The sequence below is a fragment of the Ralstonia sp. 25C genome, assembly GCF_051904805.1.
Classification (GTDB): domain Bacteria; phylum Pseudomonadota; class Gammaproteobacteria; order Burkholderiales; family Burkholderiaceae; genus Ralstonia.
In genome coordinates this window covers 959350-1070980 of record NZ_CP196737.1, presented here as the reverse complement: position 1 = coordinate 1070980, position 111631 = coordinate 959350, and the positions used below count along the sequence as shown (strand labels likewise).

Annotated in this window: 109 protein-coding genes and 1 tRNA gene (2 of these 110 running past the window's edge); 59 read left to right on the top strand and 51 right to left on the bottom strand. The window is 64.2% G+C overall.

Annotation, left to right across the window (positions count from 1 at the left end):
* From ACS7SF_RS05015 to ACS7SF_RS04985, 7 genes are all read left to right on the top strand, one after another.
* On the top strand, positions 1-96 hold the end of the coding sequence (locus ACS7SF_RS05015; RefSeq protein WP_439891953.1) for a hypothetical protein. The gene continues 414 nt to the left of window position 1, outside the view; 96 of the gene's 510 nt are visible here — the last part of the coding sequence; its start codon lies off the left edge, out of view; its stop codon occupies positions 94-96.
* Between the two features lie 118 nt (positions 97-214).
* The gene (locus ACS7SF_RS05010) at positions 215-985 is read left to right on the top strand and encodes an IclR family transcriptional regulator (RefSeq protein ID WP_439891952.1); all 771 of its coding nucleotides are present in this window, start codon (positions 215-217) and stop codon (positions 983-985) included.
* 47 nt (positions 986-1032) lie between these two features.
* The gene (locus ACS7SF_RS05005) at positions 1033-1797 is read left to right on the top strand and encodes a glutamine ABC transporter substrate-binding protein (RefSeq protein WP_439891951.1); all 765 of its coding nucleotides are present in this window, start codon (positions 1033-1035) and stop codon (positions 1795-1797) included.
* 18 nt (positions 1798-1815) lie between these two features.
* Positions 1816-2484: an amino acid ABC transporter permease gene (locus ACS7SF_RS05000; RefSeq protein WP_439891950.1), complete on the top strand. Its 669-nt coding sequence runs from the start codon at positions 1816-1818 to the stop codon at positions 2482-2484.
* Positions 2481-3281, top strand: coding sequence for an amino acid ABC transporter ATP-binding protein (locus ACS7SF_RS04995; RefSeq protein ID WP_439891949.1), 801 nt, complete (start codon positions 2481-2483; stop codon positions 3279-3281). Before ACS7SF_RS05000 ends, ACS7SF_RS04995 begins: the two co-directional genes overlap by 4 nt.
* Positions 3278-4237 (top strand): formimidoylglutamase, encoded by a 960-nt coding sequence (gene hutG, locus ACS7SF_RS04990; RefSeq protein ID WP_439891948.1) that lies wholly within the window; start codon positions 3278-3280, stop codon positions 4235-4237. Before ACS7SF_RS04995 ends, hutG begins: the two co-directional genes overlap by 4 nt.
* The gene (locus ACS7SF_RS04985; RefSeq protein ID WP_439891947.1) at positions 4234-4812 is read left to right on the top strand and encodes a HutD/Ves family protein; all 579 of its coding nucleotides are present in this window, start codon (positions 4234-4236) and stop codon (positions 4810-4812) included. The genes hutG and ACS7SF_RS04985 overlap by 4 nt, the downstream gene beginning before the upstream one ends.
* Positions 4813-4910: 98 nt before the next feature.
* Here the strand turns inward: ACS7SF_RS04985 and ACS7SF_RS04980 are convergent, their stop codons facing one another.
* On the bottom strand, positions 4911-5195 hold the full coding sequence (locus tag ACS7SF_RS04980) for an HU family DNA-binding protein (RefSeq protein ID WP_426394646.1): 285 nt from the start codon (positions 5193-5195) through the stop codon (positions 4911-4913).
* Positions 5196-5496: 301 nt separating this feature from the next.
* Here ACS7SF_RS04980 and ACS7SF_RS04975 point away from each other — a divergent pair, with 301 nt between their 5' ends.
* Positions 5497-6249: an oxidoreductase gene (locus ACS7SF_RS04975; protein WP_439891946.1), complete on the top strand. Its 753-nt coding sequence runs from the start codon at positions 5497-5499 to the stop codon at positions 6247-6249.
* Positions 6250-6285: 36 nt separating this feature from the next.
* Here ACS7SF_RS04975 and ACS7SF_RS04970 read toward each other — a convergent pair whose 3' ends face one another.
* Entirely contained in the window at positions 6286-7626 is a 1341-nt protein-coding gene (locus tag ACS7SF_RS04970; protein WP_439891945.1) for an MFS transporter, read from the bottom strand.
* A gap of 191 nt (positions 7627-7817) precedes the next feature.
* Here ACS7SF_RS04970 and ACS7SF_RS04965 point away from each other — a divergent pair, with 191 nt between their 5' ends.
* Together ACS7SF_RS04965 and ACS7SF_RS04960 are read left to right on the top strand one after the other, a co-directional pair.
* Positions 7818-8153, top strand: coding sequence for a hypothetical protein (locus tag ACS7SF_RS04965; RefSeq protein ID WP_439891944.1), 336 nt, complete (start codon positions 7818-7820; stop codon positions 8151-8153).
* Between the two features lie 163 nt (positions 8154-8316).
* Entirely contained in the window at positions 8317-9717 is a 1401-nt protein-coding gene (locus ACS7SF_RS04960) for a GntP family permease (RefSeq protein ID WP_439891943.1), read from the top strand.
* Positions 9718-9794: 77 nt separating this feature from the next.
* Here ACS7SF_RS04960 and ACS7SF_RS04955 read toward each other — a convergent pair whose 3' ends face one another.
* The 5 genes from ACS7SF_RS04955 to ACS7SF_RS04935 form a co-directional block, all read right to left on the bottom strand.
* The gene (locus tag ACS7SF_RS04955; protein ID WP_439891942.1) at positions 9795-10229 is read right to left on the bottom strand and encodes a hypothetical protein; all 435 of its coding nucleotides are present in this window, start codon (positions 10227-10229) and stop codon (positions 9795-9797) included.
* A gap of 172 nt (positions 10230-10401) precedes the next feature.
* Positions 10402-11169 (bottom strand): sulfite exporter TauE/SafE family protein, encoded by a 768-nt coding sequence (locus ACS7SF_RS04950; protein ID WP_426394636.1) that lies wholly within the window; start codon positions 11167-11169, stop codon positions 10402-10404.
* A 71-nt stretch (positions 11170-11240) separates the two neighbouring features.
* Positions 11241-12794 (bottom strand): ABC transporter permease/substrate-binding protein, encoded by a 1554-nt coding sequence (locus tag ACS7SF_RS04945; RefSeq protein WP_439891941.1) that lies wholly within the window; start codon positions 12792-12794, stop codon positions 11241-11243.
* On the bottom strand, positions 12776-13984 hold the full coding sequence (locus ACS7SF_RS04940; protein WP_439892698.1) for an HD-GYP domain-containing protein: 1209 nt from the start codon (positions 13982-13984) through the stop codon (positions 12776-12778). The genes ACS7SF_RS04945 and ACS7SF_RS04940 overlap by 19 nt, the downstream gene beginning before the upstream one ends.
* A gap of 294 nt (positions 13985-14278) precedes the next feature.
* Positions 14279-14551: a hypothetical protein gene (locus ACS7SF_RS04935; protein ID WP_426394633.1), complete on the bottom strand. Its 273-nt coding sequence runs from the start codon at positions 14549-14551 to the stop codon at positions 14279-14281.
* A gap of 415 nt (positions 14552-14966) precedes the next feature.
* On the opposite strand from ACS7SF_RS04935, the gene ACS7SF_RS04930 reads away from it, so the two are divergent.
* A complete protein-coding gene (locus ACS7SF_RS04930) occupies positions 14967-15773 on the top strand; it encodes a hypothetical protein (protein WP_439891940.1) in 807 nt (268 codons plus the stop codon).
* 9 nt (positions 15774-15782) lie between these two features.
* On the opposite strand, the gene ACS7SF_RS04925 is transcribed toward ACS7SF_RS04930, so the two are convergent.
* Entirely contained in the window at positions 15783-16586 is an 804-nt protein-coding gene (locus ACS7SF_RS04925) for a transporter substrate-binding domain-containing protein (protein ID WP_439891939.1), read from the bottom strand.
* A gap of 68 nt (positions 16587-16654) precedes the next feature.
* On the bottom strand, positions 16655-18022 hold the full coding sequence (locus ACS7SF_RS04920) for a M20 family metallopeptidase (protein ID WP_439891938.1): 1368 nt from the start codon (positions 18020-18022) through the stop codon (positions 16655-16657).
* A gap of 231 nt (positions 18023-18253) precedes the next feature.
* Here ACS7SF_RS04920 and ACS7SF_RS04915 point away from each other — a divergent pair, with 231 nt between their 5' ends.
* Positions 18254-18526, top strand: coding sequence for a hypothetical protein (locus tag ACS7SF_RS04915; protein WP_426394628.1), 273 nt, complete (start codon positions 18254-18256; stop codon positions 18524-18526).
* Between the two features lie 29 nt (positions 18527-18555).
* On the opposite strand, the gene ACS7SF_RS04910 is transcribed toward ACS7SF_RS04915, so the two are convergent.
* The 5 genes from ACS7SF_RS04910 to ACS7SF_RS04890 all read right to left on the bottom strand — a co-directional run bounded on the left by ACS7SF_RS04910 (position 18556) and on the right by ACS7SF_RS04890 (position 23880).
* On the bottom strand, positions 18556-19869 hold the full coding sequence (locus ACS7SF_RS04910) for a HipA N-terminal domain-containing protein (RefSeq protein ID WP_439891937.1): 1314 nt from the start codon (positions 19867-19869) through the stop codon (positions 18556-18558).
* A 362-nt stretch (positions 19870-20231) separates the two neighbouring features.
* Positions 20232-20756: a cytochrome b gene (locus ACS7SF_RS04905; protein ID WP_439891936.1), complete on the bottom strand. Its 525-nt coding sequence runs from the start codon at positions 20754-20756 to the stop codon at positions 20232-20234.
* Between the two features lie 104 nt (positions 20757-20860).
* Complete coding sequence (locus tag ACS7SF_RS04900; RefSeq protein ID WP_439891935.1) at positions 20861-21787, bottom strand: DMT family transporter; 927 nt, start codon at positions 21785-21787, stop codon at positions 20861-20863.
* A gap of 63 nt (positions 21788-21850) precedes the next feature.
* Positions 21851-22399: a methylated-DNA--[protein]-cysteine S-methyltransferase gene (locus ACS7SF_RS04895; protein ID WP_439891934.1), complete on the bottom strand. Its 549-nt coding sequence runs from the start codon at positions 22397-22399 to the stop codon at positions 21851-21853.
* Between the two features lie 5 nt (positions 22400-22404).
* Complete coding sequence (locus ACS7SF_RS04890; RefSeq protein WP_439891933.1) at positions 22405-23880, bottom strand: AlkA N-terminal domain-containing protein; 1476 nt, start codon at positions 23878-23880, stop codon at positions 22405-22407.
* A gap of 149 nt (positions 23881-24029) precedes the next feature.
* Here ACS7SF_RS04890 and ACS7SF_RS04885 point away from each other — a divergent pair, with 149 nt between their 5' ends.
* Both ACS7SF_RS04885 and ACS7SF_RS04880 read left to right on the top strand, forming a co-directional pair.
* Positions 24030-24776 carry an SDR family oxidoreductase gene (locus ACS7SF_RS04885; protein ID WP_439891932.1) on the top strand — a complete coding sequence of 249 codons (747 nt, stop codon included), beginning with the start codon at positions 24030-24032 and terminating at the stop codon, positions 24774-24776.
* 210 nt (positions 24777-24986) lie between these two features.
* On the top strand, positions 24987-27104 hold the full coding sequence (locus ACS7SF_RS04880) for a hypothetical protein (RefSeq protein ID WP_439891931.1): 2118 nt from the start codon (positions 24987-24989) through the stop codon (positions 27102-27104).
* Positions 27105-27167: 63 nt separating this feature from the next.
* Here the strand turns inward: ACS7SF_RS04880 and ypfJ are convergent, their stop codons facing one another.
* Positions 27168-28055 carry a KPN_02809 family neutral zinc metallopeptidase gene (gene ypfJ / locus ACS7SF_RS04875; protein ID WP_439891930.1) on the bottom strand — a complete coding sequence of 296 codons (888 nt, stop codon included), beginning with the start codon at positions 28053-28055 and terminating at the stop codon, positions 27168-27170.
* A gap of 296 nt (positions 28056-28351) precedes the next feature.
* On the opposite strand from ypfJ, the gene ACS7SF_RS04870 reads away from it, so the two are divergent.
* The gene (locus tag ACS7SF_RS04870) at positions 28352-29005 is read left to right on the top strand and encodes a hypothetical protein (RefSeq protein WP_439891929.1); all 654 of its coding nucleotides are present in this window, start codon (positions 28352-28354) and stop codon (positions 29003-29005) included.
* A 76-nt stretch (positions 29006-29081) separates the two neighbouring features.
* Here ACS7SF_RS04870 and yiaA read toward each other — a convergent pair whose 3' ends face one another.
* The 3 genes from yiaA to ACS7SF_RS04855 all read right to left on the bottom strand — a co-directional run bounded on the left by yiaA (position 29082) and on the right by ACS7SF_RS04855 (position 32685).
* The gene (gene yiaA / locus ACS7SF_RS04865; RefSeq protein WP_439891928.1) at positions 29082-29534 is read right to left on the bottom strand and encodes an inner membrane protein YiaA; all 453 of its coding nucleotides are present in this window, start codon (positions 29532-29534) and stop codon (positions 29082-29084) included.
* A gap of 110 nt (positions 29535-29644) precedes the next feature.
* Positions 29645-30958 carry an MFS transporter gene (locus tag ACS7SF_RS04860; RefSeq protein WP_439891927.1) on the bottom strand — a complete coding sequence of 438 codons (1314 nt, stop codon included), beginning with the start codon at positions 30956-30958 and terminating at the stop codon, positions 29645-29647.
* 98 nt (positions 30959-31056) lie between these two features.
* Positions 31057-32685 carry a gamma-glutamyltransferase family protein gene (locus ACS7SF_RS04855; RefSeq protein ID WP_439891926.1) on the bottom strand — a complete coding sequence of 543 codons (1629 nt, stop codon included), beginning with the start codon at positions 32683-32685 and terminating at the stop codon, positions 31057-31059.
* A 104-nt stretch (positions 32686-32789) separates the two neighbouring features.
* Between ACS7SF_RS04855 and ACS7SF_RS04850 the strand changes: the two genes are divergently transcribed.
* Genes ACS7SF_RS04850 through ACS7SF_RS04840 form a run of 3 tightly spaced genes read left to right on the top strand, consistent with a single transcriptional unit; the run spans position 32790 to position 34627 of the window.
* The gene (locus tag ACS7SF_RS04850) at positions 32790-33674 is read left to right on the top strand and encodes a LysR family transcriptional regulator (protein WP_439891925.1); all 885 of its coding nucleotides are present in this window, start codon (positions 32790-32792) and stop codon (positions 33672-33674) included.
* A gap of 35 nt (positions 33675-33709) precedes the next feature.
* Positions 33710-34120: a DoxX family protein gene (locus ACS7SF_RS04845; protein WP_439891924.1), complete on the top strand. Its 411-nt coding sequence runs from the start codon at positions 33710-33712 to the stop codon at positions 34118-34120.
* Between the two features lie 3 nt (positions 34121-34123).
* On the top strand, positions 34124-34627 hold the full coding sequence (locus ACS7SF_RS04840; RefSeq protein ID WP_439891923.1) for a GrpB family protein: 504 nt from the start codon (positions 34124-34126) through the stop codon (positions 34625-34627).
* Here ACS7SF_RS04840 and ACS7SF_RS04835 read toward each other — a convergent pair.
* Entirely contained in the window at positions 34624-36180 is a 1557-nt protein-coding gene (locus ACS7SF_RS04835; RefSeq protein WP_439891922.1) for an MFS transporter, read from the bottom strand. The two genes, ACS7SF_RS04840 and ACS7SF_RS04835, sit on opposite strands and share 4 nt — an antisense overlap.
* A gap of 73 nt (positions 36181-36253) precedes the next feature.
* Between ACS7SF_RS04835 and ACS7SF_RS04830 the strand changes: the two genes are divergently transcribed.
* The 3 genes from ACS7SF_RS04830 (at position 36254) to ACS7SF_RS04820 (ending at position 38711) form a co-directional block, all read left to right on the top strand.
* Positions 36254-37171, top strand: coding sequence for a LysR family transcriptional regulator (locus tag ACS7SF_RS04830; protein WP_439892697.1), 918 nt, complete (start codon positions 36254-36256; stop codon positions 37169-37171).
* A 63-nt stretch (positions 37172-37234) separates the two neighbouring features.
* Positions 37235-38200, top strand: coding sequence for a LysR family transcriptional regulator (locus ACS7SF_RS04825; RefSeq protein WP_439891921.1), 966 nt, complete (start codon positions 37235-37237; stop codon positions 38198-38200).
* Between the two features lie 34 nt (positions 38201-38234).
* The gene (locus ACS7SF_RS04820) at positions 38235-38711 is read left to right on the top strand and encodes an MliC family protein (protein WP_439891920.1); all 477 of its coding nucleotides are present in this window, start codon (positions 38235-38237) and stop codon (positions 38709-38711) included.
* Here ACS7SF_RS04820 and ACS7SF_RS04815 read toward each other — a convergent pair.
* The 5 genes from ACS7SF_RS04815 to ACS7SF_RS04795 form a co-directional block, all read right to left on the bottom strand.
* Positions 38708-39670 carry an MBL fold metallo-hydrolase gene (locus ACS7SF_RS04815; RefSeq protein WP_439891919.1) on the bottom strand — a complete coding sequence of 321 codons (963 nt, stop codon included), beginning with the start codon at positions 39668-39670 and terminating at the stop codon, positions 38708-38710. The two genes, ACS7SF_RS04820 and ACS7SF_RS04815, sit on opposite strands and share 4 nt — an antisense overlap.
* A gap of 38 nt (positions 39671-39708) precedes the next feature.
* Entirely contained in the window at positions 39709-40170 is a 462-nt protein-coding gene (locus ACS7SF_RS04810; protein ID WP_439891918.1) for a DUF192 domain-containing protein, read from the bottom strand.
* An 88-nt stretch (positions 40171-40258) separates the two neighbouring features.
* Entirely contained in the window at positions 40259-41587 is a 1329-nt protein-coding gene (locus ACS7SF_RS04805; RefSeq protein WP_439891917.1) for a cytochrome-c peroxidase, read from the bottom strand.
* Entirely contained in the window at positions 41587-43101 is a 1515-nt protein-coding gene (locus ACS7SF_RS04800) for a metallophosphoesterase (RefSeq protein ID WP_439891916.1), read from the bottom strand. The genes ACS7SF_RS04805 and ACS7SF_RS04800 overlap by 1 nt, the downstream gene beginning before the upstream one ends.
* Before the next feature lie 182 nt (positions 43102-43283).
* Positions 43284-43493 carry a hypothetical protein gene (locus ACS7SF_RS04795; RefSeq protein WP_426394599.1) on the bottom strand — a complete coding sequence of 70 codons (210 nt, stop codon included), beginning with the start codon at positions 43491-43493 and terminating at the stop codon, positions 43284-43286.
* A 344-nt stretch (positions 43494-43837) separates the two neighbouring features.
* Here ACS7SF_RS04795 and ACS7SF_RS04790 point away from each other — a divergent pair, with 344 nt between their 5' ends.
* The 3 genes from ACS7SF_RS04790 to ACS7SF_RS04780 all read left to right on the top strand — a co-directional run bounded on the left by ACS7SF_RS04790 (position 43838) and on the right by ACS7SF_RS04780 (position 47657).
* Entirely contained in the window at positions 43838-44224 is a 387-nt protein-coding gene (locus ACS7SF_RS04790; RefSeq protein WP_439891915.1) for a sugar dehydrogenase complex small subunit, read from the top strand.
* Between the two features lie 242 nt (positions 44225-44466).
* Positions 44467-45717, top strand: a complete 1251-nt coding sequence (gene icd, locus ACS7SF_RS04785; protein WP_439891914.1) for an NADP-dependent isocitrate dehydrogenase — start codon at positions 44467-44469, stop codon at positions 45715-45717.
* Positions 45718-45965: 248 nt separating this feature from the next.
* Complete coding sequence (locus tag ACS7SF_RS04780) at positions 45966-47657, top strand: hypothetical protein (RefSeq protein ID WP_439891913.1); 1692 nt, start codon at positions 45966-45968, stop codon at positions 47655-47657.
* 194 nt (positions 47658-47851) lie between these two features.
* On the opposite strand, the gene ACS7SF_RS04775 is transcribed toward ACS7SF_RS04780, so the two are convergent.
* Complete coding sequence (locus ACS7SF_RS04775; RefSeq protein ID WP_439891912.1) at positions 47852-48031, bottom strand: hypothetical protein; 180 nt, start codon at positions 48029-48031, stop codon at positions 47852-47854.
* Between the two features lie 118 nt (positions 48032-48149).
* A complete protein-coding gene (locus ACS7SF_RS04770; RefSeq protein WP_439891911.1) occupies positions 48150-49127 on the bottom strand; it encodes a LysR family transcriptional regulator in 978 nt (325 codons plus the stop codon).
* 195 nt (positions 49128-49322) lie between these two features.
* Here ACS7SF_RS04770 and ACS7SF_RS04765 point away from each other — a divergent pair, with 195 nt between their 5' ends.
* The 8 genes from ACS7SF_RS04765 (at position 49323) to ACS7SF_RS04730 (ending at position 56459) form a co-directional block, all read left to right on the top strand.
* Positions 49323-50126, top strand: a complete 804-nt coding sequence (locus ACS7SF_RS04765; RefSeq protein ID WP_439891910.1) for an aspartate dehydrogenase — start codon at positions 49323-49325, stop codon at positions 50124-50126.
* A 259-nt stretch (positions 50127-50385) separates the two neighbouring features.
* Entirely contained in the window at positions 50386-52107 is a 1722-nt protein-coding gene (nadB, locus tag ACS7SF_RS04760) for an L-aspartate oxidase (protein ID WP_439891909.1), read from the top strand.
* A 71-nt stretch (positions 52108-52178) separates the two neighbouring features.
* On the top strand, positions 52179-52964 hold the full coding sequence (locus ACS7SF_RS04755; RefSeq protein ID WP_439891908.1) for a sulfite exporter TauE/SafE family protein: 786 nt from the start codon (positions 52179-52181) through the stop codon (positions 52962-52964).
* Positions 52965-53116: 152 nt separating this feature from the next.
* Positions 53117-53338 carry a cytochrome oxidase putative small subunit CydP gene (gene cydP / locus ACS7SF_RS04750; RefSeq protein ID WP_439891907.1) on the top strand — a complete coding sequence of 74 codons (222 nt, stop codon included), beginning with the start codon at positions 53117-53119 and terminating at the stop codon, positions 53336-53338.
* The gene (locus ACS7SF_RS04745; RefSeq protein WP_439891906.1) at positions 53335-54891 is read left to right on the top strand and encodes a cytochrome ubiquinol oxidase subunit I; all 1557 of its coding nucleotides are present in this window, start codon (positions 53335-53337) and stop codon (positions 54889-54891) included. The genes cydP and ACS7SF_RS04745 overlap by 4 nt, the downstream gene beginning before the upstream one ends.
* Before the next feature lie 10 nt (positions 54892-54901).
* Complete coding sequence (gene cydB, locus ACS7SF_RS04740) at positions 54902-56044, top strand: cytochrome d ubiquinol oxidase subunit II (protein ID WP_439891905.1); 1143 nt, start codon at positions 54902-54904, stop codon at positions 56042-56044.
* Positions 56045-56061: 17 nt separating this feature from the next.
* Positions 56062-56190, top strand: a complete 129-nt coding sequence (gene cydX / locus ACS7SF_RS04735) for a cytochrome bd-I oxidase subunit CydX (protein ID WP_439891904.1) — start codon at positions 56062-56064, stop codon at positions 56188-56190.
* Positions 56187-56459: a cyd operon YbgE family protein gene (locus ACS7SF_RS04730; RefSeq protein WP_439891903.1), complete on the top strand. Its 273-nt coding sequence runs from the start codon at positions 56187-56189 to the stop codon at positions 56457-56459. Before cydX ends, ACS7SF_RS04730 begins: the two co-directional genes overlap by 4 nt.
* A gap of 4 nt (positions 56460-56463) precedes the next feature.
* Here ACS7SF_RS04730 and ACS7SF_RS04725 read toward each other — a convergent pair whose 3' ends face one another.
* On the bottom strand, positions 56464-57084 hold the full coding sequence (locus ACS7SF_RS04725; protein ID WP_439891902.1) for a DUF4126 domain-containing protein: 621 nt from the start codon (positions 57082-57084) through the stop codon (positions 56464-56466).
* Between the two features lie 184 nt (positions 57085-57268).
* Positions 57269-57472: a cold-shock protein gene (locus tag ACS7SF_RS04720; RefSeq protein WP_426394577.1), complete on the bottom strand. Its 204-nt coding sequence runs from the start codon at positions 57470-57472 to the stop codon at positions 57269-57271.
* A 562-nt stretch (positions 57473-58034) separates the two neighbouring features.
* Between ACS7SF_RS04720 and clpS the strand changes: the two genes are divergently transcribed.
* Together clpS and clpA are read left to right on the top strand one after the other, a co-directional pair.
* On the top strand, positions 58035-58361 hold the full coding sequence (gene clpS, locus ACS7SF_RS04715; RefSeq protein ID WP_003261876.1) for an ATP-dependent Clp protease adapter ClpS: 327 nt from the start codon (positions 58035-58037) through the stop codon (positions 58359-58361).
* Positions 58358-60646 carry an ATP-dependent Clp protease ATP-binding subunit ClpA gene (gene clpA, locus ACS7SF_RS04710; protein WP_439891901.1) on the top strand — a complete coding sequence of 763 codons (2289 nt, stop codon included), beginning with the start codon at positions 58358-58360 and terminating at the stop codon, positions 60644-60646. Before clpS ends, clpA begins: the two co-directional genes overlap by 4 nt.
* 75 nt (positions 60647-60721) lie before the next feature.
* On the opposite strand, the gene dut is transcribed toward clpA, so the two are convergent.
* Genes dut through coaBC form a run of 3 tightly spaced genes read right to left on the bottom strand, consistent with a single transcriptional unit; the run spans position 60722 to position 63410 of the window.
* Complete coding sequence (gene dut, locus ACS7SF_RS04705; RefSeq protein ID WP_439891900.1) at positions 60722-61168, bottom strand: dUTP diphosphatase; 447 nt, start codon at positions 61166-61168, stop codon at positions 60722-60724.
* The gene (locus ACS7SF_RS04700) at positions 61165-62208 is read right to left on the bottom strand and encodes an LLM class flavin-dependent oxidoreductase (RefSeq protein ID WP_439891899.1); all 1044 of its coding nucleotides are present in this window, start codon (positions 62206-62208) and stop codon (positions 61165-61167) included. Before ACS7SF_RS04700 ends, dut begins: the two co-directional genes overlap by 4 nt.
* Entirely contained in the window at positions 62205-63410 is a 1206-nt protein-coding gene (coaBC, locus tag ACS7SF_RS04695; protein WP_439891898.1) for a bifunctional phosphopantothenoylcysteine decarboxylase/phosphopantothenate--cysteine ligase CoaBC, read from the bottom strand. The genes ACS7SF_RS04700 and coaBC overlap by 4 nt, the downstream gene beginning before the upstream one ends.
* A 151-nt stretch (positions 63411-63561) precedes the next feature.
* On the opposite strand from coaBC, the gene ACS7SF_RS04690 reads away from it, so the two are divergent.
* Positions 63562-64146 carry a YdcF family protein gene (locus tag ACS7SF_RS04690; RefSeq protein ID WP_439891897.1) on the top strand — a complete coding sequence of 195 codons (585 nt, stop codon included), beginning with the start codon at positions 63562-63564 and terminating at the stop codon, positions 64144-64146.
* Positions 64147-64173: 27 nt separating this feature from the next.
* Here the strand turns inward: ACS7SF_RS04690 and lspA are convergent, their stop codons facing one another.
* The 3 genes from lspA to ACS7SF_RS04675 form a co-directional block, all read right to left on the bottom strand.
* Positions 64174-64704 carry a signal peptidase II gene (gene lspA / locus ACS7SF_RS04685; protein WP_439891896.1) on the bottom strand — a complete coding sequence of 177 codons (531 nt, stop codon included), beginning with the start codon at positions 64702-64704 and terminating at the stop codon, positions 64174-64176.
* Positions 64704-67583, bottom strand: coding sequence for an isoleucine--tRNA ligase (gene ileS, locus ACS7SF_RS04680; protein ID WP_439891895.1), 2880 nt, complete (start codon positions 67581-67583; stop codon positions 64704-64706). The genes lspA and ileS overlap by 1 nt, the downstream gene beginning before the upstream one ends.
* Before the next feature lie 103 nt (positions 67584-67686).
* Positions 67687-68685, bottom strand: a complete 999-nt coding sequence (locus ACS7SF_RS04675) for a bifunctional riboflavin kinase/FAD synthetase (RefSeq protein ID WP_439891894.1) — start codon at positions 68683-68685, stop codon at positions 67687-67689.
* Positions 68686-68890: 205 nt separating this feature from the next.
* On the opposite strand from ACS7SF_RS04675, the gene ACS7SF_RS04670 reads away from it, so the two are divergent.
* The gene (locus ACS7SF_RS04670; RefSeq protein ID WP_439891893.1) at positions 68891-70723 is read left to right on the top strand and encodes an ATP-binding protein; all 1833 of its coding nucleotides are present in this window, start codon (positions 68891-68893) and stop codon (positions 70721-70723) included.
* A gap of 31 nt (positions 70724-70754) precedes the next feature.
* Here the strand turns inward: ACS7SF_RS04670 and ACS7SF_RS04665 are convergent, their stop codons facing one another.
* Positions 70755-71420, bottom strand: a complete 666-nt coding sequence (locus ACS7SF_RS04665) for a response regulator (protein WP_426394561.1) — start codon at positions 71418-71420, stop codon at positions 70755-70757.
* A 415-nt stretch (positions 71421-71835) separates the two neighbouring features.
* On the opposite strand from ACS7SF_RS04665, the gene purN reads away from it, so the two are divergent.
* The 7 genes from purN (at position 71836) to nadC (ending at position 79607) form a co-directional block, all read left to right on the top strand.
* Positions 71836-72486 carry a phosphoribosylglycinamide formyltransferase gene (gene purN / locus ACS7SF_RS04660; protein ID WP_439891892.1) on the top strand — a complete coding sequence of 217 codons (651 nt, stop codon included), beginning with the start codon at positions 71836-71838 and terminating at the stop codon, positions 72484-72486.
* Positions 72483-73868, top strand: coding sequence for an RsmB/NOP family class I SAM-dependent RNA methyltransferase (locus ACS7SF_RS04655; protein WP_439891891.1), 1386 nt, complete (start codon positions 72483-72485; stop codon positions 73866-73868). The genes purN and ACS7SF_RS04655 overlap by 4 nt, the downstream gene beginning before the upstream one ends.
* The gene (locus tag ACS7SF_RS04650) at positions 73865-74434 is read left to right on the top strand and encodes a phospholipase D family protein (RefSeq protein WP_439891890.1); all 570 of its coding nucleotides are present in this window, start codon (positions 73865-73867) and stop codon (positions 74432-74434) included. Before ACS7SF_RS04655 ends, ACS7SF_RS04650 begins: the two co-directional genes overlap by 4 nt.
* A gap of 48 nt (positions 74435-74482) precedes the next feature.
* Positions 74483-75853, top strand: coding sequence for a mechanosensitive ion channel family protein (locus ACS7SF_RS04645; protein ID WP_439891889.1), 1371 nt, complete (start codon positions 74483-74485; stop codon positions 75851-75853).
* A 374-nt stretch (positions 75854-76227) separates the two neighbouring features.
* Positions 76228-77418: a DesA family fatty acid desaturase gene (locus ACS7SF_RS04640; RefSeq protein ID WP_439891888.1), complete on the top strand. Its 1191-nt coding sequence runs from the start codon at positions 76228-76230 to the stop codon at positions 77416-77418.
* A gap of 156 nt (positions 77419-77574) precedes the next feature.
* Positions 77575-78723 carry a quinolinate synthase NadA gene (gene nadA / locus ACS7SF_RS04635; protein ID WP_439891887.1) on the top strand — a complete coding sequence of 383 codons (1149 nt, stop codon included), beginning with the start codon at positions 77575-77577 and terminating at the stop codon, positions 78721-78723.
* Positions 78720-79607, top strand: coding sequence for a carboxylating nicotinate-nucleotide diphosphorylase (gene nadC / locus ACS7SF_RS04630; protein ID WP_439891886.1), 888 nt, complete (start codon positions 78720-78722; stop codon positions 79605-79607). Before nadA ends, nadC begins: the two co-directional genes overlap by 4 nt.
* Positions 79608-79622: 15 nt before the next feature.
* On the opposite strand, the gene nadB (ACS7SF_RS04625) is transcribed toward nadC, so the two are convergent.
* From nadB (ACS7SF_RS04625) to radC, 4 genes are all read right to left on the bottom strand, one after another.
* Positions 79623-81224 carry an L-aspartate oxidase gene (gene nadB / locus ACS7SF_RS04625; RefSeq protein ID WP_439891885.1) on the bottom strand — a complete coding sequence of 534 codons (1602 nt, stop codon included), beginning with the start codon at positions 81222-81224 and terminating at the stop codon, positions 79623-79625.
* A 183-nt stretch (positions 81225-81407) separates the two neighbouring features.
* A complete protein-coding gene (gene rpmG, locus ACS7SF_RS04620; protein ID WP_003262397.1) occupies positions 81408-81578 on the bottom strand; it encodes a 50S ribosomal protein L33 in 171 nt (56 codons plus the stop codon).
* 14 nt (positions 81579-81592) lie between these two features.
* On the bottom strand, positions 81593-81826 hold the full coding sequence (rpmB, locus tag ACS7SF_RS04615) for a 50S ribosomal protein L28 (protein ID WP_004631999.1): 234 nt from the start codon (positions 81824-81826) through the stop codon (positions 81593-81595).
* Positions 81827-82006: 180 nt separating this feature from the next.
* Complete coding sequence (gene radC / locus ACS7SF_RS04610; RefSeq protein ID WP_426394545.1) at positions 82007-82681, bottom strand: RadC family protein; 675 nt, start codon at positions 82679-82681, stop codon at positions 82007-82009.
* 119 nt (positions 82682-82800) lie between these two features.
* Between radC and ACS7SF_RS04605 the strand changes: the two genes are divergently transcribed.
* The 7 genes from ACS7SF_RS04605 to ACS7SF_RS04575 all read left to right on the top strand — a co-directional run bounded on the left by ACS7SF_RS04605 (position 82801) and on the right by ACS7SF_RS04575 (position 89760).
* Positions 82801-83289 (top strand): FKBP-type peptidyl-prolyl cis-trans isomerase, encoded by a 489-nt coding sequence (locus tag ACS7SF_RS04605; protein ID WP_439891884.1) that lies wholly within the window; start codon positions 82801-82803, stop codon positions 83287-83289.
* On the top strand, positions 83289-84263 hold the full coding sequence (ispH, locus tag ACS7SF_RS04600) for a 4-hydroxy-3-methylbut-2-enyl diphosphate reductase (RefSeq protein ID WP_439891883.1): 975 nt from the start codon (positions 83289-83291) through the stop codon (positions 84261-84263). Before ACS7SF_RS04605 ends, ispH begins: the two co-directional genes overlap by 1 nt.
* A gap of 465 nt (positions 84264-84728) precedes the next feature.
* Entirely contained in the window at positions 84729-85937 is a 1209-nt protein-coding gene (locus ACS7SF_RS04595) for a branched-chain amino acid ABC transporter substrate-binding protein (protein ID WP_439891882.1), read from the top strand.
* A gap of 210 nt (positions 85938-86147) precedes the next feature.
* Complete coding sequence (locus ACS7SF_RS04590) at positions 86148-87083, top strand: branched-chain amino acid ABC transporter permease (RefSeq protein ID WP_439891881.1); 936 nt, start codon at positions 86148-86150, stop codon at positions 87081-87083.
* A 14-nt stretch (positions 87084-87097) separates the two neighbouring features.
* The gene (locus ACS7SF_RS04585; RefSeq protein WP_426394538.1) at positions 87098-88234 is read left to right on the top strand and encodes an ABC transporter permease subunit; all 1137 of its coding nucleotides are present in this window, start codon (positions 87098-87100) and stop codon (positions 88232-88234) included.
* A 15-nt stretch (positions 88235-88249) separates the two neighbouring features.
* Positions 88250-89026, top strand: coding sequence for an ABC transporter ATP-binding protein (locus tag ACS7SF_RS04580; RefSeq protein ID WP_426394536.1), 777 nt, complete (start codon positions 88250-88252; stop codon positions 89024-89026).
* A 17-nt stretch (positions 89027-89043) separates the two neighbouring features.
* Entirely contained in the window at positions 89044-89760 is a 717-nt protein-coding gene (locus ACS7SF_RS04575; protein ID WP_439891880.1) for an ABC transporter ATP-binding protein, read from the top strand.
* A 58-nt stretch (positions 89761-89818) separates the two neighbouring features.
* Here ACS7SF_RS04575 and ACS7SF_RS04570 read toward each other — a convergent pair whose 3' ends face one another.
* The 3 genes from ACS7SF_RS04570 to ACS7SF_RS04560 form a co-directional block, all read right to left on the bottom strand.
* Positions 89819-90295, bottom strand: coding sequence for a GNAT family N-acetyltransferase (locus tag ACS7SF_RS04570; protein ID WP_439891879.1), 477 nt, complete (start codon positions 90293-90295; stop codon positions 89819-89821).
* Positions 90296-90374: 79 nt separating this feature from the next.
* Positions 90375-91562, bottom strand: a complete 1188-nt coding sequence (locus ACS7SF_RS04565) for an acetylornithine transaminase (protein WP_426394531.1) — start codon at positions 91560-91562, stop codon at positions 90375-90377.
* A 282-nt stretch (positions 91563-91844) separates the two neighbouring features.
* On the bottom strand, positions 91845-92894 hold the full coding sequence (locus ACS7SF_RS04560; protein WP_439891878.1) for a CDP-6-deoxy-delta-3,4-glucoseen reductase: 1050 nt from the start codon (positions 92892-92894) through the stop codon (positions 91845-91847).
* A 57-nt stretch (positions 92895-92951) separates the two neighbouring features.
* On the opposite strand from ACS7SF_RS04560, the gene ACS7SF_RS04555 reads away from it, so the two are divergent.
* Positions 92952-93962: an NAD-dependent epimerase/dehydratase family protein gene (locus ACS7SF_RS04555; RefSeq protein ID WP_439891877.1), complete on the top strand. Its 1011-nt coding sequence runs from the start codon at positions 92952-92954 to the stop codon at positions 93960-93962.
* Position 93963: 1 nt separating this feature from the next.
* Complete coding sequence (locus tag ACS7SF_RS04550) at positions 93964-95631, top strand: sensor domain-containing diguanylate cyclase (protein ID WP_439891876.1); 1668 nt, start codon at positions 93964-93966, stop codon at positions 95629-95631.
* A 1-nt stretch (position 95632) separates the two neighbouring features.
* Here the strand turns inward: ACS7SF_RS04550 and ACS7SF_RS04545 are convergent, their stop codons facing one another.
* The 8 genes from ACS7SF_RS04545 to ACS7SF_RS04510 form a co-directional block, all read right to left on the bottom strand.
* Positions 95633-97429, bottom strand: coding sequence for a chloride channel protein (locus tag ACS7SF_RS04545; protein WP_439891875.1), 1797 nt, complete (start codon positions 97427-97429; stop codon positions 95633-95635).
* A 6-nt stretch (positions 97430-97435) separates the two neighbouring features.
* Positions 97436-97852, bottom strand: a complete 417-nt coding sequence (locus ACS7SF_RS04540) for a MarR family winged helix-turn-helix transcriptional regulator (protein ID WP_439891874.1) — start codon at positions 97850-97852, stop codon at positions 97436-97438.
* Positions 97853-98000: 148 nt separating this feature from the next.
* A complete protein-coding gene (locus ACS7SF_RS04535; protein ID WP_439891873.1) occupies positions 98001-98870 on the bottom strand; it encodes an ion transporter in 870 nt (289 codons plus the stop codon).
* A gap of 134 nt (positions 98871-99004) precedes the next feature.
* A complete protein-coding gene (gene ilvD / locus ACS7SF_RS04530) occupies positions 99005-100864 on the bottom strand; it encodes a dihydroxy-acid dehydratase (RefSeq protein ID WP_439891872.1) in 1860 nt (619 codons plus the stop codon).
* A gap of 209 nt (positions 100865-101073) precedes the next feature.
* Positions 101074-101158, bottom strand: a tRNA-Leu gene (locus ACS7SF_RS04525).
* Between the two features lie 66 nt (positions 101159-101224).
* On the bottom strand, positions 101225-102109 hold the full coding sequence (locus ACS7SF_RS04520) for an NAD(P)-dependent oxidoreductase (RefSeq protein WP_439891871.1): 885 nt from the start codon (positions 102107-102109) through the stop codon (positions 101225-101227).
* Between the two features lie 21 nt (positions 102110-102130).
* A complete protein-coding gene (locus tag ACS7SF_RS04515) occupies positions 102131-103300 on the bottom strand; it encodes an ABC transporter substrate-binding protein (RefSeq protein WP_439891870.1) in 1170 nt (389 codons plus the stop codon).
* A 38-nt stretch (positions 103301-103338) separates the two neighbouring features.
* On the bottom strand, positions 103339-104280 hold the full coding sequence (locus ACS7SF_RS04510) for a CysB family HTH-type transcriptional regulator (RefSeq protein ID WP_438930173.1): 942 nt from the start codon (positions 104278-104280) through the stop codon (positions 103339-103341).
* Between the two features lie 162 nt (positions 104281-104442).
* On the opposite strand from ACS7SF_RS04510, the gene ACS7SF_RS04505 reads away from it, so the two are divergent.
* The 7 genes from ACS7SF_RS04505 to cobA all read left to right on the top strand — a co-directional run bounded on the left by ACS7SF_RS04505 (position 104443) and on the right by cobA (position 111516).
* Positions 104443-105216, top strand: a complete 774-nt coding sequence (locus tag ACS7SF_RS04505; protein ID WP_439891869.1) for a sulfite exporter TauE/SafE family protein — start codon at positions 104443-104445, stop codon at positions 105214-105216.
* A 139-nt stretch (positions 105217-105355) separates the two neighbouring features.
* Entirely contained in the window at positions 105356-107017 is a 1662-nt protein-coding gene (locus ACS7SF_RS04500) for a nitrite/sulfite reductase (RefSeq protein WP_439891868.1), read from the top strand.
* Positions 107018-107033: 16 nt separating this feature from the next.
* Positions 107034-107582, top strand: a complete 549-nt coding sequence (locus ACS7SF_RS04495) for a DUF934 domain-containing protein (RefSeq protein WP_439891867.1) — start codon at positions 107034-107036, stop codon at positions 107580-107582.
* The gene (locus ACS7SF_RS04490) at positions 107579-108382 is read left to right on the top strand and encodes a phosphoadenylyl-sulfate reductase (RefSeq protein ID WP_439891866.1); all 804 of its coding nucleotides are present in this window, start codon (positions 107579-107581) and stop codon (positions 108380-108382) included. Before ACS7SF_RS04495 ends, ACS7SF_RS04490 begins: the two co-directional genes overlap by 4 nt.
* Positions 108383-108392: 10 nt before the next feature.
* Positions 108393-109343, top strand: coding sequence for a sulfate adenylyltransferase subunit CysD (gene cysD, locus ACS7SF_RS04485; RefSeq protein ID WP_048934575.1), 951 nt, complete (start codon positions 108393-108395; stop codon positions 109341-109343).
* 2 nt (positions 109344-109345) lie between these two features.
* Complete coding sequence (locus ACS7SF_RS04480; RefSeq protein WP_439891865.1) at positions 109346-110653, top strand: sulfate adenylyltransferase subunit 1; 1308 nt, start codon at positions 109346-109348, stop codon at positions 110651-110653.
* Between the two features lie 56 nt (positions 110654-110709).
* A complete protein-coding gene (gene cobA, locus ACS7SF_RS04475; protein WP_439891864.1) occupies positions 110710-111516 on the top strand; it encodes a uroporphyrinogen-III C-methyltransferase in 807 nt (268 codons plus the stop codon).
* Positions 111517-111523: 7 nt separating this feature from the next.
* Here cobA and ACS7SF_RS04470 read toward each other — a convergent pair whose 3' ends face one another.
* Positions 111524-111631, bottom strand: the final stretch of a protein-coding gene (locus ACS7SF_RS04470; protein WP_439891863.1) for a zinc-dependent alcohol dehydrogenase family protein. Its footprint extends 909 nt past the window's final position; 108 of the gene's 1017 nt are visible here — the last part of the coding sequence; the start codon falls outside the window, past its right edge — the gene reads right to left on this strand; its stop codon occupies positions 111524-111526.

The window sequence follows — 111631 nt, the reverse complement described above, 5'->3', positions numbered from 1 at the left end:
GCGACCTGCCGCAGCGAGGTTTCGGCGCACGCTGTGGTTGCGTCGCTGGAGGCGCGCCTCGATGCAGAAGGCTGGAATGTGATCGAATCGTCCTAATTGTAAATACTGAATTTCGATATTTTTCTCATAACTTGGGAATGACTCGTTGATGTAGTGAGAAAACCGTCGCATCCTCCGTCGCACTTGCTGATTCCACGCCACGGAGTGTTTTGCGATGACCGCGCCCGGTTCCGCCCCGCTTGCAGCCCAGCCCGCCGCCGCGACCAGCGGTTCGGACCGCGTGCTGATGGTGCTGGCCACCATCGCGCGCCACGGGCGTCCGGTGGCGGCGCGTGAGCTGGTCGAGCTGACCGGCTTGCCGCAGAGCACGCTGTACCGCCAGGTGGCGATGCTCAAGCGCTGGGGCTTCGTGCTCGAAGCCGCCGGCACGTATGCGCCGGGGCCGATCAGCCTGCAACTCGCGCTGGGTTTCGACCATGCCTCGCACCTGGTGCAGGAAGCGCGCATCGGCATGGCCAAGCTGGTGGCCGAGTCGGGTGAGTCGGTCGGGCTGGTGGTGGCCGTCAAGGACCAGGCTGTGTGCCTGGAGATGGTCGAGAGCCAGCAATCGTTGCGGTGCTCGTTCGAGAAGGGGCGCGGTGTGCCGCTGCTGGCCGGCGCCTCGGCCAAATCGTTGCTCGCATTCATGCCGCCCACGGCCGCGCGCGCCATCCTCGCGGACTTGCTGACCGTCGATCCGGACCACCAAGCGCAACTGCAATCTGAACTCGCTGAAATCCGCGCTGCGGGCTACGCGCTGTCCGAAGGTGAAGTCGACCCGGGCGTGTGGGGCGTGAGCGCGCCGGTGTTCCGCATGCCCGGCCATGCGCTTGGCTCCATCACGTTGATGGCGCCGGCCACGCGCGTGCGCGGCAAGGAGCAGCGCCTGATCGACATGACCCTCGCGGCCGCCCGGTCCATTTCCGCAAGGCTGCAGGACATCTGAGGCTTCGTCTTTTTTTCTCACCCCACAGGCATACAAGGAGACCACTCATGGGGAATCGCCGTCGTTTCATGCATTCGATGCTGGCTGGTGCCGTGGCGCTGTCTGCTGCGGCGTCTTTCGGGTCGGCTGCACACGCTGCGGGGGAGCCGCTGCGTGTGGCCACCGACGCCACTTTCGCGCCGATGGAGTTTGTCGAAAACGGCAAGCGCACCGGCTTTGATATCGATCTGGTCGAAGCGCTCGCGCGCACCATGGGCCGCCCGGTCGAATGGACCGACATCGACTTCAAGGGGCTCGTCCCGGGCCTGATCTCGCGCCGCTTTGACGTGGCCATCTCGGGCATCTACATCACGCCCGAGCGCAAGAAAGTGGTGGACTTTACCGAGCCGTACTACCGCGGCGGCCTGGTGGCGATGGTCAAGCAGGGCAACACCGCCATCAAGACGCCGGCTGACCTGAACGGCAAGAAGGTGAGCGTGCAGGTGGGCACCAAGTCGGTCAACTACCTGAAGGAAAACTACCCGCAGGTCGAGCGCGTGGAAGTCGAGAAGAACGAGCAGATGTTCAACCTCGTCGAGATCGGTCGCGCTGATGCGGCGGTCACCGGCCGCCCGGCCGCCGCGTACTACGTGAAGATGCGCCCCGGCCTGCGCCTGGTCGAGCCGGCGCTGACGACCGAGGAATACGGCATCGCGGTGCGCCGTGACCAGCCTGAGTTGACCAAGGCGCTGAACGCCGCGCTCGCCAAGATCAAGGCCGACGGCACGTACGACCAGATCCTCAAGAAGTGGTTTGGCGCTGCCGCCAAGTAACGACGACCGGACACACTGATGGAATTGGACTTTTCTCCCGTCTGGGCGGGGTGGGCCGACATTCTCCACGGGGCGCTCGTCACCGTGGAGGTGACGGCTGTCGCGCTGATGCTCGGCTGCGTGCTGGGCCTGTTGGTCGGCATCGGCCGGCTGAACCCGCGCCGGCGCTTCATCTACGGCATCTGCACGGTGTACGTGACGTTCATCCGCGGCACGCCGCTGCTGGTGCAGCTCTTCCTGCTGTTCTTCGGGCTGCCGCAGTTCGACATCCTGCTGCCGGCGTTTGTGTGCGGTGTGCTGGGGCTGGGCGTGTATTCGGGCGCCTATGTGTCGGAGATCGTGCGTGGTGCGATCCAGTCGGTGGACCGCGGGCAGATGGAAGCGGCGCGCTCGATCGGCATGTCGTCGGCGCAATCGATGCGCGCGATCATCCTGCCGCAGGCCGTGGTGCGGATGATCCCGCCGCTGGGCAACGAGTTCATCGCGCTGATCAAGAACTCGGCGCTGGTATCGCTGCTCACGATCCACGATCTCATGCACGAGGGGCAGAAGATCATCAGCGTGTCGTACCGCTCGCTGGAGGTGTATCTGGCGATTGCGCTGGTGTACCTCGTGCTGACGAGCGCCGCGAGCTATCTCCTGCACAGGCTTGAACGCAACATCCGTGCGGGAGGCATGGTGCAATGAACATGACGAATGCGAACCCGCAAACACTGAAATCCGCACTGGATGTGCCCATGATCCAGATTCGCGGCCTCACCAAATCGTACGGCGATCACACCGTGCTCAAGGGCATCGACTTTGAAGTCAACGCCTCGCAGGTGGTGGTGGTGATCGGCCCCAGCGGCTCGGGCAAGAGCACGTTCCTGCGCTGCTGCAACGGGCTCGAAGTGCCCGAAGGCGGCACCATCGACATCTGCGGCAAGCGGCTGATCGACAACGGCACGATGCTGCCGGAGAGCGACCTGAATCATCTGCGCCAGCAGGTCGGCATGGTGTTCCAGTCGTTCAACCTATTCCCGCATCTTTCGGTGCTGCACAACGTCACCATCGGCCCACGCATGCTGCGCGGCAAGTCAAAGAGCGAGGCGGAAACCGAAGCGCGTGAACTGCTGCAGAAAGTGGGGTTGGCGCATAAGGCCGACGCAATGCCCGCGAGCCTTTCCGGCGGTCAGAAGCAGCGTGTGGCGATTGCCCGCGCGCTGGCGATGCAGCCCAAGGTGATGCTGTTCGACGAGCCGACGTCTGCACTCGACCCCGAACTCGTCGGCGAGGTGCTGCAGGTGATGAAGCTGCTCGCCAAGGAAGGCATGACGATGCTGGTCGTCACGCACGAGATGGGCTTTGCGCGTGAAGTGGCCGACGTGGTGGTGGTGATGGACGGCGGCGGCATCGTCGAGGCCGGGCCGCCGTCGGTCATCTTCGGTGAGCCCAAGGAAGCGCGTACACGTTCGTTCCTGCAAGCGGTGCTGACACGCGCATGACGATGACCGCAGCTGCAACGTTCGATGCTTCCATCTGGCAGGGCCGCAACGACACGGGCGAGCGCGGTGACGTCACGCGCCTGTTCCAGATCGTTCGGCCGGCCGACGCGATGAACCTGTCGGGCGCGCCTGCCGTGCTCGGCTTCGCCTGCGATGCGGGCGTGGTGCGCAACCACGGCCGTGCGGGTGCGGCGCAAGGTCCGCGAGAGATTCGTCGTGCGCTGGCCAACGTGCCCGCGCACGGCCTCGCGCAACTGGCCGACGCTGGCGACGTAACGTGCGATGACGCCGATCTGGAACGCGCGCAAGCGGCTCTCGGCGATGCCGTCTTTAAACTGCTCGATGCCGGTGCCCGTCCGGTGGTGCTCGGCGGTGGCCATGAGGTGGCGTTCGGCACGTATCAAGGCTTGCGCAAGCATTGGCAGAAACAAGGCTGGCGCGGGCGTTTGGCCATCGTCAACTTCGACGCGCATTTCGACCTGCGCACCAGCCGCCCCGGCAACTCCGGCACGCCGTTCGACCAGATCGCCGAAGACTGCGCCGCACACGGCATCGACCTGACGTATTGCTGCCTGGGTGTGAGCCGCCTGTCCAACACGCCCGCTTTGTTCGATCGCGCCGATACACTGCACGCGCACTACGTGGAAGACACCCACGTGCAGGAGCGCCACCTCGACGCGCGCATGACGGACTTGAGCACTTGGCTGGCCGATGCGGATCACGTCTATCTGACCATCGACATGGATGTGCTCGCCGCCGCCGTGGCGCCGGGCGTATCTGCGCCTGCCGCATACGGCATCACCCTGCCGGTGCTCGAAACGCTGGTGCAGCACGTGTGCGCCACGGGCAAGGTGCGCGTGGCGGACATCGCAGAAACCAACCCCGCATACGACCAGGACCGCCGCACCGTACGTGTGGCGGCACGCTTGGCCTATCACTTGTTGCGACGCGCATGAAGCTGATTCCTGCTAGCGCCATGCGCCGCATGCCGTGGAAGAACGGCGGCGGCGTCACCACCGAAATCGCCATCGCCCCCGCAGGCGCCACGCTGGACAACTTCGACTGGCGCATCAGCACCGCGCAGGTGGATGCAGCGGGGCCGTTCTCGCGCTTTGTTGGCATCGACCGCTCGCTGGCGGTGATCGCAGGGGGGCGGCTGACGATGCATCGCGCGGATGGCGACGCTTTAACGCTCGCCCCCGGCGAGGCACCCGTGCGCTTCCCCGGCGAGGTGGATATCCACGCCACGCTCGATGCGCCGCTGAGCGATTTCAACGTGATGACGCGGCGTAGCACGTGGGCGCATCACGCCGAGGAGATTGTGCTGTCGGCCGGTGAGCGGCGCGCATTGCCGTGTGTGCACCCCGGCATGCAATGGCTGGTGTATTGCGTGCAGGGTGGGCTGGCGGTTGGCGCCGTCGACGTCGAGCCAGGTGCTGCGCTCTGGCTGGATGCGCCCACCGGGCATGACACGCTCGTCGCGCAAATCGGCTCGGCCGGTTTTCTCGTCGGCACGTGGCCGGTGACGTAAGCCGGCAGCCGATTCAACGCACCCAAAGAAAAGGGACCCCGTAGGGTCCCTTGCAAGTCTCCCGGCTCCGCACGACTGCGGGGCGCGGCAGAAGACTCTTACTTCTTCTTGTTCACGGCGTCCTTGAAGCCCTTGCCAGCCGTGAACTTCACGGTCTTGGTTGCCGGGATCTTGATGGCTTCGCCGGTGCGCGGGTTGCGGCCGGTGCGTGCTGCACGCTTGCCCGACGAGAACGAACCGAAGCCAACCAGCGTGATGGTGCCGCCCTTGGCGACGGTCTTCTTGATGTTGTCCAGCGCGGAGTTCAGCGCGCGCTCTGCGGCGGCGTTGCTCAGTTCAGCGTCTTTCGCAATGGCGGCTACGAGTTCGGATTTGGTCGTCATGTCAGTTCCCCACTTCAGGTTTGTTGGACAGCGTTGTACTGCGACCCGTTTTATATCACCGTTGCAGAAGGTTGCACATCCCCTACCTGCAAGGGTTTGCGGGCCGTTGCTCGCAACCGACACTTGTCCTGCCTAGGTTTGCGGGCGGGTATCCGGGAAAAACCTGATATCGACAGGGTTTGTTTGCATTTCAGTCAGTCTTTCACGCACCGAAAACGCGCAGACCGAGCCTCCAAAAACCCACACGCCGGCCGCCGTACACTGTCCTTTTTCGGTCCACGACAACCTCACGGAGACCATCATGTCGAGTTCGCAAGCGCCCGTCGCACAAGGCTCGGAGGCGGAGGACGATGCCACGGAGCCGCCGCGCGGGCCCGCTGTGCTGGTGGCGGGAGCCAATGGATTGGTGGGGCGTGCGGTCGTGCGCCGCCTGGTGGCGCAGACCTGGGCGAGCAGTGTGACGGCACTGGTCAGGCGGCCGGGCGCCTTGGCATCGGGACAGGCGATGCCGGGTCGGTTGCGTGAGTGCGTGGTCGATTTCGAGCGGCTGGACGCGCCTGAAGCGCAGGCCGCGCTGGCGGCGGACATCGTGATCTGCGCGTTGGGCACGACCATCCGGCAGGCCGGTTCGCAGGCGGCGTTCCGGCGCGTGGATGTGGACTATCCGGCGGAACTGGCGCGCCGTGTGTTTGCTGCAGGCGCCCATCATTTCCTGCTGGTGACGGCGCTCGGGGCGGATACGCATTCGAGCGTGTTCTACAACCGCTGCAAGGGCGAGGCGGAGGCCGCGATCCTGTCGGTCGGCTTTCCGTCCGTCACGATCGTGCGGCCCTCGTTGATGCTGGGTGCGCGTGCAGAACGCCGCCCCGCAGAACGTATTGCACAAAACCTATCGACGATGCTCGGCTGGATGGTGCCGGCCACCTGGCGGCCTGTGCCTGCGGAGTCGGTGGCGGCGGCGCTAGTCAACGCGGCCCGCGTGGATGCGCCGGGTGTGCGTGTGCTGGAGAACGCAGCATTGCTGGCCACCAAAGACGAACGGCCGGTGGGTTGAGCCACCGGCCGTGATCACTGCAGCGGGTTCAACTGATTATTTCTCGATCGGCTTGCCCGTGCGGTCGTGCATCAGCGACAGCGCAAACACGCTGATGATGGCGGCCACCATCACGTAGTACGACGGCGCCAGCTTGCTGCCCGTGCTGGCAATCAGCCATGTCACGATCAGCGGGGCGAAGCCGCCGAAGATCGTCACCGCCAGGTTGTACGAAATCGACAGGCCGGTGGAGCGCACGGCGGTCGGGAACTGCTCGGCCAGAACGGCCGGTGCGGGCCCCGTGAATGCCGCCAGCAGCACGCCCAGGATCACCTGTACCTGCAGCAGCGTCTGCACGCTCGGGCTGACGTTCAACCAGTGGAAGAGCGGGTACGCCACGGCGGCAATCACCAGCGCCACCGTGCCGAGCATGCGCTTGCGGCCAACGCGGTCCGACAGCGTGCCCATGAGCGGGCACAGCACCAGGATGATCGCGCCGCACAGCGCGGTGGACTGGAACGTTGCGCCCAGCGGCAAGCCGAGCTGCTGCTTGGCGTACGTCGGCATGTAGAACACCAGCGTGTACGTGCAGACCGTCCACAGGATGGTCACGCCCAGGCCGCCGAGCACTTCGCGCGGATGATCGCGAAACACTTGCGACAGCGGCGCCAGGCGCGATTCCTTCGCGGCGCGCGCCTTTTGTTGTTCAAACGCGGGCGGCTCGTGCAGGTGCGAGCGGATGTACATGCCCACCGGGCCGATCAGCAGGCCGAACAGGAACGGAATGCGCCAACCCCAGGCGTCGATCTGCTCGGGCGTGAAGCTGTTCGTGACGATCGCGCCCATGGCCGCGCCGAGCATGAACGAAATGCCCTGGCTGGCCTGCTGCCAGCTGGCGAAGTAGCCGCGTTTTTCGTCGGGTGCGTATTCGATGAGGAACGCCGTGGCGCCGCCGACTTCACCGCCGGCCGAGAAGCCCTGTATCAGCCGCGCGATCACGATCAGGATGGGCGCGCCGATACCAATCTGCCCATACGTCGGTGCCAGCCCGATGATGGCCGTGCCCAGCGCCATCAGCAGGATGGTGAGCGTAAGCGCCGCCTTGCGGCCCACGCGATCAGCGTAGACGCCGAGCACCACCGCGCCGACCGGTCGCATGAAGAACCCCACGCCAAACGTGGCGACCGTCAGCATGAACGAGGTGAAATCATTGCCAGTGGGGAAGAACAGCTTGGCAATGATGACGGCAAAGAAGCTGTAGACCGTAAAGTCGAACCATTCGAGGCCGTTGCCGATGGTGGCGGCAATGATGGCCTTGCGTCGGGTGGCCGCAGAGATGGCCGGTGCCGGTGCACGATCGCCCCGGGCGGGCGCCGTCGTGGCTTCGGTGGCTTGCATGGATGTGTCCTCCAGTGTGTGTGGGCATCGCCGGCCGCGTTCTCTCTCCCCCGCGCGACAGGCGAAGCGGCCATGGTAAGTGATCCGGCAATGATTCACAGCGCACCGGTATACGAAGTCCTTGGAATTGAACACCTCCAACATGGTCGAATGCATATCTGCCTATCCATATGCATTCAACGGAGCACATCATGAACCCGACACCGCAACCGGCGCGCCGTTCAGCGGCAACCTTCGCGCCCGCTTTGGCCCTCTGCGCGGCGGCACTACTGGCCGGGTGCGTGGTCGCGCCGTACTACGACGCCTACGGCAATCCGGTCGCACCCGCGGCAGTGGCGCCCGTGGCCGCTTATCCGGCCTATCCCTACGATCCGTATGCCTACTACGGCCCGGCCGTGTATCCGGCGCCGGTGTACGGCAGCGTGTGGATCGGTGGAGGCGGGTGCTGGGGCTGCCACCGGGGTTGGGGCGGGCGTGGATGGGGTGGCCGAGGTTGGGGACACGGAGGCTGGGGTCACCATCATTGAACGCGCGCCATTCATCGCCAACGTGACGCAAAGGCCCGCCGGGCGCGCTTGAACGCCAATTCCGCCGTCAGTTCAATACGCGTGATTGCGTAACGGAATCTGCTGCATCGCGACATACAATCCCTCGCTCATAAAACCAAAACAATGTGCGAGGAGATTGTCGATGTCCGTCATCGTCGTGCTGGCCGCGCTGGCATTCCTGATGTTTGCCGCGTATCGCGGTTACAGCGTCATTCTGTTTGCACCGCTGGCTGCCCTGGGCGCGGTGCTCCTGACCGATCCGTCCGCCGTGGCGCCGGTCTTTGCCGGCATCTTCATGGAGAAGATGGTCGGCTTCGTCAAACTGTATTTCCCGGTGTTCCTGCTCGGTGCCGTGTTCGGCAAGGTGATCGAGCTGTCGGGTTTCTCGCGCTCGATCGTGGCGTCGGTCATCCGCGTGGTGGGGGCCAAACGCGCGATGCTGTCCATCGTGCTGGTGTGCGCGTTGCTCACCTACGGGGGCGTGTCGCTGTTCGTGGTGGTGTTTGCGGTGTACCCGTTTGCGGCGGAGATGTTCCGTCAGGGCAACATCCCTAAGCGCCTGATTCCGGGCACGATTGCGCTGGGTGCGTTCTCGTTCACGATGGACTCGCTGCCGGGCACGCCGCAGATTCAGAACATCATCCCGACCACGTTCTTCCACACCACGTCTTGGGCCGCGCCTTGGCTGGGCACGATCGGCGCGCTGTTCATCATCGCAGTCGGCATGTCGTATCTGGAGTGGCGCCGCCGCGTGGCCGCACGCAATGGCCACGGCTACGACCACGGCCTGACCAAGCTCGTCAACGAACCTGAAACCGCCGAGGGCGGCAAGCTCGCGCACCCGCTCGTCGCGCTGCTGCCGCTGGTGCTGGTGGGGGTGATGAACCTGCTGTTCACGCGCTGGATTCCGACGTGGTACGGCAAGGTCGTCACCGTTGCGCTGCCGGGTCTGCCCAAGCCGCTGACGGTGGAAGCCGACAAGATGACGGCGATCTGGGCCGTGGAGGCGGCACTGCTGATCGGCATCATCGTGGTGATCGTGTTTGGCTTCCGTGCGGTGAAGGACCGCTTTGCCGAGGGCAGCAAGTCGGCCGTGGCCGGTGCGTTGCTGGCGGCCATGAACACGGCGTCGGAATATGGCTTTGGCGGTGTCATCGCTGCGCTGCCGGGCTTCCTGGTGCTGGCTGAAGGCCTGCGTGCCATTCCGAATCCACTCGTCAATGAAGCGGTGACGGTCAGCACGCTCGCGGGCATCACCGGTTCGGCATCAGGCGGCATGAGCATTGCGCTCGCGGCGATGGCCGATCAGTTTGTGCAAGCCGCGCAGGCCACGGGCATTCCGATGGAAGTGCTGCACCGCGTGGCGTCGATGGCCTCGGGTGGCATGGATACGCTGCCGCACAACGGCGCCGTCATCACGCTGTTGGCCGTGACGGGCCTGACGCACCGCGAGGCGTATCGCGATGTGTTCTGCGTCACCATCATCAAGACGCTGGCGGTGTTCTTTGTGATTGCCGTGTTCTACGCGACTGGCATCGTGTGACACCACCGTTGCTGCAACAAAAAAGCCACCGAAGTCCGGTGGCTTTTTTTCTGTGTGTCGCGTACTCGGCTTTTGAACTACTGGCCGTTCACCGCTTCGGAACTGCGGTCACGGCAAACGCGCTGCGCTTCGCCGACCAGCGAGTCGCATTGGTTGGCGCGGCGTGACCAGAAGGCGTGGTCTGACGATGTCTGTGCGCTCTCCTTGCCCTTGCGGTGCGTGACGTGCTTGTTGACCCACTTGTCGGTCTTCACATGCGCGTGGTGCACTTTCTGCTTGAGCGTGCCCGGCGTCGCGTGAGGTTGCGCACCGGTGGCGCTGTTGTGATAGCCGGGGTTCTCGGCCGCATCGGCGTTGCGCTGGACTTGCGTGCGCGGGCCTTCCATGGGGCTGTTGACCCCCGTCACGGCGCTGTGATCCTTCTGCTGTGCGTGCGCTGGCGCCACGCCGATCCACGCACAGGCGGCCATGGCGATGAGGGAGGCTAGCGTTGACATCTTGCGTGCTTGCATACTCGTTCTCCTTGTTGTGAACGGAGCGGACTCCACGACACGCATGCGACGTGCCATCGAGGCGCTCGCCCCGAACGTCACAATAGGAAAGCGGCTACCCAGCCAACAGTAGGACGTTGGCGGAACCGGCTGTCGGACAAACGCCGTCAATGTGCCAACAAAGCGCCGCGGCTCAGGCGCGCAAGAACAACCACACCGTCAGCACGATACCGACGATGACGACGAAGCCGCGCAGCACCTTCTCGGGCAACCGGTGCAGCAGCCACGCGCCGGCGAATCCGCCCGCGATGCCGCCGATGCCCAGCGCCAGCACGGCCGCCCAGTTCACCTGCGGCGAAAACGCGAACACCGCCACGGCGGAGGCATTCATCGTCATGGCGAGCACGTTCTTGGTGGCGCCGGCCATGCGCACCTGCTGGCCCGCCACGGTGAGCGCGGCCAGCATCAGAAAGCCGATGCCGCCGCCGAAGTACCCACCGTAAATGGCAATCGCAAACTGGATCGTCGCCAGCGTGGTGGTCGACATGCCGGCCGCTGCGTGCAGCGGTTTGCGCCGGAAGCTGCCCCACGCAAACACGCTGGTGGCAAAGAGCACGAGATACGGCACCAGCCTGGCAAAGAACGATGGCGGCGTCGCCAGCAGCAACAGCGCACCCAGCACGCCCCCGATGAGACTGATGACGATGAGCTGCTTGAGCGACAGGTGGTGCTCGCCCGCATCCACGCCGCCTGCGAGCTTGCGCCCGGCAATCGACGAGGTGATCTGACTGGGAAACAGCGCGATGGTCGACGTCATGTTGGCTGCCAGCGGGTTCAGCCCCGCCAGCAGCAGCGCCGGAAACGTGATGAACGACCCGCCGCCCGCGAGGGCATTCTGCGCGCCGGCATAGACGCCGGCCGCTGCGACGAGCAGGGCGGTGGAAAAGGAAAGCGTGGTCATGGGGCAGGCGCAGATAAGGCGCGCGGCAAGAAGTACCGCGCATGGTAATGGAACGCCCCGCCCAGCGCTTGCTACCGGAGTGGGGTGCCGCTGCGCCGGCGCAGCCACCACTCCACCGCCTCGAATGCGCCCTGCACGAGCAGCGCCAACACCGCCGCGGGGATGGCGCCCGCCAGCAGCGTCGCGCTGTCGTTGAGTGCCAGCCCCGTCGCGATGCGCTCGCCATAGCCGCCCGCACCGATGAACGCGGCAATGGTCGCCGTGCCCACGCTGATGACGGCGGCTGTTTTGATGCCGGCGAGGATTACGGGCAGCGCCAGCGGCAAGTCCACCACGCGCGTGCGCTGCGCCGGCGTGAAGCCGAGTGCGAGCGCCGCATCGCGCAGTCCATCGGGCACTTGCTCCAGGCCGACGATGGTGTTGCGCACGATGGGCAGCAGCGCGTACAGCGACAGTGCAATCAATGCCGGTACCACCCCGATCGACCCGACGATGGGGATGAGCATCGCCAGCAGGGCCAGCGATGGAATCGTCTGCAGCACGCCCACCAGCGCGAGGATCGGCTGCTTGATCGGCCGCCGCGCGGCCACGAGGCCCAGGGGTACACCGAGCAATACGGCCACGCCGGTCGAAATGCCCACCAGCGAAAGATGCCGCTGCGTGAGTCGCCCCAGACCATCCGTCAGTTGAGTCAGGAAAGCCCGGCTTGGCGTGGCGGCCGGCGTATTGCCGTGCCCGGTCAGAAAACGCCGTGCGACTTGCGAGAAGGATTGCCCTTCCAGTTCCACCGCGGCGTTCATCCCCACCATGTCATCGCGCTGAATGCGCCCGGCCAGTGCGGCAATGGCCTGCCATTGCGCGGCATGCTTCTGGGGCACATCGGCGCGGTACAGCAGCACGGCGTCGTAGCGGGGGAAGACGTGGTCGGGGTCGTCCAGCACGCGCAGATGTTCGCGGCGGATCTTGGCGTCGGTGGAGTAGATGTCGATTACGTCGACCTGCTTAGCGCGCAACGCATCGTAGGCGACACCGTGGTCCAGACCTGTGGGGCGTTGCGGCAGCTTGTAGCGGCTGGCTATCGCGGGCCAGCCGTCGGTGCGGCCAAGAAACTCGTGCGACAGGCCCAGGCGCAGCGCCGGGTGCGCGGCCAGGTCCGCCAGCGTGCGGATGTGGTCGCGCTCTGCGTCAGCCTCGCGCAGGGCGAGTGCATAGGTGTCTTCGAAACCCAGCGGTACACCGGCCGCCAGCCCGAGGGGCGCCAGCGCGCGGTTGACGTCCGCCAGCAGCGCGGCCTGGTTCGGGTTGGCGGCTTGTTCGGCTGGCAAGTGCAGGATTTCGGCAGCGATGGTACCGAGGTAATCGGGGTAGACGTCGATGCTGCCGTTCTTGAGCGCCGCAAAGACGATGGCGGTGTTGCCCAGCCCCGGCACGTGTTCGGCGGGGCCCTGGAGGCTTGCCGTCTGCGTGAGGATTTCGCCCAGCACGTACGACTCGGTGAAGCGCTTGGAGCCGATGCGTAGCGGCGGTTCTGCGAATGCCGATGCGGTGCACATCAGCCAGCCCAGCGCGATCCCGATGAGGAGGCGCCGGGTGAAGGCACTACGGATCAGTCGCCGTGTATCCAAAGGTCGTTGAGGTCGGTCAGGCCCCAGTCGCGGGGTTCTTCTCTTGAGACGATCTGGTCGCCGGTCTGCGCCAGGTCGATCAGCTCGGGCGCAATCCGTGTGCCCGAGCTGATGGAGAAGAATACCTTGACCGTGGGCGTGAGCAATGCCCCCGGTACGTGCTGCATGACCACAGCCAGCCGCCCGGACTTGAGTCGCACCAGCGAGCCGACCGGATAAATGCCCACGCTCTTGACGAAGGCATTGAACACCGCCGGGTCGAAATGGTTGCCGCGCCAGTCCACCATGCGCTGCACGGCGTAGGCGGCTTCCCACGCTTTCTTGTATGGGCGGTCGGAGGTGACCGCGTCATACACATCGCAGATCGCGCCCATGCGGGCAAAGAGCGAAATGCCCTCGCCGGCCAACTTGTGCGGATAGCCGGTGCCATCCATGCGCTCATGGTGGTGCAGGCACACGTCGAGCGCGATGTCGCGCATAGCTGAGTCGCCCACCAGAATGTCGTGGCCGGCCTGCGGGTGCACGACCACGCTGCGGAATTCATCGGCGGTGAGCGCGCCGGGCTTGTTCAGCACTTCGGGCGGAATGGCGATCTTGCCGATGTCATGCAAGAGCCCAGCCAAGCCCGCGTCGCGTACTTCGTCGTCTGACAGGCCCAGTTGCCGCCCGAGCGCCACCATCAGCGCGCACACGGCCACGGAGTGCAGGAAGGTGTAGCGGTCTTTCGTTTTCAGGCGCGCCAGGCTCACCAGCGCGCTCGGGTGGCGGTCGACCGAGCCGGAGATGGCTTCCACCAGCGGCAGCGCATCGCGTGCCTCGATGATGCGGCCCATGCGCGCATCGGCAAACATGGTCTGCACGGCCAGCTCTGCTTTGCCGATGAGGCGCGCGGCGCGGCGCATCTCTTCCGCATACGTGACAGGGCGCGGGGCGATGGCCGCTTCGGCCGAGGCGAGCGGCGGCGAAGGGGGCTCGGGTGCGGTGGGTGCAGCCTGGGCGGCGGCCACGTCGGTGCCGCGCGCGGTGTCGATCCACACCTCGCGGACGCCGCTGGCCCGGATGCGTTGCAGTTGAGTGGCATCTTCCACGCGAAAGCGGGCCCGCCAGAACGGGTGTTCCAGCCAGGAGCCGACAAATTCGTCCAGGTACATGCCCACCCGCAGGTGTTCGATGGCGATGCGCTTGCGCATGTTGTTGGGGGTTACATCCACACAGTCCAGATCCACGGCCGGCCAGAGTGCGCAAGGAGACGCTGCCGTGCCAATGGGTGCCTTCCCTTTTATCGGACGACAGCGCACGGGTCTTGAGGGGAAATCGTGAAGACTCACACTGCGAAGCCCTTTCGGGGGCAGTGGGTACGGCGCGGGCAAAAAAACAGGCGGCCGGTAAGGGCCGCCTCGGGAAGCCGTTACCGGCGCGCAAATGGCGTCCGGCAGCGGGGAGGGAGACTGAATCAGTCGGGGGAATACAGAAGCGTGATGCGCTTATTGACCGTCGGTGAACGGGTCAGCCTTGCCGACCAGGGCGCCGTCCGTGTACGGGTCAGCCTTGCGCAGCTGGCCGTCGGTGTACGGATCGGCCTTGCGCAGGGCGCCATCGGTGTAGGCGTCGGCCTTGCGGGCGCCATCGGTGTACGGGTCAGCCTTGGTCACGGCTTGGCCATTGGTGTACGGGTCCTTGCTTTGCACGCCGGCAGCAAAGGCGGGAACGGCGGCAACAGCGATCAACGAGGCGAGAATCAGGTTCTTGGTTTTCATGATGAGCTCCACAGTCGGGGGGTGAGCGCTACTGCCTGGGCGGGTTCGCTGCAGTGCGGTAACGCGATGGCATAAGCTTAGTCGTTGCTTGATGAGGGAAAAAGCAGTTCTCTTAAACTCTTTGTTCAAAAAATAAGAACAATAGTGACCTTCCAAGCACCCTCATCGCCACATAAGTCATTGATCTGACACGGAAATATGGGATGCGGGATAACCCTAATGCGCAACGTCAGATGTGCGGCGCTGGAAAAAATTCCGCGCGAGTGGGCTGCCGATTGTTGCGTTGCATTACAAGCATGGGGATTTCCCCTGCCTCCGATGGGACGCCTCAGCGCTAAACATTCCGCTGCAATGGTCGTTGTTGCAGGTACGGGCGGCGTTTTTCCGCCCCTCTGCAGCAAGAAGGAAGGCCATCATGCCCATCAACACCGCTTCCATCGCCCGTTTCGAAGTTGACGGCGTCGCCTATCAGGCGCGTCTGTTCGCCATGCCATTTCACGTGCCGGAAAACGGCCGCGTGCGCGCGCATGCGCTGGGCCGGCCGGAGATGCCGTTTGGCGGCGTGCATGTGCTGGCCAAGTGGCTGGAAGAACGGGTGCTGCCGGAAGGCGTGGGCCTGGTGATGGCGGATCGCCTGTTCTCGCATGGCGCAGTGGACCAATGGTCCGGCGCCGATGGCGCGCGTGCGGCCAAGGTGCTGGCGCAGGTGGCGCTGGGCGCCAAGAGCAGCCACCGGTTGTGGCGCAACACCGCAGCGGGCGGCTTTCGGGATGAGACGGCGTTTTTCCTCGGCGCCGCGTTCGTGCAGACCGATGCCGCCGTCGACGACATCCGCCTGCTGGGCGACCTGATTCCCGCGCAGGAGTGGGCCAGCGTGGCCGATGCCGCATCGACCATGATGGGCCTGCACCTGTATCGGCCCGACGAGCCCGAAACGCTGGTCAACTGCGCGCTGCTGGCGCCGTCCTGGACGGAAGCGGCAGTGGAGCGTGCTGACGGCTATCGTGCGCTCACGCTGCTGCATTCCTTTATCGACGATGACGAGGAGATCCACGTCGATATCGAGCTGCTGCCACCGGGCCAGGTCGTGTTGCAGGTGGAATCGTGCTCGACACGCTTCTCAGCGCGGTTTGATCCAGAGCTACTGGGCCGCGATATGACCGATGCATTGTTGCGCGACGCGCTCGCGTTGCAGCACGGCGAGCGCGCCAATCTTCACTGAGGTTGTCGCCTACTTCGCGGGCGTATTCCACGGATAGGCCAGCCACGCATCAAAGCGCTTGGCGAATTCGCCGCTCTCCATGGTTTGCCGCAGCCACTGGTCGACAAAGTTCTTGAACACCACGTCGCGCGGCAGCAGGTAGGCCTTCTCCGAGAAATCGAACGGCGCCTCCGGGTGTACCGCGCATAGCTCTGGGTGGAGCTTCTGCTGCAGCTTGGTCTCCACCGCGTCGGTCATCATCAGGTCGGCGCGGCCGGCCACGATCTCGTTGAAGATCGTCACGTTGTCCGGGTACACACGAATCTGCGCCTGCTTCAGGTTCGCACGCGCAAATTTCTCGTTGGTGCCCCCCGGGTTGACCACCGCCCGCACGTTCGGCTGATCAATCTGCGCCAGCGTCTGGAACTTGCTCTGGTTTTCGCAGCGCGTGATCGGCGTCTTGCCGTCGCGCTGATACGGAACCGAATAGAACGCCTTCTTCTGCCGGTCCAGCGTGACAGACACACCGCTCATGGCGATGTCGTAGCGGTCGGCCGCAAAGTCCTGCATCAGCGTCGACCATGTGGTCGGCACAACTTCCAGCTTCACGCCGAGGGCTTTGGCCAGGCGCTCGCCCATCTCCACGTCCAGGCCGATGAACTGGCCGTCAGCCGGGTTCTTGTAGCTGAAGGGTTTGTAGTCGCCGGTGGTGCCGACGCGCAGCGTGCCGCGCGCGAGGATCTCGTCGAGGCGGTTGGTGGTTTGCGCCAGCGCAGGCACGGTCAAGGCTGTACACAGCGCAAACGCACCGGCACGAAGGAAGCGATTCAACATGAGATTCCCCATCGAGAAAATGAAAAAGGCGCGGTCGCCATGGCGCCGCGCCGAGACTTGGTGCAGGTCTATTGGCCTGATGCTTTGTTCCACTGCAGCGCGTTGAGCACCGCCAGCGACATTGCCGTCACGCCCGTCTTGATGGACGGCTCCGGCACCGGCGCAAACAGCGGCGAGTGATTGGTCGGCAGCGGCTTCGCGCCCGGCTTGAGCGAGGCAAAGAACGTCTGCGGATCGTTCACGCCGATGAAGAAGAACATCGACGGAATGCCGGCGTCCACAAACGCCGAGAAATCTTCGCTAGCGGTAATGGGCGGTACGCGCAGCACGCGGTCGTTGCCGAAGGCGGCCTTGAACATCGCCTCGGTGCGCGCGACCACGGTCGGGTCGTTGTTGACGGCCTTGCCGCCCTCGGTGATCTTGATGTCGGCGTCCGGTGCACCCGACATTTCGGTGACCGCCTTGGCCGTGCGGCGGATGCCGTCGAGCATCTTCTGGCGCACCGCCGGCTTGTACGAGCGGATCGTCCCGCGCAGCAGCACGCTGTCAGGGATGATGTTCTCGGCGCTGCCCCCCTGGATGGCGCCGATGCTCACCACGCCAAATTCCTGCGGGTCTTTCTCCCGGCTGATCACGCTTTGCAGATCGACCACGAAGCGTGCGGCCATCATCACCGGGTCGATGGTCTTGTCGGGTGCGGAGCCATGGCCGCCGCGACCCTTGAAGGTGATTTCCAGTCCGTCGGAGTTGGACGTGACCGGGCCGCTGTTGAAGACGATCGAACCATACGGCCCTGGGCCCGTATGCAGCGCAAATGCATAGTCGGGTTTGGGGAAGCGCTTGAAGAAGCCGTCGTCGATCATTGCCTGCGCGCCACCCACGACCTCTTCGGCCGGCTGCGCCACGAAGACCAGCGTGCCGTGCCAGCGGTCCTTGAGCGACACCAGCGTCTTGGCGGTGCCGACCCACGAGGCCATGTGCACGTCGTGCCCGCAACTGTGCGCCACGCCCACATCTTCACCGCGCCATTTCGTGCGCACGTGGCTGGCGTAGGGCAGGCCGGTCTTCTCTTCCATCGGCAGCGCGTCGAGTTCGGTGCGCACCAAGATCGTCGGGCCAGCGCCGTTGCGATAGACGGCCACCACGCCCGTCTTGCCGACGTGCTCCGTCACGTCAAAGCCGATCTTGCGCATCGTCTCGGCCAGCGTGGCGGCCGTGCGCGTTTCCTGAAAGGCGAGCTCCGGATGCGCGTGGATGTCTTTGTAGAGCGTATCGAGCTGGCCATATTCCGCATTGACTGCGGCATCCACCGCCGGCTTGATCTGCGCGACGTCGATGCTGCTGACGGCCGGCGTTTGCGCCAAGGCCGGAACGGCAACACCTGCCATCAGCCAGGCGAGCGCGGTGTGCTTGAAACGAGTGGGGCGAAGGGTCATGAGGTGGTCTCCTGCGTTCTGCGGTGTTCTCAGGCGCGTGGTGGGCGTTCGATGTGGCATCGTTGCTTCGTCAACCGTCCTGATTATGCAGTCGCATACACGTCTGCGCACCCCGGGGCAGCCCGGATAGGCAGGTCGCACGGCGCCCCGCGATGCCACGAGAGTTGGCACCGGCCCCATGCTTGCCTAGACTGAGTCGGGTGTGCCGCTCTCAGGGAATCGCAACTCGAAATGACGCCGACGATGTGCCTTCAGCTCTCGTTTCGCGATGCCCCGCCTGGAGAGACGGCGATTCGCGCGGCCCTGGAAGCCGCGCAGCGGGTGCTTGAGTTTAGTGGCGTTGCGCCGCGCGAGGCCTTTGCCGCCTATCAGGCATTCGCCAGCGGGGCGGGGAGCCCCGATGTCCTGGCGTTGGCGTTCGCCCGTGCCGAAGCCGAGGCGATGGATACGCTGGCCGCGCACGGCTATGCGCGCTATGGCACGGTCAGCTTGGCGGCGCTGTAGACCTCGCCGCAGTTCTCAACTGGACTGCTTCAGATTTCTGCGGTTTTCCCGCCCAGCCGGCGCGCTGTCTCCGACACGTGGCGGTGGATGCGCGCGAGAAAATCGATCTCAGCCGCACGCGTCGGCGAATGCCCCAGGGCTTGCGACAGATGTGTCGCCACAAACGACGACTGCGGCGCCAGCATGCTGATCAGGCGCAGCAGTTCGCGGCGGGCCTGCGCGGCGTCGTAGCCGAGGTGGTCCGCCAGCGCGAGCAGCGCATCCTGGTCAATGGCGTCGTAGCGGGCCTGCGCGTCGGCGGGCAACGCATCGGCATCCCACTCCTTGGCGTAGACGGCGGCGCAGAACAGATGATCGTGCGCGGCCAAGCGAATGCCGTCGGGCCCGATGTGGAAATGCAGCGTACCTGCAGACGCATTGCGCCCGCCAATCAGCAGGCAGAACACCATCCAGCGGAAGAGCGACGCCGTGGCGGCCGTCGGGTCGGCGCACAGGCGCGCGCATTGGGCGACTTGTTCGACGGTGATCGGCAGGAAGCGGTGCTTGGGCGAGAGCCCGAGCAACTGCACGGCAGAGACGACATAGCGCGCCTGCACCAGCGCGGTGTCGTCGCTCTTGCAGCGCAGCGTGCGATCCAGCCGCTGCACCACGGCGGCGGTTTCCGGAAACTGCCGCAAGCCGAGGAATGGCGTCTCTAGCCCGATGCTGCGGCCGAGCAGCGTGGCCCAGCAATGATTGATGGTGGCGTACGGAAGCTGAGCGCCTTCGCCTAGATCCAGCCGCACAAAATGGCTCGATTGTGCGGCGGTGGCCGGTGCCGAAAACCGGCCCAGCCACATGGAGACCGGCAGGCCGTTGGAGGCCAGGAAGGGCAGGCGGATCTCGTCCGAATCGGGCGCGGTTTGCGGCATGCCGTAGTGGGCACGCGGTTCGGCCACGCGCAGCGCAGTCGGCTGGCTGGGCTGCCCAATGCTCTGCTGGAACTGCAGCACGACATCGCGTTCGGACAAACCATCTGCCCGGCCGTTGTAAGGCTTGAGGCCCGTCGGCACCAACGACAGCGGGCCATCCAAGTGGGGCGCGGCCTGGGCGAGATGCTCCAGGGCGGCAGCCGCAGTCTTGGGCACCTCACGCGTGGCTTCTGGCAGCAGGTATTCAAAGAAGTAGCGCACCGGCTGCGCCTTCGCCGTATCGACGATGGTGCCGGCTGCGCGCGGCAGGTGCGGGCTCAGGTCAAAGCCCTGCGAGGATGCTTGCCATCGGGCGTCGTATTCGAACGCCCAGCCGCTGCGACCGCATGACAGTTGGCCGATCAGGTGTTTGTTCAGGTAGATGTCCAGCATGCGCGTATCCAACGTATTTGATGGAGCGTGCTTGGTCGGCCGTGCTGCGGAGGACCCGCCAGCAATCGGAAATCATCGATACGCAGATGCACCGCGGAGATTTCTTTGCACGCCCCTCATCGACCGAGGCCCGAGCATAACAAAGAAAATCTGCCAAACCACCCAGGAAAGGTCTTTTCAATGATGCAGATTTCTGAAATCCGATTATCAGATTGCTAATATCAAGTGCGTTCGAGCCGATGTTTGAATTTTCTATCTCAGGCTTGAAAGTGCTTAAAATCGCTCGCCAAACCTTGTGGTGGTGCCATGGAAAGAACTACCCGCGGCGCGTCATCGGCGAGAATTTATTGCAATGCAACGATTTATCGCATTCTTGTGAGCAAATTGTCGCGCTGCACGAACTGGTGCCAAAGCGCGCCGACAATGTGCAGGCCGACCACGAAATACACGGCATTACCAATAAACTCGTGTACGGATTTAAGTGTCGACTTCAAGCCCGGGTTTTCCGCGATGAGTCGGGGAAGTGTCCAACTGAGCATCGGGACGTCATGTCCAGCCGCTTGCACGAACAGGACGCCAGTCACGGGTAGCACGAACATCATGGCGTACAGCACCCAGTGCACCAGCCGGGCGCTCGCGACTTGCCAGGCTGAGCCTATATCGCCCGGCGCCACGTAGCGCCATCGCAGCCAGACCCGCACGCAAGCGAAGAGCAGAATGCCCTGTCCGAGCATCATGTGAATGGACGTGAACAGGGCGCGTTCCGCCGAGCCCTTGGGAAGCGTGCCCTTGTATTCGATGGCCGCGAGCGCGCACGCAAACAGAACAAACATCAGCCAATGCACGACGACGGAAGGGCGCGCATAGCGCTCGGGGAGCTGGGGCATGGCAACCTCTTTGCTAGGAATCTGCCTCTACCCTAGCGCAGGCGTTGCCGGCGGGGTTTGATCTCGCCCAGCAATGCCGCGCTGTTCTTGCCCAATACGTGCAGTCAGCGGCCCGAACGCAAAAGCGAATCTTTCTCGTTGGCAGTGCCGTTTGCGTTGGCCTTCTTGCGCGGCGCCAGCATGCCGGTCGATAGCGACGTGCCGAGCAGGATCACCGCGCAGCCGATCACCATATTCAGCGTCAACTGTTCTGCCAGGAACAGGATGCCCCACAGCACGCCAAACACAGGAATCAGGAACGTCACGGAAGCCGCGCGTGTCGGCCCGACATGGGCGATCAGTCGGAAGAACAGGATGTATGCAACGCCCGTGCAAGCGATGCCGAGGGCAATGACGTGGAACCAGACATCGCCGGTGGGCGTTTGCGTGGGCCATAGCCAGATGGCCAACGGTGCCAGCACGATCGTGGCGGCCAGCTGGCAGCCCGTTGCGGTGGCCAGCGGCGGTACGCCGGTGAGGTGGCGCTTGGTATAGCTGGCAGCAAGCCCGTACAGCACAGTCGCCCCGAGCGCTGCCGCCACCGCCAGCCCACCCTGCTTGGCGTCGATGACGGACGAGCCGCCCACCAGCACGATCACCCCCACGAAGCCGATCGCGAGCCCCAGCACGCGCCATGGCGACAGCCGATCACCCAGCCACAGGAAGGTGACGATGGCGGTGAACAGCGGTGTGGCCGCATTCAGCACCGACGTAAAGCCCGCCGTGAGCGTGAGCTCCGCATAGGCGAACAGGCAGAACGGAATAGCCGAGTTGAGCAGCCCCACCGCCAATAGGTGTGGCCAGTGCGTACGCAATGCCCCGAGCCCGCCCCGCCAGGCCAGCACCGGCACCAGAAAGCACGACGCGATGCCCACGCGCAGTGCAATCAGCGCCACGGGCCCAAATTGCGGCGCGGCCACGCGCATGAACAGGAAGGAGCCGCCCCACAAGGCGGCAAGCGTCAGGAGTTCGACCACATCGGAGCGGCGCATGAAGGTTGTCTCGTTGATGTTGTGTGAGCGTGATGTGCGCGCATTGTCCGCGCGATTGGCGTTTTATGCAGGCGCGAGCGCCAGCGTGCCTTGGCGAGCATCCTCCGGCATCGGCAGCCGTGCGCCGACGTGCGCGGGGTGGCCTTCCATACGCAGCAGCGCGGCTTTGCGCGGCAGGCCGCCGGCGTATCCGGTCAGTGCGCCATCGGCACCCACCACGCGGTGGCACGGGATGGCAATCGAGATCGGGTTGCGGCCCACGGCGGTGCCCACCGCGCGCGCATGTTCCCGCGTGAGGCCCAGGCGTGCGGTGATCTGGCCGTAGGTCGTGCGCTCGCCGAAGGCGATTTCGCACAACAGGCGCCACACGTCTTGCTGAAACGGCGTGCCTGTGGGCGCCATCGGCACATCGAACACCTGCAGCCGGCCAGCAAAGTACGCCTCGAACTGCGCCTGCGCTTCGCGGATGACCGGCACGCGGGCACCGGGCGACATGCGCGCAGCATTCATGGGAATCGTCTTCTGGCCGGTGAAGAATGCACCGGTCAGGTGGGTGTCGTTGGCGATCAACAGCAGGTCGCCAAGCGGGCAAGGGAAGGTGTGGCGGTACATGGTCGTCAGTCCGATGGGGCGGTCGCGAGCACGTCTTCGCGGTGCCAGAGGTGCATGGCGGCGTAGGCGCGCCAGGGCGCCCACGGTTCTGCGCGCTCGACCATGGCACGGCGCGTGGGCAAGGTGCCATCGCTGTTGGCCAGGCGCTTGCGCAGCACGTAATCGCCAAACGGAAATGCGTTGGGCCAGCCCAGCGCGCGCATGGCGACGTATTGCGCGGTCCATTCGCCAACGCCAGGCAGCGCTTGCAATGCGGCCAGCGTGGGGCCGAGCGGCACGAGGGGTTCAAGTTGCAGGCGGCCGCTGTCCATGGCGCGGGCGAGTTCCACCACTGCGGCGGCACGGCTGGCTTGCAGGCCGGTCTGCGTGGATACGGTGTGTGGGTCCGCTTGCGCTAGCGCGGCGGCGGACGGAAACGCCATCGACAGCCCTTCGTGTGGTTGCGCCAGTGGCATGCCGTAGGTCGCTGTCATGCGCGCGAGAATGCGCCGCGCTTGCACGAGCGAGATCACCTGCCCGGTAATGGCACGCACGGCAATCTCAAAGCCATCCACGGCGCCGGGTACGCGCAAGCCCGGTGTTTCAGCCGCGAGCGTGCCGAGGTGTGCATCCACCAGATCAGGCCGGCAATCGAGATCGAACAGCCGGCGCGCGCGGGCCAGCACGGGTGGCATGGCATGCAGCAGGCTGGGCGACAGCGTGAGCGCCACCGCATGGCGCTGCGGCACGTCGCGCGCACGCAGCCAGCCGGTGTGCCGCACACCGCCATAGTCCACGATGAGGGTGCGGGCGTAGCTGTCGGCATCGACCACTTCCACGCCGTCGATGGCGCGGGCGCGCAGAAAATCGAGCAACGCATGCCATGCGAAAGGCGGTCGATAGCCGAGCATGAGCGTGGGGCCGTCTTCGTTGCGCGCGGTGGCGGTGCGTGCGCGCAAACGCGATGGCGCAAAGCCATAGTGCTCGGCGAATCCACTGTTCAGGCGACGCACGCTGCCAAAGCCGGCCGCAAAGGCAATCTCGCCGACCGGCATGGCGGTGTCCGTCAGCAACTGCTTGGCCAGCAGCAAGCGCTGCGTTTGTGCGTATTCGACCGGCGAAACATCAAACTCTGCACGGAAGATGCGGCGCAGATGGCGGTCGGTCACGCCCACCGCAGCGGCCAATGCAGCCAGGTCGTGCTCCTGCAGAAAGCCCTCGTCGATCATGCGGGCGGCTGCGCGTGCCAGGTTGGATGACATCTCGGCCAGGCTGTGCCCGGGCGCCAACTCTGGGCGGCAGCGCAGGCAGGGCCGAAAGCCCGCGCGCTCGGCGGCAGCGGGTGTCGCAAAGAAGCGGCAATTCTTCTGCTGCGGCGTACGAACTGCACAAACGGGCCGGCAATATACGCCGGTGGAGGTCACGCCGACGAAGAACCAGCCGTCAAAGCGCCGGTCGCGCGATTGCACCGCGTGGTAGCAGGCGTCGTGGTCGAGTTGCATGGTAGTGATCCGATGACTTGGCAGCTAGTCTAGCCCTGCCAGGAGGGCCGCGTTCGCCGGAAACGGACATCTCCCTCGGTACCGAAAGCCAGAAAAAGTGCTCGGCATATCGGCACAATGCGAGCACAACAACACCTCGGGAGACTGGCATGTCAAAGACCATCGTCATCACCGGCGGCAGCCGGGGCATCGGCCGCGCAACTGCGGTGCTGTGCGCGCAACGCGGCTGGTCTATTGCGCTGCAATATCGCGGTAATCGGCAGGCGGCGGAGGAGACGGTGGCCCTCGTCGAGCAGGCTGGCGGCCACGCACTCGCGGTGCAGGGTGACGTGTCCAACGACGAGGATGTGATTGCGTTGTTCGAGGCGGCGGCGGGGCGCTTTGGCGCGTTGCACGGGGTGGTCAACAACGCAGGCATCGTGGCCGAAGCGCAGGACGTGGCCGATATGACCACGCATCGCCTGCGCACGATGTTCGAGACCAATGTCCTGGGCGCCTTCCTGGTGGCACGCGAGGCGGCGCGGCGGTTGTCCACGTCGCGCGGCGGGTTGGGTGGGGCACTGGTGAATGTGTCTTCGGCGGCATCGCGGTTGGGCTCGCCGCACGAATACGTTGATTACGCAGCCTCCAAGGGTGCTGTCGATACCATGACGCTGGGCTTGGCGCGCGAACTGGCCCGCGATGGCGTGCGTGTGAACGCCGTCCGCCCGGGTTTGATCGAGACAGACATCCATGCCTCGGGCGGCCAACCCGATCGCGCGCAACGCCTGGGCGCCAGCACGCCCATTGGCCGGCCAGGCACGCCGGCAGAAGTGGCTGAATCCATCGTCTGGCTGCTGTCCGACGCGGCGTCTTATGTGACAGGCGCATTACTGGATTGCAGCGGCGGCCGCTGACGGCCCCCTCGTGTGACGCTAATCGAACGGTTATCCCCTGAATTGGGGATGTGCCGCCCCGGACGCTTTCCCTATCATCCTCGAGCGCTATTCACAGTGTGAAGAAAAAGACACACGATGAAGCGCGCAGCCGGCGTACGCCCAAAGAGGCCATGCCCGGTGTTTTCACGACCAACGGGACATCTAGTCAACCTGGAACAAGGGGAAATAATGGGAGCAGGGTACGTCAGCCGCGCCTGGCGCGTGGGTTCAACCGTCACGGCCATCGCATTGGCCACCGCCACGCTGGTCGCCGGCTGTGGGGGATCGGACAGCAGCACCAGCAACACCGCAACGCCGGCGTCGGCCAGCCTGACCGGCACCGCCGCCACGGGTAGCGCGCTGGCCAACGCCAACGTTGCCGTGACCGACGGGGCCGGCAATTCGCCATGCGCGGAAGCCAGCATCACCACCACCGCCCTGGGCACCTACACCTGCACGCTGAAAGCAGGCGAGACCGCGCCGTTCTTCGTGGTCGTGACCGACCCCACCGGCAATACCGCACCGTTGGTCAGCGTGACGACGACTACGCCGCCGGCCGGCACGCCGCTCACGCTCAATGCCACCCCGCTGACCACCGCCATCGTGGCGCAGTTGGCGTCGGACGGAAATCCGCTCACGCTGGTCAATGCCAAGACGGTGGATGCGAACGCGCTCAAGGCCGTCACCGCCAATGTGGTGGCGCAACTGGCGTCGGTGCTGAGCGCCATTGGTGCGCCGGCCAACTATGACCCGTTTGCCACCAGCATTACCGCCGCCACATCGGCTGGCGTTGGCAACACGGCTGACCAGATCCTGGACGTGGTGACCGTATCGAAGAACCCCGCCACCGGCCAACTGCAACTGGGCACGGTCGACGGCACGCCCGTGCCGCTGGCGACTGCTACGGGTGGCGGTTCGACGCTGCCCGCGCCGGCGCCCAATGTTTCGAGCCTGCCGCAAGGCGCCCAGGTGTTGGCGAACGCGCTGACGGCGTGCTTTGCGCTGCCGACCTCGCAGCGCGTGCTGGGCATCGACACGACGTTGACTGCCGCGCAAGGTGGCTGGAAGGTGACGTCGCTGGCGCCGGCTTGCCAGAACATCGCATCGGATACCAGCAATGCCGGTGGCATTGCCTTCCTGCACAACGGCTACGCATTCGGGCAGTGGGTCTTCAACCTGCTGAACAGCGACAGCATGACCGGTGCCAAGTTCAACGTGCCGGAAGTCATGGCGTTCTATCCGGCGGGCTCGCCGTCGTCGCCGACGGTTGACTCGGCCGTGCTGAACGTCAAGTACGTGGATGCCGGCGGCAACCCGGGCAACATCATTCTGCTGGCCCGCTACGTAGCCTCTGGCACGTCGGCTGCACATCCGTCCAACTGGTGGGTGGTGGGCAATCAGCAGCCGGTGGAAGTGATCGACCGCCTGCAGGTTCGCCGCGTTGAGCAGGTCAACCCGACCTTCGCCGGCACCAGCGCGACCAGCAACAACTACAGCCACTTCCAGACCGGCATCCAGTTCTGGATCAACGCCAAGGGGCCGGGCAGTGTCAACAGCAACGGGCCTCTGGCGTTCGCACGTGTGACCGGTCCGGGCCTGCCCACCAGCGGCCTCGTCTATATCGCGCCCACCGGTGACAGCAACGAGCCGACCCAGGTGTACATGGACGTGAGCAACAAGTTCGGCATCGTCCCGGGCACAACGCGTTGCAGCAACGGCGGCACGGCAACCTACAACTGCCCCAACTTCTGGTTCGCCCGCACGGTCGGCCTGACGGGCAGCGCCGCAACTACGCTGGCTGCCCCACGCAGCGATTTCAGCAATCCGGTCTGGGCCCAGGCGTCGGATACGCTGGATACGACCCCGGTGACGAAGGGTGCGCGGTATCAGATCGAGCTGTTCTACGGCACGCAAACCACGCCTGACCGCGTCTATCACAAGACGTTGCTGACGGATCTGGTGCAAGCAACGCAAGCGGTGAATCTGCCGTGGAATACGGCGGGCAGCCAGACGCTGGCGGCGCTGAATCCGGCCAACGGCACGACCAATGGCGCGCTGTCTTCGGTGACGGTGGATTGGGCGCAGAACCCGGCGGCACAGCAGATTGGTGGCGCGGCTGTCACCGTGGACCTGAAGAACACCTACAGCGGAACAATCAACGTGCCCAGGGGCGCAACTTCGGCGGTGATCAACCTGCCGAATGCGCAACAGGTGCCGGCGCTGACCAGCTCGGGCACGCGCTCGGTGCTGTTCAACTACCGCATGCTGGACAACAGCCTCAAGAGCTCGGTGTACACGTACAACTGAGCGAGAAGGCTGCGAAGTGAAGAATCGGGCGTGCCAGGCGGCACGCCCTTTTCTATTGCGGACTCAAGCGTCCGCGCCGGCGCGGAAGGTATCGCACTGGCGGATGTCGCCGGCGTCGAAGCCCTGGCGGAACCAGTGCATGCGTTGCTCCGACGTGCCGTGCGTAAAGGCATCAGGCGTGACGCTGCGGCCGGCGTTGCGCTGCAGGGTGTCGTCGCCGATGGCGTGTGCGGCGGTGAGCGCCTGTTCCAGATCGCCGCGCTCGAGCAGCCCGCGCTGCTGTGCGTAGTGGCCCCACACGCCGGCCAGGCAATCAGCCTGCAACTCCAGCTTGACCGACAACGCATTGGCTGCAGCCTGCGATTTGCCGGCCTGTGCGCGGCTGACCTTCTCCGACACGCCCAGCAGGTTCTGCACGTGGTGCCCGACTTCGTGCGCGACGACATACGCGGCGGCAAAGTCGCCCGGCGCGCCAAAGCGGCGGCGCAGTTCATCGAAGAAGCCGAGGTCCAGATAGACCTTGGTATCGGCCGGGCAGTAGAACGGGCCTACCGCTGAGGTGGCATCTCCGCAACCCGAGCGGATGCCCGAGCGGAACAGCACCAGCTTGGGCGGCTGATACGCGCGGCCCGCTTGCTTGAACAGTTGCGACCACGTGTCTTCCGTATCGCCCAGCACGTGCGAGACCAACTGCTTGCTGCGATCGTTGTCCGTCTCACCGGTGGGGCGGGCGGGTGCATGCTGCGCGGAGGGTGCGGGCGCGTTCTGCGACACCTGCATCACCATGCCGAGGATTTCGAGCGGGTTCTTGCCCATCAGCAGGCCGACGACCGCCACGATGGCAATGCCGCCAATGCCCAGCCGCATCCCGCCGCCGCCGAAGCCCCCACCACCCGAGGAAGCGCGTTCATCCTCGACGTTATTACTTTCGCGCATGTCATCCCAACGCACGTGTTTCTCCTTGATGCCCTGGCCCCGGCGTTACACCCGGTAAACTTTGCAAAGTCTACCTGCCTTGCAGGCCGGCGGGGGTGTCTGGCGCGACCGGAATCGTCTGCATTTTTTCGCGAACGTAGCACTGGCAAGGGTTTGCACCGGTTTGTGGCGTTGCACAAAGTCCGGCAGGAAATTTGCTACCCAAAGCTGCTCATCCCAACGCCGCCCTGTCACGCGCGTGTCACGCGGCGATTTTCGAATCACGATCGGCAGCGCACCACGCTGCCGACTGAACGACCCGAGTGTTCACCATGCGCTTGCCTGCTTCGATTACCGCTCAAGCTCCAGATACCGCACAGACACCGCCGCTTGCTTCCACACATGTCGACCCGACCGAGGTTTCCGACGTGCAGAGCCAGCCCTCCGCAGCCGAACGCAAGCCCTGGTGGGTACGCGTGCCGGGTGCCATCGTGGGTAGCGCGTTTACCAACGTAGCAGCGGCCCTGATTGCCGTGACGGGGGCCGTATACGTGGGGATGTATCACGCGCCTTGGGTGAAGAGCCTGGCAAACCACACGCCCACGGCGGAGCAGGCGGGCGATGCAATGGGCGTTGCGGTGGCTGCAGCACCGGCCAGTGCGGCGCCATCGGCGCCATCGGCTTCTGCGGCACCTTCGGCCTCCGCGGCAACGGCGGCGACGGTATCTCCGGTGGCCCAATCGGAGCCCGCGCAACCGGCTTCACCGGACCGCGTGGCCGCCGCGCGCGACCGCATGGAGCAGCGCATCTATTCCCAGGTGCCCGCCCGTGCACGCACGGTAGCCGAAAGCGAAACCATGAACGATGAAGCACCCGCACTCGAAGGCGATGGCCGCGCAAGCCGGGGCACGCGTCGCCACCATCGCGGTGTCCGTCATGGCGGGCATGGTGCGCCGTGGAATGCGGCCTGGTACAAGGGCGCGTGATCGATCGAGGCTGCGGCGGCAAAAAAAATGCCCTGATTGCGTCAGGGCATGTGGTGCGTATTTTTGAGCCAGCCGCTTAGTTGGCGTCGCTGCCTTCACGCAGCTGGACGAACTCCGATTCCACTGTGTAAGGCCGCGCAGCCTGGATATCGCGCGTGTTCTTCTGCACGGCAATCGCGCCAAACAGCGCCAGTGCGAACGACATGCCGTAGAAGCCCTTTTCGCTCAGGGCCAGCGTGGCGTTGAACAGGCCAACGCACAACAGCAGGATGGCCAGCAGCGTGGAAAGCCAGCACAGCCCGTAGTAGAGCCCCGAGACGGGAATGCCCTCGGCGCGGTCGCGCACGCTCTTCTGGATCGACACCGCCGCAAACAGGCCGTAGACCAGTACGGTGAAGTAGTAGCCGCGCTCATTGAGCTGCATGCTGGCGTTGTACAGCCCAATCAGAAACGAGAAGAAGCCGATGAGCAACGCCGCCCAGGACACGGCGACAAATGCAAACGACGGGGCTTGGAGTTGCGGTTTCACAAGGTCTCCTTGAGATCAACACGTCAGGGAACGCGCGGTGGGCGTTCCGGGTGGCAGCGATCCTAATGGCGGAGACAGCGTCCGTTCGTTAAATATTGGTAATGGAGCCCTCATGCGGGCCGCATCATCTTGCGCTGGCGCAGCGCGATGGTGGCCAGCGAAATGCCGCTCACCGCGGCCGCCGTCAGCACGTAGTAGCTGGGCGCCAGCGTATCGCCCGTGGTGTGAATCAGCCACGTGACGATGAACGGTGCGAACCCGCCGAACAGCGTCACGCCAAGGCTGTAGCCGAGCGACAGCCCGGTCGAGCGCACGCGCGTGGGGAAGATCTCCGACATCAGCGCGGGCATCGGGCCTGAATACGCCGCCTTGAAGATGCCCGACACCGCTTGCAGTGCGAGGAGTGCACCGATGCTCGGATGCGCACGCAGCAGGGCAAACATGGGGTAGATCAGCAGGATCATCAGCACCGATGTGGTGAGCATGATGCGGATGCGGCCGATGCGATCTGACAGCGCGCCAAACAGCGGCGAGAGCAGAAACTGCAGCCCGCCATTGAGCACCACCACCCCAAACGACTGCGCCGCCGGCAAGTGCAATTGCTTGACGGCGTACGTCGGCATGTAGAGCTGCAGCACGTACACCGACACGGTGGACTGCGCCACCACGCCCACAGCCAGCAGCAGGTTGGTCCACTGCGCCTTGAATGACGCTTGCGGATCGATCGTCGTCTTCTTCTGCTCGGCGACGAACTCCGGCGTTTCGTCCAGATGGCGGCGGATGTAGAAGCCCACCGGGCCGACCAGCAGGCCAAAGAAGAACGGCAAGCGCCAGCCCCAGCTCTCCAGTTCCGAAGGGAACAATGTGGCCGTGAGCAGTGCGCCAAGCGCAGCCGCCAGGATGGTCGCAATGCCTTGGCTGGCGAACTGCCAGCTCGCGTAATAGCCGCGCCCACGCTTGCTGTGTTCCACCATGAACGCGGTCGCGCTGCCGAACTCACCACCGACCGCAAAGCCCTGGACCAGGCGTGCAAGCAAGATGGTGATGGGCGCGACGATGCCGATCTGTGCGTAGCTCGGCATCACGGCAATCGCCAGCGTGCCAACGATCATCAACAGGATCGACAGCGTCAGTGCCGCCTTGCGCCCCTTCCGGTCGGCATACATGCCGAGCACGATGGCGCCCACCGGCCGCGTGATGAACGACACGCCAAAGCTGCCCACCGCAAACAGCAGCGAGACCCATTCGTCATCCGCCGGAAAGAACAGCTTGCCGATGACCGACGCAAAGAAGCCGTAGACGAGAAAGTCGTACCACTCCAGCGCATTGCCAATCGACGACGAAATGACGATGCGGCGCGCGTGGGCTGACGTGAGCGGTGGATGCGACGGCGCGGCAGCACTCGCCGTGAGCGGGGCAGTCATGGTGAGGGTTTCCTTTGGTGCTGGCCGGGTTCGTTTTTATCGAAGCTGCAGCACGCTGCCTGCCCGGTCCTGCGGGTCAGCGTGCTGGGGTACTGGGTTTAGAAGCCCACGGCGTGCCCGTCGCGGCGGCTGTCGCTGGCGGCGACGTAGCCGTGGTCAGCGTCGTCCGACAGGCGCCAGATGAACTGGCCCGAGCCGAAATCCATGTACGGATCGGCCACCGATTTGAGCTTGTGCCCGCGCGCTTCCAGCTCCGCCACGGTGTCGGCGTTCATCGTCGCTTCCACGTCGAGCGTGAAATCGCGGTTCACCTTCCAGCGCGGTGCATCGCATGCGGCTTGTGGCTGCTGGTTGTAATCGAGCATGCGCACGAGCGTCTGCAGGTGGCCTTGCGGTTGCATGTCGCCGCCCATCACGCCAAAGCTCATCTGCGGCTGGCCGTCCTTGGTGAGGAACGCCGGGATGATGGTGTGGAACGGCCGCTTGCCGCCGGCCACCACGTTGGCCGAGCGCGCGTCCATGGAGAACCCGAAGCCGCGGTTCTGCAAGCTGATGCCGGTGCCCGGCACCACCACGCCCGAGCCGAAGCCCATGTAGTTGGACTGGATGAACGAGACCATCATGCCGTTCTCGTCGGCGGCGGTCAGATACACCGTGCCACCGGCGCGCGGCATGCCGAAGGTCGGCACCTGCGCGCGGCCCATGTCGATCAGCCGAGCGCGCGCATCGAGGTACGCGTCGTCGAGCATCTGCTCGGGCGTGACTTCCATGCTGCGCGGGTCGGCCACGTACTTGTAGAGATCGGCAAACGCCAACTTCATCGCCTCGATTTGCAGATGCTGCGAGTCGGCGGAGTCGACGGGCAGAGCGCCCAGATCAAAGCGGTCGAGAATGCCCAGCGCGATCAGCGCGGCAATGCCCTGGCCATTCGGCGGAATCTCGTGCAGGTCGTAGCCGCGATAGCGCTTGGTGATGGGCTTGACCCATTCGGGGCGATAGTCGCGCAGGTCTTGCGCGGTCATGCCGCCGCCGCATTCACGTGAGTACGCAGCGATGCGCTCGGCGAGTTCGCCTTCGTAGAAATCGCGCCCGTTTGACTGGCCGATGCGGCGCAGTGTGGCGGCGGCGCCGGGCAGCTTGAACTTTTCGCTCACCTGCGGCGCACGGCCATGCGGCATGAAGGCCTGCGCATAGCCCGGTTGATTCTGCAGATCAGGAATCGCTGCCGCCCACTTGTGCGCAACGATGGGCGCGATGGTGTGGCCGCGCTCGGCAGTCTCGGCGGCGGGTTCGAGCACGTCGGCAAACGGCAGCTTGCCGAAGCGCTCATGCAATGCGGCCCACGCGGACACCGCACCGGGCACCGTCACCGCATCCCAGCCGCGCGTGGGGCGCTTCGGGTTGCCGTTGGCGTCTTCGCCGTACTTGCTGCGGAAGTAGTCGAGGTTCCACGCCTGCGGCGCGGTGCCGGAGGCGTTCAGGCCGTGCAGCTGTTTGCCGTCCCACAGGATGGCGAAGGCGTCGCTGCCGAGGCCGCACGAGACGGGCTCCACGATGGTCAACATGGCCGCCGCCGCGATGGCCGCATCCACGGCGCTGCCGCCGGCCAGCAGCATGCGCAACCCAGCCTGTGCGGCTAGCGGATGCGAAGTGGACACGACGTTGCGCGCAAACAGCGGAATGCGCACGGTCGGGTAGGGGTTCTGCCAATCAAAACGGTGAGACATGGCGCTCAAAAGGAGGGTTTGACGATTGATTATTTGCGGTGCAATGAATTTAATAAAGTTAAAATTCATTGGATATGGATTAAGAAAAACTTGAGTATTCGCACGTGAGTACCGTTCGCTTTCTCCGCACCTTCGTCGCCGTGGCACGACACGGTTCCCTCGCCGCCGCAGCCGAGCGCGTGGCGCTCACGCAGGCCGCCGTGAGCCTGCAGATGCGCGCGTTGGAAGCGGAGTTGCGCCGCGATCTGTTTGATCGCTCCGGGCGCACCGTCACCCTCAATGCGCACGGCCGTGCGCTGCTGCCGCAGGCGGAACATCTGCTCGCCCTGTACGACGCCATGCGCCTCGGCGATGAACCGCAGACGGAGCTGTCCGGCGCCGTGGCGATCGGGGCGGTGGTGTCGGTGATGGGCTCGCTGGCACACGCGGTGGCGGGGCTCAAGCAGGTGCACAAGGGGCTCGACGTCAAGCTCATCACCGGCAAATCGGGTGAATTGGCCGAGCAGGTGGAAGCGGGCGAGTTGGACGGCGCGCTGGTGGTCGAACACCTGGAGCGGCTGCCTGCCAACCTCGCATGGCACCCGCTCTACACCGAGCCGTTGGTGGTCGTGGCGGGCCGCAACACGCGCGGCCGCGCCGAAGAGGTACTGCGCACGCACCCCTTCCTACGCTTCGATCGCGCGGTACGCACCGGCGCGCTCATCGACCGCGCCCTGCGCAAAACGCATATGGCGGTCAACGAGTTCATCGAGGTGAATTCGATCGAGGCGATTGTCGAGCTAGTCCGCCAACAGGTCGGCGTGACGCTGGTACCGCGCCTGCGCCGCGCCAGTTGGGAGAGCGACCCTGCATTGCGCGTGCTGCCCATGCCGCCGCGGACGCCCGTGCGCGCCGTCGGCATGATCGAGCGGAAAGAGCATGTGCGGCATGGTGTGATTCAGGCGGTACTCGATGCGCTTGAAACCACACTTGGCAAATCCAGCGCCTAGACTGCAATCACCGAAACCCGCTCTGGAGGCCGCAAATGGACGTGTTCATCGAACGTTGGCGCAACGAGCTGATGCTGCTCGCCCGCATCTTCATGATGGTGCTGTTCGTGATGTCCGGATGGGCCAAGCTGACGGGCTTTCAGGGCACCGTCGGCTACATGGCCAGTACGGGGGCGCCCATGCCGGCCGTGGCGGCTGCCATTGCCGTGGTCATGGAGTTTGGTGTGGGTATTGCCTTGCTGATCGGCTTCTGGACGCGGCCGCTGGCGCTGTTGTTGGCGTTGTTCGTGCTCGGCACGTCGTTTATCGCCCACAGCTACTGGAGCATGGAAGGCGCCATGGAGGCCGCCAATAAAATCCAGTTCTACAAGAATCTGACCATCATGGGCGGGCTGTTCTTGCTGGCCGCTGTGGGGCCGGGCAAGTACGCGGTGCAGAAGTCGTAGCGCGTGGAGGCAATAGAAACGCTTCGGTTGCAGCCGCACCCTGCGGCCTCTGCACAGGCAGATGCTGCGTTTCACGCGTTTGTTGCGCGTTGGGCATCGCGGTTGCCAGCGTCTGCCGACATCGTTCATGTTGGGTCCACCGCCATCCCGGGTTGTCTGACCAAGGGTGATCTGGACATTTGCGTGCGTGCCGATCGCGCGGATGTGGCGCACATCGATGCGTTGCTGGCAGCGTGTTACGCGCGCAACGCGGGGTCGTTTCGCAGTGACGATTTTTCCGCGTTTAAGGACGACGCTCATCAGCCGCCCTTGGGCGTGCAGTTGGTCGCACGAGGCTCGGAATTGGATGTGTTTGTGCGCTTTTGTGATTGTTTGCTGCGCAGTTCCGAGTTGGTGGCGGCATTCAATGCGCTGAAGGCCGCTCACGCTGGGCGTTCGATGGCGTCGTATCGGCTGGCGAAAGCGGACTTCATTGCCAAGGTTCTGTCGGCCGCAGCCTGCCTTTAGCGCAACGACCGCTGCACCAACACCAGCACGGCAAACACGCCACACGCCACGGCAAACCAGCTGAAGAGCTGCGTGCCCGCCAACAGCGTCGCCTGCCGATCAATCTCGGCGGAGAGGCTCGCCAACCGCTCGGGGGTGAGCGGGTTGGCGGCTTGCAGGTCTGACGTGAAGCGTGTGACATGCGCGACGATCAGCGAGCGCGATTCGGCCTGCTGCGTTTGCAGCGACACCGCCGCCAGCCCGGTGCCCACCGCCGTGGCGAACTGCCGCGCGATGTTCTTCATCTGATAGCCGTGCGCGAAGTCTTCGCGGTCGAGATCGAGGTAGGTCATCATCGCCACTTGGATCATCACCGCGCCCGGGGTCATCCCTTCCAGAATCGACACGGGGAAGAACGCGTAGTCCGGCGCGCCTGGCATCAGGCTCGTGCCCAGCAGCAGCGCGGCCGCCGCATACACGCCAAAGCCGATGGCGATGAAGCGGCGCTTGCGGAAGAAGAACGGCAGCCACACCGTCATCACCACGGCCACCACCGTCGATACCGCACCGCTGATCATCAGGAACAGCGTGGTCGTGCGGAACGTGAAGCCGAGTCCGCCTTGCGACACCGCCGGCCACAAGTACGACCAATACCCGCTCATCAAGTAATAGATGCCGTAAAAGCCGATCCCCCACAGGTAGCGGCGGCCGTTCAGGCGCGACAGATCGAGCCACGGGTCGGGGTGCGTGCGCAGGCGGTGGATGGCGAGCAGCAGCGATGCCGCGCCGCCCAGCAACAACAGCGGGATCGCCGGCGAGGCGGTCAGCCGGTTGTAGCGCAGCTCCGACAAGCCCATCAGGAATGACAGCGCACCGATGGCCATGGCGCCTACGCCGATCCAGTCCCACTGGCCATCCACCGGCGGCGCCTCATGCGGGCGACGTGCGGCGCGGGTGCGTGGCTGATGGTGTTCGGGCGGCAGGAAGAACATGGCAAACCACGCGATGACCGCCAGCCCCAGTTCCAGCCAGAAGATCACGCGCCATTCGCTGTATTCGAGCACCTCCGCGCAAATCCACGGCGCAATGGTGGTCAGTCCGAACAGGCCGACACTGAACATCAGCATGGGGGGGATGCGCTCGTCGGGCTCGGTGGTGAGCTGCACCAGAATGCGCGACGCCGAGAACAGTCCGCCCGCGCCCAGGCCCTGAATGGTCCGGCCGATGACGAGTTCGCTGATGTTGTTCGATTGCGCGCACACCACGCAGCCGATGCCGAACAACACGATGCCCACCAGCGAAAACATCCGGTAGCCAACGTGCGCGGCGATGCGCCCGATGGCGAGATTGGCCACCACCGCCGCCACGGCATACGCGGTGACGGCGTACAGATACGCATCCGGGCTGGCGTGCACGCCACCCTGGATATGCTGACCCGCCACGGCCATCATCTGCGAAGAGACGAAATCGAGCCCCGTGGACAGGCCCACCGCCAAGCCAAACGCATGGATGCGAGCCGAAGAGAAATGTGGGAACGCCCGCAGAGACGCAGGCCTGAGGATTTGCAGCGACATGTGGCCGAGCATAAACTTGGCCGCCAGCCGGATAAACGGCCAACTCTAGGAACACTGTCCAGTCATGCGAACAATGGAGTGGAACGACTGGGAGACCTTCTGCCGCGTCGTGGAGGCCGGCAGCTTCACCGCCGCTGCGGAGGCGCTGGGCATCCCCAAATCGACCGCCAGCGCTGCTGTGTCGCGGCTGGAGGCGACGCTCGGCGTGCGGCTCATGACCCGCACCACGCGCCAACTGCGCCTGACCGAAGCGGGCTCGCATTTCTACGACGACATCGCGCCACTGTTCGAACGCCTGCGTGAAGTGCACGCCGACACCACCGCAGCCAGCGAAACCGTGGCCGGCACGCTGCGCATCGCCGCGCCGTACGAGGTGGGTGCGCAACACCTGACCGAGCCCGTGTGCCGCACGCTGGAGAAGTACCCCCATCTGCAGATCCAGGTGCATATCTCGTGGGAGCAGCCCGATCTGCTCGCCAGCGGGTATGACATCGTCTTCGTGATGGTCGATCAGGTGCTGCCGGATTCATCGCTGGTGGCACGTCGCGTGGTGATGATCCCGCGCGCGTTGTACGCCTCGCCGACCTTGCTGGCGGAACGCCCGCCGCTCAAGACGCCGGCAGACCTGGTGGGCTGGCCGTGCCTCTCCGGCCCCGACGATGCGAGCTGGGCCTTCCGGCCCGTCGGTGAGCCGACCGCCGAGCCGATCGAGATTCCCATTCAACCTCGCCTGCAGACGTTGAACGCCGAAATGCGCGCCCGCGCTGCCGTGCGTGGCCTGGGCGTAGCTCGCATGGCCCGGTCCGTGGGCGATGCAGAAGTTGCCACCGGCCGGCTCGTGCGCGTGCTGCCTGATTTCGAGCTGACTGCACTGCGCGTGTATGCGCTGATGCCCGCGCGCAAACTCGTGCCGCGCAATGTGCGCGTGTTCTTGGATGCACTGGAAGCAGAGGGCGCTTCCGCCACACCGGCGTCTACCAACCCGGCCTAGCCGAAGACCGGCGCCGGATGTCACAATCGGCGCTTCCCATTCGGATTGTGAGGATCGGCGGCCATGCGCCTGCGCCAGATCGAAGTCTTCCGCGCCGTGATGCTGGTCGGCACCGTCAGTGAGGCGGCGCGCATGCTTAACGTGTCCCAACCCGTGGTGACGCGCGTGCTGCAGCACACCGAGTTGCAGCTCGGCTTCCGCCTGTTCGATCGCACCAAGGGCCGACTGCAGCCGACTGCCGAGGCGTTCGAGCTGTTCTCTGAAGTGGAGCGCTTGTACCAGGAGGTCGAGCGCGTGCGCCGTGTGTCCGCCAATCTGCGTCACAAGGGGGCAGGGCGATTGCGCGTGGCGGCCACGCCGAGCCTGGCGCCCAGCATCCTCGCGCCCGCCGTGCGGCGCTTCTCGCAACGTCATCCCGATACGCTGGTGCGCGTGTTCACGCACCACACAGCGGAGATCGTGCAGGGTCTGCTCTCGCAGGACATCGATGTCGGCTTTGCATTCGCACCGCCCGTGCATCCAGCCATTAGCACCACGCCGGTCGCCCAGGGCCGAATCCTGCTCGCCGCACCGCGCGCGTGGGTCGGTGGCAAGACAGATGGACGCGCGCTGCACAAGCTCGTCGCCGAGAAGCCATTCATCGGGCTGGAAGATCAGATTTCGCTGGGCTCGCTGGTAGGGCAGACGCTCGCGCGCGGCGGACTGGCGCCGCAGTCGACGCTGGAGGTGCAAACGTACTCGCTGGCGCGCTCGCTGGTGGAGGAATCGCTGGGCGTGACGATGCTGGATCAGTTCACCGCTGCTACCGGCAGCATGGAACGCATCGCGCTGTTCGCGTTGGAGCCTGCGCAGACATTCGATGTGCGAGCCATGCGGGCCGAGCATCACGCGCCGTCATCGTTGGCGGATGCGCTCGTGCAGTGCTTCGCGGAAGCTGCGCGCGCGCTGTCCGATGAGCTACCGCAGCGCCTGGAGCCGACATCGTTCGTGCTCAAGCCCACGGAACCCGATCGCGACGCAGCCGACTAACCGGCTTCCACCGATTTTCCGAGGAGACCGCTCCATGCGTCGTTTCGCAACCGCAGTGATGTTCGGCGCAGCGCTGGGCGCCGGTGTATTCAGTGGTATCGCGACTGCGCAGCAATCATCGCAATCGCCGGTGCCCGGGATGTCGACTGACGATCTGAACACCGCGCTCGACTTTGCCAAGGCTGGCCTGAACAAGGCCATCGACCAGGCGCGCGCCTATTCTGCGTTGCCGATCAAAGACCCGCACGACGTGCGCTACACGTGCGAGGGTGGTAAGACGCTGCTCGTGAAATACATGACGGTGGGGGATACGCCGCTCGCGTCGATCGTGCTGGATGGCAAGACGCTCGTCTTCGCCAACGTGATGGCCGCCTCAGGGGTGCGCTATGCGTCGGGCCAGTATGTGTGGTGGACGAAGGGCCCCACCGGCTTCCTGGTCGATGAGACCCTGCCCAGCCATCGCAATCAGCTTTACCGGGATTGCAACGAGGCCACGAGCGGCCGTCCTTAAACTTCCAGCAGATCGCGCCCGACGATGATCTCGCCCTTGAAGTGCGGGCGCACCGCATCGAGCCACACCGAGTCTTCCAGGAACGGATAGCCGCCCGGCACGAAGTGCGACAGCACCAGCGTTTTCACCTTGGCTTCGGTGGCGATGCGGCCGACGTCTTCGGCCGAGGTGTGGCTCGCCAGCAGATGCTCGCGCAGCGTCTTGGCGTTGCGCTCGGTGGAGAGCAGCTTGTCGAGCGAGGGCAGATGCATGACCTCATGCACCAGCACGTCAGCGCCATAGGCCAGGCGCACGAGGTTCTCGCTCGGCGCCGTATCGCCGGAAATGACGATGGAGCGGTCGGCCGCATCAAAGCGGTACGCAAAGGCCGGCGACACCGGCGGGTGTTTCACCAGTGCGCTCGTTACCTTCACGTTGGCGTCTTGCATGACCAGCCCGCCTTCGGTGATTTCGTGCGGGTGGAGCATTGGCGCCAGCGGCGGGCGGCCTTCGTCGGCGATGCGGGTGCGGATATCGTAGTCGTACAGCTCGAGGAACTTGGTCGTCATCGCCGCCAGTGGGGGCGGGCCCCACGCGTCGACGGGGCCGGTCAAGTCAGTGCCCCATGCGAGCAGCATCAGCGCGCCGTAGTCGGCGTTGTGGTCCGAATGCTGATGCGTGATGAAGACGTGGCGGATGTCCTTGAGCTTGAGGCCGGCCATCACATACTGGCGGGCGACGCCATTGCCGCAATCGACCACGTACGAGACCCCGTTGATGACGATGACCTGCGCCGGCGCCGAGCGGTTCTTCTTGGGTGTGGGCCCACCGCCCGTGCCCAGCAAAATCAACCGCGTGCCTTTGGGCGCATCAGCGGCCGAAGCGGCCAACGGCCAGCCGGCGGAGACAGCGCCCGCACCCACGACCAGTGCGCCAGCTTGCCGCATCCAGCGGCGACGGTTGTTGTCGAAAGCGTGCATGCGGCGATCTCCTCTCTGTTGTTGTCTGTGTTGGTTTGTTAGCGAGGCAGGCCGCCAACCTTCATGCCGGGCTTGATGCCCTTGCGCGCGAACCAGCCTTTGTTCATCTCCAGCGCATAGCTGCCGGCCTTGGTCGGGCAGTGGTTGTCTTCCGTCTGTGGCTTCATCTCGGCAATGTCGGAGATGGTGCCGTCGTCGGTGATGAAGGCGATGGACAGGGGCAAGTCCGTGTTCTTCATCCAGAAGCAGTGTCCGGCGGACTCATCGAACACAAACAGCATGCCGGTGGTGTCGGGCATCGTCTTGCGGAACATCAGGCCGGTTTCGCGCGTTTGCGCGGTGGCGGCCACTTCGGCTTTGACTTTGTACATGCCGATGGTCAGGTCGGCTACGGGCAAGCCGACGTTCGGGCCGGTCGGCGTTTGCGCGAAAGCGCCAGTGGTGGTGAAGGCAGCGACGGACAGGCACAGGCCGGCAAGCAGGCGGGAACGGGTGGTCATGGCGTGTGGGTAAAAAATGTAACGCACCATGATCGGCACTCGGCCAACCACCGTCAATGAGATTGCGCCTAAGGCCGGGACGAAGTTGTTACCGCGTGTTTGCGGCTTGACGTTGGGCAGACGCGGTCTTGATGGCGGCCTTGCCGGTATGCGCCGAGCGCGCCTTGTCCGCCGCAGGATCCGGCATCAGCGCCACATAGTGCGCATCGGTGAGCGTACGCAGGAAGGCGACGATGTCATCGATTTCGTCTTCCGTGAGCGCCGGCGGGGTGCCCGGGCGCCGGTTCATCGGCACGGCGTTCACGTTGACGTTGCCCTGGTATTTGACGGGTACATCGTCGAAGCGTTTACCGCCGGGATACCACTGCGCCGGGTCGGTCGAGCGCGTGGCATAGAAGGCCACCGTATCGCGCAGCGTGCGGAACACGCCGTTGTGCATGAAGGTCTGGCGTACCGCCACGTTGCGCAGGCCCGCCGTGCGGAAGTAGCCGCACCACTGGTCGGGCTCGGGCCACTTGAGGGTGCGGGCGGTCTGACAGAGGCCCACGTCGAAGTGCTTGGCGTCCTTGTTGGCCGGCAACAGTGGGTTGCGCGGCACGGCGATGGCGTCGTAGCCGAAATCGGTGAAGAGCGAGCGCTCGGGCCGCGACGAGGATTCCACCATCAGGTGGCATGACGCGCAGTTGCCCTTGTCCGGGTTACGGAACAGGGCGAGGCCGCGCATCTCCGCAGGGGAAAGCGGCGTGCGCTTGCGCAGGAAATCATCAAAGCGCGAGCTGAACGGTGCCATCTCGTCGCTCAGGAAATAGGCCTCCAGCGCCTTGCCCAGTACGCCGACGAGCCGTTCAGGGTCGCCCACCGCTTCGGCGCCGAATTGCTTCGTCAGCGCCAGGCCGAGGTCGGTGCCGGCCACTTTGCGCTGCAGGGCACGCGGCGAGCGGTTGCTCATCTCGTCCGGATTGAACAGGGGGCCGCGAATCTGTTCCGGGATGGAATCGGCGCGGCCATCGGCAAAAAAGCCGCCGAACGGCGAGGGGAAACTGGCGTCGTCGTCCTGGAAGAAATACCGCTGCGGCACGTAACGCAGATACAGCAGCGATGGCGCATTGCGCGCGGCCACGTGCCCCGGGCGGCTGCCGGCCGGCACGCCGATGCGCAGTGCCTCGCCCTTTAACGTGGGCGCAAAGGCGCGACCCGGGTCATGGCATGCCGCGCACGATGTGCCCTGCGGCTCTGACAGGCGTGGGTCGAAGAAGACCCGCTTGCCAAGCGCGATGAGGTTCGGGTCCGGCTTGAACGACGCCGATTCGGACGGCGGCGGCACGGCGTCCAGCCTGGGCGTCATGCCGATTGATTCAGCGGCCGCCGCACTCGAGACGAGTGCGGCGGCTACCAGTAGTACGGAGCTCCGGCGCATCAAGGTGCAACGAAGCCCGTCTTGTCGCACACCAGGCTCGAACCGTTCTGCGTGCAGGTCGTCAGCAGCTTGCCGGCCACGGTGTACGCCTTAAACAGCCAGCCCTTGGCGGGCGCCGGCTGGCGGTCCATCACCATGAAGCCGAACGAGTTGTTGTGCGAGATGCTGCCAACCGTCACGCCCGACGCCGGGCTGATGGCCGGAAACGGATCGGGCAGCGCCACATCGAGCGAATCGCCGGCGTTGCCCGCCACGATGGTCGCCGGGTGGTTGCTGGTGAAGTTGATGGCCTGGAAGTCATGCACGTGGCCATGCAGCGCCACCTGCACGCCCGGCGGGTAATAGGCCGTGGCGTTCAGGCTGTTCATGACCGACAGCAGCGCAGCGTTGCCGCCCAGCGGCGTGCTGCCCGCGATCGGCACGAAGCCCAGGATCGGGTGGTGGTTGGTGAAGATTGACATCACGCCCGGCTTGGCAGCCAGCGTGCCCACCGTGGTGAACTGCTTCTGATAGGTCTGGAACCACGGGTCGGTGGTGGCCAATGCCGTCGTGCCGGCCTTGGCCGAATCGAACACGATGACCTGCGTATCGCTGCCGATGGCCACGGCGTACGGGGCCGAGGCGTTGGCGGCGGTGTCGTTGGTCGGGTCGTCGCACGAGCGGGCGGCGGAGTAGGGGCGCGGGTCCAGGAAGCGGTACCAGCCCTGGCCGGCGCGCGCGCATTCCTCGTGGTTGCCGCGCACCAGCACCCATGGCGCGGCGGCCATCAGCGGGGCGGCGGGCTGGAACAGGTCCGCCTGCCACGTATCCCAGCCGTAGCCCCACGGGCTGCCCTGGCAGCCGGCCACGTCGGGCGGGCAGGCGTTTTCGCGGTAGTGGTAGTCGCCCACGTGCAGAACGAGGTCGGGGTTCATCGCGGCGGCCGTGGTGGCGGCATTGGCAAACGGCCACGACAGTGGGTCGTTACACGACTGGAACGTGTTGCTCGACTTCTTCATCCGGCAGCCGGTGTCCGCCAGGATCACCACGCGCTGCGGGTTCACCTTGGGCAGCGGCAACACGCGCGAGCCGATCGACGCGGCCTTGGCCGTCGATGCGACCGTCGCCTCACAGGCGTTCACCGGGAAGGACGAAGCTTTCGAATCGCTGGCGGCGCTGGCCGTGGTGCGTTGCGCGGGGGTACCGGCAGCCGCGCGCAGGCTCATGCGCGTGGCGGTGCCGTCCACCGTCAGCAGCGGGCAGACCGAGCTGTCGACGGGCGAGGCGCTATTTGTATACGTGGTGACGGCGCGGACGATGGTCAGGTTGCTGTCACCGATCTCCACCCAGGCGCCCTGGATGTTGGCATCCGCCGTGGCCGCGTCGGCCGGTGCGGTGGTCGACGTGGTCGTCGAGTCGGACGATGAGCCGCCGCAACCTGCAATCACGGCGGCGGCAGCCAGCGCGGCAAGAGAGAGCATCGTGAGCACGGTGCGCTTGGCGCCCACCGGAGCGAACATCGATCGGAAATCCATTGCGCCATCCCTGTTTCTTGTTGTGAGGAAGGCGCACGGTACCCAAAGCAGATGGCGCTATTTTGACAGCCCCGCCCGCCGGCTCGGGATTGGGCAAAACGCGGGCGAAAAAAAAAGCAGATGCATAAGCATCTGCTTTTTCTGGTTCGGCCGAGCCGCGAGGGCCCGGCAGAAACACAAGCTTATTGCTTGGCAGCGTCAGCAGCCGGAGCCGAAGCGTCAGCAGCCTTCTTAGCTGCCTTCTTGTGGTGGTGCTTCTTGGCCTTCTTGGCCTTCGGTGCAGCCTTTTCAGCAGCAGCCGGAGCAGCTGCGTCAGCAGCCGGGGCGGAGGCTTGAGCGAACACACCGGTGGCGAACAGGCCGGCGATCAGAGCAGCGATCAGCTTCTTCATGGTGAATCCTTTTATAGATCAGTGAGTTAACCAACGACCCGCTAAATGAGTCATCTGCAATAACGCAGGCAGTTACAGCCGCGTTGACACGTTGCACTGAAATTTTTGAGGTCGTATCGCGAGGGGGCGTCGGCGTGTGGTGGATGGTGCGCTGCGCAAAAAAGGTGCCCGCCACGCCGATGTTTAAGACGGGTCTGATTGGACGCGTGCCCACAGGCCTTGAGAATGCGAGCGGACTCCGTTTTACCTCTGCCTCCCGCCCCGCCGTGTCGCCCCCGCCGCTGTTGCACCCCCTCAAGCCTGCTCGTTTTCGTCGTCGCGATGTTCTTCTGGGCAGCGGCGCGTTGCTGACGCTCGCTGTGGTGGCGGGGTTGCGTCGCCCAGTTGATGTGCCCGCCTCAAGCCTAGACGATTTCATGCTGGTCTCGCAGACGGTCTCCGGCATGCCACTGGACCGCCAGGTTGGTCTGCACTGTTTCGGCGCGCTGTATCAATCCGACATCCGTTTCGTGGATCACGTCCGCACGCTCGCCTGGCTTGTGCGCCATCACCCCGAATTGGACGGGGCTGGCCTCGCCGGGCTACTCAAAGCTGACAACCATGCGGAATTGCGCGCTGCCCTCGGCCGCCTGGTCGATGCCTGGACCGCGCAAGTGGGCGCCACGCCTGCGCTGGCCGACGCCCGCGCCCAGATCGAACGCCGCGCCGACACGGACTTGCCGAGCACCTGATCCGCCGTTTTCACCATGCGTAGGACTATGGCGGATGGTGAAATTTTCCGGCATAATGCGGAATTCACTCTTGTGTCTTATATAAGAGTTGAAGTTTGTGCGGTGCATCGTGAGAGTGTCATCGCGCACCGTTAGAATCACCAGTTCATTGCAGTGCGCCGCACCGGTCAACCCAGGGCGGCGCGTTGTGCTGTCAACCTCATCGTCCACCCGCTCACCCGCGGTCTGCACTGGAGTCGTCCATGTATCAACACATCAAGGTCCCGGCCGGCGAGAAGATCACCGTCAACCAAGACTTCTCCCTGAACGTCCCCGACAACCCCATCATTCCTTACATCGAGGGCGACGGTACCGGCTTCGACATCACCCCGGTGATGATCAAGGTGGTGGACGCAGCCGTTGAGAAGGCCTACGCCGGCAAGCGCAAGATCTCCTGGATGGAAATCTACGCTGGCGAGAAGTTGACCAAGGTGTACGGCCCGGACGTGTGGCTGCCGGAAGAAACCCTGCAAGTCCTGAAGGACTACGTGGTGTCGATCAAGGGCCCGCTGACGACGCCGGTGGGCGGCGGCATCCGTTCGCTGAACGTGGCGCTGCGCCAAGAGCTGGATCTGTACGTCTGCCTGCGCCCGGTGCGCTACTTCAAGGGCGTGCCTTCGCCGGTGAAAGAGCCGGAGAAGACCGACATGGTGATCTTCCGCGAGAACTCGGAAGACATCTACGCCGGCATCGAATTCGAAGCCCAGAGTGAGAAGGCCAAGAAGCTGATCAAGATTCTGCAAGACGAATTCGGCGTGAAGAAGATCCGCTTCCCCGAAACGTCGGGCATCGGCGTGAAGCCGGTTTCGCGCGAAGGCACCGAGCGCCTGGTGCGCAAGGCCATCCAGTACGCGATCGACAACGACAAGCCGTCGGTCACGATCGTGCACAAGGGCAACATCATGAAGTTCACGGAAGGTGGTTTCCGTGACTGGGCCTACGCGCTGGCACAGAAGGAATTCGGCGCCGAGCTGATCGACGGCGGCCCGTGGTGCAAGTTCAAGAACCCGAAGACGGGCAAGGAAATCATCGTCAAGGACGCGATTGCCGACGCCTTCCTGCAGCAGATCCTGCTGCGTCCGGCCGAGTACTCGGTCGTGGCCACGCTGAACCTGAACGGCGACTACATCTCCGACGCACTGGCAGCACAAGTCGGCGGTATCGGTATCGCCCCGGGCGCGAACCTGAGCGACTCCGTTGCCATGTTCGAAGCCACCCACGGTACGGCACCGAAGTACGCTGGCAAGGACTACGTGAACCCGGGTTCCGAAATCCTGTCGGCCGAAATGATGCTGCGCCACATGGGCTGGACGGAAGCCGCTGACCTGATCATCTCGTCGATCGAGAAGTCGATCCTGTCGAAGAAGGTCACGTATGACTTCGCCCGCCTGCTCGAAGGCGCGACCCAAGTGTCGTGCTCGGGCTTCGGTCAAGTGATGATCGACAATATGTAAGCACGCCTCGCGGCTTCGGCCGTGATGGATATGAAAAACCCCGGCAGCTTCGGCTGGCCGGGGTTTTTTTATATCTCCTTAGACAAATTACCCCTCCCCCTCTGAGGAGGGGGGGTGAACACTTCGCGTCTGCCTTTCAATATGCTGTAACGCAGTCTGCAGGACCTTGTCCGCAAAGCCGTCTCGTCGGAATAAGGAAAAGGCGGAAGTGCCGCTAAGAGCAGTATTGACTTTGCCTGGGAGGGGAGATGGCTGATGTGGCGAGTGTAGTTTCTAAGGAGTCGGTGGTTGGTGTTGTGAATGCCAGACCAAGAACGATGCAGGTGGGTCAGCTGGTGTGCGAACTGGCAGGGAATGGAAACGCGCGCTCACGCTACGCTACAGCTAGGCAAATTGTTCTCAACTGGATTCAAAATCATCGACGGTTGGGCGCCCTTTTGCCGCCTACGTCGCAGACTGTGCCCGAGTTCGCTGTTGAGGAGGGAGGCCTCGTGCTTCAAGCTGTCACTCTCAGCTTGGAGAGCGCAGAGATATGGGCAGCGCGCTTTCAGCATCCGGATGACGATGTCCCGGGGCGAACGTGGAGCGTCGAAATAAATGTGGCCCTTGTAGGCGAACAGGCGATATTTGGATATCGGATGAGCGCTAGCTCCTTGCCCGGGGTGGATGCGCCGATCCAGTTCACTAAACCTGGAGTTCTCCGAAATGTCACTGACCAGATGGGATTACGTGATGCTGGACGATTACTCGATGGGACCGTAATGGACGTGACAGACAGCGTGGGGGTGGAAGCTCTGCGCGGTTTAGTCTTTCATTCGGAGCGGAGTCTTCCCGTTCTCGTGGTTAGCGAACTTCCTCGGAGGTGGTTTAACAAAGCCGACCAGTTTCTAGTTGACTGCGATGCTGTATCTAGAAAACTGCGGTTTGCCGCTCACGTCGTTAGGCTCTCATTTGCAATGGGGTATGAATGGCAACAACAGATCGGCGACCTCTTGTCCGTGTATGGGGGCGCAGCGCGCATTTACTGGCCTAAGGCGCGCCCCTCAGAGGAGGATCGTACGCGACATGGGCTGTTCTTCCCTGATCGGATGGCTAGTTGGCCGTCCCCTGACGGGAATGAAGAAGGTATTGACGTTTTCACGCGGTGGTTGGAGAGGCGCTGCTGGACATACCAACTTTCCCCAGAGTATCGGGAACGATTCGCTTCGTTTCTTGATGTCCGTTCGCGTTCAATCGAGGATGCTATTCAGCGTGCTTTGAAGGCAGGCAATCTCGTTGATGAGGTTGCGGGTTTGCGACTCCAGGTAGAGGCACTTCGCGATGAGAAGCAGTTCGCAACCGATATTGGCAACGAGTACAGCAAGGAGCGCGATGAACTCAAGATTCGTGTCGAGGATCTTGAGGGGCAGATTTTTGGGTTGAGGCAAACAATTAGCAGCTTGCGGCGTGCGAAGGCAAGCGGGGCGGCTATCGAGGTGCCCGACATACCGGATGTGTTTGACGATCTCGAGGCATGGTGCGACAAGCATTTGAGTGGGTGGGTACATGTACTGCCGCGTGCCATCAGTGAGGCCAAACGTAGTAACTACAGTGAGCCGGCCCTGGTGTACAACGCGTTGCTGTTGCTCGCAAATGAGTACAGGAACATGCGCCTTACGGGGACAGCCGAAGCGAAGGACCTATTCGAGCGGAGGCGTGAGGCGCTGGGCATTAGACCGATATCGCGCTCCGGAGGAGAGACCACATTCACCAAATACTCGTCGGCCTACGAGGTTCCCTGGGGCAGCAATGGGGAAAAGCGCACGCTTGAATGGCACTTGGAAAAGGGTGGTGGACGTGATGAGCGCTACTTCTTGCGCATCTACTTCTTTTGGGACGAAGATTCTGAGCAAGTTGTTGTGGGGTGGATGCCTAGTCATTTGCCAAACTCACTTACCTGATTGGAAGGCAAAACGGATGGCCGGTTTTCTACCCCGCCAGCGTGGCCACCAGCGCAGCAACCTTGGCGCGGTCGTCCTTGACCAATTCCCCACACGCAAGCCCAGTAAGAGGGCCGGCGAGCCCACGCAAGCCCCAGCACCGACGCTGCAACATCGGCACCAGCGGGCCTCATGAGCTTGGCTCGCCCATAAAGTCAGCGTTGCTGGTCCGAATGTTCTGGCGCATCCGCTGCCCCCACGGCACGGCGGGTGTCGGCAGCGTTACGGCTGAACACCGCACGCAGGAAATCACGAGCAGACTGAACGCCTTTCTGATAGGCACTGAGTGTGTCGCCAGGCAGGGAATCGACGGACTTTGAGATCGAGCCGGTCATCGGGCTTTCCTTTCATGTGATGAACGGAACCGCGCCCAACCCTGAGGGGAGGGTGGGTGGGCACAGGCAAGCTGGAAATCCGATAGACGTCGCTCGGCGGTCGACAACTTCCCAACGCCTAGGTCTTAGCGTCGCCGCCCAATGTGGGCCATGGTCTTCCCGACTGCACTACCTCCACCAGCGCCTGCGCGGCTGCGGAATGGGTGCGCCCCTTCAGGCTGGCCATGTAGACCCCGTCGCGAATCGATGGCGTGGTCAACGGGGTGAAATGCGTTTGCCGGGGGTCCAGCGTGCGTGCAACGTGGGAAGGGCAGATCGCCACACCGAGCGCGGCTTGGGCCAGCCCCAGGGCCGTCCCGATGTAGCCGACTTCGTATTCGGGCGCCTGCGTGACGCCCGCGTTCAGCAAGGCCTGCGAGACCAATTGCCGAAAGGCGCTGTCACGGCTGAGCAGGATCAGCGGCTCTTGCGCGAGTTCACGCCATCGCACCTGCCGCCGCTGTGCCAGGCGGTGTTCGCGGTGCACGACCACGCCGACGCGGCTGCCTTCGATGAGCGTGAGCGCGATGTCGTCATCCACGGCCCCGAAGTTGCCGATGGCGAGATCGGCTTCGCCCCGGCGGACGCTCTCGAGGTTGGCGGCGGCCAATCCATCTTTGACTTGCACACGCAGCCCGGGATACTGCGCGCGCATGGCAGCGCAAACGCCCGGCATAAACCCTGCCGCCAGCATCGGCGTGACCGCCACGGTCACGATGCCCTTTCGCTTGAGCCCCAGATCACGTACCGAACCGAGGCCGCTTTCCAGATCGCGCAACACCCGTTGAGCGACGGGCAATAGATCGCGGCCGGCAGCGGTGATGTTCACGCTGCGTGTGGTGCGGTCAAACAAGCGCGCGTCGACTTCGCTCTCCAGCTCGCGCACGAGTGCGCTCAGGGCGGACTGCGTCAGGTGCATCTGCTTGGCTGCTGCGGTAAAGCTTTCTGTCTCGGACAGCACGACGAAGGCTTGTAGCTGGCGCAGCGTGACGTTGGCGCGTGTCCAAGTGGAGGCTGCGAATGCGCCTGTCGCCGGGTTCGATGGAAGACCGCTCATAAGATGAGGCATCAGTTGATGACCAGAGAGACGCGACGATACCTCAATGGCCCGCCGAGTTGCCGCCCGAGCTGGCCTTTCTGGTGTGCGCCGCATTGATAAAGCGAGGTGCTGAATCGATGAGAAAAATGCGTTTGTGGGGCGGAGGAAGTGCCGGTCAAATGGCGACATCCTTTGCTCTGGCCCATGCGATCGATGCCATCTCGCCGCACACCACCGCCGCTACGCGTTGCCCTGATCGGCCGGGGCACCATTGGATCGGCGTTATGCGAGGCGCTGCTGGGCATCCCCGAGCAAGCCGTGATTTGCGGGACGTTGGTGCGGACAGCGTCGGAAGCGGACGACGGCTGCTGTACGTCACTGGACGCACTCCTGGAGCGCCAGCCCGACGTGGTGGTGGAGTGTGCCGGCCATCAGGCGGTGGACGCCTACGCCGAGCAAGTCCTGACGGCGGGACATGACATGCTGCTGGTGTCTGCGGGCGCGCTGGCAGATGCCGCACGGTACGCGCGGCTGCGTGTGGCGGTGGAGCACAGCGGCAGCCAGTTGCTGGTGGCATCCGGCGCGGTCGGCGGGCTCGATATTTTGACCGCCGCGCGCCGTGCTGGCCTGCACCGGGTCCACTATCGCTCGCGCAAGCCGCCGGCGGCCTGGCTGGGCACGTCGGCTGAAGATCATGTCAGTCTGAGCGCATTGACAGCACCCCGCGCGTTCTTCCACGGCTCGGCTCGGGCAGCGGCGCTGCAATACCCCAAGAACGCGAATGTGGCCGCCACGATTGCGTTGGCCACCCTCGGTTTCGACGAAACCCAGGTGGAGCTGATGGCAGACCCCGGGGTGGACTGCAACGTGCACGAAATTCTGGCGGACGGCGTCAGCGGGCGCATCAGCTTTCGCATCGAAGGACGGGCAGCGCCCGGCAACCCGAAAACCTCCATGGTGACGGCCCATAGTCTGGTCAATACGCTCCTGACCCGCACCGGTGCGTTATTGGTTTGAGTGTGGGTATTAATAAAGATTAATAAAAAACCCCTATGCATATTTTTATGTGTAGGGCGGTGATATATCCGGCGATGCAACGCCGTGCGTATTGATGCGAAAATGCAGATATTAAAATTATTCAGTTGCAGTCACCCTGTTGGGTAAGGCAAATTGCGGCCCCCGATCATGATTCAACGCGACACGCTGGAATAATCAAATAGGCGTTTCTTGCGGATGATCGTTGTATGGTAAGGGTTTGTAGGGCGATCCCACGTTGATGGCGGTCCGCCTTTTCCTTGAGATCCGCCGCTGGCCATCCGCTGCGGCCACATTCTCAAAAATATTCAATTATCCCGATAAGCGTATCCCAGGTGATTTTCACCTTGGGAGGCCGATATTTATCTACTCAGGACGAATTCATCCTATGAAATTCGATGTACTGGTCGTTGGCGAAGGGTTGGCTGCTCTCACGATGTTGCTGCATTTGCCGTCTACGCTGAAAGTCGGCGTGATTTCCCGCAACAAGCATGACGAGCCGTCGAGCTACTGGGCACAAGGCGGGATCTCGGCGGTGTTCTCCCTGGACGACGATCACGAGAAACACGTTCAGGACACCCTGGCGGCTGGCGACGGCCTGTGCGATGAAGCCGCCGTGCGCGAGATTGTGGGCGAGGGAACCAGCGTACTGACATGGCTCATCGATCAAGGTGTGCCCTTCACGCGCGAAGACGGCGAAATCCATTTGACGCGAGAGGGCGGCCACAGCGCGCGCCGCGTTGCGCATGTCGACGACATGACCGGGCGCGGCATCATGCGCACCCTGCAGGCCAAAGTTGCGCTGCTGCCGAATGTCACGTGGATCCGCCAGTGTGAAGTGGTGGAGGTGATCTCGAATGGCGAGGCCGTCAGTGGTGTGGTGGCCGAAAGCCTGGTGGACGGCGACGTCACGGTGTTCAGCGCGCCGATCGTCGTGCTGGGGACCGGCGGACTCACCGGGCTGTACCAATACGCCACCAACCCGCACGCCAGTAAGGGCGAGGCGATCGCCATGGCGTGGAGGGCGGGGGCGTCGGTCGAGAACCTGGAATTCGTCCAGTTTCACCCGACCGCGTTCCAGTTTGAGGGCCGCGTCATCAGCCTGATTACGGAAGCGGTTCGCGGTGAAGGCGGGCTGCTGTACAACGTGGCCAACGAACGCTTCATGCCGCGCTACTCCAGCCAACTGGAGCTTGCACCGCGCGATATCGTGGCGCGCGCCATCTACTCCGAAATGCAGGCGCATGGTGCGTCCTTCGTCTGGCTCGACATCACGCATCAGGGCAAGGATTTTGTCGAGCAGCATTTCCCCAATCTGGTGGAGATTACGAAAGCCTACGGCTGCAATCTCGCCACGCACCGCGTTCCGGTGTCACCCGCAGCGCACTACACCTGCGGCGGCGTGGCGGCGGATGTCCGTGGACGAACCAGCGTCAAGGGGCTGTATGCCATCGGTGAGGTCGCGAACTCGGGCCTGCACGGCGCCAACCGGCTGGCCAGCAATTCCCTGCTCGAATGCGTGGTCATGGGCAAGGCGTGTGCAGAGGCCGTCAGTGGCGAGGTCGGTCCGACCACTCGCGCGCACGTCGCGCTGCCAGCCGTGATCGAGACCCCGTTCCAGCCGAACTTGCTGTCGGAATTGCGCTGCATTCTTTGGAATCACGCCGGCATTGTGCGAAGCGACACAGGCATTGCGCGGGGCGTGCAGAACATCGAGCGCTTGAACGACAACCCGCCGAGCGTCCTGCCGTACGGCCAGGCATTGCGTGCCCGCAACATTTACGACGCCGCTCACCTGATCTTGCGCAGCGCCGCGCTCCGGAAGGAATCGCGCGGCGGGCATTTCAATACCGACCACCCTGCAAAAGCCGCGCCGCAGACGACCCGCATCGACGGTGAATGCCTGAGCTTCTGGGCGCACCGCGAAGACTCGGCCAGCGAGGCCCAACTCGCCCTCGCCTGACTCGCCTGACAACCCGCGAGGGGAGGGCCGCTGCGCGGCGTTCTCCTCCACTTCATTTGCGGTGCATTTCTATGCTTTTTGGCTTTTTCTTGTTGGCCGGCGGGGTCGCTGGCTTCTTTGCGGGCATGTTTGGCATTGGCGGCGGCGCGATCGTTATCCCAATCCTCGTGCACGTGTATCGCTCCAACGGCATGGAGATGACCGAAGCGATTCGCCTGGCCTTCGGTACCTCGCTCGCGACGATGGCGTTTACGGGACTGTCTTCCTTCCTGAGCCACAGCAAGCGCGGCAACGTTGACTATGCGTGGCTTAAAAAGCTGGCGGTGCCGGCGGGTATCGGTGCGTTGGTGGGTGGCCTGATTGCCTCTCGCGTACCCGGTGGTTGGCTGGCGCTCGGGCTGTCGCTGATGCTGGGCTACTTCGGCATCAAACTCCTGGTGCAGAGGAGTGACGCGATTGCCGTGTGGCCGTGGCTGGAAAAGCTGCGCTACGTCGCTGGCTTCTTCTCTGGTCTGACGTATTCGCTGGCCGGCATGGGCGGCGCCTCCGTGGTCACGTTCTATTTGACGAAGGTCGGGCTGTCGCTGCGGACGGCGATTGGCACCGCAACCGGTGTGTTGCTGCCCACGTCGGTGGGGGCCATCATCGGCTTCGGATTGACGGCCGGCATGCCGCACGACTGGCGCTGGGGCTACATCGATTTGCGTGCCCTCGTTGCGCTGAGCGTGTGTTCGGTCATCGCCTCGAAACTGGGCGTCAAGACGGCAGCCCGGATGCCGATCGCCCTGCTGAGAAAAGGCTTTGGCTTTTTCATGTTTGCGCTGGCTGGCAAAACGCTGTTGGCGACGATGGTCTGAACGATCGACCGCTCGCGGCTTCGGCCGTGATGGATGTGAAAAACCCCGGCAGCTTGGGCTAGCCGGGGTTCTTTTTTGTGCGCCGCGATCGACAATTCACTCAGAAAAAGCGTTTGTCAGTCACTTCAGCCCTGACTAGACTGGTTTTTCATGTGACTTCATGTGACTTTCTGGCCGCCCAATCGATTGCCCGACCCGTGAGCCCCAACGACCGACGACTCGTCCGCCATTTGCTCATCGTCGTCACCCTCAAGGTGGCGGTATTGGCTGCGCTGTGGTGGGTGTTCGTGCGGGACGTCCGCGTGCCGGTCGATGCCGAGCGAGCCGCTGATCGTCTTGCCGTGACACCACCAGCGCAGGGAGGGCATCCGTGATATCCGAGCACTTGGTCGATCTATCCAGGCTGCAGTTTGCGGCGACGGCGCTGTACCACTTCCTGTTCGTGCCGCTCACGCTGGGCATGGTCTGGCTGCTGGTCATCATGGAGAGCGTCTACGTGATGACCAACAAGGTCATCTGGAAAGACATGACGCGCTTCTGGGGCAAGCTGTTCGGCATCAACTTTGCCTTGGGTGTAACGACGGGTATCACGCTCGAATTCCAGTTCGGCACCAACTGGGCGTACTACTCGCACTACGTGGGCGACATCTTCGGGGCGCCACTGGCCATTGAAGGGCTGATGGCGTTCTTTCTGGAATCCACCTTCATCGGCCTGTTCTTCTTTGGGTGGGATCGCCTGCCGAAGACGCAGCACCTGCTGGTGACGACGCTCATGGCGATCGGCACCAACCTCTCCGCGCTGTGGATCCTGATCGCCAATGGCTGGATGCAGAACCCGGTGGGCGCCGACTTCAACTGGCAGACCATGCGCATGGAGATGTCGGACTTCTGGGCGGTGGTCTTCAACCCAGTGGCGCAAGCGAAGTTTGTGCACACCGTATCGGCCGGTTACGTGACCGGCGCGATGTTTGTGCTGTCGATCTCGAGCTGGTATCTGCTGCGCGGGCGCGATGTGGAGTTTGCGCGCCGCAGCTTCCGCGTGGCGGCGGCGTTTGGCCTGGCCAGTGTCTGCTCGGTGATCGTGCTGGGCGATGAATCCGGCTACACCGTGGGCGAAGCCCAGGAAACCAAGATGGCCACCATCGAGGCCATGTGGGAGACCGAGCCCGCGCCGGCCAGCTTCAATGTGATCGCGTCCATCAACGAGCGTGAGCAGAAGAACAACTGGGCCGTCGAGATCCCGTGGGTGATGGGCCTGATCGGTACGCGCTCGGTGTCCAAGCAGATTCCGGGCATTCACGAGATCAAGAAACGCAACCGAGGCCGCATTCTGAGCGGCATCGAGGCCGTGGCGGCGCTGGAAACCCTGCGCAAGCATCCGGACGACGCGCCGGCACATCAGACGCTGCAGATCCATCAGCAAGACCTGGGCTTCGGCCTGCTGCTCAAGAAGTACGTGGCCGACGTGCGGCAGGCCACGCCCGAGATGATCGACAAGGCCGTCAACGACACCGTGCCGCGTGTGTGGCCGATGTTCTGGAGCTTCCGCGTCATGGTCGCGCTGGGCTTTCTGATGCTGGCGCTGTTTGGGCTGTCGTTCTGGACCACGCTGCGGCCGCAGCGCAAGGCGCCGGCCTGGTTGCTGCGCTGGGCGCTGTGGATGCTGCCCGCGCCGTGGATTGCTGCAGAACTCGGCTGGGTGGTGGCGGAGTATGGCCGCCAGCCCTGGACGATTTACGGCGTGCTGCCCACGCACCTGAGCGTATCGACGCTGTCCGAGGCCAGCCTGTACGGCTCGCTGGCGGGCTTCATCGGTTTCTACACGCTGCTGCTGATCGTCGAGATGGTCCTGATGGTGAAGTTCGCCCGCCAGGGCCCCGGCAGCCTCGGCACCGGGCGTTATCAGTTCGAACCCACCCACGCCTGAGGAGGACGACATGCTCGACTATCCCACCCTCAAGGTCATCTGGTGGCTGCTCATCGGCCTGTTGTTGATTGGCTTTGCCATCATGGACGGACACGATATGGGCGTCGGCACGCTGCTGCCCTTTGTCGGCAAGACCGACGATGAGCGCCGGGTCGCCATCAACACCATCGCTCCGCACTGGGACGGCAACCAGGTGTGGTTCATCACCGGCGGTGGCGCGATTTTCGCGGCGTGGCCGCTGGTGTATGCCACGGCATTCAGCGGCTTCTACTGGGCGATGCTGGCGGTACTGTGGGCGCTGTTCTTCCGGCCCGTTGGGTTTGACTACCGCAGCAAGATCCACAACGCCACGTGGCGCAAGGCGTGGGACGTGGGGCTCTTCATCGGGGGCGCGGTGCCGCCGCTGATCTTTGGCGTGGCGTTCGGCAATCTGCTGCAGGGCGTGCCGTTCCATTTCGACACCTTCATGGTGGTGACGTACACCGGCACGTTCTGGCAACTGCTGAACCCGTTTGCCCTCCTCACGGGCGTGGTGTCGAGCGCGATGATCACCATGCACGGCGGCATCTACCTTGCCCACCGCACCGAGGGCCTCATCCAGCAACGCGCCACCAAGGCCGCAACCGGGGCCGCCATCGTGGCAGTGGTGGCCTTCATCGCGGCCGGCGCGTGGTTGCGCTGGGGCGGCATCGAGGGCTATGTCATCAGCTCGGCCATCGACCTGGCCGGTGTGTCGAACCCGATGGCGAAGACGGTGGTGCGCACCGCTGGTGCGTGGTGGCATAACTATCAGGTGCAGCCGCTGCTGTGGCTGCTGCCCATCGTCGGCGTGGTGGGTGCGCTGCTGGCGGTGCGGCTCGCACGGGCAGGGCGTACGTTGGTGGCGTTCGTGCTGTCGTCGCTGTCGCTGGGGGGGATCATCGCCACGGCAGGGGCGTCGATGTTCCCGTTCGTCCTGCCGTCCTCCAGCATGCCGGCCGCGAGCCTGACGGTGTGGGACAGCGTGTCCAGCCACTTCACGCTCGGGCTGATGTTCTGGGCGGCGGTCATCTTCACGCCCATCGTGTTGGCTTACACCAGCTGGTGCTACCGCGTGATGCGCGGCAAGGTGACGGTCGCCCATATCCGGGCCAACGAGCATTCGGTCTACTGACCCAGGGAGGACATGACATGTGGTACTTCACTTGGGTTCTGGGCGTCGGCTTTGCGGTGTTGCTGGCCGTGCTGAATGCGATGTGGGGCGAGGTGAGCGATGCCCGCGCCACCGGCACTACCACCACCGACGAGGACCGCGCGTGAGCCCAGCAGACAAGCCGCGCATGCACCCGGCCAGCCTGGCTGCCGGGTTGCTTGTCATGGCGGTGGGTACGGTCTATCCGTACATCGCAGCCAATCGCGCGGGGCACGCCGATCACACGCTCGCCATGCTGCTGTTCTGGGCGATGAGCGCAGGGCTGGTACGCGGCGTGGGGTTTGTTCCGCACCACAAGGTGTGGCGCGTGGTGTTTTCCGGGTGGTCTTGCGCGCTGGCCTTGGCGCTGTTCGGGCTCCTGCGCGCGTTCGGATGATGCGCTAGCGTGGCAGCCGCGTCGTTCCGGTGGCAGGCGGTTCAGACGAACGACCGCGCAGCGCATCGCGCAGGCGCCGCACACCGCGCCATAGCTTGGGCAACAGCCACACCGACACCAGCAGCAATAGCCCCAGCACCACCAGAAACGCAACCGGCAGGAAAAACGCCATCAGCAAACCACTGGTAGCCGCCACGTCTTCACTGAATGACGCCACCCAGTTCGAGAACGGCTCCGGCGATGTATTGATCAGCGCACGGGTGCCCGCCTTCGTGGCATGTGCGGTTCCGGCCAGCGTGCCGCCAATCAGGCCCGCCGCCACCATCCATTGCGGATCGAGCTGCCCGAACGCGGCGGCCGCCAGAATCGCCCCTGCAGGCACGCGAATGACCGTGTGGATGCCATCCCAGACCGAATCGAAGCCGGGAATCTTGTCCGCCAGGAATTCCGCCACGGCCAGCACGCCGGCCAAGCCGATCACCCACCACGATTCCAGCATCTGCAAACCGGGCGGCAAGTGCAGCCAGCCCGCGCGCCCCAGCACGCCGGCGGCAAACACGGCCAGGTAGAGACGGAATCCGCTGGTCCAGGACAAACCTGCAGCCAGCGCGGCGGTTTCGAGCATGCGGTTCCTTGGTGAGCTTCCCGTAGTGATTCACCGTAGTGCAATCCGCACGGAAATGACATGTTGCGTGCGGTGAGATGTCGCGGTCATTGTCCTGCGCCAGGGCAACAAAAAACCCGGCATATCGCCGGGTTTTTTGCATTTGGGCACCGCCGCCAAAGGCGGGGGTGCCCTACAACACCAATCAGGCAGCCTGGATATTGGTGGCCTGCTTGCCCTTCGGGCCCTGCGTCACTTCAAACTGCACGCGCTGACCTTCCTTGAGCGTCTTGAAGCCGGCCATCTGGATCGCCGAGAAGTGTGCGAACAGCTCTTCGCCACCCTCATCCGGCGAGATGAAGCCGAAACCCTTGGCGTCGTTAAACCACTTAACCGTACCGATTGCCATGAAAACCCCTCCGTGGAAACACAAGTCCGAGCCGGGAAGGTTTGCCTGTCGTGGCAGTGGCAGAGCGGTACCGCAGCGATCGCCAGGCCGCGCCTGGGGCACGACAAAAGGCGCGGTCGGAACCGCGCCTCCAGCGATTGGTCTTCTTGTGGCAAAACGCCACAACCTGGAGCGGTTGTCGATCTGTCGTCGACTGGTGTGAGGCCTCCCGGGCTCACCATTCATGAGGCGCGATGCCAACGGTTTGCGGGGCAGTGGCGCGCACATGTTGAATTCGATTGTTCGAGGAAAGTCACAGACTGTCAAGGCTGCCGAAGGTGGGTTTGTGGCGAAAAACGATCAGTTTTTGAAGAGCTTTTGCTCGAAATCGTCCCGATCGTCCCCATTTGCGGAAAACGGTCGAAACGGCAGATCGGTCGAGACCCCGTTGGTAGTCCTGGGCGCGCGTCTTGCGCCCAACGGCTGGCAGATCGGTATGCGTTCGTCCAAACCGTTTGTAGACCTTGAACTCGGTGTTATTTCCCCAAATTGCGAATGCGAAAGGAGTGGTTAGAATAAGACCATGGCAATCCGGCAAGCGACCACTCCACAACACGATGCAGGCACCGTCCTGGAGCGGAAAGAGCAAGCGCTCAAACCGCCCGCGATGTACAAGGTGCTGCTGCTCAACGACGACTACACCCCGATGGAATTCGTCGTGATGATCCTTCAGCAATATTTCAGCAAAGACCGGGAGACTGCCACACAGATCATGCTGACTGTGCATCGGGAAGGGAAGGGCGTGTGCGGTATCTACACCCGGGATATCGCCGCGACGAAAGTGGAATTAGTGTCAACCCATGCACGGCAAGCGGGTCACCCGCTGCAGTGCGTGATGGAGGAAGCATGATCGCGCAAGAACTGGAAGTCAGCCTGCACATGGCGTTTGTTGAAGCCCGCCAGGCTCGCCACGAATTCATTACGGTGGAGCACCTGCTGCTTGCGCTGCTGGACAACCCGACGGCCGCGGAGGTGCTGCGCGCCTGCGCCGCCAATATCGAAGACCTCCGCACGCATCTGAAGAACTTCATCGCCGACAACACCCCGGTGGTGCCCGGCACGGACGAGGTGGACACGCAACCCACGCTGGGCTTCCAGCGTGTGATCCAGCGCGCCATCATGCACGTGCAGTCCACCTCCAATGGCAAGAAAGAGGTGACGGGCGCGAACGTGCTGGTCGCCATCTTCGGCGAGAAGGATTCGCACGCGGTGTACTACCTCCAGCAACAGGGCGTGACCCGGCTGGACGTCGTCAACTTCATCAGCCACGGCATCCGCAAGGATCAGGCCGAACCGGCCAAGCACGGTGACGCTAACCCCGAAGGCGAAGCCGGTGACGGCAAGGAAAGCCCGCTGGAGCAATTCACCCAGAACCTGAATGCGCTGGCCAAGGCAGGCAAGATCGATCCGCTGATCGGCCGCGAGCAGGAAGTCGAGCGCGTGGTGCAGGTGCTGTGCCGCCGCCGCAAGAACAACCCGCTGCTGGTCGGCGAGGCTGGTGTCGGCAAGACCGCCATTGCGGAAGGTTTGGCATGGCGCATCACCAAGGGTGAAGTGCCGGACATCCTCGCGAAGTCCGTCGTCTACTCGCTCGACATGGGCGCGCTGCTGGCCGGTACCAAGTACCGCGGTGACTTTGAACAACGCCTGAAGGGCGTGCTGAAGTCGCTCAAGGACAACCCGAACGCGATCCTCTTCATCGACGAAATTCACACGCTGATCGGTGCGGGCGCTGCGTCGGGCGGCACGCTGGACGCGAGCAACCTGCTCAAGCCGGCGCTGTCGTCGGGTGCGCTCAAGTGCATCGGCGCGACCACGTTCACGGAATATCGCGGCATCTTCGAGAAGGACGCCGCGCTGTCCCGTCGCTTCCAGAAGATCGATGTGGTGGAGCCGTCCGTCGACCAGACTGTGCAGATTCTGCGTGGGCTGAAGTCGCGCTTCGAAGAACACCACGGCGTGAAGTACGCATCGTCGGCGCTGACTGCTGCGGCTGAGCTGTCGGCGCGCTTCATCACCGACCGCCACCTGCCGGACAAGGCGATCGACGTGATCGACGAAGCCGGTGCCGCGCAACGCATCCTGCCGAAGTCGAAGCAGAAGAAGACGATTGGCAAGGCGGATATCGAAGACATTGTTTCGCGTATTGCCCGCATTCCGCCGCAAAGCGTGTCGCAGGACGACCGCAGCAAGCTGCAGACGCTGGAGCGCGATCTGAAGTCGGTCGTGTTCGGGCAAGACCCGGCCATCGACGCGCTGGCTTCGGCCATCAAGATGTCGCGCGCGGGGCTGGGCAAGACGGACAAGCCGATCGGCTCGTTCCTGTTCAGCGGCCCGACGGGCGTGGGCAAGACGGAAGTCGCCAAGCAGTTGGCGTTCATCCTGGGCATCGAGCTGATCCGCTTCGACATGTCGGAGTACATGGAGCGCCACGCGGTGAGCCGGCTGATCGGCGCGCCTCCGGGCTACGTGGGCTTTGACCAGGGCGGTCTGCTGACGGAAGCCGTCACCAAGAAGCCGCATTGCGTGCTGCTGCTGGATGAGATCGAGAAGGCGCACCCGGACATCTTCAACATCCTGCTGCAGGTGATGGACCATGGCGCGCTGACCGACAACAACGGCCGCAAGGCGGATTTCCGCAACGTGATCATCATCATGACGACCAACGCGGGCGCCGAGACGATGAACAAGGCGACCATCGGCTTCACCACGGCGCGCGAACAGGGCGACGAGATGGCCGACATCAAGCGCATGTTCACGCCGGAGTTCCGCAACCGTCTGGATGCGACCATCAGCTTCCGCTCGCTGGATGAGGAAATCATCATGCGTGTGGTCGACAAGTTCCTCATGCAGCTGGAAGAGCAACTGCACGAGAAGAAGGTGGACGCCATCTTCACCGAGAAGCTGCGTCGCTTCCTGGCGAAGAAGGGCTTCGACCCGCTGATGGGCGCGCGCCCGATGCAACGCTTGATCCAGGACATGATCCGCAAGGCGCTGGCCGACGAGCTGCTGTTCGGCAAGCTGACCAACGGCGGCAAGGTGATCGTGGATCTGGACGATGCCGATGCGGTGAAGCTGGAGTTCTCCGAGAACGAGGCGCCGCCGGCACCTGCGCAGGAAGAAGCCGAGGCTTAACGAAGCTGTCGCTTCAAGGAAAACGGCCCGGAGGGTTCAACCTTCCGGGCCGTTTTTTTATTGCGTGGACGTTGCCTAGTGGCGACCAGTGCTCCCAAAGCCGCCCGCGCCGCGATCGCTCTCGGCAAAGTCATCGACGATGTTCAACTCGGCTTGCACCACGGGCACGATCACCAGTTGCGCAAGGCGCTCCATCGGGTTCAGCACGAAGGCCGTGTTGCCACGGTTCCACGTGCTGACCATCAACTGGCCCTGGTAGTCCGAATCGATCAGGCCGACCAGGTTGCCGAGCACGATGCCGTGCTTGTGGCCCATGCCCGAGCGCGGCAGGATCAGCGCCGCATAGCCAGGGTCGGCCAGGTGGATGGCCATGCCGGTCGGGATCAGGTGCGTGGTGCCGGGCTCGATGGTGAGCGGGGCGTCGATACAGGCGCGCAGGTCCAGCCCGGCGCTGCCGGTGGTGGCGTACTGCGGGAGCTGTTCGTGCAGGCGGGCGTCGAGGATCTTGACGTCGAGTTTCATGCGGGGCAGGCCGAAGAGGTTGCAGAAGCCGGAGATGGTAGCGCAAACGCCTCGGCCAGCAGCTCGTATGAGCGCAGGCGGGCCTTGTAGCTCGGTGCGACGGTGAGCACGATCAGTTCGTCGGCGACGAAGCGGTCCTTGAGCGCGTGCACCTGATCGGCGATCGATTCCGGTGTGCCGATGATGCTGCGCGGGCGCTCGCGCATGACGATGGCCTGGTCGCGCTCGGTGTAGACGTGCGCTTCGCCTTGTTCGACGGTTGGGATCGGGCCGTTGGCACCGAGCGCCATCTGCACGCGGCGCAGGTCGACGGCCGCTTCATAGCGGCGCGCTTCGGCTTCCGTGTCGGCAGCGATCACGAAGATGGCCGCGGCGCTATACGGACGCGCATCGTAGCCGGGTTCGAAATCGGTGCGGTACTGCTTCGTGACGATGTGGCCGACGTGCGGGTTGATGAAGTGCGCGAAGGCGAAGCGGATGCCAAGGCGCGCGGCCAGTGCGCCGCCGAAATCGCTGGAGCCGAGCATCCACAACTCGGGTTTGGTGTCGATCTCGGGCTGCAGGAGGACGCCGTAAGCCGGGTGATCTGACGGCAGCGTGCCGGTTAGGTGCCAGATCAATTCCTGCACCTGCTGCGGGAAGATGTCGCCGCGGTTGTAGTCGCCCATGGCGACCGCCTGCGCGGTGCGCATGTCGCCGCCAGGTGCACGGCCGACGCCGAGGTCGATGCGATTCGGGAACAGCGCCTCCAGCAGGCGGAACTGCTCGGCCAGCTTGAACGGGCTGTAGTAGGGCAGCATCACCCCGCCAGAGCCGACACGCAGGTGCTTCGTGGCGCTTGCCACGCGGGCGATCATGACCTCGGGCGCGGGGTTGCTGACGCCGCGCAGGCCGTGGTGTTCGGCGCACCAGTAGCGCGTGTAGCCGAGCGAATCAGCGAGTTGGGCCAGGTTGACCGTCGCGGCGATGGCGTCGCGCGCGCTGTGGCCGTAGATGACCGGGCTCTGGTCGAGAACGGACAGGCGGATCGGTGTGCTCATGGCTTTGTCCCATGCACACGGTCCGCGATGGCGGCGACGATCTGGCGCGCCAGCGTCAGCTTGTCGGCGCGCGGTAGGCGGGTGATGCCCTTTGCGTCGAACAGTGCGACTTCGTTGTCGTCGCGGCCGAAGGTCTGGTGGCCCAGGTTGCCGACCAGCAGCGGAATGCCTTTCTTCTGGCGCTTGGCCTCGCCGAACTCTTCCAGGCGCTCGGTCTCGGCCGCAAAACCGACGCAGAACGGTGCATTCGTGCGGCGCGCGACAGCGGCCAGGATGTCCGGGTTCTGCGTGAACGCCAGTGCGGGCACGTCGGTGTCGTTCTGCTTCTTGAGCTTCTGGTCGGCCGCTTGCGCGACGCGCCAGTCGGCCACCGCAGCCACGGCGATGAAGATGTCGTTCTTCGTAGTGTCCAGCTCGTGCATCACCGCATCGTGCATCTGCTGGGCGGTTTGCACATCGATGCGCAGCACACCGGCGGGCGTGTCCTGATGACAGGGCCCGGCGACGAGCGTGACCTCCGCACCCGCCTGCGATGCAGCGCGTGCCAGCGCAAAGCCCATCTTGCCGCTGGAGAGATTCGTGATGCCGCGCACCGGATCGATCGGCTCGAAGGTTGGTCCTGCCGTCAGCAGCACGCGGTGCCCACGCAGCAGCTTGGGCTGGAAGAAACCGATGAGCCGCTCGACGATGTCTTCCGGCTCCAGCATGCGGCCGTCGCCGACTTCGCCGCAGGCCTGGTCGCCGGCGTCGGGGCCGAGCAGGGTGACGTCATCGGCGCGCAGTTGGGCGGCATTGCGTTGCGTGGCGGGCGCGGCCCACATCTGCCGGTTCATCGCGGGGGCGACGAGCAGCGGGCAGTCGCGCGCGATGCACAGCGTGGAGAGCAGGTCGTCGGCCATGCCGTGCGCGAGCTTGGCGAGGAAGTCCGTCGATGCCGGGGCGATGACGATGGCGTCGGCCTCGCGCGAGAGGTCGATGTGCGCCATGTTGTTGCCGATGCGGTTGTCCCATTCGGACGTGAAGACGGGACGCCCGGAAAGCGCCTGCATCGTCACCGGCGTGATGAAGTGCGTAGCGGCGTCGGTCATCACCACCTGCACGGTGGCGCCGGCCTTGGTCAGCAGCCGCACCAGTTCGGCCGACTTGTAGCACGCGATGCCGCCGGTCAGGCCGAGCACGAAATGTTTGCCTTGCAGTTCCATAGAAACCCGCTTGGAAATCCGATTGACGCAATGTGCGAGGCAGGATACAACCCGGGGCCCGGATCGGCCTGCCAGTGAGTGTGGCGATGATACCGGCTTGGCCTGCAGCGCGTCCGGCGCCCGGGTTTTTCCTCAAATGCTTATTCGCGATATGGTTTTCCGTCTGAATGTTCGTCGCCCGTCCGTCCGCAATGTCTTGGCTGTGATTGGCCTCTGCGCCATCGTGGCTGGGGTTGTCGGCACCGTGCTGGTACGCGAGTCCAAGGTGTGGCTGCGCGAAGAGTCGCTGCCCGGTCAGGCGGATTACCTTGTCGTGCTGGGTGGGGAATCGGGCCAGCGGGTGATCGGCGCGGCCGAGCTGTATCACGCGGGCGTGGCGCCGCGTGTGTTCGTGAGCGGGCAGGGCGATTGCCTGGTGATCGTGCGCCGCCTTGTGATGGCCGGCGTGCCGGCGGATCGCATCGACCATGAATGCGAATCGGGCAGCACGATGGAAAACGCTCGGATGACGCGCCAGACGCTTGCGGACAAGGACGTCCATAGCGCTGTGCTGGTCACGAGCTGGTATCACACCGGCCGTGCGCTCAAGGCTTTCCGCCAGGTGTGGCCCGAGGTGACATGGGGTGCGCGCGGCGTGTTCGCCGGCGATACGTTCGCGAAATCGATCCCGGTCTACGAGGCCGGGACGATTCTGGCGGAGTACCTCAAGCGGGCGTGGTACGCGATCCGATACTGATTCGCGCCCACGCCGTCACGCGGTGGCTCAGCGACGCACGCGTCGCAGTTCGTCGATGATCAGCAGCACCGCGCCAATGCAGATACCGCAGTCCGCCACGTTAAAGGCGGGCCAGTGGTAGGTGTTCAGGTGGAAGTCGAGGAAGTCCACCACGTGGCCGTAGATAACGCGGTCAATTACGTTGCCCAGCGCGCCGCCCAGAATGAGCGCCAGCGCGAAGCAGAACATCTTCTGCCCGCTGTGACGCTTGAGCAGCCACACGATGAACAGCGCTGCCGCGATGCCCAGGCCCGTGAAGAACCAGCGCTGCCAGCCGCCGGCCGCCGCCAGGAACGAGAACGCCGCGCCGCGATTGTAGGCCAGCACGAGGTTGAAGAACCCGGTGATGGGCCGCGATTCGCCGTAGACGAAGGTCTTGAGGATGGCGACCTTGGTCAACTGGTCCAGCAGGATCCAGATGACGGCCAGGCCCAGCCACGGGCCCACGCCATGGCCGCTGCCGCTACCGCTCTTCTTCAATCCGACCGACTTGCTCTTACCGTTGTTACGAGTGGCCATCAGGCAGCGCTCCGTTGTTCACCGGCGCCGAACAGGTTGTCGGTGCAGCGCTTGCAGAGGGTCGGGTGGGCGTGGTCGTGGCCGACGTCAGCGCGGTAGTGCCAGCAGCGCTCGCACTTGGCGTGCGAGGAGGGCACCACGCTGATCAGCAGGTCGCCACCTTCCGGCGCGCGCTCCAGCTTGGCCGCCGACGTGATCAGCACGAAGCGCAGATCGTCGCCGAGGCTGTTCAGTGCGTCGTACACCGTGTCACCCGCTGCGACGGTCACTTCCGCTTGCAGCGACGATCCGATCTTGCCATCGACGCGCAGCGTTTCCAGTTGCTTAGTGACTTCGCCACGCACGTTGCGGATGGCGGCCCATTTCTCCAGCAGGGCGCTGGCGCCTTGCGGCAGCGGGGCGTCGTAGTACGTGCTGGTGAAGATTGTGTCGGTGTGCTCCGTGTCGTGCGCGAACACTTGCCACGCCTCTTCGGCCGTGAACGACAGGAACGGCGCCATCCAGTGCAGCATCGACTGGGTGATGTGGTACAGCGCGTTCTGGGCCGAGCGGCGCGCCACAGAATCTGGCGCCGTGGTGTACAGGCGGTCCTTCAGCACGTCGAGGTAGAAGCCGCCCAGGTCTTCCGAGCAGAACGTCTGCAGCTTGGCGACCACCGGGTGGAACTCGTACACGTCGTAGTGCGAGAGCACTTCCTTCTGCAGCGCGTCCGTCATCGCCACGGCGTAGCGGTCGATTTCGAGCCATTGCTCAGTCGGCAGCGCGTGCTTGGCGTGGTCGTAGTCCGTCAGGTTGGCGAGCAGGAAGCGCAGCGTGTTGCGGATGCGGCGATAGCCTTCCACCACGCGCTTCAGGATCTCGTCGGAGATGGCGAGTTCGCCCGAGTAGTCGGTCGAGGCCACCCACAGGCGGATGATCTCGGCGCCCATCTTGTTGGCGATTTCCTGCGGCGCGATCGTGTTGCCGATCGACTTGGACATCTTGCGGCCTTCGCCGTCCACGGTGAAACCGTGCGTCAGCAGGCCCTTGTACGGCGGCTTGCCGTACAGCATCGACGCCGTCAGCAGCGACGAGTGGAACCAGCCGCGGTGCTGGTCCGAGCCTTCCAGGTACAGGTCAGCCAGGCGACCGTCCGGCAGATCCGCCGAGGCGTCGTACAGGTCAGCCGCGTGCGAGCCGCGGATGACGTGCCAGTGCGTGGTGCCCGAGTCGAACCACACGTCGAGCGTGTCGCGGTTCTTCTCGTACATGTCCGCTTCATCGCCGAGCAGTTCGCGTGGGTCGAGCGTCTGCCAGGCTTCGATGCCGCTCTTCTCGATGCGCTGGGCCACTTGCTCCAGCAGCTCGGGCGTGCGCGGGTGCAGCGCGCCGGTTTCCTTGTGCACGAAGAAGGCCATCGGCACGCCCCATTGGCGCTGGCGCGAGAGCGTCCAGTCCGGGCGGTTGGCGATCATGTTGTGCAGGCGCTGCTTGCCCCACGACGGGTAGAACGCGGTAGCGTCGATGCCGGCCAGGGCAGTCTCACGCAGCGTGGCGTTGCTGTCGTTCGGTTGCACGTCCATCCCCGCGAACCACTGCGACGTGGCGCGGTAGATGATCGGCGTCTTGTGGCGCCAGCAGTGCATGTAGCTGTGCGGGTGCTTGTGCGCGTCGAATAGGTTGCCGGAGTCGCGCAGCACTTCGACGATCTTCGGATTGGCGTCCCAGATCATCTGGCCGCCAAACAGCGGCAGGGTGGACGCGTACACGCCGTTGCCCATCACCGGGTTGATGATGTCGGCGTCGACCATGCCGTGCGCCTTGCACGACTGGAAGTCTTCCACGCCATACGCAGGCGCGGAGTGGACGATGCCGGTGCCGGTGTCGATCGTCACGTAGTCGCCCAGGTAGACGGGCGAGGTGCGGTCGTAGCCGGCGTCCATCTTGGCCAGCGGATGGTGGAAGCGCACGCCGTTGAGTGCCGCGCCTTCGCACGTGGCCAGCACGGTGCCTTCGAGCTTCCAGCTCTGCAGGCAGGCTTCGACGCGCTCCTTGGCGACGATCACCAAGCCGCGCGTCGTATCGACCAGCGCGTATTCGATTTCCGGGTGCAGGTTCAGCGCCTGGTTGGAGGGGATCGTCCACGGCGTGGTGGTCCAGATCACGATCCAGCCCGGCTTGGCCTTGAGCACATCCGCGCCCACGTGGAAGGCGCTCGCCAGTGCGTCGATATCGGCAAACGGGAAGCCAACGTCGATCGACAGGTCGGTCCGGTCTGCGTATTCGACTTCCGCCTCGGCCAGCGCCGAGCCGCAATCAAAGCACCAGTTGACCGGCTTCAGGCCGCGGAAGACGTAGCCCTTTTCCAGGATCTTGCCCAGCGCCCGGACCTCATCCGCCTCGTTGCGGAAGTTCATGGTCAGGTACGGATCGGCCCAGTCGCCCAGCACACCCAGGCGCTCGAAATCCACCTTCTGGCGGGCAATCTGGCCGGTGGCGTAGGCGCGCGCCTTCTCTTGCACTTCCTTGACGGGCAGGCCCTTGCCGAACTGCTTTTCGATCTGGATTTCGATCGGCATGCCGTGGCAGTCCCAGCCGGGCACGTAGACGGCGTCCAGGCCGGTCAGGCCGCGCGCCTTGATCACCATGTCCTTGAGGATCTTGTTGACCGCGTGGCCGATGTGCAGATCACCGTTCGCATACGGCGGGCCGTCGTGCAGGATGAACTTCTTCGCGCCCTTGCGTGCGGCGCGGATCTTCTTGTAGAGCTGCTTGTCCTGCCACTGCTTGACCCACAGCGGCTCGCGCTTGGGCAGGTCGCCGCGCATGGGGAAGGGCGTGTCGAGCAGGTTGACCGGGTACTTGCTCTTCTCCGGCGTGGGCTTCTTGGAATCGGACATGGTGTGATGTGGGGCAGATTCGGGCAAATCGGATCGGTGCAGCGCGCCTACGAGTGCAGGGCGCGTGCGCGGCGTAGCTTCGGGCGGCGAGTGTGTCAGCCGCCTACTGAATTCGATCGGTAGCGGAGGTGGCGAAGTCTCGCCGCAAGGCTGGCGATTCGCCGTCGGCAGGCACAGCCAAGCCGAAGAAATGGCGCGCGTCGATGCAGTCCTGCGCGATGGCATCTTTCAGCGCGTCGAGCGAGTCGAAGCGGGCCTCGTCGCGCAGCTTCTTCATGAATTCCACGCGGACCAGCTTGCCGTAGACGCTGGCGTGGTAATCGAAGATATGCACTTCCAGCAGCACGCGGCCGGAGTCGTCCACGGTCGGGCGCACGCCGATGCTGGCCACGGCCGGCAGCGGCTTGTCGGCCAGCCCATGCACCTGCACGACAAAGATGCCCGCCACCGCCGGCTTTTTATGCGAGATGCGCAGGTTCAGCGTCGGGAAGCCCAGCGAGCGGCCGAGCTTCTGCCCATGCACCACGTGTCCGCTGATGGCGTAACCGTGGCCGAGCAGACGGCGCGCGTGCTCCAGGTCACCCGCGGCCAGCGCCTCGCGCACGGCCGAGCTCGAGATGCGGATACCAGATTCCGACACCGAGCCCATCTGCTCGACTTCGAAGCCGAATTGCGCGCCAGCGGCCTGCAGGTAGGTGAAATCGCCCGCGCGCTTGGCGCCGAAGCGGAAATCATCGCCCACTAGCAGCCAGCGCGTATGCAGGCCGTCGACCAGCACGTTGCGCACAAACTCGTCTGGCGTCTGGCCAGCGAAATGCGCGTTGAAGTGCTCCACGACGATGCGATCGACGCCCTGTTTGCGCAGGCTTTCGAGCTTGTCGCGCAGTAGTGCGATGCGAGTCGGGGCGCGGTCCGGCATGAAGAATTCGCGCGGATGCGGCTCGAACGTCATGACCGTGAGCGGCAGCCCGCGTGCGTCGGCCGCCGCGCGTGCACGGGCCAGCAGAGACTGGTGGCCGCGGTGCACGCCGTCAAAGTTGCCGATGGTCAGCGCACAGGGCGCGCGACTTTCGGCGTTGGGCAGGCCGCGAAAGACTTTCACGAGAGACGTTGGTGGTTCGAGGAAAAGGAAACGCTTGGATGCCGGATCGGGCCCATCCGCCGCGAAAATCCAGCAAAACGCACATTATATAAGGGATTGCCCCAGCGCCCGCGCACCTCAAGGTGTTGCGTAATTGCCCGAAGAATGTGTTCGATTGTGACGGGCTTGCGGCACAATCCGTTATTCTCTCTTTTCCTGTCAACCCTTGAACGCCCCGCTGCGCATTTTCTTCGCCAAGTTTGGGCTCGCCAGCCGCGCGCCGCTTGAACTGGACGCCCGAGCCAAGCTGCTCGCGGCCGTGCATCGTGGCGCGCCCATGGGGATCGCCGCCTCGGTTGTCCTGCCCGCCTTGACGGTCGCTGCGTTCTGGGACGCCCCCAACCGGCTGGTGCTGCTGGGCTGGTGCCTGATCATGCTGTGCCTGACGGCGTCGGGCCTGCGTTTCTATTTCGGTTACCGCTACGACCTGACCCGCATGACGCTGGCCGCGCACACCCGCAAGTGGTGGACCAGCATGCATGTCATGTCGGCGGTGGGCGGGGTGGCGTGGGGGTGCTCGGCGGGGCTCTATCTGATGTCGCCGTCGCTGGAGTTCAGCAGCCTGTTGATGATTGTGATCATCGGTGTGGCGGCTGCGGCGGTGCTCTCGCAGGCGCCGGTGCCGTCCAGCCTGCTGATCCTGGGCACGGGCATCCTGGCGCCGCACTTTGTGCTGGCCGAGCAGGCGTTTCCCGGGCACGGGCTGTACCTGCGCGGGGTGCTGCTGTTTTTCGCCGCGCTGCTGACGCGGCACGCAGTGAACATCCACAACACGCTGGTGCGCGAAATCCAGCTGGAAAACGAAAGCCGCCAGCTTGCGCGCCGCTATCAGGACGAAAAGCAGCGTGCGCTGTCGGCATCGGAAGAAAAATCGCGCTTTCTGGCCGCCGCCAGCCACGACTTGCGCCAGCCGGTGCACGCGATCGTGCTGCTGGTGGAGGCACTGCGGGCGCGCAACCAGTCCGAATCGCTGGCGCCGCTGGTGGAGCAGTTGGCTTCGGGTGCAGCGACGATCGATCTGCTGTTCCGCTCGCTGCTCGATCTGTCGAAGCTGGAGAGCCGCAAGACCTCGCCGACGCTGGAGCCGGTGGACCTTGGCGAGGTCATCACCGAGGTGGTCCAGCAGTTCATGCCGGATGCGCGCGCCAAGGGGCTGACGCTCACGTCACGCATTCCGCCGCTGCCGGTGTTCGGTATGGCCGAGCCGGTGCTGCTGCGCCGGGCGCTGTTCAATCTGCTGCAGAACGCACTGCGCTACACGGAGCGGGGTGGCGTGATGGTGGCGCTGCGCGTGCGTCAGAAGTACCTGCGCATCGAGGTGTGGGACACCGGCATCGGCATTGCGCCCGAGCATCAGAAAGACATCTTCTCGACGTACTACCAGGTCGAAAACCCCGAGCGCGACCCGAGTCAGGGGCTGGGCCTGGGCCTGTCGATCTACAAGGAATGCGTACGCCTGCTGCGCGGCACGTTTGGCGTGCGTTCCGTGCCGGGGCGTGGCTCGATGTTCTGGATGGCGCTGCGCCCCGTGCCCGCCGAGATCAAAGCGCCCCTCGCCGCCGAGCCGCGCGCCCAGCAGAAGCGCGCAGTGCTCGATCAGCCGCGCTTCTCGGGCGTGGTGCTGGTGGTGGATGACGACGCGCAGATCCGCAAGGCGTGGCACGCGCTGCTGGAAGCCTGGGGCGTGGAAGTGCATAGCGCCGCCGACGGCACCGCCGCCGAGCAACTGCTGTCGAAGGGCCTGCGCCCACAGATCATCTTCTGCGATCTGCGCCTGCCTGGTAAGGAAGATGGTTTGCAACTGCTGGAGCGCTGGCAGGTCAGTCACCCCGATGCCCACGCCGTGCTGCTCACCGGCGATCGCAACTCCGAAGCCCTGGCCCGCGCCGAAGAAGCCGGCTACCTGCTGCTGGCCAAGCCGATGGACCCGAACATGTTGCGCGTGCTGCTCAAGCGCTGGCTGCGCGGCCGCGCAGCTGAGCCGCAGATCGCGTACTAGGGCCTGTTCCCATACGGGACAGGCCAAACAATCAGGCAGCGCCTGTCAGGCGGAAGCGCTCCATGCGCGAAATGATCTGGATGCGCGTGCGCACGCCCAGCCGCTGCAGAATCGCCGAGACGTGTTCCTTGACGGTGTTTTCCGTCAGGCCTAGTTGGCGCGCGATGGATTTGTTCGGCAGGCCTTCCAGCAGCAACGCCAGCACCGAGCCCTGACGCGGCGTCAGGCCCAGTTCGGCCGGTGTGATCGGGATACCGTGCGAGGCGTTGCCCTTGCCGTTGATGCCGCCCAGGTCGTCTTCCGACGGGAACGATGTATCACCGCCGAAGATGCCCGCAACCGCCTTGGAAAACGCATGCGCATCCGCGTGCTTGCCAATGAAGCCGATGGCGCCCAGGGCCTGGGCCTTGGCGACAACCTCGGGTGTGTTTTCGGCCGACATGAAGGCAAAGCGCGCTTCAGGCAGCTTGCTGCGCAGTTCGCGCATGGCGTCGAAGCCGGTGCAGTCGGACAGCCAGACATCCAGCAGCACGACATCCGGGCGGACGCCGTCATCTACCAGCGCCAGCGCTTGGCGCCGGCCAATGGCCGCATGCACCTGAACTTCCGGCAAAGCTTGTGCAAGAAAGGTGGTCGTGCCAGACAAGGCGAGAGGGTGGTCGTCAACCACCAGCAGGCTACGCAGCGAGCTCGTCATTCTTATTCCCCGGTGAGGGCATTGCCCTCTTGTTGTTGTACGCGTGCCGACCCGGCGCGGGCGGTGGCGTTTCGGGCCGGGTTTGCCACCCTGCGCCGATTTGCCGTCACGGTTACCGTCCACGCGATGTTGCGGCGCACGATGAAACGAGGCGCAATGCGCGTCGGACCACCGCTGGCCGCCCTCCCGACCCCTGGGGCGCGGACAATTATGGTGTCGAGATTATCAGAGCGCGGCATCGCTCGCCAACGTTCGGCCGCGCGTTTGTGCTGGTGCGGCAGGGTTTTTGCAGTTGCGCGTCGGCTAAATACCACGCTGCCAGCAAAGCCGCCTGCGAGGCGGCCGCGCGGGCGTCACGCGGTGCTGCACACCCAATTTTCATGGGGGAGTGCGGCGCACTTGATAAAATGCCGCGATGAAAAATATCGTCATTCTCATTTCCGGGCGGGGCTCCAACATGGAAGCCATCGTCCGAGCCTGTCAGGCCGAAGGCTGGCCAAGCCGCATTGCTGCTGTCATTTCTAATCGGCCCGATGCGGCCGGACTTGAATTTGCCGCCTCGCACGGCATTGCCACCGCGGTTGTCGACCACAAGGCGTTTGCCGATCGCGACAGTTTTGATGCCGCTCTGGCGCAAGCCATCGACGGCTTCTCGCCAGACCTGGTGGTGCTGGCAGGTTTCATGCGCATCCTCACGCCGGGCTTCGTCAAACACTACGACGGGCGCATGCTGAACATCCATCCCTCGCTGCTGCCGTGCTTCCCGGGCCTGCATACGCATGAACAGGCACTGGCCATGGGCGTGAAAGTGCACGGCGCGACCGTCCACTTTGTGACCGCCGAGCTGGACCACGGCCCGATCGTTTTGCAAGCCGCCATCGAAGTCCGCCAGGACGACACCCCGAAGACGCTTGCCGCACGCCTGCTGACACAGGAACACGTGATCTATCCGCGTGCCGTGCGCTGGTTCGTAGAAGGGCGCCTGAGCGTTGAGCAAGGCGTGGTGCGCGTATCGCCGGATGCGTCGCAACTTGTGATTGGCGCAGACGCGCGGGAGGCAGCATGAGTCAGGATCGTCAGCGCCCGCGCAATGGCGGATCGGGCAATAAGCGCGCGAATTCTGGCGGCGGCGGTTGGTATCGCGCGCCGCAGGGCAAACCGGTGCAACGCAGCGCCCCGCGTCCTCGCACGGGCGTGCACGGCAGCCACTTTGAACATCTGGACAAGGTGCTCGCGCGCCTGCTGCACTTTGCCGCGCCGGCTGACATGGTCGTCAGCCAGTACTTCCGCGAGCACCACGAACTTGGCCACCGGGAGCGCGGCATCATCGCCGAGGCGGCCTTTGCCGTCTTGCGCCGCAAGACCGAATTCGGCCAGTTTGCCGAGAGCGGTACAGGCCCCGCGCGTCGCCGCTCGGTGCTGCTTGGCCTGCTGCAGACGGCGGGCCGCGAGGCCATCGCGCCGTTCCTGAGCCCGGCCGAAGCCGAGTGGCTGGACCGCTGGGAACTCCGCGATCGCGCTGCCCTGGCGCCGCGCGTGCGCGCCAACTTGCCGGATTGGCTGTTCGACGCGCTGGTCGCGCAGCACGGCGCCGACTTTACCGAGGCGCTGGCGCAGGCTTGGCTGACGCCCGCACCGCTGGACCTGCGCGTCAACACGCTCAAGGGCGACCGAGACGCGGTGCTGGCCACGCTGGCGGAAGCCGGCATCGAAGGCGCTGCGGCGCCGTTGTCGCCGGTGGGCATTCGCCTGGCCGGCAAGCCGGCGCTGAATAAGCTGGAGATCTTCACCAACGGCACGGTCGAGGTGCAGGACGAGGGCAGCCAGTTGCTGTGCCAACTGCTGGCACCCAAGCGCGGCGAAATGGTGGTCGATTTCTGCGCAGGCGCGGGCGGCAAGACGCTGGCGATTGGCGCGGCGATGCGCTCGACGGGGCGTCTGTACGCTTTCGACGTGTCGGAAAAGCGTCTGTCGAACTTGGGCCCGCGCCTGGCGCGCAGCGGTTTGTCGAACGTGCACCCGAGCCGCATCGACAGTGAGCACGACGCCAAGGTCAAGCGCCTGGCCGGCAAGATCGATCGCGTGCTGGTCGATGCGCCCTGCAGTGGCCTGGGCACGCTGCGCCGCAATCCGGACCTGAAGTGGCGCCAGTCCGCGCAAGCGGTGGAAGAGATGTCGGCCAAGCAGCAGTCGATCCTGACGTCTGCCGCGCGGCTGCTGAAGCCGGGCGGTCGTCTCGTCTATGCAACCTGCAGCGTGCTTGCGCGCGAGAACCAGCAGGTGGTCGAGCAGTTCCTGGCTGCGCATGAAGACTTCGTGCTCGTGCCTGCTGGCGAGGTGCTGGCGGCGCAGAAGATTGCGCTCGACATGGGGCCGTATCTGGAGCTGTATCCGCAGGTACACCAGACTGACGGCTTTTTCGCAGCCGTGCTGGAGCGCCGCGCATGATGGTGCGCCGATGGGGTTGGCTGCTGATTGCCGTGTTGGCATTCAGCGCCGGCGGTGTCGCCCAGGCGCGCAATGCACCGCCGGTGCTGCCGGCCAAGGGCACGGTGCAGGCCGCGTTCACGCCGGACGACGATATCGAAGGCCTGCTGGCCGACGCCATCGACGAGGCGCGCGAGCAAGTGCTGGTGCAGGCGTATCTGTTGTCGAACAAGGCCATCGTGCGCGCGCTGCTGGCGGCGCATCAGCGCGGCGTGGATGTGCGTGTGCTGGCCGACCGCGAGCAGATGATGCGCGCCAACGGCAGCCGCGTACCCGAGATCGCCAACGCGGGCATTCCGGTCTGGCTGGAGGTGCGCTACAAAAACGCGCACAACAAGGTCATCGTGATCGACCCGCGCGGTGTGCGCCCCGTGCTGGTGACCGGCAGCTTCAACTTCACGCAGACCGCACAGCGCGGCAACGCCGAGAACGTACTGATCGTGCGTGGCGATGCTGACCTCGCGCGGCGCTACGCCGCCAACTGGCAGAAGCACGTCGCCGACGCGTTGCCTTATCAAGCCCAATAAGACGCAATGAACAAGCCCCGTGCGGGTTTGCAATAACCGATTGCTCCCATGGATGGATTGCCGCTGAACCTGAATCACGTCGCGCTGGGCCACATGATCGGTGACATCGTCTCCGACCTTGGTGGCCCGCGCTTCATCTGGCAGCTGGGCGTGCTCGTGTTGCTGCTGGGCGTTGCGTGGCTGCTCGCTGGGCCGATCGCGCGGCGCCTGCATGCCCGTCATGTCAACGACACGTTTGCGCTGCGCTTTGCGTGGTCGAGCCTGGAGCGCGCGATGTTCCCGCTGATCGGCTGGCTGCTGGTGCTGGGCGCGCGCTATGCGCTGGTGGGCACCATGCCGATCAGCGTGTTCCGGCTGGCCGCGGTGCCGCTGTTTGGCCTGGCGATGCTGTACCTCGCGTTTTATGTGCTCCGGCGCGTGTTGTCCGCCAACGGCGAGTTGCACGGCATGCTGGTGCTGGTCGAACGCGTGCTGACCACGCTGATGTGGATTGGCATGGTGCTCTACGTGCTCGGCGTGCTGGGCGACGTGGTCGATTACCTGGACAGCATTCGCTTTGCCGTGGGCGGCAAGCAGAAGATCAGTCTGGCAGCCATGCTGATGGGTGTGGTGTGGATTCTGCTCACCGTGCTCGTGGCGATGTGGTTCGGCTCGTGGCTGGACAATCGCATTACGCGCGCCACGGCGCTCGACGCCAATCTCAAGGTCGTGCTGTCGCGCGTGGCCAAGGCGATGCTGCTGCTGGTCTCCCTGCTGCTGAGCCTGTCGTTGGTGGGCATCGACCTGACGGTGTTGTCGGTGTTTGGCGGTGCGCTGGGCGTGGGCCTCGGTTTGGGCCTGCAGAAGATCGCCAGCAACTACGTGTCGGGCTTCATCATTCTGCTCGAGCGCTCGCTCAAGCTGGGCGATCAGATCACGGTCAGCTCCTACACCGGCATCGTTACGCAAATCCGCACGCGCTACACCGTGGTCCGCAATGGGGACGGCGATACGCTGGTGCCCAACGAGCTGATGGTCGCGCAGGCGGTGCAGAACCATAACGAACGCGGCACCGTGCGGGTGGCTGTGCGCGTGCAGGCATCGTATGCGGCCGACCCGGAAGCCGTGCTCGCCTTGCTGGTGCAATGCGCCGAAGGTGTTCCGCGCGTGCTGGCCGATCCGGCGCCCGCTGCGTTCATGGTGCTGTTTGCAGACAGCGGCATCGAGTACGAACTGGGTGTGTGGATCGCTGATCCGCACAACGGCAAGCTCGGCGTGCAATCTGAGTTGAACCGCGCGATCTATCGTCGCTTCAAGGCGGCGGGGATCGAGATTCCGTATCCGCAGCGCGAGGTGCGGATGCTGGCGCCCGTCACGGTTCAGCAAGGCGCATCAGGTGATTCTGGCGCCGCTTCCGACAGTGCTTCCGCGCCGGCCTAACATAGGTCGGCCGGGAACGGTGCTCGCTTGTTCTGGGTCAAATTGGCGGTTTTCCCCCATGGATTAGAGGGGGTATTCGGTTAGAATGCTAGCTTCTCCCACGAAGGATGAGACGGTGCCGTCGCAATGCGTTCCAGCTTGCGGCAAAGCGCCGCGAATGGCTTGCATTGCGCAGGGCGGAGGTCACATGAGCGGCACGGCTGAAAGCCTGCCGATGTGACGCGCAAGCCGGGTGCCGACACGCTCGACGCCCGATTCCCCGCCAAGACGACCCCGCTGTTGCATGCATGTGACAGCGGATGGCCTGACGAAGCAGCACTGTCCCTCCCGACCTAGGCTGCTTCCATCACCCCGAGTTGACCACGGAGAGCACTTTGATCGACTCCATTCTGAATTTCCTTGCCAACGGCACCCTCGACTGGGCGTGGTGGCAAATCCTGATTTTCACGCTGGTGGTGACCCACATCACCATCGCCAGCGTCACGATTTTCCTGCACCGCTGCCAGGCGCACCGTGCACTGGATCTCCACCCGATTCCCGCCCATTTCTTCCGTTTCTGGCTGTGGCTGACGACCGGCATGGTCACGCGCGAATGGACCGCCATCCACCGCAAGCACCACGCCAAGTGCGAAACCGAAGAGGATCCGCACAGCCCGCAGACCCGTGGCATCCGCAAGGTGCTGATGGAGGGCGCTGAGTTGTACCGCGCCGAGGCGAAGAACCAGGAGACTATCCAGAAGTTCAGCCACGGTACGCCGGACGACTGGATCGAGCACAACCTGTACTCCAAGTTCACGTGGCAGGGCGTTGGTCTGATGCTGATTCTGGACGTGCTGATGTTCGGCGCGCTGGGTCTGACGGTGTGGGCGGTGCAGATGCTGTGGATCCCGATCCACGCCGCCGGCATCATCAACGGCTTGGGCCACTACTGGGGCTACCGCAATTTCGATTGCGAAGACGCTTCGACCAACGTGTCGCCGTGGGGCATCATCATCGGCGGTGAAGAACTGCACAACAACCACCACACGTATGCCACGTCGGCCAAGTTCTCGGTCAAGTGGTACGAATTCGACATCGGTTGGGGCTACATCCGCGCGCTGGAAATCGTGGGCTTGGCCAAGGTGAAGAAGGTCGCGCCCAAGGCTCGCTTTGGCGATGTGAAGCCGGTCGACCAGAACACGCTGGAAGCCATCATCGCCAACCGTTATGACGTGATGGCGCGTTACGCCAAGGCCGTCAAGACCGCTTACCGCGAGGAACTGGCCAAGCTGAAGGCCTCGCGGGATACGGAATACCGTGCGCTGAAGCCGGCCCGCAAGTGGTTCCATCGCGACGAGGCCAAGCTCGGTGCACCGCAGCGCGAGCAGCTCTCGCAAATCGTGTCGGACCACTCGTCGCTGCACACGTTCGTGGAAATGCGCCGCGAGCTGGGTGCCCTGTGGAGCCGCTCGAACGCCACGCGCGAACAGCTGCTGCATCAACTGCAGGACTGGTGCAAGCGCGCTGAGGAAAGCGGCATCCATGCCTTGCAGGAATTTGCCGTGCGCCTGCGCCGCTACGCCTGATTTTTCTGTTTCATAGATGAAGCCCCGCTCCCCAGCGGGGCTTTTCTTTTGGGTAAACTACGTATCGCGGCACGAGTCCTCCTCACACACCGTCTGTTTCATTGCCGCGCCAGCTTTTCTGGCGCTCTAAAGGCATGAAGGGACGGGGAGACCACCATGGAAACCCACATCAAGACGGTTGAATTTGAGCGCCCGGATATGCTTGCCGAGGCGCAATCTGGCGCTAGTTGCGTCGCCCACGCCTGGGCAAAGGTACCGCCCGTGCTGTCGCGCGAAGAACGTGACGAGCTGAAAGCCCGCATCAAGCGCCTGCTCAAGGAGCGCGAAGCGGTGTTAGTCGCGCACTACTACGTCGACGCCGATCTGCAAGACTTGGCCGAAGAGACCGGCGGCTGTGTGTCGGATTCGCTGGAGATGGCGCGTTTTGGCCGTGACCATTCGGCCAAGACGCTGGTGGTGGCGGGCGTGCGCTTCATGGGCGAGACGGCCAAGATCCTGAGCCCAGAAAAGACCGTGCTGATGCCCGATCTGGACGCAACGTGCTCGCTCGATCTGGGCTGCCCGCCGGACGAATTTGCGGCGTTCTGCGATGCGCATCCGGATCGCACCGTCGTCGTCTATGCCAACACCAGCGCCGCTGTGAAGGCGAGGGCGGATTGGATGGTGACGTCCTCCATCGGCCTGAAGATCGTGCAGCACCTGCACGCGCAGGGGAAGAAGATCCTGTGGGCGCCGGATCGGCACCTTGGCAGCTATATCCAGAAGCAGACCGGCGCCGACATGCTGATGTGGCAGGGCTCGTGTCTGGTGCACGACGAATTCAAGGGCGTGGAGCTCGACCTGCTGCGCGCGGAACATCCGAACGCGAAGATCCTCGTGCATCCGGAATCGCCGGAATCGGTGGTCGCGCAGGCGGATGTGGTTGGCTCAACGTCGCAGTTGATCGCGGCGGCGCAGTTCCTGTCGGCCAACGAGTTCATCGTGGCGACGGACAACGGCATCCTGCACAAGATGCGCATGGCTGCGCCGGGTAAGCATTTCATCGAGGCGCCGACGGCCGGTAATAGTGCCACCTGCAAGAGCTGCGCGCATTGCCCGTGGATGGCGATGAACGCGCTGACCAATCTGGCCGAGGTGCTGGAAAGCGGCCGCAACGAAATTCACGTTGATCCGGCCATCGGTCAGCAAGCCGTGGTCTGCATTGACCGCATGCTCGACTTTGCCGCGCAGGAGAAGGCCGCTGTTCGCCCCCAGGGGGATCTGGCTGCCAACGCACAACTCTTTCAAGGAATCGGCCCGGCATGACGGCGACTCACATCAACCCGAGCGCCACGCAGGCGATTTTTGATAGCTTCGGCCCGGCGCTGCGCGAGGCGCTGGCCGCCAACGTAGCCGCCGCGATTGCCGAGGATGTTGGCACGGGCGACCGTACCGGCTTGCTGGTCCCCGCCGACCGCCATGCACGTGCGCGCGTGATCGTGCGCGAGCACGCCGTACTGTGCGGCACACCGTGGTTCGATGCGTGCATGCGCGCCGTTGATCCGACGCTGCGCGTGACGTGGCGCCAGCAAGAGGGCGATCGCATGGCGCCCGATTCGGTGGTGTGCGAGATCGAAGGCCCGGCGCGGTCGCTGCTGACGGCGGAGCGCCCGTCGCTGAACTTCCTGCAGCTGCTGTCCGGTGTGGCGACGACCACGTCGCGCTATGCCGAGGTCATTGCCGGTACGCGGGCCCGCGTGCTCGACACACGCAAGACGCTGCCGGGCCTGCGCCTCGCGCAGAAGTACGCCGTGCGCATCGGCGGCGGCGAGAACCAGCGCCTGGCGTTGTACGACGGAATTCTCATCAAGGAAAACCACATCGCTGCGGCGGGTGGCGTAACGGCGGCGCTGCGTGCAGCGCAGGCGCTGAATGCCGGCGTGCCGATTCAGGTTGAGGTGGAAACGCTCGAGCAGCTCGACGAAGCGCTGGCGGCGGGCGCCACGTCCGTGCTGCTCGACAACTTCGACACGCCTGCGATGCGCGAGACCGTGCGGGTGACAGCGGGCAGGGCGCTGCTGGAGGTGTCCGGTGGCGTGAATATCGACACGATCCGCGCGTTTGCCGAGACGGGCGTGGACCGCATCTCTGTCGGCGCGCTCACGAAGGACGTGCGCGCAACCGACTATTCGCTGCGGATCGTGGAATAAGCGGTCGAGCCGCGCTTAACGCTTGCGCGCAATCTGCCGATGGGTCGGCTGCATGACCGTCGGCAGTGCCTTCGGCAGGGTCTCAGGGTAGTCGCGCGAGAAATGCAGGCCGCGGCTTTCATGCCGTGACAGCGCACTGTCGACGATCAGCGAGGCCGCCTCGACCAAGTTACGCAGCTCCAGCAAGTCGTGCGTCACGCGGAAGTTGGCGTAGTACTCGGTAATCTCCTCGCGCAGCAGGGCAATGCGGTGCTGTGCGCGCTCCAGCCGCTTGTTCGTGCGCACGATGCCGACGTAATTCCACATCATGCGACGCAGCTCGTCCCAGTTGTGCGAGACGACGACTTCCTCGTCGGCATCGGTTACGCGGCTCTCATCCCACGCCGGAATCTGCACCGACGTCGGCGTCGACTGCGGTTGCGCGAGGATGTCTTCCGCCGCGCCGCGCCCGATCACCATGCATTCCAGCAGCGAGTTGCTCGCCAGCCGGTTTGCGCCATGCAGGCCGGTGTAGGCTGTTTCGCCCACCGCGTACAGGCCGGCAATGTCCGTGCGGCCCAGATGATCCGTCACCACGCCGCCGCACGTGTAGTGCGCCGCCGGCACCACCGGAATCGGTTCGCGGGTGATGTCGATACCGAGCTCCATGCAACGCGCCAGGATCGTCGGGAAGTGCTCCTTCAGGAATTCCGGGTTCTGGTGGCTGATGTCCAGGTACACACAATCCAGGCCGCGCTTCTTCATCTCGAAGTCGATGGCGCGAGCGACGATGTCGCGCGGAGCCAGCTCGGCGCGTTCGTCATGCGCGGGCATGAAGCGTGTGCCATCGGGCAGGATCAACTTGCCGCCTTCGCCGCGCACGGCTTCGGTAATCAGGAACGACTTGGCGAACGGGTGGTACAGGCAGGTGGGGTGGAACTGGATGAACTCCATGTTCGCCACGCGGCAGCCCGCACGCCACGCCATGGCAATACCATCGCCACTGGCCGTGTCCGGATTCGTCGTATAGAGGTAGACCTTGCCGGCGCCGCCCGTGGCCATCACGGTCTGGCTGGCGGTGAGTGTTTTGACGTGGCCCGACGCAACGTCCAGCACATACAGGCCATGGCAGCGCATGCCGGGCAGGCCCAGTTTCGCATCGGTAATGAGGTCGATCGCGAAGTGGTCTTCCAGCAGCGTGATGTTTGGGTGATTGCGCACCTTCTCCACCAGCGTCGTCACCACGGCATGGCCGGTGGCATCCGCTGCGTGGATGATGCGGCGATGGCGGTGGCCGCCTTCGCGCGTCAGGTGGAAGCCAAGTTCCGCCTGTTCATCGCGCGTAAAGGGCACGCCGTGGCCAATCAGCCATTCGATCGCCTCGCGTCCGTTCTCGACGATGTAACGCGTGGCCGCTTCATCGCACAGGCCCGCACCCGCGATGAGTGTGTCGTCGACATGCTCGTCATGGCTGTCGCCGGAGTCGAGCACGGCGGCAATGCCACCCTGCGCCCAATCGCTGGCGCCTTCCGGCAAGCTGCGTTTGCTGATGACGACCACACGGCGGTGATCGGCGAGGTGCAGGGCGACGGTCAGGCCCGCCAGACCGCTGCCGACGACGGCAACATCGAAATTCATGGAAGACGCGAGACGCGGAGCAGGCGCGGCTGTGAACTAGCACAGCCACGTGACAATCGGAAACAATCGGAAGGGGCAGTGTACACCGCACCGCGCTAAACGGCGGGCAACAAAAAACCCGCCTTGAAGCGGGTTTTTGCTGTCGGTCGGGCCGACGGAAACAAGACAATGCAATCGCGAGGATTACTTGATCTTGGTTTCCTTGTAAGCGACGTGCTTGCGGGCGACGGGATCGAACTTCATGATCTCCATCTTTTCCGGCTTGGTGCGCTTGTTCTTGGTGGTCGTGTAGAAATGACCCGTACCTGCGGTCGATTCCAGCTTGATCTTGTCGCGTCCGCCTTTGCTGGCCATGATTTAACTCCTAATTAGACTTCGCCGCGTGCGCGCAGGTCCACGAGCACTTCGTCGATGCCTTTTTTATCGATCAGGCGCAGACCGGCGTTCGAGACGCGCAGGCTCACCCAGCGGTTTTCGGATTCGACCCAGAAGCGGCGATTCTGCAGGTTCGGCAGAAAACGGCGCTTGGTCTTGTTGTTTGCGTGGGAAACGTTATTGCCGACCATCGGCGCTTTCCCGGTCACTTGACAGACGCGTGCCATGGAGCACTCCTAACTTAATTCGTTGGCTACAGTTTGCGACCGGGCGCTGGGACCAAAACCAAGCGCAGCGCCACTGTAGAGGTGGGACTTCAGCGAAACGCGGATTATACACACAAAACTGCTGGCAAATCAACGAGATCGATCGATTGCTGTTGGGCGCCACGCGATGCGGCGTCGGCGCTACATCTTGCCGTGCTCCAGGAAGCCATACACCGTGGTCCGCCCGACGATCATGTGATCCAGCACCATCACGTCCAGCAAAGCCAGCGCGCGGCAAAGCTCGCGGGTCAGGGTGATGTCGGATTCGCTGGGTTCGGCGTGGCCGGTGGGGTGGTTGTGCGCGAGGATGACAGCGGCTGCATTGTGATGCAAGGCGCGCTTGGCAATTTCACGCGGGTAGACGCGGGCTTCGGTCAGCGTGCCGCGGAACAGCTCCTCCCACGCAATCAGGCGATGCCGTACATCTAGAAAGAGGCAGGCAAACACCTCGTGCGGGCGGTGGCCGAGCGTCAGGCGCAGGAAATCCTTCACGCTTTGTGGGGATTCGAAGGTCTGGCCGTGGGTGATGTCTTCTTTGAGGGCGCGGCGAGCGACCTCCAGCAGCGCGTGCAATTGCGCGTATTTGGCTGGCCCCATGCCGTTGATCGACGAAAACTCTTGCTGCGAGGCGTGGCACAACCGCCCGAGCGAGCCAAAGTGCGTCAATAGTTCGCGCGCGAGGTCGACGGCGCTTTTGCCGGGCATGCCGACCCGCAGGAAGATGGCCAGCAGCTCTGCATCGGAGAGCGCGCCCGGGCCGTGGGCGAGCAGTTTTTCACGGGGCCGCTCGTGAGCGGGCCAGTCGACGATTGCCATAAGGGGGAGCGAGGGTGGAAAAGCCCTATAGATATAGATGTGCGGCTGGCGCCGCGCCTGCGGCCGCCGGAAGGGCTGACGTACAATAACGGGTTACTTTTTGGTCAAGCAGGTTGAGCGTGCAAAATTTGGTGAACGAGGCGTCCACAGCGACGTCAGGCGATGCAGCCAAGGTGGTTGGCCCGGATTCTTTTCTGACGCTGCACTACCGCATCGCGTTGGAAAACGACACGGATATCGTGACGACCTTCGGCGAAAAGCCGGCCACGCTGCTGCTGGGCCAGGGCCAGATGGCGCCTACGCTGGAGCAGGCGCTGCTGGGCATGCGCGAGGGTGAGCGCACGACGTTCCGCCTGGCGCCCGAGCATGCGTTCGGCCCGCGCAACCCGGAGCTGCTGCAGCGCGTGTCGCTGGCCACGCTGCGCGAGAACTCCTCGTTTGAAGAGGATTACCAGCCGGGCGATCTGGTTGAGTTCAACGCGCCCAGCGGCGGCAAGTACGCCGGGGTACTCAAGGAAGTCGGCGAGACCTCCGCGCTGTTCGATTTCAACCACCCGCTGGCCGGCCAGACCATCGTGTTTGAAGTCCAACTGATCGGCATTCTGTAATGAGCAACGCTGTGACCGCCCCCATCGATCCTGTTACCCAAGCCGACGCCGAAGTCCTGCTCGCACAGCCGCGAGGCTTTTGCGCCGGCGTGGATCGCGCCATCGAGATCGTCGAACGCGCGCTCGAGCTGTTTGGCGCGCCGATCTACGTGCGCCACGAGATCGTGCACAACGCCTACGTGGTGAGCGATCTTCGCAACAAGGGCGCGGTGTTCGTGCAGGAGTTGGACGATGTGCCGGTGGGCGGCACCGTCATCTTCAGCGCGCATGGCGTGTCGCGTGCGGTGCGCGAGGCGGCCGAGGCGCGCGGCCTGCGCGTATTTGATGCGACGTGTCCGTTGGTGACCAAGGTGCACGTTGAAGTCTCGAAGATGCGTGCGCAAGGCTTCGAGATCATCATGATCGGCCACAAGGGACACCCTGAAGTGGAGGGCACGATGGGCCAGGCCAACGACGGCATGCTGCTGGTGGAGTCCGTCGACGACGTCACGCATCTCGTGGTGAAGGACCCGACCCGCCTGGCGTATGTCACGCAGACCACGCTGTCGGTGGATGAGACGCAGGAGATCGTAGCGGCCATCAAGGCGCGCTTCCCGACGGTGCACGAGCCGAAGAAGCAGGACATCTGCTATGCCACGCAGAATCGCCAGGACGCGGTCAAGTTCATGGCGCCGCAAGTGGAAGTGGTGATCGTGGTCGGCAGCCCGAATAGCTCCAACTCCAACCGGCTGCGCGAACTGGCCGAGAAGCTGGGGGTGCCTGCCTATATGGTAGATACGCCGGAACAGGTGAAGCCCGAATGGTTGGCCGGCAAGCGCCGTGTCGGCCTGACGGCGGGCGCTTCGGCGCCGGAAGAGTTGGCGCAGTCGATTGTCGACCGGCTCAAGGCATTGGGCGCGCGCACGGTGCGCCCGTTGGACGGCATTCAGGAAAACATGTCCTTCCCCCTGCCGAGGGGACTTCAAATCAATTGAATGCCTTTATGTAAATGCCCACTTAACAGAAAAAAAGAAGTGCACAAAGACGGTGCGCCCTAATGCGGTGCATAAAGCGCTTTTGGATCATCAGCGGCCACTCTAACCAGGGTGGCCGTTTCATTTTGTGCATTGCAAAAACGGCATCAACGCCCGCGAAGCCTTGATTTACCGTGCATATCGCCCGCCAAGCCGCATGGCTCCAGGGTTTCCCCTAGTCTGGCACGGTTCTTGTTATGACCTTTCGCCTATCGCGAATGCCTGCGCGAAATGACGCCTGTTTGGGCATTGGGGAAAGCCCGTAAAACGGCGTAATTACGGTAAAAATCGTTGTTGCGACGCGTATTGCATCCGCAAAAAAAGGGGATACAATTCGCGCGTTTCAAATTGAAACAATTCGGCGCAGGGGGAGCGGCCGGGAGGCAGGACGCTCTTCTTGCTCTTGCGAGATCTAGGAGATCACTCATGCAAATTAAGTTTGCCAAAGTTCTGCCGCTTGCGGCTGCCGTGGCACTCGTAGCAGCTTGCGGTAAGAACGAGGAAAAGCCCGCAGACCAAGCTGCTGCACCTGCAGCAACGTCGGCTCCGGCCGCCGCTGCCGGTGGTGGCGAGACCGTCGTCAAGATCGGTCATGCTGCACCGCTCACGGGCGGGATTGCCCACCTTGGCAAAGACAACGAAAACGGCGCACGTCTGGCCGTTGAAGAGGCCAACAAGGAAGGCCTGACCATCGACGGCAAGAAGATCAAGCTGGAACTGGTCGGTGAAGACGATGCGGGCGACCCGAAGACTGGCACTGCCGTGGCGCAGAAGCTGGTCGACGAGAAGGTTGTCGCCGTTGTTGGCCACCTGAACTCGGGCGTTTCGATCCCGGCTTCGAAGATCTACAGCGATGCAGGCATCGTGCAGATCTCGCCGTCGTTGACCAACCCCGACTACACCAAGCAAGGCTTCAAGACGACCTACCGCGTGGTTGCGACCGACGCGCAGCAAGGTCCGGCACTGGCGAACTACGCCGCCAAGACCCTGGGCGCCAAGACCGTGGCCATCGTTGACGATGCCACCGCCTACGGTAAGGGCCTGGCCGACGAGTTCGAGAAGACCGCGAAGGCCGGCGGCGTGAATGTCGTGGCACGTGAAGCCACCAACGACAAGGCGACCGACTTCAAGGCCATTCTGACCAAGATCAAGGGCAAGAAGCCGGACGTGATCATGTACGGCGGCATGGATGCCACCGGCGGTCCGTTCGCCAAGCAGGCCAAGGAACTGGGCATCACGGCCAAGATCGTTGGCGGCGACGGCGTGTGTACCGACAAGGTTGCTGAACTCGCTGGCGACGCCATCGACAACATCGTCTGCTCGGAAGCAGGCCTGGCGCTGTCGAAGATGGAGAAGGGCGCAGACTTCGAGAAGAAGTACCAAGCGCGCTTCAACACGCCGGTGCAGATCTACGCACCGTTCACGTATGACGCCGTCAACGTGATCATCGATGCGATGAAGCGTGCCAACTCGACCGACGCTGCCAAGATCCTGGCTGCCATGCCGGCAACCAACTACAACGGCGTGATCGGCAACATCGCGTTCGATGCCAAGGGTGACCTGAAGGAAGGTTCGATCACCCTGTACAACTACAAGGACAAGAAGAAGAGCGTTCTTGACGTTGTGAAGATGTAATCGAAGGGTTACCGCCCTAAAAACGGCACCGCGCCTACCCTAGCGGTGCCGTTTTTTATAGCCTCGCCAGTTACACAAGGCCCTCACCATGGGCGCGTTCGGCAGGCCGCTTACCAGCAACCTCACCTTACCCATCCGATTGATCGCATACCTTGCGGGCACGCCACAGCGTCGTCTACAACAAAGCAAGGCATAGCAGGAGCTGTTCTCATGGATATCTTTATCCAGCAGATCATGAACGGTCTGGTGCTCGGCAGCATTTACGCGCTGATCGCACTTGGCTACACCATGGTCTACGGTATTCTCGGCATCATCAACTTTGCCCACGGCGATGTCCTGATGGTCGGTGCAATGTCCGCGTTGACCGCCATCAACTTCCTACAAAAATACTTTCCCAATCTGCCTGACTGGCTCACGCTCGTCTTTGCACTGCTGTTTGCCATGCCGGTCTGCGCCATCGTGGCCTACACCATTGAACGGGTCGCCTACCGGCCGCTGCGCAATGCGCCGCGTCTGGCGCCGCTGATCACCGCCATCGGCGTGTCGATCGTGCTGCAGACCCTGGCCATGATGATCTGGTCGCGCAACCCGCTGACCTTCCCGCAGTTGCTGCCTTCGAGCCCGATTGATATCGGCTCCACGGGCGCGACCATCACGGGCAAGGAAATCGTCATCATCCTGGTGTCGATCCTGGTGATGGTTGGGCTGATCCTGCTGGTCAACCGCACCAAGCTCGGCCGCGCCATGCGTGCGACCGCCGAGAACCAGCGTGTGGCAGGCCTGATGGGCGTCAACCCGAACTTCGTGATCTCCGCCACGTTCATGATCGGTGCTGCCATGGCAGCGGTCGCGGGCGTGATGATGGCGACCAATTACGGCAATGCCCACTTCTACATGGGCTTCATCCCTGGCCTGAAGGCGTTTACCGCCGCAGTGCTGGGCGGCATCGGCAACCTGGCTGGCGCCATGGTCGGCGGCATGCTGCTGGGCCTGATCGAAGCACTGGGTGCCGGTTATATCGGTGACTTGACTGGCGGTGTGTTCGGTTCGAACTACCAGGATGTGTTCGCATTCATCGTGCTGATTGGCGTGCTGCTGTTCCGCCCGTCCGGCATCATGGGTGAACGCGTTGCGGACCGCGCATAAGAAAGGGGAGCGCCATGACAGAAACTGCAACCGAATTCAAGGCTCCGAAGAAGACGCGCGCTGCGCTCTACGGCTTCCTGATTCTGGCCCTGTTCGCACCGTTCATCGTCGGTGCCGCAGGTGGTAACTACTGGGTGCGCGTGCTCGACTTCGCGCTGCTCTACATCATGCTGGCCCTGGGCCTGAACATCGTGGTGGGCTTTGCCGGCCTGCTCGATCTGGGCTATATCGCGTTCTACGCGGTGGGGGCGTACATGATGGGGCTGCTGGGTTCGCCGCATCTGACCAACCAGTTCGAGTGGATTCACCAACTGTTCCCCAACGGGCTGCACCTCATCGTCTGGTGGGTGATTCCGCTGGGCGCGGGTCTGGCGGCGTTGTTCGGCATCCTGCTGGGCGCGCCGACGCTGAAGCTGCGCGGCGACTACCTCGCCATCGTGACGCTGGGCTTTGGTGAAATCATCCGCATCTTCATGAACAACCTCGACCGCCCGGTGAACATCACCAACGGTCCGAAGGGCATCAACCTGATCGAGCCGGTCAAGATCCTCGGGTTTGACTTCTCGAAGCGCCACGACTTTTTCGGCATCCGCTTCGACTCGGTCTACATGTACTACTACCTGTTCGTGCTGCTGGCCGCGATCATCATCATCGTGTGCTTGCGCCTGCAGAACTCGCGTATCGGTCGTGCATGGGTTGCCATCCGTGAAGATGAAATCGCTGCCAAGGCGATGGGTATCAACACCCGCAACGTGAAGCTGCTGGCCTTTGCCATGGGCGCGTCGTTCGGTGGCGTGTCGGGGGCGATGTTCGCGTCGTTCCAGGGCTTCGTGTCGCCGGAATCGTTCGTGCTGTGGGAGTCGATCTACATCCTGGCGATCGTGGTGCTGGGCGGCATGGGCCATATCCCGGGCGTGATCCTGGGCGGCATTCTGCTGGTGGGCTTCCAGGAACTGCTGCGTGCCCTGGCCGAGCCGATCCAGAACAAGCTGTTCGGCCATGTGATCGTGGAAGCGGAAGTGCTGCGTCAGTTGCTCTTCGGCCTGGCGATGGTGGTGGTGATGCTGTATCGCCCTGCGGGCCTCTGGCCCTCGCCGCGCAAGGAAGACCGTCCGCAGAAGGCGCGGGTCGGTGGGTTGTCCCGCATCTGATTGGAGGCACGCAACATGAGCAACAACAACGTCCTCCTCTCGATCCGAGGAGTGAGCAAGCGTTTCGGCGGCCTGCAGGCGCTGTCCGACGTGAACCTGGAGATCCGCGAAGGCGAGATCTACGGCTTGATCGGCCCGAACGGCGCCGGCAAGACCACGTTCTTCAACGTCATCACGGGCCTGTACACGCCGGACGCCGGTGACTTCGTGCTGGGTGGCATCCCCTACCAGCCGACCGCCGTGCATGAAGTGGCCAAGGCCGGTATCGCCCGCACGTTCCAGAACATCCGCCTGTTCGGCGACATGACCGCGGCGGAAAACGTCATGGTCGGCCGCCACGTGCGCACCAAGGCCGGCCTGCTCGGCGCGGTGTTCCGAACCAAGGCTGCGCGTGAGGAAGAGGCGTCCATCGAAGACTGGGCGCACGACCTGCTGGAGTACGTCGGCATCGGCAAGTACGCCAACTACACAGCGCGCAACCTGTCGTACGGCCACCAGCGTCGTCTGGAAATCGCCCGCGCCCTGGCCACGCAGCCCAAGCTGCTGGCCCTGGACGAACCGGCTGCCGGCATGAACGCCACGGAAAAGGTGGAACTCCGTGGCCTGCTGGACAAGATCCGTTCCGACGGCAAGACCATCCTGCTGATCGAGCACGACGTGAAGCTGGTGATGGGCCTGTGTAACCGCCTGACCGTGCTCGACTACGGCAAGGTGATCGCACAAGGTCTGCCGCAGGAAGTGCAGAGCAACCCGGCCGTGATCGAGGCCTACCTCGGCGCATCGGCGCACTGATGCAGAGGAACGGAACAATGAAACCAGTGATGTTGAAGATCGACGGTCTGAAGGTTGCTTACGGCGGCATCCAGGCAGTCAAGGGCGTGGATCTGGAGATCCGCGAAGGCGAGCTCGTTACGCTGATCGGTGCCAACGGCGCCGGCAAGACGACCACCATGAAGGCCATCACCGGCCTGCAAGGCTGGGCGGGCGGCGACGTGCAGTATCTGGGCAAGTCCATCAAGGGCGTGCCGAGCTACAACCTGCTCAAGCAGGGCTTGGCGATGGTGCCGGAAGGCCGCGGCGTGTTCGCGCGCATGACCATCACCGAGAACCTGCAGATGGGTGCCTTCACCCGCAACGACGATGCGCAGATCAAGCTCGACATCGAGCGCATGTTCGGCATCTTCCCGCGCCTGAAAGAGCGTGCCAACCAGCTGGCCGGCACGATGTCGGGCGGCGAGCAGCAGATGCTGGCCATGGCGCGCGCGCTGATGAGCCAACCGAAGCTGCTGCTGCTGGATGAACCGTCGATGGGTCTCTCGCCGATCATGGTGGAGAAGATCTTCGAGGTGGTGCGCGACATCTCGGCGCAAGGCGTGACCGTGCTGCTCGTCGAGCAGAACGCCCGCCTGGCGCTGCAGGCAGCGCACCGCGGCTACGTGATGGACTCCGGTCTCATCACCATGAGCGGCGAAGCCAAGCAGATGCTGGACGACCCGAAGGTGCGTGCCGCCTACCTGGGCGAGTAAACACCAAGCTGTCCCATGGAAAACGCCTCGCAGTTGCGAGGCGTTTTTCTTTGGTGCGCTACGCCGATGCGGCTTGATAGACCTTCGGTCGATGCAGTTGCATGAAGCCGCTGTCGCCGGGCACGTCAGTAAAACCGTGCTTGCGGTAGAGCCCGTCGGCATCCGTGGTGACCAGCACGGTGCGGCGCAAGCCTTGCAGCTCCGGATGCTCGCGCAGGAAATCCATCAATGCGTGCGAGACACCTTTGCCGCGCCACTCGGGCAGGACAAACACGTCGCACAGATACGCGAACGTGGCGCGATCGGTGATGACGCGCGCAAAGCCCACGAGGTCGCCGTGCGAGCCGTCATAGCGTTGCTGATACGCGCCGAAGCACAGTGAATTAGCGATCGATCGGTCGAACACTTCGCGCGGCAGGCCGCGGGCCCAATGCGTTTCCTGCGAGAGGAATGTGTAGATGGAATCCAACGGGAGCCACGCGGAATCGTCGGACAAAACGATCCCCGTGGCCGGAACAGCGCGTGTTACGGCCATGGCAAACCTCAATGTAGGGGCAGCAGATGGAGCGGTGAAGGGCGACGCGTTGTGCGCCGCCCCGGTGATGCGATGAGGCTTAGGCGTGCGCCTTGAGCAGCGTGCGGAGCATGCCGATCATCGTGTCGATCTCTTCGGTCGTCACGTTCAGCGCGGGCATGAAGCGCAGGATGTTCGGGCGCGGGGCGTTGAGCAGCAGGCCCGTCGGGTTCATCTCGCGTGCGGCTTCGACCAGTTGGCCGCCGATGTCCTTGCCGAGCAGCAGGGCGCGCAGCAGACCATTGCCGCGCTCGCCGGCCAGGCCGAATTCTTCCGACAGTTGCAGCAGTTGCTTGCGCAGGTAGGCACCGCGCTCTTCCACGCCGGCCAGGAAGCCCGGGGCCAGCAGTTGTTCGATCACCGAGCAGCCGACGGCCGTCATCAGCGGGTTGCCGTTGTAGGTGCCGCCCTGATCGCCGGCTTCGAAGCTAGCGACTTCATCCGTGCACAGCAGGGCCGACAGCGGCACGCCGCCGCCGATGCCCTTGCCCAGCGTCATGATGTCCGGCTCGATGTTCGAGAGCTGGTAGGCGAAGAGGGTGCCGCAACGGCCGCAGCCCGCCTGCACTTCATCGACGATCAGCAGGATCTTGTGCTTCTTGGTCAGCGCGCGCAGTTGCTGCATGAACTCCGGCGTGGCCGGCAGCACGCCGCCTTCGCCCTGCACCGGCTCGAGCATCACGCCGACGGTGTCATCGGTGATGAGTGCTTCCACCGAGGCGATGTCATTCAGGATGGCCTTCGGGAAGCCCGGTACCTGCGGCGCGAAGATGGTGTCCCAGCCGGCCTTGCCCGACGCGCTCATGGTGGCCAGCGTGCGGCCGTGGAAGCTGTGGTCGAAGGTGATGATCTGGAATGCGCCGTTCTTATGCTTCTTGCCCCACTTGCGCGCGAGCTTGATGGCGCCTTCGTTGGCTTCGGCGCCGCTGTTGGCGAAGAACACCTTGTCGAAGCAGCTGTGTGCCGTCAGCAGGCCGGCCAGCTTGGCCATCGGCTCGTTGTAGAAGGCCGGGCTCGGGTTGATGAGCTTTTTGGCCTGCGCGTTGAGCGCTTCGATCATGCCGTCGTTGGAGTGGCCGAGGCAGTTGACGGCCCAGCCCTGTACGAAGTCCAGGTATCGCTTGCCGTTGTGATCCGTCAGCCACGAGCCCTTGCCTTCGGTGAAGACGATCTCGGGCCGATTGGTGATGTACATCAGGGACTGGACGGGGTAGTCAGCAAACGCCATGGCAGTGCTCCAGAAAAAGGCGGCAGGAAGATGAAAACGTGGAAAAACGCGAGTTGGAAAAAGACAAAGGCCACGGGGGGCGCCCCGTGGCCTTGTGATCGTCGAATCCTGTGAACCCGATATGCAATCAGCAGACAGCCGCGCGGCTTCCCGGAGGGAGCAACGTACGGCGGCGTCGGAAGTGCAGGGCTTGGTTCATAGGGCGCAAGAATAAGACGGATGCCAAGTCAAGTCAAAACGAAATTTCGACGGTCTTTGGATTTGTGCAACGTCAGCCGGTCCTTAGCCAGCAGGGTGCAGGTCGGCCTCCGAGGTGAACGAATCGGCGAAGAACGCGTCCGGATGCATCTTGCACTGGGCAGCAAAGTCCGCGCGGGCCGAGTTGATGACCACCGGCGCGCCGCAGGCGTAGACCTCGTGGTTGGACAGATCCGGGTGGTCGGCCATCACGGCCTGGTGCACGAAGCCGGTGCGGCCGGTCCAGGCGTCTTCGGGCAGAGCGTTGGAGACCACCGGCACATACGTGAAGCCCGGGATCGTGCGGGCCCATTCTTCCGCCTTGGCGTGCATGTACAGGTCTTGCGGGCGGCGGCCGCCCCAGTACAGCGTCATCGGGCGCGTGCTGCCGATGAACTGCGCATGCTCGACGATGGCCTTGATGGGCGCGAAACCCGTGCCCGAGGCCAGCAGGATGATCGGCTTGTCCGATTCTTCACGCAGGAAGAAGCTGCCGAGCGGCCCTTCAAAGCGCAGGATGTCGCGCTCTTTCATGGCCGGGGCGCCTTCCTTGGCGCCGAAGACGTAGTCGGTAAATGCGCCGCCCGGCATGTGGCGGATGTGCAGCTCGATCGGGCCTTCTTCATGCGGCGGGTTGGCGATCGAGTAGCTGCGGCGCTTGCCGTCGCGCAGGAGGAATTCCACGTACTGCCCGGCCAGAAATTGCATACGCTCGGTGGCAGGCAGTTGTAGCTTGACGATGGTGACGTCCGGCGCGGCCTTTTCCAGCGACGCGACGCGGCACGGGATTTTCTTGATGGGCACGTCGCCGGCGCCTTGCACTTCGCGCACTTCGATGGTGACGTCCGTCGCGGGCGTGGCGCAGCAGAACAGCGCGCGGCCTTCGGTCGCTTCCTGGGCGGAGAGCGCGTTGGGCGAATGATTGCCCTGCACGATGGAGCCCTCGCGCACGTGGCCCTTGCATGAGCCGCACGCGCCGTTCTTGCAGCCGTACGGCAGGCCGATGCCCTGGCGCAGCGCTGCTGCAAGGATGGTCTCGCCGTCTTCGGCCTGGAACTGGCGGCCGCTGGGCAGCACGTTGATCTGATAAGCCATACTACAATTCCGAATATGTTGAAAAGAGTGTCTGGTCGCGTTGCTGCGGCACGTCCGATGGTGAATCTGTCAGTCGCCCCGCCATCCAAATCTGCCCGATTGACGCCGGGCTTGGGTCGGCCGCGCGTGCTGATCGTCGGCTGCGGCGATGTTGGGCAACGCTGCCTGACGATGCTGCGCACGCGTTTCCGCGTCTTTGCCGTCACCTCGCGCGAGGCGGGGCGTGCAGCGTTGCGAGAAGCCGGTGCCGTGCCCGTGGTTGCCAATCTGGACGATGCCGCTTCTCTGCGCCGCTTGGCAGGCTTAAGCCCACGCGTGCTGCATCTGGCGCCGCCGCCGACCGCCGGCAACGATGACCCACGTACCGCCGCGTTGCTGTACAGGCTGGCGCGTCCAGCTCAACTGCCCCGAGCCACAAAACGTCGCATTTTACCCCAGCGGGCGCGCAGGTCTGGTCGCTTGACGGGCCGCTTGAAAACCCGCCTCCAAGCGCGGGCGTTTGTGTATGCCAGCACCAGCGGTGTGTATGGCGATGCGGGCGGCGCCTGGGTCGACGAATCCCGCCCGGTGAATCCCACCACGGCCCGTGCGCAGCGCCGCGTGGCCGCCGAGCGTCGCGTGCGCTGGTTTGGCGCGGGCGGCGGCTGGCGCACGTCGATTGTGCGCATCCCCGGCATCTATGCTGCCGAGCGTCTGCCGGTTGCTCGGTTGGAGCGGGGTACGCCCGCTTTGCGCGCGGAAGACGATGTCTACACCAACCATATCCATGCCGATGATCTGGCGCGTGCATTGATTGCTGCGTTGTTCCGCGGAAAGCCCCAGCGCGTGCTGCACGCCAGCGATGCGTCGGAGCTGCGCATGGGCGATTACTTCGATGCCGTGGCCGATGCGCGCGGCTTGCAGCGTCCACCGCGTATTTCGCGGGCCGAAGCCGTTGCGCAGATCGAGCCAGCGCTGTTGTCGTTCATGAGTGAATCCCGCCGGCTGCGCAACACCCGGTTGACGCGCGAGTTGCGTGTGGCGCTGCGCTATCCGACCGTGGCAGATTTTCTGCGCTGCGAGCCCTGAGATGAACGCGCCTGCATCGCACACACCGTCTCTCGCGCCTGCCAAGCGTGTGCGCGCCGTGCGGCTGGCCCTCGTGCTGGCGGGCGCGGCGATTGGGGTGGCGCTGTGCTGGTTTGCCGCCACCACGGTGGCGGGGGTAATGGGGGCGCACGACGTACGGCAGATGGTCGATACGCGGCGCCAGCTTGCGGCGCAAGTGGCCGAGGGCATGTCTAGCCAGATCACCGCCGATGTGGCGCTGCTGCGGGCGGTTCCGCAAACGCTTGCGCAAATCGACACCATCCCGCGGGCCGTGGCGCGTGTCGACACGCGACGCTGGAGCCTGATGGACCAGGGCTCGCGCGCCAAAGAGGCGATGTCGCACCAGGAGGTGCTCGACAGCAGCGCATTCCTCAGCACGACCGCGGGCAACCTCGGGCTCGATTACGTGTGGGTGATCGACCAGCGCGGCTATGTGGTGATGGCCAATAACGCGGGCCGTGCCGATTCGTTCGTGGGCGTGCATTCGAGCATGCAGCCCTATCTCCAGGAGGCGATGCTGGGTGGCCTCGGCGAGCAGTTCACCGTCGGTCGGGTGACCGGCGTGCCGGGCTTGTTCTTTGCCGCGCCGGTGTATGACAACGGGGGCTACCTCGTGGCGGCGATGGGCATCAAGGTGAGCCTGACGCGTCTGCAGCACTGGGTGTCGCATCCGACCTCTCTGGTGACCGACCCGAATGGGTTGGTCATTCTGTCCACCGATACGTCGCTGGTGGGCAAGGCTTTGCCGACGGCGCGCGTGCAGGGCATGAGCCCGAGCGATCGCTACGACGCGTACCGACGTGTGGATTTTGAGACGTGGCCCTACCTGCCCACCGCACAGACGCAGCGCAGCGTGCCCGAATGGGTGCCAGTGGAAGTGCGCGATGCGCTGGTGTGGCGCGAGGGCAGTGCGATGCCGTCACTCACGATCTCGCGCAACGCCAGTGCAGACCTCACCGTCATGGTGGTGGAACCGCTGCCCGCTTGGGGCCAGCACATGGCAACGCATGATCGCAATCGCACGATCGCGTTTGTGTTGTTCCTGAGCATGCTGCTGACCATTGCTCTGGTGGTGTGGTCCTTGGCGCGCGAGCGGCAGCATCACCGCCTGCAGCGTCACCTGAACCAGCGGCTGCAGCGTACCAACAGCGCGCTCGCCAACGAGGCGCACTTCGATCATCTGACTGGCGTGCTGACACGGCGCCGCTTTCTGGCGTTGTTCGACACGGCGCTCATGCGGGCCCACAACCGCAACGAGCCGCTTGTGCTGGTGCTGGCCGATCTGGACCACTTCAAGCGCATCAATGACACATGGGGCCACGCGGTGGGCGACCTCGCGCTGCAGCGCTTCGCATCGCTGGCGACAAGCGTGCTGCGCAGCAGTGACCTGGTGGGCCGGCTGGGCGGCGAGGAGTTCGCCATCGTCATGGGCCGCACCACGCTGGAGGCTGCAGCCGAAGCAGTGGAGCGTCTACGGGCCGCTGTGGCCGAATCCGACGAGACGTTCCCTACCGGGCTGACGATGACCGTCAGCATGGGCATGACTGCCTGCCGGCCGGGCGATACCGCGTCGGAGATGCTCAAGCGTGCCGATCTGGCGCTGTATCGGGCCAAGGAAAGCGGGCGCAACCGGCATGTGGCCGGCTAAGCTAGCGTGCCCGGCCCGCGCGCCGACGACGCAATGCCAACTGCATGCGCGCGCCGGATAACGGCACACGACGAAAGCGCTCGCGGCGCTGCTCCTCATCAAAGAACGCCAGCGACGGCTTGACCAAGTCGCTGCGCGAGACAATGCCCACCAGTTGCCGCGATTGCGAATCGGCCACCACCGGTAGCCGCTCCAGCCCATGCACCGCCAGGCGCGTGGCGACGATGCGGCAGGTCTCGCCCGGTAGCGCCATCACCGGTGCATTGGCGCCGAAGAGTTCAGCAGTGGTGAGCGTGCCGCGCGCTTGGCCGGCCAGCAAGGCATCGCGGTCGAGCATGCCGATGAGCGCGCCGCCACGCACCACAGGAAAAGCGCGATGGGCCTGCATCGGGCCGAATCGTTCGGCCAGGACGTCGGCCACGGATGCCGCGGCGTCAATGGTTTGCACCGCACGCGTCATCACTTCATCGACGGCGTGGCGTTCCAGCGGATCGACGGCGTATTCGCGATAGATGTGGAAACCGCGCCGCGCGATCTTCTCGGTCATGATTGAGCGCGGCATGGTCAACACCACAAAGCCATAGGACACCGCCACAGCCAACAGGATTGGGAGCAGGGCGTTCACATCATGCGTGAGCCCGAATGCGAAGACGATGGCGGTGAGCGGAGCACCCAGCACGCCGGCCAGCATGGCCGCCATGCAAACCAGCGGCCACAAGCCCGGATCCCCACCTGGCAGCGCAGGCCCGATCAGCACGCCCAGGCCCGCACCCATCATCAAGAGCGGCGCCAGCACACCGCCCGAGGTGCCCGAGCCCAGCGCGATGACCCAGATGATGGCTTTGACCACCAGCAGCGCCAGCGCCACGCGGATGGCCAGGTGGTTGTGCAGGAGATCGCCGATAACGTCGTAGCCGACCCCCAGTGCACGCGGCTCGAAATAGCCGCCGATGCCGACGGCCAACCCGCCGATGGCCGGCCACCACATCCAGTGGATTGGCAGGTGGCCGAACAGGTCTTCGGTTTTGTACAGCGCCATCGAGAGCGAGCGCGCCAGCGCGCCGCACAGCAGGCCGGCGACCACGCACGACCCTAGCGCAGGCAGGGTCGCGGGGGCCGTGTCCAGCGGAAACAGCGGGCCGGCCTCTAGCACCAGTACGCGCAGAAAACCAGCCACCGCACACGCCACTGCCACGGGTAGCATGCTGCGGGGCCGCCATTCAAACAGCAGCAGTTCCACGGCCAGCAGCAGCGCGGCCACCGGCGTACCGAACACGGCGGTCATGCCGGCCGTGGCGCCGGCCACGAGCAGCGTTTTGCGCTCGGCCGCCGTCAGCTTGAAGAACTGCGCAAACAGCGAGCCGATCGCGCCGCCCGTCATGATGATCGGCCCCTCGGCGCCGAAGGGTCCGCCGCTGCCGATCACGATGCCCGACGATAGCGGTTTGAGCACCGCCACCTTGGGCGACATCTTGCTCTTGCCGAACAGAATGGCTTCGATGGCCTCGGGAATGCCGTGACCACGGATCTTCTCCGAGCCGAAGCGCGCCATCAGCCCGACGATCAGCCCGCCGAACACTGGCACGGCAATCACCCACACGCCCAGCGTGTTGGTGGCCGGGGAATGCTCCGCCAGCGACAGCGTCTGGAAAAAGAACAGGTTGGTGAAGAAGCGGATCAGGTTGAGCAAAGCCACGGCTGCCAGCGTGGCAAATACCGCAATCACCACTGCGAGCGCGGAGGTGCGGAACAGCATGGTATCGGTTGCAAAGTCGCGCCGGTGTCCAAAGGTTTGCATGGCGTGCTACGGATCGAGATGGGGAATCTTGAAGGCGCGGCTAAAGGCAGCCAGCTCGCTCTGATGCAGCGCGGCCAGCAGGGCGACGAGGCGATCGCCCTTTTTGGTGAGGTGGACTTCCACCTGCCGCGCGTCGGCATCGCTGGGGCGGCGCTCGACCAGGTCGATCTCCTCGCAGCGCGTCACGAGTGCCGCCGTGCCGTGCGGTGCGGCTTGCAGACGTTCGGCCAATTCGCCCACGGTGGCCCATTCGCGGCCGGCAAACCCCTTGATATGCAGCAGCAACTGATACTGCAGCGGTGTGATCCCCTTGGACTGGATCAAGTTTTCAGATGCGCGCAGAAAGCGGCGCAGGTGATAGCGGAAATCGGACAGGGTCTCGAAATCCTGCTTGGATAACAGGCGAGGTGGGGGGGCTGGCATGGTTTGATGAAGCGGTTTCGGCGGAATATATCACAACATGACATATTTGGCGGTCGCGATGTCGTCCGCAGTGCAGTCGCCGTGGCCACCACGTGCAAAAGCAAAAAGGCCAAGCGGTTGCTTGGCCTTCGGTGGTGAACGGAGTGAGTCAGTGTGGAGGGCTGGGCGGCGGGTGAGTGTCCGGCGCCCGGCATGCAGCGGAGGGATCGACCACGGAGACTGCCCCGCCGCAGTAGGGGCATCGCGGTGTGTCGTTGGTGTCTGCCGACGGTGCGGTGGGCCGATTGCGCTCCAGTGCCGTCGCAATGAGTTCCGCCCCCATGATGCCGGTCGGGAACGCGATGATGCCGTAGCCGAGCAGGATCGCGCATGACGTAATCAACCGGCCTAACGGAGTTTGCGGTGTGAGGTCGCCGTAGCCGGTGGTGCTCATCGTCACCGCTGCCCAGTACACACCCACGGGAATGCTCGTGATGCCGTTTTCCGGCCCTTCCACGAGATAGATCACCGTGCCCAGGATGACCACCAGCACGAACATGCCGCCGATGAAGACGAAGATCTTGCGGCGTGCGCGGGTAAGCGCGCGAATGAGCGCCTGGCCTTCTTCCAGATAAATCGATAGCCCAAGAATGCGGAACACGCGCAGCAGCCGCAGCAGGCGTACGTCAATCAGCGCGTGCAGGCCGGGGAAGAAAAACGCGAGATAGGTCGGCAGCACCGACACCAGGTCGACGATGCCGAAGAAGCTGCGCGCATAGGCGACGGGTTTGGGGGCGGTGAGCAGGCGGAACAGATATTCCGCCGTGAACAGCAACGTGAACGCCCACTCGGCCACATACAGTGCCTCGCCGTATTGGGCGTGCAGGTCTTTCACGCTGTCGGCCATGACGACGAGCACGCTGGCAACGATGAGCGCCAGCGTCGCGAGGTCGAGATTGCGCTGGAATCGCGCGGGGCTGACGGCATCGCTGGCGGCGTGACGCACGATGCTTACGAAACGTCGGAATGATGTCTTCATGCGGGCGACTGTAGGCGGCACAAGTCGTAACGCATATCGGAACTGGCTGATTCGGGGTAATGCGGCGGTTGGCGAAAAAAAACCGCTCCGAAGAGCGGTTTCAGCAGCAGTGGGGCGCTGGCCCCGCTGTGCTATCAGTCCTCCAGCTGCGACAGGTCGCGCACGGCACCCTTGTCCGCCGACATGACCAGCTTGGCATACGCCTTGAGCGCCGCCGACACCTTGCGCGGACGTGCCTTTGCGGGCTTCCAGCCCTTGGCGTTCTGCTCTTCGCGGCGACGCGCCAGCTCTTCATCCGACACCAGCACGTTGATCGTGCGATTCGGAATGTCGATGCGGATCTTGTCGCCATTGCGCACCAGACCGATTGCGCCGCCCGCAGCCGCTTCCGGCGAGCAGTGGCCGATCGACAGGCCCGACGTGCCGCCGGAGAAGCGGCCGTCCGTCAGCAGTGCACAGGCTTTGCCCAGGCCCTTCGACTTGATGTAGCTCGTCGGGTAGAGCATTTCCTGCATGCCGGGGCCGCCCTTGGGGCCTTCGTAACGCACGACCACCACGTCGCCCGCCTTGACCTTGTCGGCGAGGATGTTCTCCACCGCTTCGTCCTGCGATTCGGTCACGTGCGCCGTGCCTTCGAAGACGAGGATGCTCTCGTCCACGCCGGCGGTCTTCACCACGCAGCCGTCCAGCGCGATATTGCCCCGCAGCACGGCTAGACCGCCTTCCTTCGAGAACGCGTGGTCGTACGAGCGGATACAGCCTTCAGCGCGATCGAGGTCCAGGCTCGGCCAACGCGTGTTCTGGCTGAACGCCACCTGCGTCGGGATGCCAGCCGGGCCAGCACGGTAAAACGTCTGCACGGCTTCGTCGGACGTGCGGACGATATCCCACTGGTCCAGCGCGTCCTTCATCGTGGGGGTGTGCACGGTCGGCACGTCGGTGTGCAGCTTGCCGGCGCGGTCCAGCTCACCCAGGATGGCCATGATGCCGCCCGCGCGGTGCACGTCTTCGATGTGGTACTTGTTCGTGTTCGGCGCGACCTTGCAGAGCTGCGGCACAACGCGCGACAGGCGGTCGATGTCGGCCATCGTGAAGTCGATCTCGGCTTCCTGTGCGATGGCCAGCAGGTGCAGGATCGTGTTGGTCGAGCCGCCCATGGCGATGTCGAGCGTCATGGCGTTCTCGAACGCCTTGAAGCCGACCGAGCGCGGCAGCACGCGTTCGTCGTCCTGCTCGTAGTACTGGCGGGCCAGTTCCACGATGCGACTGCCAGCGCGCTTGAAGAGCTGTTCGCGGTCTGCGTGCGTGGCGACCACGGTGCCGTTGCCCGGCAGCGACAGGCCCAGTGCTTCGGTCAGGCAGTTCATCGAGTTGGCCGTGAACATGCCCGAGCACGAACCGCAGGTCGGGCACGCCGAGCGTTCGACTTCCGCCACTTCTGCGTCGGAATACTTGCTGTCGGCGGCAATCACCATCGCGTCGATCAGGTCGAGCTTTTTGATCTCGATGGCCTTGGTGACGGGGTTGGCAAGCTTGGTCTTGCCGGCTTCCATCGGGCCGCCCGACACGAAGATCACCGGGATGTTCAGTCGCATGGCGGCCATCAGCATGCCCGGGGTGATCTTGTCGCAGTTGGAGATGCAGACCATGGCATCCGCGCAGTGCGCGTTGACCATGTATTCCACCGAGTCGGCAATGATGTCGCGGCTCGGCAGCGAATACAGCATGCCGTCGTGGCCCATGGCGATGCCGTCATCCACGGCGATCGTGTTGAATTCCTTGGCGACACCGCCTGCGGCTTCGATCTCGCGCGCGACGAGCTGGCCCAGATCCTTCAGGTGCACGTGGCCAGGCACGAACTGGGTGAACGAGTTGACGACCGCGATGATCGGCTTCTGAAAGTCTTCGTCTTTCATGCCGGTGGCGCGCCACAGCGAGCGCGCACCTGCCATGTTGCGGCCGGCGGTGGAGGTTTTGGAACGGTAGGTGGGCATGGTGGGGTGCTGAAGAAGGTTCAAAACTGAACGGGCCACGCGGATACAGGCCCTCGCGCGCCGGTGCGAACAACCTCTTGAGCTACGCCCGGGCAAAACGTCATTATCCCACGGCTAGGGAGGCGCGTTGTGGGTAGGCGCCCGATGCACATCCAAATGTGCGCCCAATGAAAAAGCCGCTTCTGCGTGAACAGAAGCGGCTTGGAATCTGGTGCCCGGGGCCGGAATCGAACCGGCACGCCTTGCGGCGGGGGATTTTGAGTCCCCTGCGTCTACCAATTTCACCACCCGGGCAGGTGCGATGAGCCGGCAATTATGCCAGAAGTCTGGCAGACCTCACAAGGCAGGATCAGCCGATGGTCAATCCGGCTTACGTTCGTTCTGCAGCTCGAGCACGCGCAATAGGGACGACGTGTCGTCATATCCCCAGCCGTTGGCGACCAGCGTGTTGAGCTGAGACGCCACCAGCTCCATGGCCGGCATCTGCAGGCCGAGCTCGTGGGCAATTTCGCGCACGAGGCCGAAATCTTTGTCGTGCAGGCGCGCTTCAATGCCGGCGGCAAAGTGTCGTTCGGCCATCTTCGGGCCCATCATGTCGAGCATGCGGCTGCCCGCAAAGCCCGGCCCGATGGCCGCCAGCACGCGCGACGGGTCGGTGCCCTGGGCCTGTGCAAACAGCATCGCCTCGGCAATCCCCTGGATGTTGATGACCTGCACGATCTGGTTGCACGCCTTGGCCACTTGGCCCGAACCGTGGCCGCCGATGTGCGTGATGGTGGTGCCAAGCAGTTGCAGCAGCGGGCGTACGCGTTCAAGCACTTCCGGCTTGCCGCCCACCATGATCGACAGCGTGGCCTTCTGCGCGCCCATGGTGCCGCCCGAGACGGGCGCATCCAGGAATTCCAGTCCAGCCGCTCCAAGCTCGGCCGCAATGCGGCGCGTGGCCACGGCGGAGATCGTGCTGTGGTCAATGCACACCGCGCCACGGGGTGCGCCGTGGATCACGCCATCCGGCCCCAATAGCACGCCCTCCACATTAGCCGTGGAAGTGACGTTGGTGAAAATGACCTCGGCGTCGCGTGCAGCTTCGGCGGGCGTGTTGACTGGCTCGGCGCCGATAGCGCGTGCGTTGTCGGCAGCTTCGGGGCGACGCACGTAGGCGCGCACGGTGTGGCCGGCTGCAATCAGGTGCTGGACCATCGGCGTGCCCATGTTGCCGAGGCCGATGAAGGCAATGCGTGTCATGGCGGGTGTCTCGTTGTCTCTTTACTTCGGGCCGGCGTAAGCGAAGTGGCCATTCTTGATGATGCCCATGACGCGCGAGCGTTGGTCGAAGCCCTGGTGATCCTGGGCATTCAGGTTCAGCACGCCGTTGGGCACCGTCAGATCGCGCGTGGTTTCGAGCGCATCGCGCAGGGCGGCGCGGAAGGCCAGAGTACCGGGCTTGGCCCCGGTTTTCAGCGCACGGGCCGTGGCGTTGTCGAGCAATTGATAGGCGCCCCAGGCATCACCGGCAAATTGCGTGACGGTGTTCGGGCCGTACTTGGCTTCGTAGCGGTCAGCAAATTCCACGGCGACCTTGCGGACTGGATGGCCGGCCGGCAACTCGCGCGCCACCACCACCGGGCCAGTCGGGAAGAGCGTGCCTTCCACGTCCTTGCCGCCCACCTTGAGGAATTCGGTGCTGGCGATGCCGTGCGTCTGGTAGATGCGGCCCTTGTAGCCGCGCTCGACCAGCGTGCGCTGGGGCAGGGCAGCCGGCGTGCCGGCCCCGGCAATCAGGATGGCATCGGGTTTGGCGGCCATCAGCTTGAGGATCTGGCCCGTGACGCTGGTGTCCGTGCGCGCAAAGCGCTCGTTGGCGACGACCTTCAGCTTGCGTACGTCAGCCAGCTTCGAGAATTCACGCCACCAGCTCTCGCCATACGCATCGGTAAAACCGATAAAGCCGACGGTGTGCACGCCGTTGTCCGCCATGTGCTGCGTGACCAGCGTGGCCATCTGCGAATCGTTCTGCGGCATCTTGAACGCCCAGCGGCGCTTGGCATCCTGCGGCTCCACGATGGATGCCGACGCGGCCAGCGTGACCATGGGCGTTTGCCCCTCGGCTACGGCGTCAAGCGAGGCCAGCGCCGTCGGCACGATCGTCGGGCCGACGATCACATCCACCTTGTCTTCGGCGATCAGCTTGCGCACGTTGCGCACGGCCATCGAGGGGTCGGACGCATCGTCCAGGATGATGACCTGCGCGCGCTGGCCGCCGATCGTGGTGGGCCACATCTGCACGGTGTTCTTGCTCGGGATGCCGATGGCGGCAGCAGGGCCGGTGGTCGACAGGACCACGCCCACACGAATATCGGCGTGGGCGGGCAAGGCGAGAGCGGCAGCGCTGGCAATGAGCGCGAGGCCGCACAGCAGGCGACGTCGGGTCGTCATGAGGTCTCCGGAAAATTCAGGGGAGGGTCAGGCGAAAATCACAGCTCGTACGCTTCGTGATCGCCGGACATCAGTTGCTCGACCAGCTTGCGCGTGAGCGTGGGCGCAAACAGTTCGATGAAGGTGTAGACAAAGCCACGCAAGTACGCGCCCTGCTTGACGCCCAGGTGCGTGACGTTGGTGCCAAACAGATGCCCGGCCGGAATCGCACGCAGATTGCGGTCGCGTTCGGCATCAAACGCCACGCCGGCGACGATTCCGACGCCCAGGCCCACTTCGACGTAGGTCTTGATGACATCGGCGTCGATGGCTTCCAGCACGATGTCGGGCTTGATCTGGCGCAGTTCGAAGGCGTGGTCGATCTTGGGCCGGCCGGCGAAATGCTGGTCGTAGGTGATGATCGGGTAGCCCTTCAGGTCTTCCAGCGTCAGATGCTGGCGCGAAAGCAGCGGGTGGTCAGGTGGCGTCACCACCACGTGCTGCCATTGGTAGCCCGGGATCGAGATCAGATCCTTCACATGCGACATGCCCTCGGTGGCGATGGCGATATCGGCCTGGTCGTGCAGCACCATCTCGGCGATCTGCGCGGGCGTGCCCTGCTGAATAGACAGGCGCACCTTGGGGTACTTGCGGGTGAACTCGGCAATCGCTTTGGGCAGGGCGTAGCGCGCTTGCGTGTGCGTGGTGGCGATGGTGAAGTTGCCCTGGTCCTGCGCGGCGTAGTCCTTACCCACGCGCTTGAGCGTTTCGACCTCTTCCAGCACACGTTCGACCGACGCCAGAATGCGCCGTCCCGGCTCCGTGAGACCCCGGATGCGCTTGCCGTGTCGTGTGAAGATGTCGACACCCAGCTCTTCCTCCAGCTCGATAATGGCTTTGGAGACGCCGGGTTGTGATGTATAGAGCGCTTTTGCCGCTTCGGTCAGGTTGAATTTCTGCCGCACGGCCTCGCGAACGAAGCGAAATTGGTGAAGGTTCATGGCTGGCGATCGGATGCAAGAAAAAGCGAGCGATCAGATCGTTACTTATAACCGAGCCCATATAAACAAACAATTTTTTATTGGTTTGCGATATGAGGCAGCGTCATTACGATGCTCGAACTCCGTGATAACACGCCCTCACTGTCCCTTTTTCCCCGCGCTATGACGCTTGCCTATACGGTTTCCGGTTTGCTGGTCGGCCTGTTGGTCGGCTTGACGGGCGTGGGCGGCGGTTCGCTGATGACCCCGCTGCTGACGCTGATGTTCGGCTTCTCGCCGGCCACCGCAGTGGGCACTGACTTGGCGTTTGCGTCGCTGACCAAGGGCGTCGGCACGATTGCCCACCGCAGCCACGGCCATGTCCGCTGGGACATCGTCAAGCGGCTCTGCCTGGGCAGCCTTCCCGCCGCGCTGGTGACGGTGCTGGTGCTCAAGAGCGTGGGCAATCTGGATGCCGAGTGGATGCACATCATCCGCGTGACGATTGGCGTGTCGGTCATCCTGACAGTGATTTCGCTGTTGTTCCGCCAGCGCGTGCTGGGCTGGCTGGCCCGCAACCCGCGCTATCGTCTGCAAGGCACGGTACTGGCCGCGGCCACGGTATTCGTCGGGGTGGTGCTGGGTGTACTGGTGACCGTGTCGTCCATCGGCGCCGGTGCCGTGGGCGCGACGCTGATCCTGATCCTGTACCCCGAATTGAAGAGCGCCGAAGTGGCCGGCACCGATATCGCCTACGCCGTGCCGCTGACTGCCGTCGCGGGCCTTGGCCACATGTACCTGGGCACGATCGACTGGAACCTGCTGCTGTCGCTGCTGGTGGGCTCCATCCCGGGTATCTGGCTGGGGGCGCGCCTGTCCAAGAATCTGCCGGAACGTCTGGTGCGCGGCGCGCTTGCCGCCACGCTGACGGTCACGGCCATCAAGCTGGTGTCGTGATGCGCAACGTTCGCAATGTCATGCCGACCCTGCTTGGTTGTTGCTGCTGTCGTTGAACCGACGGCAGCAGCCACATAACGAATCGCTTTCCCCCAAATTGAATTGCACGCCGGCACAGACCGGATTGGACTGAACAGTCATGTACCAATACGACGCTTACGATCACCGCCTTGTCGCCGACCGCGTTGAGCAGTTCCGCGACCAGGTGCGTCGCCGCATTTCGGGCGAGCTGACGGAAGAAGAGTTCCTGCCGCTGCGCCTGCAAAACGGCCTGTACTACCAGCGCCACGCCTACATGCTGCGCGTGGCGATTCCCTATGGCCACCTGCGTGCCAACCAGATGCGCATGCTCAGCCACATCGCCGCCGAGCATGACCGCGGCTATGGCCACTTCAGCACGCGCCAGAACATCCAGTACAACTGGATCAAGCTGGAAGAGGTGCCGGACATCCTGAGCAAGCTGGCCTCGGTGGAAATGCACGCCATCCAGACCTCGGGCAACTGCATCCGCAACATCACGACCGACCAGTTCGCCGGCGTGGCGCCGGACGAGGTGATCGATGCGCGTCCGCTGGCGGAAATCCTGCGCCAATGGTCGACGTTCATCCCTGAATTCGCGTTCCTGCCGCGCAAGTTCAAGATCGCCGTGTCGGCCTCGCGCGAAGACCGCGCCGTCACGCAACTGCACGATATCGGCGTCTACGCCTATGAGAAGGACGGCCAGACGCTGCTGCGCATCCTCGCCGGCGGCGGCATGGGTCGTACGCCGATCCTGGGCGCGATCATCAAGGAAGACCTGCCGTGGCAGCACATGCTGTCGTACATCGAAGCTGCCGTGCGCGTGTACAACCGCTACGGCCGCCGCGACAACAAGTACAAGGCACGCATCAAGATTCTCGTGAAGGCCATCGGCGCAGAAGAATTCGCCCGCCAGGTGGAAGAAGAGTGGCAGCACATCAAGGACGGCCCGTCGACCATCACGCAGGCCGAGTTCGACCGCGTGGCGCAGTTCTTCGCGCCGCCCGCCTATGAAAAGCTGGCCGACACCGACGCTGGCTACGAAAAGGCGCTGCTGGAGAACAAGGCGTTCGCGCGCTGGGTGAGCCGCAACGTGCATCCGCACCGCGTGCCGGGCTATGCCGCTGTCACACTGTCGCTCAAGCCGGGCGCGGCACTGCCCCCGGGCGATGCCACGGCTGAGCAGATGGCGCTGGTGGCCGACTGGTCCGAGCGCTTCGGTTACGGTGAGCTGCGCGTGGCGCACGAGCAGAACCTGATCCTGCCGGACGTGAAGAAGCACGATCTGTTCGACCTGTGGCAACTCGCCAAGGAACACGGCATGGCCACCGCCAACATTGGCCTGTTGACCGACATCATTGCGTGCCCGGGCGGCGACTTCTGCTCGCTGGCCAACGCCAAGTCGATCCCCATCGCACAGGCGATTCAAGCGCGCTTCGACGATCTCGATTACGTGCACGACCTGGGCGAGCTGTCGCTCAACATCTCGGGTTGCATCAACTCGTGCGGCCATCACCACGTCGGCAACATCGGCATCTTGGGTGTCGATAAGCACGAAGAAGAGTGGTATCAGGTGTCGCTGGGCGGCGCGCAGGGCAACGATTCGGCGATCGGCAAAATCATCGGCCCGTCGTTCAAAGCGGAAGAAATGCCTGACGTGATCGAACGCATCATCGATACCTTCGTCGCCAACCGCACGGAAGACGAACGCTTCATCGACACCTACAACCGCATCGGCATGGCCCCGTTCAAGGAACGCGTCTACGCCCGTGAAGAAGCCTAAGCCGAGGGAAACGAACATGAGCAAGATCATCAAGCTGCAAAACGGTGCCCCGCAAATCGTGGCCGACGAGTGGACGGCGCTGCGCGCTCCCGAAGGTGGTGAGCTGACGCAAGCCGATGTGGATGCCGCCGCGCACGCCATCGTTCCGCTAGCCTTCTGGCAAGCCAACCGCGACGCGCTGCTGAGCCGCGCCCGCGCCGGCACGCTGGCCGTGTGGCTGGCTCCGGATGACGAGCCGTTTGCGCTGGAAGGCGACCTGCCGAACCTGTCGCTGGTAGCGGTGGATTTCCCTGTGTTCCGCGATGGTCGCGGCTACAGCACTGCGTTCCTGCTGCGCCAGCGCCTGGGCTTCACGCGTGAGCTGCGCGCCATCGGCGACGTGCTGCGCGATCAACTGGATTTCATGCGCCGCTGCGGTTTCGACGCCTACGCCGTGCGCGCCGACAAGAGCATCGACGATGCGCTGAACGGCTTCGGCGAGATCAGCGTGCGTTACCAGGGTGCCGTCAACGAGCCGCGTCCGCTGTTCCGCCGTGAGCGTGCGACCGAGGCGAGCGCAGCATGAGCGACACGCAAGACATCGCCGTGTCCGAAGTGCCGGTGTCCGCGATCGGGCGCCCGGTGCTGTGGACGCGTCCTGTTTACACGGGCACCGCCGAAGCACTGGCCGCCAAGGAAGCCGCGTTGTTCGAGCGCCTGGCCGAGATTGCCGCCAAGCACGGCGTAGCGAAGTTCGCCACCAGCCTGGCCGCTGAGGACATGGTCGTCACGGATGCGATTCTGCGCAGCCCGGAAGCCGTGCGCGCGCACCTGCCGATCTTCACGCTGCAGACCGGCCGCCTGCATGCCGAAACGCTGGCGATGCTCGACCGCATCCGCGAGCACTACGGCTACGCAATCGAACAGTACGCACCGGACGCCCGCGCAGTGGAAGCCTACGTGCGCGACAACGGCCTGAACGCGTTCTACGACAGCATCGAGCTGCGCAAGGCCTGCTGCAACATCCGCAAGGTGGTGCCGCTGAATCGCGCGCTGAAAGACGCCGATGCATGGCTCACGGGCCAGCGCCGTGAGCAGGCCGTCACCCGTGCCGACCTGCCGTTTGCCGAAGACGACGACGCCCGCGGTATCGCCAAGTACAACCCGCTGTTCGACTGGTCCGAGCCCGAAGTCTGGGCCTACCTGGAGCAGCACAACGTGCCCACCAACGCGCTGCACGACAAGGGCTACCCCAGCATCGGCTGCGAGCCCTGCACGCGCGCGGTGCGTGCTGGTGAAGATGTCCGCGCCGGCCGCTGGTGGTGGGAATCGCGCGATAGCAAAGAATGCGGTTTGCATGCGACCAACGTGTCGCAAAAGAGCTAAGGAAAGGAACATGGGAGTCATGAGCGAAATCCCCGGCACGGCACTGACGCCCGTGCAGAACGAGCACCTCGACTGGCTGGAAGCCGAGTCGATCTACATCATCCGCGAGGTGGTGGCCGAGTGCCGCAACCCGGCGCTGCTGTTCTCCGGCGGCAAGGATTCGATCGTCATGCTGCACCTGGCGCTCAAGGCCTTCCGCCTGGGCGATCGCAAGATCGAACTGCCGTTCCCGCTGGTGCACATCGACACGGGTCACAACTACCCGGAAGTGATCCAGTTCCGCGACCAGCGCGTGGCAGAGCTGGGCGCACGCCTGGTGGTTGGTCATGTGGAAGATTCCATCAAGCGCGGCACCGTGCGTCTGCGCAAGGAAACCGATTCGCGTAACGCTGCGCAAGCCGTCACGCTGCTCGAGACGATCGAATCGCACGGCTTTGACGCCCTGATGGGCGGCGCCCGGCGGGACGAAGAGAAGGCCCGCGCCAAGGAGCGCATCTTCTCGTTCCGCGACGAGTTCGGCCAGTGGGACCCGAAGGCCCAGCGCCCCGAACTCTGGAGCCTGTACAACGCCCGCATGGCGCAAGGCGAGCAGATGCGCGTGTTCCCGATCTCAAACTGGACGGAGCTCGACGTGTGGCAATACATCGCCCGCGAGAACCTCGCTCTGCCGCCGATCTATTACGCGCATCAACGTGAAGTCGTGCGCAAGAACGGTCTGCTGGTGCCGGTCACGCCGATCACGCCCAAGGCCGATGGCGACGAGAGCGAAGTCCTGTCCGTGCGCTTCCGCACCGTGGGCGACATCAGCTGCACGTGCCCGGTGGCAAGCACGGCTGCCACGCCGGCCGAGATCATCGCCGAGACGGCCATCACCGAGATCACTGAACGCGGCGCCACACGCATGGACGACCAGACGAGCGAAGCCTCGATGGAAAAGCGCAAGAAGGAAGGGTATTTCTGATCATGAGCAACCAAACATCGCACCAAGGGCTGCTGCGCTTCATCACCGCTGGCTCCGTCGACGACGGCAAGAGCACGCTCATCGGCCGTCTGCTGTACGACAGCAAGGCCGTGCTGACCGACCAGTTGCAAGCGTTGACCAAGGCGAAGAACAAGCGCACCGCCGGTGAAGACATCGACTTTTCGCTGCTGACCGATGGCCTGGAAGCCGAGCGCGAGCAGGGCATCACGATCGACGTGGCATACCGCTATTTCTCGACCGCGCGCCGCAAGTTCATCATTGCCGACACGCCGGGTCACGAGCAGTACACGCGCAACATGGTGACGGGCGCCTCGACCGCGCACGCCGCCATCATCCTGATCGACGTCACCCGCGTGACGACCGTGGACGGCAAGGCGCAACTGCTGGCCCAGACCAAGCGCCATTCGGCCATCGTCAAGCTGCTGGAGCTGCAGCACGTGATCGTTGCCGTCAACAAGATGGACCTGATCGACTACAGCGAAGCGCGCTTCAACGAAATCCGCACTGCTTATGACGCACTGGCCGCGCAACTCGGCCTGCGTGATGTGCGTTACGTGCCGGTGTCCGCCCTGCGCGGTGACAACATCGTGCACGCCTCCGAAGCCATGCCGTGGTACCAAGGCGAGCCGCTGCTGGCGCTGCTGGAAGACCTGAAGGTGGAAGAGACAGCGCCGACCGGCGACGACGCACTGCGCTTCCCCGTGCAGCTCGTGGCACGCCAGGATGGCTCGCAGGCAGATGACTTCCGTGGCTACATGGGCCGCGTGGAAGCTGGCACCGTGCGCGTCGGCCAGGCCGTGCGCGTGCTGCCCGCCAACCGCGAAACGACGGTCGCTGAAGTGCTGACGCCGAACGGCGCGGCTGATTCTGCGGGCCCCGGCGAGACCATCACCGTGCGCCTGGCGGACGACGTGGACATCTCGCGCGGCGATACCATCGTCGCAGTGCCCACCACGGCGGCGAATGCTGCCAAGAAGCTGCACGCCGACCTGTGCTGGTTCGACGAACACGAGCTGAACCCGGCCCGCAAGTACGTGCTCAAGCACACGACCGCCACCGTGTTTGCGCGCGTGTCGGAAGTCGAGCGCGTGCTGGACGTGCATACGCTATCGCACGAAACCGGCCGCAAGCAGATTGCGCTGAATGACATCGGTACGGTCAACATTAACCTGCAGAAGCCGATCGTCTGCGATGCCTATGGCGACAACCCCGCCACCGGCGCGTTCATCCTGGTGGACGAAGCGACGCACCATACGGTGGCGGCAGGCATGATCCGTGCATTTTCCTAAAGTGAAGGGGCGCGGTAAGCTGCGCCCCGCAGGAAAAAGCAAAGGAAACTAGGCAAATGGAAGCGAAGACCCACAAGACGCTCGGCCGCGTAAGCCTGATTGGTGCGGGCCCCGGCGCCGCGGACCTCATCACGGTGCGCGGTGCACGGCTGTTGGGCGAAGCCGAGGTCGTGCTGCACGACGCCCTGGTCTCGCCCGAGGTTTTCCAGTACTGCCCGCAGGCGGTGCTGATTGCGGTCGGCAAGCGCTGCGGCAAGCGTTCGACCGCGCAGCGCTTCATCAACCGCCAGCTCGTTGATCTGGCGACCAAGTACCAGCGCGTCGTGCGTCTCAAGGGCGGTGACCCGATGCTGTTCGGTCGCGCCGACGAGGAGCTGCAGGCGCTGGAACAGGCCGGCATCGACTACGAAGTCGTGCCGGGCATTACCGCAGCGCTGGCCGCAGCCTCAGCTATTCGCCAGCCGCTGACCAAGCGCGGCGTGGCCCGCAGCGTGGCGTTTGTCACCCAAGCCAAGGCAGCGGACCCAGACACACTGCAGCCCGAAGGTGTGACGCCCGAAGCCGCTGCACAAGCCGATTCGCTCGTCTACTACATGGGCCGCGATCAGGCTGCCTCCATTGCGGCCGATTTGATCGCCCGTGGCCGTGCGCCTTCCACGCCTGCGTGGGTGGTCGAAGCTGCCACCACGCCCGAGCAACGCTCGGCGTGCTTCACGTTGCAGCAGATGGCCGATGGTGCGGCGGCCGGGTGGATCAACCCCGAGCACCCGAGCCTGTTGATGATCGGCGATGCATTTGCCGCTCGGGCCACGGCAGCGGCACCGCACGTGCCCGCCAGCGAGCGCCACGTCCTGGCCGCCTGAGCTCGGCTCAAAACGCCAGCGCCAGCTTTCCAAAGACGTTCCCGGCTTTCATCATGCGGAACGCCTCCGGTGCGTTCTGCCACGGCAGTACCTGATCGGCGATCGGGTGCAAGCC

Bases quoted from the DNA above. Each gene is read 5' to 3' on its own strand.
- ACS7SF_RS04920 (WP_439891938.1), bottom strand. From the start codon at position 18,022: ATGACCCTTCGCCCCACTCGTTTCAAGCACACCGCGCTCGCCTGGCTG.
- ACS7SF_RS04575 (WP_439891880.1), top strand. From the start codon at position 89,044: ATGAAACCAGTGATGTTGAAGATCGACGGTCTGAAGGTTGCTTACGGC.
- ACS7SF_RS04580 (WP_426394536.1), top strand. From the start codon at position 88,250: ATGAGCAACAACAACGTCCTCCTCTCGATCCGAGGAGTGAGCAAGCGT.
- icd (WP_439891914.1), top strand. From the start codon at position 44,467: ATGTATCAACACATCAAGGTCCCGGCCGGCGAGAAGATCACCGTCAAC.
- ACS7SF_RS04860 (WP_439891927.1), bottom strand. From the start codon at position 30,958: ATGACTGCCCCGCTCACGGCGAGTGCTGCCGCGCCGTCGCATCCACCG.
- ACS7SF_RS04700 (WP_439891899.1), bottom strand. From the start codon at position 62,208: ATGAGCACACCGATCCGCCTGTCCGTTCTCGACCAGAGCCCGGTCATC.
- ACS7SF_RS04925 (WP_439891939.1), bottom strand. From the start codon at position 16,586: ATGTTGAATCGCTTCCTTCGTGCCGGTGCGTTTGCGCTGTGTACAGCC.
- ilvD (WP_439891872.1), bottom strand. From the start codon at position 100,864: ATGCCCACCTACCGTTCCAAAACCTCCACCGCCGGCCGCAACATGGCA.
- ACS7SF_RS04755 (WP_439891908.1), top strand. From the start codon at position 52,179: ATGCTTTTTGGCTTTTTCTTGTTGGCCGGCGGGGTCGCTGGCTTCTTT.
- nadB (WP_439891885.1), bottom strand. From the start codon at position 81,224: ATGAATTTCGATGTTGCCGTCGTCGGCAGCGGTCTGGCGGGCCTGACC.
- cydB (WP_439891905.1), top strand. From the start codon at position 54,902: ATGCTCGACTATCCCACCCTCAAGGTCATCTGGTGGCTGCTCATCGGC.
- ACS7SF_RS04560 (WP_439891878.1), bottom strand. From the start codon at position 92,894: ATGGCTTATCAGATCAACGTGCTGCCCAGCGGCCGCCAGTTCCAGGCC.
- ACS7SF_RS04490 (WP_439891866.1), top strand. From the start codon at position 107,579: ATGAGCGACACGCAAGACATCGCCGTGTCCGAAGTGCCGGTGTCCGCG.
- cysD (WP_048934575.1), top strand. From the start codon at position 108,393: ATGGGAGTCATGAGCGAAATCCCCGGCACGGCACTGACGCCCGTGCAG.
- ACS7SF_RS04835 (WP_439891922.1), bottom strand. From the start codon at position 36,180: ATGTCGCTGCAAATCCTCAGGCCTGCGTCTCTGCGGGCGTTCCCACAT.
- ACS7SF_RS04820 (WP_439891920.1), top strand. From the start codon at position 38,235: ATGCGTCGTTTCGCAACCGCAGTGATGTTCGGCGCAGCGCTGGGCGCC.
- ACS7SF_RS04890 (WP_439891933.1), bottom strand. From the start codon at position 23,880: ATGCAACTCGACCACGACGCCTGCTACCACGCGGTGCAATCGCGCGAC.
- ACS7SF_RS04690 (WP_439891897.1), top strand. From the start codon at position 63,562: ATGGTTTTCCGTCTGAATGTTCGTCGCCCGTCCGTCCGCAATGTCTTG.
- ACS7SF_RS05000 (WP_439891950.1), top strand. From the start codon at position 1,816: ATGGAATTGGACTTTTCTCCCGTCTGGGCGGGGTGGGCCGACATTCTC.
- ACS7SF_RS04970 (WP_439891945.1), bottom strand. From the start codon at position 7,626: ATGCAAGCCACCGAAGCCACGACGGCGCCCGCCCGGGGCGATCGTGCA.
- ACS7SF_RS04590 (WP_439891881.1), top strand. From the start codon at position 86,148: ATGGATATCTTTATCCAGCAGATCATGAACGGTCTGGTGCTCGGCAGC.
- ACS7SF_RS04510 (WP_438930173.1), bottom strand. From the start codon at position 104,280: ATGAACCTTCACCAATTTCGCTTCGTTCGCGAGGCCGTGCGGCAGAAA.
- clpA (WP_439891901.1), top strand. From the start codon at position 58,358: ATGATCGCGCAAGAACTGGAAGTCAGCCTGCACATGGCGTTTGTTGAA.
- ACS7SF_RS04965 (WP_439891944.1), top strand. From the start codon at position 7,818: ATGAACCCGACACCGCAACCGGCGCGCCGTTCAGCGGCAACCTTCGCG.
- ACS7SF_RS04645 (WP_439891889.1), top strand. From the start codon at position 74,483: ATGGATGGATTGCCGCTGAACCTGAATCACGTCGCGCTGGGCCACATG.
- ACS7SF_RS04880 (WP_439891931.1), top strand. From the start codon at position 24,987: ATGGGAGCAGGGTACGTCAGCCGCGCCTGGCGCGTGGGTTCAACCGTC.
- nadC (WP_439891886.1), top strand. From the start codon at position 78,720: ATGACGGCGACTCACATCAACCCGAGCGCCACGCAGGCGATTTTTGAT.
- ACS7SF_RS04555 (WP_439891877.1), top strand. From the start codon at position 92,952: ATGGTGAATCTGTCAGTCGCCCCGCCATCCAAATCTGCCCGATTGACG.
- ACS7SF_RS04565 (WP_426394531.1), bottom strand. From the start codon at position 91,562: ATGGCGTTTGCTGACTACCCCGTCCAGTCCCTGATGTACATCACCAAT.
- ACS7SF_RS05010 (WP_439891952.1), top strand. From the start codon at position 215: ATGACCGCGCCCGGTTCCGCCCCGCTTGCAGCCCAGCCCGCCGCCGCG.
- ACS7SF_RS04595 (WP_439891882.1), top strand. From the start codon at position 84,729: ATGCAAATTAAGTTTGCCAAAGTTCTGCCGCTTGCGGCTGCCGTGGCA.
- ileS (WP_439891895.1), bottom strand. From the start codon at position 67,583: ATGTCCGATTCCAAGAAGCCCACGCCGGAGAAGAGCAAGTACCCGGTC.
- ACS7SF_RS04910 (WP_439891937.1), bottom strand. From the start codon at position 19,869: ATGCTGGACATCTACCTGAACAAACACCTGATCGGCCAACTGTCATGC.
- nadB (WP_439891909.1), top strand. From the start codon at position 50,386: ATGGCGGTCCGCCTTTTCCTTGAGATCCGCCGCTGGCCATCCGCTGCG.
- ACS7SF_RS04765 (WP_439891910.1), top strand. From the start codon at position 49,323: ATGCCATCTCGCCGCACACCACCGCCGCTACGCGTTGCCCTGATCGGC.
- radC (WP_426394545.1), bottom strand. From the start codon at position 82,681: ATGGCAATCGTCGACTGGCCCGCTCACGAGCGGCCCCGTGAAAAACTG.
- nadA (WP_439891887.1), top strand. From the start codon at position 77,575: ATGGAAACCCACATCAAGACGGTTGAATTTGAGCGCCCGGATATGCTT.
- ACS7SF_RS04570 (WP_439891879.1), bottom strand. From the start codon at position 90,295: ATGGCCGTAACACGCGCTGTTCCGGCCACGGGGATCGTTTTGTCCGAC.
- ACS7SF_RS04815 (WP_439891919.1), bottom strand. From the start codon at position 39,670: ATGCACGCTTTCGACAACAACCGTCGCCGCTGGATGCGGCAAGCTGGC.
- coaBC (WP_439891898.1), bottom strand. From the start codon at position 63,410: ATGGAACTGCAAGGCAAACATTTCGTGCTCGGCCTGACCGGCGGCATC.
- ACS7SF_RS04905 (WP_439891936.1), bottom strand. From the start codon at position 20,756: ATGCCCCAGCTCCCCGAGCGCTATGCGCGCCCTTCCGTCGTCGTGCAT.
- dut (WP_439891900.1), bottom strand. From the start codon at position 61,168: ATGAAACTCGACGTCAAGATCCTCGACGCCCGCCTGCACGAACAGCTC.
- ACS7SF_RS04800 (WP_439891916.1), bottom strand. From the start codon at position 43,101: ATGGATTTCCGATCGATGTTCGCTCCGGTGGGCGCCAAGCGCACCGTG.
- rpmG (WP_003262397.1), bottom strand. From the start codon at position 81,578: ATGGCCAGCAAAGGCGGACGCGACAAGATCAAGCTGGAATCGACCGCA.
- ACS7SF_RS04995 (WP_439891949.1), top strand. From the start codon at position 2,481: ATGAACATGACGAATGCGAACCCGCAAACACTGAAATCCGCACTGGAT.
- ACS7SF_RS05005 (WP_439891951.1), top strand. From the start codon at position 1,033: ATGGGGAATCGCCGTCGTTTCATGCATTCGATGCTGGCTGGTGCCGTG.
- ACS7SF_RS04665 (WP_426394561.1), bottom strand. From the start codon at position 71,420: ATGACGAGCTCGCTGCGTAGCCTGCTGGTGGTTGACGACCACCCTCTC.
- hutG (WP_439891948.1), top strand. From the start codon at position 3,278: ATGACGATGACCGCAGCTGCAACGTTCGATGCTTCCATCTGGCAGGGC.
- ACS7SF_RS04550 (WP_439891876.1), top strand. From the start codon at position 93,964: ATGAACGCGCCTGCATCGCACACACCGTCTCTCGCGCCTGCCAAGCGT.
- ACS7SF_RS04930 (WP_439891940.1), top strand. From the start codon at position 14,967: ATGCCCATCAACACCGCTTCCATCGCCCGTTTCGAAGTTGACGGCGTC.
- lspA (WP_439891896.1), bottom strand. From the start codon at position 64,704: ATGGCCACTCGTAACAACGGTAAGAGCAAGTCGGTCGGATTGAAGAAG.
- ACS7SF_RS04650 (WP_439891890.1), top strand. From the start codon at position 73,865: ATGATGGTGCGCCGATGGGGTTGGCTGCTGATTGCCGTGTTGGCATTC.
- ACS7SF_RS04980 (WP_426394646.1), bottom strand. From the start codon at position 5,195: ATGACGACCAAATCCGAACTCGTAGCCGCCATTGCGAAAGACGCTGAA.
- ACS7SF_RS04955 (WP_439891942.1), bottom strand. From the start codon at position 10,229: ATGCAAGCACGCAAGATGTCAACGCTAGCCTCCCTCATCGCCATGGCC.
- ACS7SF_RS04780 (WP_439891913.1), top strand. From the start codon at position 45,966: ATGGCTGATGTGGCGAGTGTAGTTTCTAAGGAGTCGGTGGTTGGTGTT.
- ACS7SF_RS04810 (WP_439891918.1), bottom strand. From the start codon at position 40,170: ATGACCACCCGTTCCCGCCTGCTTGCCGGCCTGTGCCTGTCCGTCGCT.
- ACS7SF_RS04585 (WP_426394538.1), top strand. From the start codon at position 87,098: ATGACAGAAACTGCAACCGAATTCAAGGCTCCGAAGAAGACGCGCGCT.
- ACS7SF_RS04545 (WP_439891875.1), bottom strand. From the start codon at position 97,429: ATGCAAACCTTTGGACACCGGCGCGACTTTGCAACCGATACCATGCTG.
- ACS7SF_RS04870 (WP_439891929.1), top strand. From the start codon at position 28,352: ATGCGCTTGCCTGCTTCGATTACCGCTCAAGCTCCAGATACCGCACAG.
- ACS7SF_RS04885 (WP_439891932.1), top strand. From the start codon at position 24,030: ATGTCAAAGACCATCGTCATCACCGGCGGCAGCCGGGGCATCGGCCGC.
- ACS7SF_RS04720 (WP_426394577.1), bottom strand. From the start codon at position 57,472: ATGGCAATCGGTACGGTTAAGTGGTTTAACGACGCCAAGGGTTTCGGC.
- ACS7SF_RS04795 (WP_426394599.1), bottom strand. From the start codon at position 43,493: ATGAAGAAGCTGATCGCTGCTCTGATCGCCGGCCTGTTCGCCACCGGT.
- ACS7SF_RS04500 (WP_439891868.1), top strand. From the start codon at position 105,356: ATGTACCAATACGACGCTTACGATCACCGCCTTGTCGCCGACCGCGTT.
- ACS7SF_RS04540 (WP_439891874.1), bottom strand. From the start codon at position 97,852: ATGCCAGCCCCCCCACCTCGCCTGTTATCCAAGCAGGATTTCGAGACC.
- ACS7SF_RS04900 (WP_439891935.1), bottom strand. From the start codon at position 21,787: ATGCGCCGCTCCGATGTGGTCGAACTCCTGACGCTTGCCGCCTTGTGG.
- ACS7SF_RS04725 (WP_439891902.1), bottom strand. From the start codon at position 57,084: ATGCTCGAAACCGCCGCGCTGGCTGCAGGTTTGTCCTGGACCAGCGGA.
- ACS7SF_RS04845 (WP_439891924.1), top strand. From the start codon at position 33,710: ATGGACGTGTTCATCGAACGTTGGCGCAACGAGCTGATGCTGCTCGCC.
- ACS7SF_RS04505 (WP_439891869.1), top strand. From the start codon at position 104,443: ATGACGCTTGCCTATACGGTTTCCGGTTTGCTGGTCGGCCTGTTGGTC.
- ACS7SF_RS04775 (WP_439891912.1), bottom strand. From the start codon at position 48,031: ATGACCGGCTCGATCTCAAAGTCCGTCGATTCCCTGCCTGGCGACACA.
- ACS7SF_RS04480 (WP_439891865.1), top strand. From the start codon at position 109,346: ATGAGCAACCAAACATCGCACCAAGGGCTGCTGCGCTTCATCACCGCT.
- ACS7SF_RS04950 (WP_426394636.1), bottom strand. From the start codon at position 11,169: ATGACCACGCTTTCCTTTTCCACCGCCCTGCTCGTCGCAGCGGCCGGC.
- ACS7SF_RS04895 (WP_439891934.1), bottom strand. From the start codon at position 22,399: ATGTACCGCCACACCTTCCCTTGCCCGCTTGGCGACCTGCTGTTGATC.
- ACS7SF_RS04960 (WP_439891943.1), top strand. From the start codon at position 8,317: ATGTCCGTCATCGTCGTGCTGGCCGCGCTGGCATTCCTGATGTTTGCC.
- ispH (WP_439891883.1), top strand. From the start codon at position 83,289: ATGAGCAACGCTGTGACCGCCCCCATCGATCCTGTTACCCAAGCCGAC.
- ACS7SF_RS04830 (WP_439892697.1), top strand. From the start codon at position 36,254: ATGGAGTGGAACGACTGGGAGACCTTCTGCCGCGTCGTGGAGGCCGGC.
- ACS7SF_RS04515 (WP_439891870.1), bottom strand. From the start codon at position 103,300: ATGACGACCCGACGTCGCCTGCTGTGCGGCCTCGCGCTCATTGCCAGC.
- purN (WP_439891892.1), top strand. From the start codon at position 71,836: ATGAAAAATATCGTCATTCTCATTTCCGGGCGGGGCTCCAACATGGAA.
- ACS7SF_RS04495 (WP_439891867.1), top strand. From the start codon at position 107,034: ATGAGCAAGATCATCAAGCTGCAAAACGGTGCCCCGCAAATCGTGGCC.
- ACS7SF_RS04915 (WP_426394628.1), top strand. From the start codon at position 18,254: ATGACGCCGACGATGTGCCTTCAGCTCTCGTTTCGCGATGCCCCGCCT.
- ACS7SF_RS04935 (WP_426394633.1), bottom strand. From the start codon at position 14,551: ATGAAAACCAAGAACCTGATTCTCGCCTCGTTGATCGCTGTTGCCGCC.
- ACS7SF_RS04535 (WP_439891873.1), bottom strand. From the start codon at position 98,870: ATGAAGACATCATTCCGACGTTTCGTAAGCATCGTGCGTCACGCCGCC.
- ACS7SF_RS04655 (WP_439891891.1), top strand. From the start codon at position 72,483: ATGAGTCAGGATCGTCAGCGCCCGCGCAATGGCGGATCGGGCAATAAG.
- cydX (WP_439891904.1), top strand. From the start codon at position 56,062: ATGTGGTACTTCACTTGGGTTCTGGGCGTCGGCTTTGCGGTGTTGCTG.
- ACS7SF_RS04940 (WP_439892698.1), bottom strand. From the start codon at position 13,984: ATGCGCAAGCGCATCGCCATCGAACACCTGCGGGTGGGCATGTACCTG.
- ACS7SF_RS04975 (WP_439891946.1), top strand. From the start codon at position 5,497: ATGTCGAGTTCGCAAGCGCCCGTCGCACAAGGCTCGGAGGCGGAGGAC.
- rpmB (WP_004631999.1), bottom strand. From the start codon at position 81,826: ATGGCACGCGTCTGTCAAGTGACCGGGAAAGCGCCGATGGTCGGCAAT.
- cobA (WP_439891864.1), top strand. From the start codon at position 110,710: ATGGAAGCGAAGACCCACAAGACGCTCGGCCGCGTAAGCCTGATTGGT.
- ACS7SF_RS04770 (WP_439891911.1), bottom strand. From the start codon at position 49,127: ATGAGCGGTCTTCCATCGAACCCGGCGACAGGCGCATTCGCAGCCTCC.
- ACS7SF_RS04805 (WP_439891917.1), bottom strand. From the start codon at position 41,587: ATGCGCCGGAGCTCCGTACTACTGGTAGCCGCCGCACTCGTCTCGAGT.
- ACS7SF_RS04825 (WP_439891921.1), top strand. From the start codon at position 37,235: ATGCGCCTGCGCCAGATCGAAGTCTTCCGCGCCGTGATGCTGGTCGGC.
- ACS7SF_RS04985 (WP_439891947.1), top strand. From the start codon at position 4,234: ATGAAGCTGATTCCTGCTAGCGCCATGCGCCGCATGCCGTGGAAGAAC.
- ACS7SF_RS04855 (WP_439891926.1), bottom strand. From the start codon at position 32,685: ATGTCTCACCGTTTTGATTGGCAGAACCCCTACCCGACCGTGCGCATT.
- clpS (WP_003261876.1), top strand. From the start codon at position 58,035: ATGGCAATCCGGCAAGCGACCACTCCACAACACGATGCAGGCACCGTC.
- ACS7SF_RS04520 (WP_439891871.1), bottom strand. From the start codon at position 102,109: ATGACACGCATTGCCTTCATCGGCCTCGGCAACATGGGCACGCCGATG.